At 63.8% G+C, this 115343-nt stretch carries 96 protein-coding genes, 4 tRNA genes and 3 rRNA genes (1 of these 103 cut by a window edge); 67 read left to right on the top strand and 36 right to left on the bottom strand.

The annotated features are described in order from the left end of the window. Nucleotides 1-80: 80 nt before the first annotated feature. The 3 genes from FLM21_RS13185 to FLM21_RS13195 all read left to right on the top strand — a co-directional run bounded on the left by FLM21_RS13185 (nt 81) and on the right by FLM21_RS13195 (nt 2918). A complete protein-coding gene (locus tag FLM21_RS13185; RefSeq protein ID WP_148716012.1) occupies nt 81-1274 on the top strand; it encodes a DesA family fatty acid desaturase in 1194 nt (397 codons plus the stop codon). 175 nt (nt 1275-1449) lie between these two features. Then, entirely contained in the window at nt 1450-1803 is a 354-nt protein-coding gene (locus FLM21_RS13190; protein WP_148716013.1) for a RidA family protein, read from the top strand. 41 nt (nt 1804-1844) lie between these two features. Continuing rightward, complete coding sequence (locus FLM21_RS13195) at nt 1845-2918, top strand: glycoside hydrolase family 18 protein (RefSeq protein ID WP_148716014.1); 1074 nt, start codon at nt 1845-1847, stop codon at nt 2916-2918. A 10-nt stretch (nt 2919-2928) separates the two neighbouring features. Here FLM21_RS13195 and FLM21_RS13200 read toward each other — a convergent pair whose 3' ends face one another. Then, nucleotides 2929-3837: a LysR family transcriptional regulator gene (locus FLM21_RS13200; protein WP_187359897.1), complete on the bottom strand. Its 909-nt coding sequence runs from the start codon at nt 3835-3837 to the stop codon at nt 2929-2931. A 122-nt stretch (nt 3838-3959) separates the two neighbouring features. Here FLM21_RS13200 and FLM21_RS13205 point away from each other — a divergent pair, with 122 nt between their 5' ends. From FLM21_RS13205 to FLM21_RS13215, 3 genes are all read left to right on the top strand, one after another. Further along, nucleotides 3960-5147 (top strand): multidrug effflux MFS transporter, encoded by a 1188-nt coding sequence (locus tag FLM21_RS13205; protein ID WP_148716015.1) that lies wholly within the window; start codon nt 3960-3962, stop codon nt 5145-5147. 101 nt (nt 5148-5248) lie between these two features. Next, nucleotides 5249-7882, top strand: a complete 2634-nt coding sequence (gene alaS, locus FLM21_RS13210; protein ID WP_148716016.1) for an alanine--tRNA ligase — start codon at nt 5249-5251, stop codon at nt 7880-7882. A gap of 54 nt (nt 7883-7936) precedes the next feature. After that, entirely contained in the window at nt 7937-8215 is a 279-nt protein-coding gene (locus FLM21_RS13215; protein WP_148716017.1) for a DUF1653 domain-containing protein, read from the top strand. Here the strand turns inward: FLM21_RS13215 and FLM21_RS13220 are convergent. Then, nucleotides 8169-9302 (bottom strand): serine hydrolase domain-containing protein, encoded by a 1134-nt coding sequence (locus FLM21_RS13220; RefSeq protein ID WP_148716018.1) that lies wholly within the window; start codon nt 9300-9302, stop codon nt 8169-8171. The two genes, FLM21_RS13215 and FLM21_RS13220, sit on opposite strands and share 47 nt — an antisense overlap. Before the next feature lie 119 nt (nt 9303-9421). Between FLM21_RS13220 and FLM21_RS13225 the strand changes: the two genes are divergently transcribed. The 9 genes from FLM21_RS13225 (at nt 9422) to FLM21_RS13265 (ending at nt 17719) form a co-directional block, all read left to right on the top strand. Continuing rightward, nucleotides 9422-10090, top strand: a complete 669-nt coding sequence (locus FLM21_RS13225; protein WP_148716019.1) for a response regulator — start codon at nt 9422-9424, stop codon at nt 10088-10090. Beyond that, the gene (locus tag FLM21_RS13230; protein WP_148716020.1) at nt 10090-11451 is read left to right on the top strand and encodes a sensor histidine kinase; all 1362 of its coding nucleotides are present in this window, start codon (nt 10090-10092) and stop codon (nt 11449-11451) included. The genes FLM21_RS13225 and FLM21_RS13230 overlap by 1 nt, the downstream gene beginning before the upstream one ends. 107 nt (nt 11452-11558) lie before the next feature. Further along, nucleotides 11559-11858, top strand: a complete 300-nt coding sequence (locus FLM21_RS13235) for a hypothetical protein (RefSeq protein WP_148716021.1) — start codon at nt 11559-11561, stop codon at nt 11856-11858. A 65-nt stretch (nt 11859-11923) separates the two neighbouring features. Then, nucleotides 11924-12469: a DUF1415 domain-containing protein gene (locus FLM21_RS13240; RefSeq protein WP_148716022.1), complete on the top strand. Its 546-nt coding sequence runs from the start codon at nt 11924-11926 to the stop codon at nt 12467-12469. Nucleotides 12470-12535: 66 nt separating this feature from the next. Then, complete coding sequence (locus tag FLM21_RS13245) at nt 12536-14890, top strand: heavy metal translocating P-type ATPase (protein WP_148716023.1); 2355 nt, start codon at nt 12536-12538, stop codon at nt 14888-14890. 92 nt (nt 14891-14982) lie between these two features. Next, nucleotides 14983-15195 carry a heavy-metal-associated domain-containing protein gene (locus FLM21_RS13250; RefSeq protein ID WP_148716024.1) on the top strand — a complete coding sequence of 71 codons (213 nt, stop codon included), beginning with the start codon at nt 14983-14985 and terminating at the stop codon, nt 15193-15195. Next, nucleotides 15176-15478, top strand: coding sequence for a metal-sensitive transcriptional regulator (locus FLM21_RS13255; protein WP_148716025.1), 303 nt, complete (start codon nt 15176-15178; stop codon nt 15476-15478). Before FLM21_RS13250 ends, FLM21_RS13255 begins: the two co-directional genes overlap by 20 nt. Before the next feature lie 79 nt (nt 15479-15557). Beyond that, nucleotides 15558-16712, top strand: a complete 1155-nt coding sequence (locus FLM21_RS13260; RefSeq protein WP_148716026.1) for a YjgN family protein — start codon at nt 15558-15560, stop codon at nt 16710-16712. Beyond that, nucleotides 16709-17719 (top strand): M48 family metallopeptidase, encoded by a 1011-nt coding sequence (locus tag FLM21_RS13265; RefSeq protein ID WP_148716027.1) that lies wholly within the window; start codon nt 16709-16711, stop codon nt 17717-17719. Before FLM21_RS13260 ends, FLM21_RS13265 begins: the two co-directional genes overlap by 4 nt. Before the next feature lie 160 nt (nt 17720-17879). Here the strand turns inward: FLM21_RS13265 and FLM21_RS13270 are convergent, their stop codons facing one another. The 5 genes from FLM21_RS13270 to FLM21_RS13290 form a co-directional block, all read right to left on the bottom strand. Beyond that, complete coding sequence (locus FLM21_RS13270; protein ID WP_187359898.1) at nt 17880-20015, bottom strand: putative bifunctional diguanylate cyclase/phosphodiesterase; 2136 nt, start codon at nt 20013-20015, stop codon at nt 17880-17882. A 223-nt stretch (nt 20016-20238) separates the two neighbouring features. Continuing rightward, the gene (locus FLM21_RS13275; protein WP_148716029.1) at nt 20239-22047 is read right to left on the bottom strand and encodes a M61 family metallopeptidase; all 1809 of its coding nucleotides are present in this window, start codon (nt 22045-22047) and stop codon (nt 20239-20241) included. A 31-nt stretch (nt 22048-22078) separates the two neighbouring features. Next, the gene (locus FLM21_RS13280) at nt 22079-23335 is read right to left on the bottom strand and encodes a GGDEF domain-containing response regulator (RefSeq protein WP_148716030.1); all 1257 of its coding nucleotides are present in this window, start codon (nt 23333-23335) and stop codon (nt 22079-22081) included. Nucleotides 23336-23351: 16 nt separating this feature from the next. Further along, complete coding sequence (locus FLM21_RS13285) at nt 23352-23750, bottom strand: RNA-binding S4 domain-containing protein (RefSeq protein WP_148716031.1); 399 nt, start codon at nt 23748-23750, stop codon at nt 23352-23354. Nucleotides 23751-23812: 62 nt separating this feature from the next. Next, nucleotides 23813-24397 (bottom strand): TetR/AcrR family transcriptional regulator, encoded by a 585-nt coding sequence (locus FLM21_RS13290; RefSeq protein WP_187359899.1) that lies wholly within the window; start codon nt 24395-24397, stop codon nt 23813-23815. Between the two features lie 90 nt (nt 24398-24487). Between FLM21_RS13290 and FLM21_RS13295 the strand changes: the two genes are divergently transcribed. Continuing rightward, nucleotides 24488-24949 (top strand): DUF2269 family protein, encoded by a 462-nt coding sequence (locus FLM21_RS13295; RefSeq protein ID WP_148716033.1) that lies wholly within the window; start codon nt 24488-24490, stop codon nt 24947-24949. Nucleotides 24950-25046: 97 nt separating this feature from the next. Further along, complete coding sequence (locus FLM21_RS13300) at nt 25047-25763, top strand: NAD(P)-dependent oxidoreductase (protein WP_148716034.1); 717 nt, start codon at nt 25047-25049, stop codon at nt 25761-25763. A 64-nt stretch (nt 25764-25827) separates the two neighbouring features. On the opposite strand, the gene FLM21_RS13305 is transcribed toward FLM21_RS13300, so the two are convergent. Both FLM21_RS13305 and typA read right to left on the bottom strand, forming a co-directional pair. After that, nucleotides 25828-27546: a polysaccharide lyase gene (locus FLM21_RS13305; protein WP_148716035.1), complete on the bottom strand. Its 1719-nt coding sequence runs from the start codon at nt 27544-27546 to the stop codon at nt 25828-25830. 232 nt (nt 27547-27778) lie between these two features. Continuing rightward, entirely contained in the window at nt 27779-29593 is a 1815-nt protein-coding gene (gene typA, locus FLM21_RS13310) for a translational GTPase TypA (RefSeq protein ID WP_148716036.1), read from the bottom strand. A gap of 47 nt (nt 29594-29640) precedes the next feature. Between typA and FLM21_RS21540 the strand changes: the two genes are divergently transcribed. From FLM21_RS21540 to FLM21_RS13370, 13 genes are all read left to right on the top strand, one after another. Next, nucleotides 29641-29763 carry a hypothetical protein gene (locus tag FLM21_RS21540; protein WP_281284947.1) on the top strand — a complete coding sequence of 41 codons (123 nt, stop codon included), beginning with the start codon at nt 29641-29643 and terminating at the stop codon, nt 29761-29763. Nucleotides 29764-29792: 29 nt separating this feature from the next. Continuing rightward, the gene (gene putA / locus FLM21_RS13315; RefSeq protein ID WP_148716037.1) at nt 29793-33299 is read left to right on the top strand and encodes a bifunctional proline dehydrogenase/L-glutamate gamma-semialdehyde dehydrogenase PutA; all 3507 of its coding nucleotides are present in this window, start codon (nt 29793-29795) and stop codon (nt 33297-33299) included. A gap of 293 nt (nt 33300-33592) precedes the next feature. After that, nucleotides 33593-34522, top strand: a complete 930-nt coding sequence (locus FLM21_RS13320; RefSeq protein ID WP_148717553.1) for a branched-chain amino acid ABC transporter permease — start codon at nt 33593-33595, stop codon at nt 34520-34522. A gap of 45 nt (nt 34523-34567) precedes the next feature. Beyond that, complete coding sequence (locus FLM21_RS13325; protein WP_246120723.1) at nt 34568-35665, top strand: ABC transporter permease subunit; 1098 nt, start codon at nt 34568-34570, stop codon at nt 35663-35665. Then, entirely contained in the window at nt 35662-36429 is a 768-nt protein-coding gene (locus FLM21_RS13330) for an ABC transporter ATP-binding protein (RefSeq protein ID WP_148716039.1), read from the top strand. Before FLM21_RS13325 ends, FLM21_RS13330 begins: the two co-directional genes overlap by 4 nt. After that, nucleotides 36426-37142, top strand: coding sequence for an ABC transporter ATP-binding protein (locus tag FLM21_RS13335; RefSeq protein WP_148716040.1), 717 nt, complete (start codon nt 36426-36428; stop codon nt 37140-37142). The genes FLM21_RS13330 and FLM21_RS13335 overlap by 4 nt, the downstream gene beginning before the upstream one ends. A gap of 187 nt (nt 37143-37329) precedes the next feature. Then, nucleotides 37330-38085 (top strand): YdcF family protein, encoded by a 756-nt coding sequence (locus FLM21_RS13340; protein ID WP_148716041.1) that lies wholly within the window; start codon nt 37330-37332, stop codon nt 38083-38085. Between the two features lie 81 nt (nt 38086-38166). Further along, complete coding sequence (gene queF / locus FLM21_RS13345) at nt 38167-38994, top strand: NADPH-dependent 7-cyano-7-deazaguanine reductase QueF (protein ID WP_148716042.1); 828 nt, start codon at nt 38167-38169, stop codon at nt 38992-38994. Nucleotides 38995-39449: 455 nt separating this feature from the next. After that, nucleotides 39450-39782 (top strand): hypothetical protein, encoded by a 333-nt coding sequence (locus FLM21_RS13350; RefSeq protein WP_148716043.1) that lies wholly within the window; start codon nt 39450-39452, stop codon nt 39780-39782. 36 nt (nt 39783-39818) lie between these two features. After that, nucleotides 39819-40133 carry an H-NS histone family protein gene (locus FLM21_RS13355; RefSeq protein WP_148716044.1) on the top strand — a complete coding sequence of 105 codons (315 nt, stop codon included), beginning with the start codon at nt 39819-39821 and terminating at the stop codon, nt 40131-40133. Nucleotides 40134-40607: 474 nt separating this feature from the next. Further along, nucleotides 40608-40814, top strand: a complete 207-nt coding sequence (locus tag FLM21_RS13360) for a hypothetical protein (protein ID WP_148716045.1) — start codon at nt 40608-40610, stop codon at nt 40812-40814. Nucleotides 40815-41179: 365 nt separating this feature from the next. Further along, nucleotides 41180-41581: a hypothetical protein gene (locus FLM21_RS13365; RefSeq protein WP_148716046.1), complete on the top strand. Its 402-nt coding sequence runs from the start codon at nt 41180-41182 to the stop codon at nt 41579-41581. Nucleotides 41582-41941: 360 nt separating this feature from the next. Next, nucleotides 41942-42328, top strand: a complete 387-nt coding sequence (locus tag FLM21_RS13370; protein ID WP_148716047.1) for a hypothetical protein — start codon at nt 41942-41944, stop codon at nt 42326-42328. A 413-nt stretch (nt 42329-42741) separates the two neighbouring features. Here FLM21_RS13370 and FLM21_RS21585 read toward each other — a convergent pair whose 3' ends face one another. The 5 genes from FLM21_RS21585 to FLM21_RS13395 all read right to left on the bottom strand — a co-directional run bounded on the left by FLM21_RS21585 (nt 42742) and on the right by FLM21_RS13395 (nt 47334). After that, nucleotides 42742-42834, bottom strand: a complete 93-nt coding sequence (locus FLM21_RS21585) for a hypothetical protein (protein WP_308418781.1) — start codon at nt 42832-42834, stop codon at nt 42742-42744. A gap of 155 nt (nt 42835-42989) precedes the next feature. Continuing rightward, a complete protein-coding gene (gene apbC, locus FLM21_RS13380) occupies nt 42990-44078 on the bottom strand; it encodes an iron-sulfur cluster carrier protein ApbC (protein ID WP_148716048.1) in 1089 nt (362 codons plus the stop codon). Nucleotides 44079-44235: 157 nt separating this feature from the next. Beyond that, on the bottom strand, nt 44236-44523 hold the full coding sequence (locus tag FLM21_RS13385) for a PsiF family protein (RefSeq protein WP_148716049.1): 288 nt from the start codon (nt 44521-44523) through the stop codon (nt 44236-44238). 101 nt (nt 44524-44624) lie between these two features. After that, on the bottom strand, nt 44625-44894 hold the full coding sequence (gene infA, locus FLM21_RS13390) for a translation initiation factor IF-1 (protein ID WP_148716050.1): 270 nt from the start codon (nt 44892-44894) through the stop codon (nt 44625-44627). Between the two features lie 208 nt (nt 44895-45102). Further along, nucleotides 45103-47334, bottom strand: a complete 2232-nt coding sequence (locus FLM21_RS13395) for a patatin-like phospholipase family protein (RefSeq protein WP_148716051.1) — start codon at nt 47332-47334, stop codon at nt 45103-45105. A gap of 116 nt (nt 47335-47450) precedes the next feature. On the opposite strand from FLM21_RS13395, the gene FLM21_RS13400 reads away from it, so the two are divergent. Continuing rightward, complete coding sequence (locus tag FLM21_RS13400) at nt 47451-48125, top strand: glycerophosphodiester phosphodiesterase (protein WP_187359900.1); 675 nt, start codon at nt 47451-47453, stop codon at nt 48123-48125. 19 nt (nt 48126-48144) lie between these two features. Further along, nucleotides 48145-49458 carry an anaerobic C4-dicarboxylate transporter family protein gene (locus FLM21_RS13405; RefSeq protein WP_148716053.1) on the top strand — a complete coding sequence of 438 codons (1314 nt, stop codon included), beginning with the start codon at nt 48145-48147 and terminating at the stop codon, nt 49456-49458. On the opposite strand, the gene FLM21_RS13410 is transcribed toward FLM21_RS13405, so the two are convergent. After that, nucleotides 49455-51233 (bottom strand): PAS domain S-box protein, encoded by a 1779-nt coding sequence (locus FLM21_RS13410; RefSeq protein WP_281284948.1) that lies wholly within the window; start codon nt 51231-51233, stop codon nt 49455-49457. The genes FLM21_RS13405 and FLM21_RS13410 overlap by 4 nt on opposite strands. 307 nt (nt 51234-51540) lie before the next feature. On the opposite strand from FLM21_RS13410, the gene FLM21_RS13415 reads away from it, so the two are divergent. From FLM21_RS13415 to FLM21_RS13435, 5 genes are all read left to right on the top strand, one after another. Continuing rightward, entirely contained in the window at nt 51541-53316 is a 1776-nt protein-coding gene (locus FLM21_RS13415) for a monovalent cation:proton antiporter-2 (CPA2) family protein (protein WP_148716054.1), read from the top strand. A gap of 23 nt (nt 53317-53339) precedes the next feature. Beyond that, on the top strand, nt 53340-53723 hold the full coding sequence (locus FLM21_RS13420; protein ID WP_148716055.1) for a DUF6394 family protein: 384 nt from the start codon (nt 53340-53342) through the stop codon (nt 53721-53723). 17 nt (nt 53724-53740) lie between these two features. Beyond that, nucleotides 53741-55453 carry a potassium channel family protein gene (locus tag FLM21_RS13425; RefSeq protein WP_148716056.1) on the top strand — a complete coding sequence of 571 codons (1713 nt, stop codon included), beginning with the start codon at nt 53741-53743 and terminating at the stop codon, nt 55451-55453. Nucleotides 55454-55603: 150 nt separating this feature from the next. Then, nucleotides 55604-55924, top strand: coding sequence for a DUF2917 domain-containing protein (locus FLM21_RS13430; RefSeq protein WP_148716057.1), 321 nt, complete (start codon nt 55604-55606; stop codon nt 55922-55924). Nucleotides 55925-56042: 118 nt separating this feature from the next. Continuing rightward, complete coding sequence (locus FLM21_RS13435; RefSeq protein WP_148716058.1) at nt 56043-56324, top strand: hypothetical protein; 282 nt, start codon at nt 56043-56045, stop codon at nt 56322-56324. Here FLM21_RS13435 and FLM21_RS13440 read toward each other — a convergent pair whose 3' ends face one another. The 4 genes from FLM21_RS13440 to pyrG all read right to left on the bottom strand — a co-directional run bounded on the left by FLM21_RS13440 (nt 56325) and on the right by pyrG (nt 61494). Next, nucleotides 56325-57797, bottom strand: a complete 1473-nt coding sequence (locus tag FLM21_RS13440) for an aminotransferase-like domain-containing protein (protein WP_148716059.1) — start codon at nt 57795-57797, stop codon at nt 56325-56327. 134 nt (nt 57798-57931) lie between these two features. Further along, nucleotides 57932-58264, bottom strand: a complete 333-nt coding sequence (ftsB, locus tag FLM21_RS13445; RefSeq protein WP_148716060.1) for a cell division protein FtsB — start codon at nt 58262-58264, stop codon at nt 57932-57934. 97 nt (nt 58265-58361) lie between these two features. Beyond that, the gene (gene eno, locus FLM21_RS13450; protein WP_148716061.1) at nt 58362-59657 is read right to left on the bottom strand and encodes a phosphopyruvate hydratase; all 1296 of its coding nucleotides are present in this window, start codon (nt 59655-59657) and stop codon (nt 58362-58364) included. A 184-nt stretch (nt 59658-59841) separates the two neighbouring features. Further along, nucleotides 59842-61494 (bottom strand): CTP synthase, encoded by a 1653-nt coding sequence (gene pyrG, locus FLM21_RS13455; protein ID WP_148716062.1) that lies wholly within the window; start codon nt 61492-61494, stop codon nt 59842-59844. A 405-nt stretch (nt 61495-61899) separates the two neighbouring features. Between pyrG and FLM21_RS13460 the strand changes: the two genes are divergently transcribed. The 7 genes from FLM21_RS13460 to FLM21_RS13490 all read left to right on the top strand — a co-directional run bounded on the left by FLM21_RS13460 (nt 61900) and on the right by FLM21_RS13490 (nt 71874). Beyond that, nucleotides 61900-62634, top strand: a complete 735-nt coding sequence (locus tag FLM21_RS13460) for a beta-ketoacyl-ACP reductase (RefSeq protein ID WP_148716063.1) — start codon at nt 61900-61902, stop codon at nt 62632-62634. Nucleotides 62635-62841: 207 nt separating this feature from the next. Next, the gene (locus FLM21_RS13465; protein WP_148716064.1) at nt 62842-63339 is read left to right on the top strand and encodes a DUF3302 domain-containing protein; all 498 of its coding nucleotides are present in this window, start codon (nt 62842-62844) and stop codon (nt 63337-63339) included. Between the two features lies 1 nt (nt 63340). Beyond that, nucleotides 63341-64519 carry an HlyD family secretion protein gene (locus FLM21_RS13470; RefSeq protein ID WP_148716065.1) on the top strand — a complete coding sequence of 393 codons (1179 nt, stop codon included), beginning with the start codon at nt 63341-63343 and terminating at the stop codon, nt 64517-64519. A 13-nt stretch (nt 64520-64532) separates the two neighbouring features. Further along, a complete protein-coding gene (locus FLM21_RS13475) occupies nt 64533-65915 on the top strand; it encodes an efflux transporter outer membrane subunit (RefSeq protein ID WP_148716066.1) in 1383 nt (460 codons plus the stop codon). Nucleotides 65916-66164: 249 nt separating this feature from the next. Then, nucleotides 66165-67325, top strand: coding sequence for an efflux RND transporter periplasmic adaptor subunit (locus FLM21_RS13480; RefSeq protein WP_148716067.1), 1161 nt, complete (start codon nt 66165-66167; stop codon nt 67323-67325). Nucleotides 67326-67337: 12 nt separating this feature from the next. Then, nucleotides 67338-70475, top strand: coding sequence for an efflux RND transporter permease subunit (locus tag FLM21_RS13485; RefSeq protein WP_148716068.1), 3138 nt, complete (start codon nt 67338-67340; stop codon nt 70473-70475). Further along, nucleotides 70468-71874 (top strand): efflux transporter outer membrane subunit, encoded by a 1407-nt coding sequence (locus FLM21_RS13490; RefSeq protein WP_187359901.1) that lies wholly within the window; start codon nt 70468-70470, stop codon nt 71872-71874. Before FLM21_RS13485 ends, FLM21_RS13490 begins: the two co-directional genes overlap by 8 nt. Before the next feature lie 36 nt (nt 71875-71910). Here FLM21_RS13490 and FLM21_RS13495 read toward each other — a convergent pair whose 3' ends face one another. After that, nucleotides 71911-74007, bottom strand: a complete 2097-nt coding sequence (locus tag FLM21_RS13495) for a tetratricopeptide repeat-containing diguanylate cyclase (protein ID WP_148716070.1) — start codon at nt 74005-74007, stop codon at nt 71911-71913. Between the two features lie 422 nt (nt 74008-74429). Here FLM21_RS13495 and FLM21_RS13500 point away from each other — a divergent pair, with 422 nt between their 5' ends. From FLM21_RS13500 to FLM21_RS13525, 6 genes are all read left to right on the top strand, one after another. Further along, entirely contained in the window at nt 74430-76436 is a 2007-nt protein-coding gene (locus FLM21_RS13500) for a TonB-dependent receptor plug domain-containing protein (protein WP_222846697.1), read from the top strand. Nucleotides 76437-76456: 20 nt separating this feature from the next. Further along, nucleotides 76457-77755: an HmuY family protein gene (locus tag FLM21_RS21545; protein ID WP_148716071.1), complete on the top strand. Its 1299-nt coding sequence runs from the start codon at nt 76457-76459 to the stop codon at nt 77753-77755. Between the two features lie 88 nt (nt 77756-77843). Continuing rightward, nucleotides 77844-78908: a hemin-degrading factor gene (locus FLM21_RS13510; protein ID WP_148716072.1), complete on the top strand. Its 1065-nt coding sequence runs from the start codon at nt 77844-77846 to the stop codon at nt 78906-78908. Between the two features lie 10 nt (nt 78909-78918). Beyond that, nucleotides 78919-79764, top strand: a complete 846-nt coding sequence (locus tag FLM21_RS13515) for a heme/hemin ABC transporter substrate-binding protein (RefSeq protein WP_148716073.1) — start codon at nt 78919-78921, stop codon at nt 79762-79764. Between the two features lie 7 nt (nt 79765-79771). Further along, on the top strand, nt 79772-80806 hold the full coding sequence (locus FLM21_RS13520) for a FecCD family ABC transporter permease (RefSeq protein ID WP_148716074.1): 1035 nt from the start codon (nt 79772-79774) through the stop codon (nt 80804-80806). Then, complete coding sequence (locus FLM21_RS13525) at nt 80803-81588, top strand: heme ABC transporter ATP-binding protein (protein ID WP_148716075.1); 786 nt, start codon at nt 80803-80805, stop codon at nt 81586-81588. Before FLM21_RS13520 ends, FLM21_RS13525 begins: the two co-directional genes overlap by 4 nt. 4 nt (nt 81589-81592) lie before the next feature. Here the strand turns inward: FLM21_RS13525 and FLM21_RS13530 are convergent, their stop codons facing one another. From FLM21_RS13530 to FLM21_RS13540, 3 genes are read right to left on the bottom strand one after another with little or no spacing between them, the layout of a single operon-like run. After that, a complete protein-coding gene (locus tag FLM21_RS13530; protein ID WP_308418772.1) occupies nt 81593-82027 on the bottom strand; it encodes a protein YgfX in 435 nt (144 codons plus the stop codon). A 6-nt stretch (nt 82028-82033) separates the two neighbouring features. Beyond that, complete coding sequence (locus FLM21_RS13535) at nt 82034-82750, bottom strand: SIMPL domain-containing protein (protein ID WP_148716077.1); 717 nt, start codon at nt 82748-82750, stop codon at nt 82034-82036. 24 nt (nt 82751-82774) lie between these two features. Continuing rightward, the gene (locus FLM21_RS13540) at nt 82775-83134 is read right to left on the bottom strand and encodes a hypothetical protein (protein ID WP_148716078.1); all 360 of its coding nucleotides are present in this window, start codon (nt 83132-83134) and stop codon (nt 82775-82777) included. A gap of 110 nt (nt 83135-83244) precedes the next feature. Here FLM21_RS13540 and FLM21_RS13545 point away from each other — a divergent pair, with 110 nt between their 5' ends. Then, entirely contained in the window at nt 83245-83592 is a 348-nt protein-coding gene (locus FLM21_RS13545) for a hypothetical protein (RefSeq protein ID WP_148716079.1), read from the top strand. Here the strand turns inward: FLM21_RS13545 and FLM21_RS13550 are convergent, their stop codons facing one another. Then, nucleotides 83593-84228 carry a glutathione S-transferase family protein gene (locus FLM21_RS13550; protein WP_148716080.1) on the bottom strand — a complete coding sequence of 212 codons (636 nt, stop codon included), beginning with the start codon at nt 84226-84228 and terminating at the stop codon, nt 83593-83595. Further along, the gene (gene rnr / locus FLM21_RS13555; RefSeq protein WP_148716081.1) at nt 84225-87344 is read right to left on the bottom strand and encodes a ribonuclease R; all 3120 of its coding nucleotides are present in this window, start codon (nt 87342-87344) and stop codon (nt 84225-84227) included. The genes FLM21_RS13550 and rnr overlap by 4 nt, the downstream gene beginning before the upstream one ends. Nucleotides 87345-87421: 77 nt before the next feature. On the opposite strand from rnr, the gene FLM21_RS13560 reads away from it, so the two are divergent. The 3 genes from FLM21_RS13560 to FLM21_RS13570 all read left to right on the top strand — a co-directional run bounded on the left by FLM21_RS13560 (nt 87422) and on the right by FLM21_RS13570 (nt 89398). Then, nucleotides 87422-87508: transfer RNA gene (locus FLM21_RS13560), tRNA-Leu, on the top strand. A gap of 43 nt (nt 87509-87551) precedes the next feature. Further along, nucleotides 87552-87638, top strand: a tRNA-Leu gene (locus FLM21_RS13565). 134 nt (nt 87639-87772) lie between these two features. Continuing rightward, nucleotides 87773-89398, top strand: coding sequence for a response regulator (locus tag FLM21_RS13570; RefSeq protein ID WP_148716082.1), 1626 nt, complete (start codon nt 87773-87775; stop codon nt 89396-89398). Nucleotides 89399-89460: 62 nt separating this feature from the next. Here FLM21_RS13570 and tcdA read toward each other — a convergent pair whose 3' ends face one another. From tcdA to FLM21_RS13605, 7 genes are all read right to left on the bottom strand, one after another. After that, a complete protein-coding gene (gene tcdA / locus FLM21_RS13575) occupies nt 89461-90246 on the bottom strand; it encodes a tRNA cyclic N6-threonylcarbamoyladenosine(37) synthase TcdA (protein WP_148716083.1) in 786 nt (261 codons plus the stop codon). Nucleotides 90247-90255: 9 nt separating this feature from the next. Continuing rightward, the gene (gene rimO, locus FLM21_RS13580; RefSeq protein WP_148716084.1) at nt 90256-91572 is read right to left on the bottom strand and encodes a 30S ribosomal protein S12 methylthiotransferase RimO; all 1317 of its coding nucleotides are present in this window, start codon (nt 91570-91572) and stop codon (nt 90256-90258) included. A 297-nt stretch (nt 91573-91869) separates the two neighbouring features. Further along, a 5S ribosomal RNA gene (rrf, locus tag FLM21_RS13585) occupies nt 91870-91982 on the bottom strand. A gap of 172 nt (nt 91983-92154) precedes the next feature. Continuing rightward, nucleotides 92155-95044 (bottom strand): 23S ribosomal RNA (locus tag FLM21_RS13590). A 239-nt stretch (nt 95045-95283) separates the two neighbouring features. Then, a tRNA-Ala gene (locus FLM21_RS13595) sits at nt 95284-95359 on the bottom strand. A gap of 38 nt (nt 95360-95397) precedes the next feature. Beyond that, a tRNA-Ile gene (locus FLM21_RS13600) sits at nt 95398-95474 on the bottom strand. Between the two features lie 173 nt (nt 95475-95647). Beyond that, nucleotides 95648-97181 (bottom strand): 16S ribosomal RNA (locus tag FLM21_RS13605). The 16S, 23S and 5S rRNA genes sit together here with 2 tRNA genes alongside, the layout of an rRNA operon. A 760-nt stretch (nt 97182-97941) precedes the next feature. Here FLM21_RS13605 and FLM21_RS13610 point away from each other — a divergent pair. The 12 genes from FLM21_RS13610 (at nt 97942) to tauD (ending at nt 108944) form a co-directional block, all read left to right on the top strand. After that, nucleotides 97942-98673 (top strand): GntR family transcriptional regulator, encoded by a 732-nt coding sequence (locus tag FLM21_RS13610; protein WP_148716085.1) that lies wholly within the window; start codon nt 97942-97944, stop codon nt 98671-98673. A 169-nt stretch (nt 98674-98842) separates the two neighbouring features. Then, a complete protein-coding gene (locus FLM21_RS13615) occupies nt 98843-100573 on the top strand; it encodes a fumarate reductase/succinate dehydrogenase flavoprotein subunit (RefSeq protein ID WP_148716086.1) in 1731 nt (576 codons plus the stop codon). Continuing rightward, entirely contained in the window at nt 100570-100818 is a 249-nt protein-coding gene (locus FLM21_RS13620; RefSeq protein WP_148716087.1) for a 4Fe-4S dicluster domain-containing protein, read from the top strand. Before FLM21_RS13615 ends, FLM21_RS13620 begins: the two co-directional genes overlap by 4 nt. Nucleotides 100819-100962: 144 nt before the next feature. After that, nucleotides 100963-102375, top strand: coding sequence for an ABC transporter substrate-binding protein (locus tag FLM21_RS13625; RefSeq protein WP_148716088.1), 1413 nt, complete (start codon nt 100963-100965; stop codon nt 102373-102375). 10 nt (nt 102376-102385) lie between these two features. Beyond that, on the top strand, nt 102386-103171 hold the full coding sequence (locus FLM21_RS13630; protein ID WP_148716089.1) for an ABC transporter permease: 786 nt from the start codon (nt 102386-102388) through the stop codon (nt 103169-103171). Further along, nucleotides 103168-104025: an ABC transporter ATP-binding protein gene (locus FLM21_RS13635; protein WP_148716090.1), complete on the top strand. Its 858-nt coding sequence runs from the start codon at nt 103168-103170 to the stop codon at nt 104023-104025. Before FLM21_RS13630 ends, FLM21_RS13635 begins: the two co-directional genes overlap by 4 nt. A gap of 11 nt (nt 104026-104036) precedes the next feature. After that, nucleotides 104037-105005: a HEAT repeat domain-containing protein gene (locus FLM21_RS13640; RefSeq protein ID WP_148716091.1), complete on the top strand. Its 969-nt coding sequence runs from the start codon at nt 104037-104039 to the stop codon at nt 105003-105005. Further along, complete coding sequence (locus FLM21_RS13645; RefSeq protein WP_148716092.1) at nt 105002-105292, top strand: DUF971 domain-containing protein; 291 nt, start codon at nt 105002-105004, stop codon at nt 105290-105292. Before FLM21_RS13640 ends, FLM21_RS13645 begins: the two co-directional genes overlap by 4 nt. Nucleotides 105293-105409: 117 nt before the next feature. Then, entirely contained in the window at nt 105410-106396 is a 987-nt protein-coding gene (gene tauA, locus FLM21_RS13650; protein WP_148716093.1) for a taurine ABC transporter substrate-binding protein, read from the top strand. Between the two features lie 65 nt (nt 106397-106461). Continuing rightward, nucleotides 106462-107253, top strand: a complete 792-nt coding sequence (gene tauB / locus FLM21_RS13655) for a taurine ABC transporter ATP-binding subunit (RefSeq protein WP_148716094.1) — start codon at nt 106462-106464, stop codon at nt 107251-107253. After that, nucleotides 107250-108092, top strand: coding sequence for a taurine ABC transporter permease TauC (tauC, locus tag FLM21_RS13660; protein ID WP_148716095.1), 843 nt, complete (start codon nt 107250-107252; stop codon nt 108090-108092). The genes tauB and tauC overlap by 4 nt, the downstream gene beginning before the upstream one ends. Before the next feature lie 15 nt (nt 108093-108107). Further along, on the top strand, nt 108108-108944 hold the full coding sequence (tauD, locus tag FLM21_RS13665) for a taurine dioxygenase (protein WP_148716096.1): 837 nt from the start codon (nt 108108-108110) through the stop codon (nt 108942-108944). 58 nt (nt 108945-109002) lie between these two features. On the opposite strand, the gene FLM21_RS13670 is transcribed toward tauD, so the two are convergent. The 3 genes from FLM21_RS13670 to FLM21_RS13680 all read right to left on the bottom strand — a co-directional run bounded on the left by FLM21_RS13670 (nt 109003) and on the right by FLM21_RS13680 (nt 113394). Beyond that, nucleotides 109003-110121: a BamA/TamA family outer membrane protein gene (locus FLM21_RS13670; RefSeq protein WP_148716097.1), complete on the bottom strand. Its 1119-nt coding sequence runs from the start codon at nt 110119-110121 to the stop codon at nt 109003-109005. Between the two features lie 20 nt (nt 110122-110141). Then, nucleotides 110142-112676 (bottom strand): hypothetical protein, encoded by a 2535-nt coding sequence (locus FLM21_RS13675; protein ID WP_148716098.1) that lies wholly within the window; start codon nt 112674-112676, stop codon nt 110142-110144. A gap of 103 nt (nt 112677-112779) precedes the next feature. Continuing rightward, on the bottom strand, nt 112780-113394 hold the full coding sequence (locus tag FLM21_RS13680) for a DUF4136 domain-containing protein (protein ID WP_222846699.1): 615 nt from the start codon (nt 113392-113394) through the stop codon (nt 112780-112782). Nucleotides 113395-113732: 338 nt separating this feature from the next. Between FLM21_RS13680 and FLM21_RS13685 the strand changes: the two genes are divergently transcribed. Beyond that, on the top strand, nt 113733-114527 hold the full coding sequence (locus tag FLM21_RS13685; RefSeq protein ID WP_148716099.1) for a MipA/OmpV family protein: 795 nt from the start codon (nt 113733-113735) through the stop codon (nt 114525-114527). A gap of 84 nt (nt 114528-114611) precedes the next feature. On the opposite strand, the gene FLM21_RS13690 is transcribed toward FLM21_RS13685, so the two are convergent. Continuing rightward, nucleotides 114612-115343: the final stretch of a chitinase gene (locus FLM21_RS13690; RefSeq protein WP_148716100.1), read on the bottom strand. Its footprint extends 873 nt past the window's final position; 732 of the gene's 1605 nt are visible here — the last part of the coding sequence; its start codon lies beyond the right edge, outside the window; its stop codon occupies nt 114612-114614.

Genomic DNA, 115343 nt, shown 5'->3' on the forward strand with positions numbered 1-115343 from the left:
AATTTGATTAATATCAGCGCCCTGTGCGTTTTTCCCGTGTTAGGGTGCGCGCGCATTGCATATACGGAGATACCCATAGCATGACTTGGCTCAACGGCCTGATCGACCTGCCCTGGTGGGGCTACATCGTGGTGACGCTGGTGCTCACCCATATCACCATTGCCTCGGTCACCATTTACCTGCACCGCCACCAGGCGCACCGCGCCATCGATCTGGGTCCCATTCCCAGCCATTTCTTCCGTTTCTGGCTGTGGCTGACCACCGGCATGGTCACCAAGCAGTGGGCCGCCATCCACCGCAAGCACCACGCGCGTTGCGAAACTGCGGAAGATCCGCACAGCCCGCAAGTGCTCGGCATCAACAAGGTGATGTGGGAAGGCGCCGAGCTCTATCGCGCCGAGTCCAAGAATGCCGAAACCATGGAAAAATTCGGCCACGGCACGCCCGATGACTGGCTGGAGCGCAATATTTACAGCAAGCACAGCGCCAAGGGCCCGACGCTGATGATGATCCTGAACCTCGCGCTCTTCGGCGTGAACGGCATCTGGATCTGGGCGATCCAGATGATCTGGATCCCGTTCTGGGCCGCCGGTGTGATCAACGGCCTCGGCCACTATGTGGGCTATCGCAATTTCGAGTGCGAGGACGCTTCGACCAACCTCGTGCCGTGGGGCATCATCGTTGGCGGCGAAGAGCTGCACAACAATCACCACACCTTCGGCACCTCGGCCAAGTTCTCGTACAAGTGGTTCGAGTTCGATATCGGCTGGGGCTACATCCGTACGCTGGAAATGTTGCGTATGGCCAAGGTGCGCCGTGTGGCACCTAAGTTCAAGCGCGCCGAGGTCCGTCCGGAAATCGACGAGCACGCGCTCGCCGTGGTCATCGCCAACCGCTACGCCATCGCCGCCCAGTACGCCCGCAGCTTCAAGGCCACTGTGGCCGAAGAGCTCGACAAGCTGCGCGCCAATGCCCGCCTGCCGCACCTGGAAGCCAATCCGGCCCGCCAGATGAAGGTGTGGCTGAAGCAGGACGCCAAGGACACCCCGGAAAACGACAAGCAGCGCCTCGACCAGATCCTGGCCGAAAGCAAGACGCTGGCCCAGGTCTATCAGATGCGCCAGGAACTCACCCGGCTGTGGGAGCGCTCGTCGCTGAGCCGTGGCGAGCTGATCAAGCATCTGCAGGACTGGTGCGCCCGCGCCGAGGCCAGCGGCATCGCCGCGCTGCAGGAGTTTTCGCTGCGTCTGCGCTCGGTGGCGATGGTGCATTGATCACCTGCGCCGGATCAAGCCGGCGCGACATCGCAATTGCGCAGACACCGTGTGGCGGCCATGATGGGATTGTCCCCGCTTGGCCTACCCCACCGGATCGCTGGCTGATCGCAATTTGAGCAAGGCGAACCTTACGGGGTTCGCCTTATCATTTTCCCGATCCAAGGAGCTCGTCATGTCTGCAGCCATCCAGCGTTACCACATCGGCCCCCGTCTTTCCGAAATCGTGGTCCACAACAACACCGTGTACCTCGCCGGCCAGATCGCAGAAACCCTGGACAAGGACACGCGCGGCCAGACCGAGGAAGTGCTCGCCGCCATCGACCGTCTGCTCGGGGAAGTAGGTTCGGACAAGCAGAAGGTGCTGTCCGTGACCATCTACCTCGCCGACATGGCCGACTACGACGCGATGAACGAAGTCTGGTCGACCTGGGTGGTGCACTGTCAGACACCCGCCCGCGCCACCGTCGAAGCGCGCCTTGCCGATCCGCGCTACCGCGTCGAGATGTCGGTGATCGCCGCGCTCTGAGCTCCTCCGCTTTTCACCCGCCCCCGCCAGAAGGAACCGTGATGCCCAGCAACCCCATCCTGCTTGCCTACTTTGCCGGCTGGAAAGACTGGAGCGGCCTGCCGCTCGAGCGTGATGCCACGCGCCTGACCCATATCTGCTTTGCCTTTGCCAATATTCGCGGCGACGGCGAACTGGCGCTCTTTGCCGAAGGCGATACCGACAAGCAGGCCAGGGCCCAGACCCACTTCGCCACGCTGCATCGGATGCGCGAGATCAACCCCAAGCTCAGGCTGTTGATCTCGATCGGTGGCTGGGCTGCCGACGGGTTCTCCGACGCCGCGCTCGATGCCGGCACGCGCGAGCGCTTTTCCAAGGCGGCCATCGCGTTCATGCAGGAGCGTGGGCTCGACGGCATCGACCTCGATTGGGAATACCCGAGCAACGACATGGCGAGCATCAAGGCGCGCCCTGAGGACAAGCGCAACTTCACGTTGATGCTGGCCGACCTGCGCGAGCGACTCGATGCGCTGTCCGATGCCGAAGGCCGCAAGGGCGACGAACGCTACCTGCTGACGATCGCCGCCGGGGCCGGGCAGTACTACCTCGATGGCGTAGAGATGGCCGAGGTCGCGCGGCTGTGTGACTTCGTCAACCTGATGACCTACGACTTCTACAACGGCTGGGCCACCCGCGCCGGCCACCACACCAACCTCTACAACACGCCGGTCGATCCGGATGGCGACAGCTGCGCCAAATCGGTGGCGCTGTTCACGGCGAACGGTCTGCCCAAGGAAAAACTGGTGCTCGGCTGCGCCTTCTATGGTCGCAGCCTCAAGGGGGTCGGCACTGCCGGGCTTGGTGCGCCGGGCACACCGCAAAGCAACGGCGGCTACAGCTACAGCGAAATCCCCGCGCTGATCGCCTGCGGACGCGCCGTCCGGCACTGGGATGAAGCCGCCAAATCTCCCTGGCTAATGGTCGATGGCGATGAATTCGTCAGCTACGAGGACGCCGAATCGCTGCGCCACAAGGCCGATTTCGCCAAGGCACAGGGCCTGGCCGGCACCTTCTTCTGGGAATACACCGAAGACGGCACCGACACCCTGCTCGATACGCTATGGACGCATCGCTGAGCGGAACGGCCTAACCCAGCCCCCGATCCCACGGGGGCGCATCGCCCCAGGCTTCGACCAGATAGTCGATCATGCTGCGCACCTTGGCAGTGACGTGGCGCCGGCTTGGGTAGACAGCCCAGGCGTAGAGCTCGGGCTGGCCGTGCTCGGCCAGCAGCGACACAACTTCACCACTGCGCAGCGCATCGCCGATCAGGAAGGTAGGCTGGCGCACGATGCCTTCGCCGGCAATCGCCGCGGCACACAGCATGTCGCCGTTGTTGGCCCTGAAGTTGCCTTTCACCTTCACCTTCTCGCTGCCATCGGTGCCGAAGGTCCAGTCGTCACCGGTGCTGGCGTAGGTGTAGCCCAGGCAATTGTGGCCCGCCAGCGCTTGCGGCGTCGTCGGCGTGCCGTGGCGGGCAAGGTAGTCGGGCGAGGCACAGATCACCAGCCGGATCGGGCACAGCCGGCGTGCGATCAGATTGTTCGGCAGTTGCGGCGAGATGCGCAGCGCCAGATCGAAACCTTCGTCAACGAGGTCTACCGCGCGATCGGCCAACTCCAGATCGAGCGCCACTTCGGGATAGCGCCGGCGGTATTCGGCGAGCAGCGGGGACAGATGGCGGATGCCCAACGACAACGGTGCCGAAATACGCAGCGTGCCGCGCGGCCGCTGCGTGGCGGTGGAGAGCGCCGCCTCAGCCTCCTCGATATCACCGAGGATCTGTTGGCAACGTTCGTAGTAGGCGTAACCCGCTTCGGTGGGGCTGAGCTTGCGGGTGGTGCGGTTCAGGAGCCGCGTACCGAGGTGGTTTTCCAGATCGGCGACAAGGCGTGAGGCCGCCGTAGTCGAGATCTGCAGGCGTTCGGCCGCCCGAACAAAGCTGCCCGCTTCCATCACCTTGGCGAAGACCTGCATCGCCACCAGTCTGTCCATGTTTATCCCGTATTCAGGCAGATATCCTGTCGATCAGCCCAGTTTATTTCATCCATTCACCAGATCAAACTGGCAGGCTTGCCGCCTGATCCGGGCGATGCACCTCTTTTCCGTTTTCCGCCATGCTCCAGACCTCCTCCCGCCTGCCCGGCTGGGTCGTGCTGCTCGGCACGCTGACCGCGCTCGGCCCGCTGTCGATCGACATGTATCTGCCGGCCTTCCCAGCGATCGAACACGACCTGGGCCACGGCGCGCAACTCACGCTGGCGAGCTTCTTCATCGGCCTTGCTGTTGGCCAATTGCTCTACGGCCCGGTCAGCGACCGTTTCGGCCGCAAGCCACCGCTCTATGTCGGCCTTGCGCTCTACGTGCTGGCCAGCCTCGGCTGCGTGTTCGCCGCCAGTCTCGATGCATTGATCGCACTGCGCTTCGTGCAGGCGCTCGGTGGCTGCGCCGGCATGGTGATCACCCGCGCCATCGTGCGCGACCGCTGCGACGCGCGGCAGGCAGCACAGGTGTTCGCCATGCTGATGCTGGTGATGGGGCTTGCGCCCATCCTGGCGCCACTGCTCGGCGGCTGGCTGCTCACGGTGACGAGCTGGCACGCCATCTTTGCGGCGCAGGCGCTGTTTGCTGCTATGTGCCTGATCGCCGTGCACCGCCTGCTCGCCGAGTCGCACGACACCCGCGATGTCGCGCCACTGCGGCTCGGCCAGGTATTACGCGGTTATGGTCGGCTACTGACCCATCGCGGTTTCATCGGCTATGTGCTCACCGGCGGGCTCGCGCAGGCCGGCATGTTCGGCTACATCGCCGGCTCGCCGACCGTGCTGATCGAGCAGTACGGCATTGCACCCCAGCACTACGGCTGGGTGTTTGGCCTCAATGCGCTGGGCCTGATTGCGGCAAGCCAACTTAATGCGCGGCAACTGAAGAGCCAGGATCTGACCGTGTTGCTGCGCCGCGCCCTGTGGGTGCCGCTGCTTGCCACGCTGGCACTGCTGACGCAGGCGCTCAGCGGCCTGGCGCCACTCGCTGGGCTGCTGCTGTGCTTCTTCGCCTATCTGACGAGCCTCGGCTACATCAATCCCAATGCCACCGCCGCGGCACTGGCCAGCCAGGGCCAGCATGCCGGTTCGGCCAGCGCGCTGATCGGCAGCCTGCAGTTCAGCATCGCCACCGTCGCAGCCATTGCAGTGGAAGCACTGCACGACGGCACGCCCCACCCGCTTGCCATCGTGATGGCGGCATGCGGCATCGGGGCGTTCGTGGCACACCGGCTCTTGGCAAGAGCGTCACACGGCAGTTGATCCACGCCGCCGGTCCCAGGGCAGCGCCCCTGCCGCCTGCAGCGCTTTTCCATTAGAATCGAAAGCTTTGTGATTTCACCGCCTTCGGGCGCGAGCGCTCCATGAAAACCGCCGAGATTCGCCAGCAGTTCCTCGCCTTCTTCGCTTCCAAGCAGCATCAGGTTGTCGCCTCCAGCCCGCTGGTACCGGGCAACGACCCGACCATCATGTTCACGGTGGCCGGCATGGTGCAGTTCAAGGACTGTTTCCTCGGCAAGGAAAAGCGCAGCTACACCCGTGCCGCCACCAGCCAGAAATGCCTGCGCGCGGGCGGCAAGCACAACGATCTCGAGAACGTCGGCTACACCGCGCGCCACCATACCTTCTTCGAGATGCTGGGCAACTTCAGCTTCGGCGACTATTTCAAGCGCAATGCCATCGCTTACGCCTGGGAATTCCTGACCAGCCCCGATTGGCTCGCCATCCCGGCCGAGAAGCTGATGGTCACCGTCTACGCCTCGGATGACGAAGCCTACGACATCTGGCACACCGTGGTCGGCCTGCCCGTCGAGCGCATTGTGCGCATTGGCGACAACAAGGGCGCGCCGTACGCATCCGACAACTTCTGGACCATGGGTGACACCGGCCCGTGCGGCCCGTGTACCGAAATCTTCTACGACCATGGCCCATCCGTGGCCGGCGGCCCTCCTGGCTCGCCCGATGAAGACGGCGACCGCTTCATGGAGATCTGGAACAACGTGTTCATGCAGTTCAACCGGGATGAAACCGGCACGCTGCATCCGTTGCCCAAGCCCTCGGTCGACACCGGCATGGGGCTGGAGCGCATTTCCACCGTGCTGCAAGGCGTGAAGTCCAACTACGAGACCGACATCCTCGCCGAGCTGGTGAAGGCCGCCGCGCGCGAGACCGGCGTGGCCTACACGCAGGATGCGCCGTCGCTGAAGGTGATCGCCGACCACATCCGCGCCTGTGCCTTCCTCGTCGCCGACGGCGTGCTGCCGTCCAACGAAGGCCGCGGCTACGTGCTGCGCCGTATCATCCGTCGCGCGGTGCGCCACGGCTACAAGCTCGGTCAGAAGGGCCTGTTCTTCCACAAGCTGGTGGCCGACCTCGCCCGCGTGATGGGCGATGCCTACCCGCAACTGGTCGACGGCCAGCAACGCATCACCGAGGCACTGAAGGCCGAGGAAGAGCAGTTCGCCCGCACACTCGACATCGGCATGGCGCTGCTCGAAAAGTCACTCGAGGGCGGCAAGACCACGCTCGATGGCAAGACCGCGTTCACGCTGCACAGCACCTACGGCTTCCCGATCGACCTGACCGCCGATATCTGCCGCGAGCGCAACCTTGAGCTCGACATGGTCGGCTACGAGCGCGAACTCGCCGCCGAGCAGGAACGCGGCCGCGCGGCAGGCAACTTCAAGATGACCTCCGGCCTCGCCTACGACGGCGACGCTTCCGAATTCCACGGCTACAGCGAAGTGAGCCGCGACGCCACCGTGCTGGCGCTCTACAAGGGCAACGAGCAGGTGCAAACACTCGCCGCCGGCGACGAAGGCGTGGTCGTGCTCGACCACACGCCGTTCTACGCCGAATCGGGCGGCCAGGTCGGCGACGTCGGCACCATCTCAGCTGCAGGTGGCCTCGGTGCGCTCTTTGACGTGACCGACACGCAGAAGGTGAAATCCGACGTATTTGGCCACCAGGGGCGTCTGGCCAGCGGCACGCTCAAGGTGGGTGACGCGGTGGCCGCAACTATCGACCTGCACAAACGCCACGCCACCCAGCGCAACCACAGCGCCACGCACTTGCTGCACTCGGCGCTGCGCGAGGTGCTGGGCCAGCATGTCGAGCAGAAGGGCTCGCTGGTGACGGCCGAGCGTACCCGCTTCGACTTCAGCCATCCCAAGCCGCTGACGGCCGAGGAAATCGCCCGCATCGAATCGGTGGTCAACCACGCCATCCTCGCCAACACCGCGGTCGACGTCGCCCACATGAGCTACGACGACGCGATCAAGGCCGGCGCCATGGCGCTGTTCGGCGAGAAGTACGGCGATGAAGTGCGCGTCTTGAAGATGGGCGAATTCTCCACCGAACTGTGCGGCGGTACCCACGTTGGCCGCACCGGCGATATTGGCCTGTTCAAGGTCATCGGCGAAGGCGGTGTCGCCGCCGGCATCCGCCGTGTCGAGGCCACCACCGGCGAAGGCGCGCTGGCCTTGGTACAGGCGCAGGAATCCGAACTGAAGGCCGCAGCCGAAATCGTGCAGGCGCAGCCAGGCGAATTGCTCAGCAAGCTGGAACGGCTGCAGGCGGAACTCAAGGCCGCGCAGAAGGAAACCCAGGCGCTCAAGAGCCAGATGGCCTTCACCCAGCTTGATAGCCTGCTGGGCGTCGGCCTGCGTACCATCAACGGCGTGAAGTGCGTCGGCAGCGTGGTCGACGGCGTCGATGCCGGCACGCTGCGCGAGATGAGCGACAAGCTGATGGATCGCCTGGAAAGCGGTGTGGCCCTGCTCGCCGCCACCGGCGATGGCAAGATCAGCCTGATTGCCCGCGTCTCCAAGGACCTGACCGGCAAGGTAAAGGCCGGCGAACTCGTCAACGTGGCGGCCCAACTGGTCGGTGGCAAGGGCGGCGGCCGGCCGGATATGGCCCAGGCTGGCGGCACCCAGCCGGAAAACCTGAAGGCTGCGCTGGAAGCCGCGGCCGAATGGCTGGCGACCAAACTCTAAGCAATCGCGCAACACCGAGCCGGCCTTTGGGCCGGCTTTTTCATTGGACAACGCATGACCGACCTCACCAAGCCGGCATTGCCGGCCGGCCGTTACCGCCACTACAAGGGCAAGGACTACGAAGTGCTCGACCTGGTGCGCCACAGCGAGACGGAGGAGTGGCTGGTGCTCTATCGCACGCTGTACGGCGACCTCGGACTGTGGGTACGGCCTTACGCGATGTTCACCGGCGAGGTGAGCGTGGACGGTGTTGCCCAGCCACGCTTTGCCTACGCTGGCCCGCCGCTCAGCGCGGTGCCGTCAGCACCTGATACGCCGGCAATGCCAGCCTGAAGTAGACCTCCAGCAAGTCGGACGCGCTGTGCGCGGCAACGATGACAAGATCGCGCTCGGGAAAGTACAGCGTGGCGCCGGCGTAGCCGGCGGTCGAGCCGCCATGCCCCCAGAATTCGGTGCCATCCGGGAAGCGATAGCGCTCCAGGCCCAGGCCATAGCCATATTCGAACTCGCCACGCGGCTCGGCCGGTACCACGGCCTTCATGCTCGCCAGCGTCGCCGGGTCGCGAAACAGTTCGCCACGCAACAACGCGCGGGTGAAGCGGGCCAGCTCGGTGGTCGTGGTGATCATCGCATGCCCGCCAGCGGCACCCGCCATCGACGGATCGACTCGCGAAATGTCGTGCAGCACCCCGGCCTCGTCCGGTACGTAGCCACGCAGATAGGGCTCGGCGATGCTGATGTCGCCCGGCTCCGGCAGGCGGGTATCGGCAAGCTGCAGCGGGAGCAGGATGCGCTGGCGTATCGCGTGCCGCCAGCTCTCGCCAGTGGCCTGCTCGATGATCAGCCCCAACAACACGTAGTTGGTGTTGGAATAGGCATGTGCGCCGGGCGGCTGTTGCGCGCGGGCCGCCGCCAGATCGATGAAGCCCTGGGATGACCAGATGCGCTGCGGATCGCCGGCAGCAGCCAGTTCCAGCTCCGGACTGTCGAACTCCGGCAGGCCGCTGGTGTGGTTCAGCAGCTGCCTCACCGTGATGTCAGCACGGTATCGCAGGCCGGCGATCACCGCGTCGGGCAGCACCATAGGCAGGGGGGCATCCAGACCGAATTTCCCTTCCTCGACCAGCTGCAGCACCACCGTGGCAACCAGGGTCTTGACCATGCTGCCGGCACGGATGCGGTCGTTCGGCCCGGCCGGTTGCGCAACGGCGATATCGCGCAAGCCGGCAGCCAGCCGGTAGCTGCCATTGGGGCCTGCCGCATAGAGCTGCGCCGCCGGCACGGTCGGGCCAACGGCGTCGACCAGTATCTTCTGCAGCTCGGCGAGTGCGTCGGGCTCCGGCGGCGGGGAAGCATCGTTGCAGGCAGTCAGCAATAGACAACCGATGAACAGGGTGGACTTGAGCAAAGCGCGCAGCATGGGCAGTCTCCAGGGCGGTGGGGAAACGATGCAGGCCGTGGCGCTGCACCGATCCGCTCATTGGAAACGCCCCAAGCTTTGCAAATGCTGAGGGCCGAGCCCTGCATACCGGAGCTGTCATGCATCTGCTGCTGATCGAAGACGATCTGGAACTCGGCGCCGCGCTGCAACACGCCCTCGTCGCGCGCGGTTTCAGCAGCGAATGGCTGCGCCATGCCGCCGATGCAATCCGCTGGCTGGACAACGCCAAGGCAAGCGCCGCCTGCATCTGCGCGGTGCTGGACCTGGGCCTGCCCGATGGCGACGGGCTGGCCGTGCTCGCCACTTGGCGGCGGCGTCGCCTCACCCTGCCAGTGATCGTGCTGACGGCACGGGATGCCGTGGCCGACCGCGTGGCCGGGCTCGATGCCGGCGCCGATGATTACGTGGTCAAGCCGGTAGCGCCGGAGGAGCTGGTCGCACGCATCCTCGCCGTCACCCGCCGGGCCAGCGGCCAGACCTCTGGGCGCTGGACCGTGGGCGCGCTGCAGATCGATCCGGGGCGGCGCGAAGTCTGGCGTGACGGAGAACCGGTGGCGCTGTCGCGCCGTGAATTCGACATCGTGGCCGAGCTCGCACGTCAGCCCGGCCACGTGGTGCCCAAGCATCGGCTGGCCAGCGCACTGGTACCGCTGGGCGATCCGCTGGATTTCAACGCCATCGAATTCCATGTGCACCGGCTGCGGCGCAAGCTCGGCGAGGACTGCATCCAGACCGTGCGCGGCGTCGGCTACCGGATGGCCGACTGATGTGGCGGCCATCGATCGCCCGTCGGCTGTTCCTGATCCTGCTGCTGGCCTACGGCACGGTGTGGCTGGGCATTTACGCGCTGGGGCTCTACTTGATGCAGCACGCCATCTCGGGGCAGTTCGACCAGGACCTGGTCGATCTGGCAACAGCCGTGCAGCAAGTCACAGCCCGGTCGACCGATCCAGCTACCTTGCGCACAGCGCTGGCCGGCAGCGATGCCTTGCTGGCGCAGTACCAGCGCTCTGGCAATGTGCAGCCGGGATTTTTCGGCTACACCGTACGCGACGCCGCAGGACGGCTGATCGCCCACTACGGTCCGCCCCGCCCTGCGATTGGGCGCGATGGCTTCTTCGATGTCGCCGGCGAAGCCGCCTGGCGCGGTTATGGGTTGCCTGCCGCCCAAGGGCGCTATCGCATCGAGGTGAGCCAGAGCGTGGCCAGCCGACGGGCGCAGTACCACGACGTGATGCTCAGCCCGGCTGCGCTGCTGCTGTTCGCCGCCGGATTGCCGATGTTGTTCCTGCCGGCCTGGATCGCGGTACGTAGCGGCCTGCAACCATTGCGCCAACTGGCAAGCGAATTGGTGCAACGGCCGCCCGACAGCACCGCACCACTCGCCGCGCCGCCGGTCTACGCCGAGCTGGTACCGCTTGCGACCAGCCTGGACACGGCGCTATCGCGGCTGGCGGCGCAATTGCAGCGTGAGCGCGCGCTGCTGGCCGATGCCGCGCACGAGCTGCGTACACCGCTTGCCGTCGTCACCACCCAGGCCGATGCGCTGATCCATGCCGCGGATGAAGCGGCGCGAGAGGCGGCCATCCAGCGGCTGCGCCACGGCCTGGCACGCGCCGCACGGCTGGTGCAGCAGTTGCTGGCGCTGGCCCGGCTCGACGCAGGTATTGCCACCGACACCTCTCGCGCCGACCTCGCAGACCTCGTGCGCGATACGCTGGCCGCACATGCGGCAGAAGCGGCGACGCGCGGCATCGCGCTCAGCTATCGCGGGCCGGACCAGCTGCCGCTCGCTGCGCCGCTGCAGGCCCTCGAATCCATCGTCGACAACCTCGTTGGCAACGCGGTACGGCATGGCCGCGACGGCGGCACGGTGGAGGTGACCGTGACCCAGCCCGGGCGGCAAATCCGCTTGACGGTGTGCGACGACGGGCCAGGCATCCCGCTGGCCGAGCGCGAGCGCCTGTTCGAACGCTTCGCTCGCGGCCGCTGCGCCACGGCCAGCGGGTCCGGGCTGGGACTCGCCATCGTCGCCTCGGCCGCACGCACGCTCGATGCCAGCATCATCGTCAATGACGGTGCCGACGGGCGAGGCACTGCGATCACCGTCCACTGGCCATCCGCCTGACCGGCAAAACCAGCCGCTCACCGCGCGGCGCAACGCGTGCCGCCTGCCGGCTGGACCGCCCGGCGAGGTGGTGCGACGATGCATGCAATCCCCACTACGCTTGCACCATGAGCCTGCCCTACCCCATCGTGCTGACCCCCGTCGACGAGATCGGCGGCATTCCCTTCTCCGTCGAGCTGGAAGATGGTCGCGTGGTCGACTGCTTCATCAGCATCGATGCGCTGACCAGCAACTTCACCGCCTGCGACAGCAAGGAAGGCCGCATCCGCACGCTGCAATCGCGCACGCTGTTCACCCGGCTGGTGCGCGAGCGCGTGGCCGCGGGTGACGAAGAGCCGGTCTATCTCAACTACGCCGTGGTGTTCGGCTACCTGTCGCGCAACCCCACGTTGCCCAAGACCGAATAGCCACCGCGATCCAGCGGGCCGGCAAAGCGCTATCATCGCAGGCCTCCCCAGCACGACCCGCGCCCATGGATCAAGACCTCGTCATTGCCCGCACCCGCACCTGGCTGGAAAAGGCCGTGATCGGCCTCAACCTCTGCCCGTTCGCCAAGGCGGTGTATGTAAAGGAGCAGGTGCGCTATGTGGTCAGCAGCGCCCGGCATCTGGACGCCTTCCTCGACGAACTGGAGCACGAGCTGGTGCTGCTGCGCGATAGCGACCCCAAGGCCGTCGACACAACGCTGCTGATCCACCCCACGCTGTTCGCGGGATTCGACGAGTTCGTCGATGTCATCGCCGCCGGCGAGCGCATCGTGGCCGACCTCGCGCTGGAAGGCGTACTGCAGCTGGCGCACTTTCACCCGCGCTACCAGTTCGAAGGCAGCGCAGCCGACGACATCGCCAACTACACCAACCGTGCGCCCTATCCCACGCTGCATCTGCTACGTGAGGACAGCATTGCGCGGGCTACCGCCGCATTTCCCGATCCAGCCGCGATTTTCGAGCGCAACATTGCCGTGTTGCGGGACCTGGGCCTGCCGGGCTGGCAAAAGCTGTTTCCCGACGCCGACTAGACAGCCGCTTGCGGATATACCCCTACGGGGTTTATTATACCCCCATAAGGTATATGGAGCCCTGCCATGCGCCAGAGTCTCACCCTGCCGATCACCGGCATGACCTGCGCCGCGTGCGCCACCCGCATCGAGAAGGTGCTGAACCGCCAGCCCGGTGTGGCCGCCTCGGTGAACTTCGCTACCGAATCGGCGCAGGTCGAGCTGAGCGATGCCGCCACCGTCGACACCGCGGTCGACACCATCCGCAAAGCCGGCTACGACGTGCCGGAATCCACGCTGACGCTGGCACTGGAAGGCATGACCTGCGCCGCCTGCGCCACCCGCATCGAAAAGGTGCTGAACCGGCTACCCGGCATCAGCGCCAATGTGAACTTCGCCAGTGAAACGGCGCAGCTGCGCGCGATCGGAACGATAGCCGAAGCGGCGGCCATCGCCGCTGTGGCCAAGGCGGGCTACACCGCCCGCGTGATCCTGCCGGATCCCCCCTCCGGGCATCATGAGGTGGCGTTGCGCCGCACCCGGCTCGCCTTTGCCGCAGCCGCCGTCCTCACCGCGCCGCTGCTGATCGAGATGGTGGCGATGTTCGCCGGCTGGCACGAACTGATACCACGCCCATTGCAATGGCTGCTCGCCACCCTGGTGCAGTTCACCGTGGGGCTGCGCTTCTATCGCGGGGCCTGGCACGCATTGCGCGGCGGTGCCGCCAATATGGACGTGTTGATCGCGCTCGGCACTACCATGGCCTGGGGCTACAGCAGCGTGGTCACCGCGCTGGGCCTCTCTCACCAACATGTGTATTTCGAGGCCAGCGCTGCGGTGATCACGCTGGTGCTGCTCGGCAAGTGGCTGGAGGCACGTGCCAAGGGCAAGACCGCCGGGGCGATTGCCGAGCTGCTGGCGCTGCAACCTAAGACCGCCCGCGTGCTGCAGGACGGCCACCCGGTGGAGGTGCCTATCAGCGCGCTGAACGTGGGCGACACGGTGATCGTGCGCCACGGCGAGCTGTTGCCGGTGGACGGCACCGTATTGGATGGTCGTGCCGCGGTGAACGAAGCCATGCTGTCCGGCGAATCGCTGCCGCTCGCCAAGGTGGCCGGCGACAAGGTCTATGCCGGCACCCAGGCAGTGGAAGGCATGCTCACGCTGCGCGCCGATGGTGTAGGCAGTGCCACACAGCTCGCGGAGATCGTCCGCTTGGTGAGCGAGGCCCAGGGCTCGAAGGCGCCGATCCAGCAACTGGCCGATCGCATTTCCGCCGTGTTCGTGCCGGTGGTGGTCGCCATTGCCGTGCTCACCTTCGGCGCCACCTGGTGGTGGAGCGGCGAGTTCGCCACCGCGCTGATCCATGCCGTGGCCGTGCTGGTGATCGCCTGCCCCTGCGCGCTGGGCTTGGCCACGCCGACGGCGGTGATGGTCGGCGTCGGCCTTGGGGCAAAGCGCGGCATCCTGTTCCGCAACGCTACGGCGCTGGAGACCGCCAGCGAGATCGACGTGCTGATCGTCGACAAGACCGGCACCTTGACCGAAGGCCAGCCCGGCATTGCCACCATCGCCCCGTCGCCCGGCTGGAATGAAGCACAGGTGCTGCAACTGGCCGCCAGCGCCGAGGCCGGCTCGGAGCATCCATTGGCGCGCGCACTGTTGGCCCGCGCGCAGCAGCAGGGCATCGAATTGCGGCCAGCGGCTGATTTCGCGGCCGAAGCCGGTGCCGGTATCACGGCCAGCATCGATGGCAAGGCCCTACGCGTCGGCGTGCCTAGCTGGACCGCGGCCTTGCGCGATGGCGACCAAGCACAGGTGGCGGCGATGTCGGCACATGGCCATACGGTGATCGCGCTGGCGGTTGATGAACAACTGGCCGGGCTGATCGCCATCGCCGACACCGTCCGTCCCAGCAGCAAGGCCGCGGTGGCCGCACTGCAGGCGCAGGGCGTGCGCGTGGTGATGCTCACCGGCGACAACGCACAAACGGCCGCTGCCGTGGCACGGGACGTCGGTATCTCCGAATACCGGGCGGGGGTAAAACCCGGCGACAAGGCGGCTGCCATTGCCGAGTTCAAGCAGGATGGACGTCGCATCGCGATGGCGGGCGACGGCGTGAACGATGCACCGGCACTGGCCGCCGCCGACGTGGGCTTTGCCATGCGCTCGGGCTCGGACGTGGCGATCGAGGCGGCGGACATCACGCTGATGCACAACGATCTGACGCACGTCGCCGAAGCGATTTCGCTATCGCGAACCACGCTCGGCAAGATCCGGCAGAACCTGTTCTTCGCCTTCTTCTACAACGTGTTGGGCATCCCGCTGGCCGCGCTCGGCCTCTTGAGCCCGGTGATTGCCGGTGCGGCCATGGCGGCGAGTTCCTTGTCGGTGGTCGGCAATGCGCTGCTCTTGCGCCGCTGGAAGGCGCATCGTGACTGACTGATTCAAGCAGCCGGCGCTGGTCTTGCTGCTTGCGGACAGCACGCCAGCCGTCACCGTAGTCGTTTCACATCAACCCGAGGAGCACCATCATGAGCGAACTGACACTCACCATTTCCGGCATGAGCTGCGGCGGCTGCGTCGCCAGCGTGACCCGCGCGCTGCAGGCGCAGGACGGCGTGGAAGCCGTAAACGTGACCTTGGCCCCGCCACAGGCCCATATCCGCTACGACGCTGCGGTGATCGGCCAGCAGCAACTGGAAAACGCCATCGAGGACGCCGGCTATGACATCGTCCGCGGATGAGTGCTGCGACCACAAGCTAGTGGTGCGGGAGAACAAGGCTGCATTGGTCTCCCGGCTGAACCGCATCGAAGGCCAGGTACGCGGCATCAACAAGATGGTGGCGGAAGACCGTTATTGCATCGATATCCTGACGCAGGTGGCTGCCGCGAAATCGGCACTCGACAGCCTGGCGATGCAGCTCTTGGAAGCACACGCACGCGGCTGCGTGAGCGGCGCGATCAAGGAAGGCGATGGCGAGGCGGCCATTGCCGAACTGATGCAGGTGATCCGCAAGCTCGGTTAGCCGCCCCGCCGCTTTGCTTACGGCATGAAAAAGCCATTACACTGGCGCGACAACGATAAGCCGTATCAGGGAGCGAATCATGGACGACCACGCTAGCGCATTACCAGCCGGTGCCGAAACGGCATTGCCACACACTGATGAAGTACCGGCCACGCCACCGGCCCCAACCGAGCCGCCGCTGCTGCGCTGGCCGCTGACCTTCCACGGCCAGGGCAGCGAGTATTTCCGTATCTGGATCGTGAACCTGGCGCTCAGCATCGTCACGCTGGGTATCTATTCGGCCTGGGCCAAGGTACGCCGGCTGAAATATTTCTACGGCAATACGGAGCTTGCCGGCGCGCGCTTCGACTACACCGCCGATCCGCTACGCATCCTCAAGGGCCGGGCAATCGCGTTCGTCTTCTTTGCGGCCTATATGGCGCTTTACGCGCTGCACCCGATCACCGCCATCATCGCTGGCCTGCTGCTGTGGCTGGCGCTGCCCTGGATGATCGTGCGCTCGCTGGCCTTCAACCTGCGCTATACCCGCTACCGCAACGTGGCCTTCGGCTTCACCGGCACCGCAGGCGGTGGCTACAAGCACTTCCTGCTGCTGCCCTTGCTGCTGATCCCGTCGCTCGGTATGGCCTTTCCCTACGTGCATCACCAGCAGCGCCAGTTCCTGCTCAACAACATGCGCTTTGGCAATCAATCGTTCGCCATGAAGCCGGTGATCGGGCCCTATTTCCTGATCTACCTCGCCGCCATGGGCATTGCCGGCGGCGTGATGCTGATGTTGATCATCATGGGTGCCGTCATCGCCGCGATTGGCGGCGGCATTGTCTGGGCAACCGATTGGGAGCTCCCGAGCTGGCTGATCGGCGTGGTCGCGGTCGGCGGCATTTTCCTCGCGTATGCGCTGTTCGGCATGATCTACGCCATCGTGATGCAGACGATGCGGGTGGCGTTGCTCAACGTGACCTGGAGCAACACCCGTGTGGCCGATTGCCAGATCGAGAGCAAGATCGCGCTGCTGGGCTACATCAAGCTGCTGTGCACCCGCATTCCACTGCTGGTGATCACGCTGGGCCTGGCCACGCCGTGGGTGGTGGTCACCCTCACCCGCTATCGGCTGCAGCATACGGCGCTGCTGGCACCGAATGACCTGGGTGGTTTCGAAGCCGCAGTGGCGAGCTACGGCAACGTGGCCGGTAGCGAAGCGGGCGAGCTGTTCGACCTCGATCTCGCGCTGTGAGCCAGTACCCCGTAGCCAGCGCCACGCTGTACGACGGCGCCACCTCCGGCGCATGGCCAGTCACATTGCAACGCAATGGCGACACGCTGTGGCTATCCGGCCTTGCCGAGCCGCGCAGCTATGCGCTTTCGGAGGTCTGCCTGGAGGCACGCTTGGGGAGCCAGCCCCGGCGGCTGACGCTGCCCGATGGTAGCGTATGCGAAAGCCTCGACCACGCTGGCATTGCCGCCGTGTTCGGCCAAGACGATGGCGTGCTGCATCACCTGGAATCGCGCTGGCGCTGGGTCAGCTATGCCTTGCTGCTACTCGCCGGCTTTGCCGTGGCGTTCTACCTGTGGGGCCTGCCGTTGCTGTCCCGCGGCGCCACACTGATGACGCCACCGGTGGTCGAACGGGTGATCGGCGACAAAGCCTTCGAGCATCTCACGACACTGGAGCTGGACCTGAAGCCCACCAAGCTGGCGGCCAAGCGCCAGGCTGCGCTGCGCCAACGCTTCGCCAAGCTGGTCCCTGCGAACAGCCGCTACCAGTACCGATTGCACTTTCACGCGGCCCCGACCATCGGCGCCAACGCCTTTGCCCTGCCCGGCGGGGTAGTGGTGCTCACCGACGAGCTTGCCGCCATCGCGACCGACGACGAAGTGATCGCGGTGCTGGCACACGAGATCGGTCACGTGGAATTGCGGCATGGCCTGCGCATGATCTACCAGAGCGCCGGCATGGGCGTGGCGGTGTCCGCCGTCCTGGGCGATGCACCCAGTGCTGCAGCCCAGGTGGCGAGCTTTGGCGCACTGGTGCTGCAGCTGGGCTATTCGCGGGATCTGGAACGCGAAGCCGACCGCTACGCGCAGGATCGCCTGACTGCGCTGGGGCTGGATCGGCGCAAGCTCGGCAGTGCGCTGGCCAAACTGATGGCTCAGCACAAGGGCGAAGAGCACATCCGCTTGCCCGCGCTGCTGTCGTCACACCCGGATACCGAGGAACGGATCAAGTCGCTGTCGCGATAGCCACATTTCGAGAGGCGCGATCTAGGCGAGATTCGCAGCCTTGACGGGGGAACCGGCACGGTTGGACTGGGCAGGCGTACCGCCTGCACCCTCGATCAGAATTGCGCCCGCCACGTCTCAACAAGTCGTTTGCAAGCAGCGGCCCGAACACGACACGCCTTCAGCCCAATTCGTTGTCCCGGGTAATCCGCACGGCCGGGCCGACGACAGGTGCTGGGCTGGGGTCGATCATCGACATGTCTGGTGGAGTGTAGGGCAGCATGGGGCCGCCCAAATACCACTGGCTGAAGGCTTCGGCAGTCATCGGCTTGGCGATCAGATAACCCTGCGCTTCATCGCAACCCATCACAGCCAGCGCCTGCCAGGCCGATTCGGTCTCCACCCCTTCGGCGACCACCTGCAGGCCGAGGATATGGCCCAGCTCGATGATGGAACGGACGATGGACACGTTCTCGAACTTGGAATCGAGCGCCTGGACAAAGGTGCGGTCGATCTTGAGCTCGTGTACCGGCATCTGCGCAAGGTAGGCGAACGAGGAATAGCCAGTACCGAAGTCATCGATGGAAAGGCGCACGCCCAGCCTGCGCAATCGCGCAAGATTGGCCAGCAGTTCGCGCTGGCGGTTCATCACGCCGGTCTCGGTGATTTCCAGACACAGGCGCGATGGATCGGCACCATGGCGCTGCAGTGCCGCTTCAACGAAATCGACGAAAGTGGCGTCCTCGGCATCGCTGACACCGATGTTCACCGACACCAGCAGATCGATGTCGACGCTGCGCCAGAGCGTGCTGCGCGACAACACGTCATCGATCACCCACTGCGTGATCATGCGCAGGCGGCCGGTCTGCTCGGCAAAGGGGATGAAATCGCCTGGTGGGATCCAGCCGCGTTCCGGGTGCTGCCAGCGCACCAGCGCCTCGGCGCTTTCGATCTCGCCATCCTTCATCCGCACCTTGGGCTGGTAGCAGACCACGAACTGGTTCTCCGCCACCGCGTTGCGCAGGTCCGACAGCAGCGCTAGCTGCGTCTGGCGGTTCTGCTCGAAGCCGGGGTCATACAGCACATGGCTCTGATGCAGGCGCTTGGCGGCGTACATCGCCACTTCGGCGTGGCGCAGCAGCAAATCGCCGTTGTCGCCGTGCTCGGGATACAGCGCTACGCCCATGCTGGCGCCCAGTTCCAGCCGCTGCCCGGCCACCACCACCGGCTGGGCCAGCAAGGCCTCGATCCGCGCCAACTGCGCCGGTAGGCGGGCCTGCGTGGTATCGGGAAACAGGATGGCGTATTCATCGCCGGACAAGCGCGCGCAGAGCTCGCCTTCGCTGCCCAGCGTGCTGGCCAGCCGCTTGCCCAACGCGGCGATGGCGGCATCGCCGACCTGATAGCCGAGAAAGTCGTTGATGTACTTGAACTGGTCGAGGTCGAACAGCACCACGGCGAAGTGCTCCGGCTGCTGCGCCAAGTGGGCCTCGATCGCCTCGATCAGCCGGGTGCGGTTGGCGAGGCCGGTGAGCGGATCGACGAAGGCAAGTCGCAGCATCTCGCGCTCGCGCTCGGCCACCGCGCCAGTCATGGTGTTGAAGCTGCGTGCCAACTGGCCCAGCTCGTCGCCACTCTTCCAGGCCACGCGCGCGCTGTAGTCGCCCGCTTCGATACGCCGCACGCCGGACACCAGAGCTTCCACCGGGCGTGACAACTGCCAGGTCAGCAGTAGCGACAGCACGAAACCGATTGCAAAGATGGATAAACCGATGCCGAGCGACTGCTGCAGCGCCTGCTCCTGCTGCAGCTGGATATCGCCCATCGCGACATCGGCCCCGATCAGATAGGGTCGGCCATCGTCGGTGACGGCGGGAATGAACAGCGAGCGGAAGTGGCCATAGCGGTCGACGTATTCGACATAGCGCGGTTTGCCGTCGGCCAGGATCTGCCGCAATTCGGCGATGGGGCCGCGGTATTCGGAAAAGAAGCGGCCGTAGTAGCCGCGGCGCACCTCGTCGGGGCTGGCACTATCCATCAGGTAGACGACGCGATCGCCCACCGGCATGAACAGGTAGAGGTAGCGCAATCCCACCGAGCGGCTGTAGCGGTCGAAATCCGCCACCCAGCGCCGGTATTCCAGCGGATTGATATCGCCCGGCTTGCGGGCGCGCTCGAGATAATCCCGCGGCAACATTAACGGCGCGGCCACGACAGCGGCGGCCAGACGCTTGTCCACTTCTTGACGAACTGCGTCAGATTTCAGGGTGTAGACGTAATAGCTGTAGGCACACGTCGCAGCGAGATTGATTAACACGAATACGGCAAGAATCTTGCCTCGTATTGTGTTTGCAAAGCCCCAGCCCCACTGCACGGCCATCCGCTCCCCCTGTCAGCTCCGGTCGACGCCGGATTGCTTGCTCCATGTAATCTAGACAATCACGTATGCACGGTCCAGCACGGATTGCACATATCAAGCCTTACCGGTCATCGGGCAGCGATCCACGGCAAGGCGACACAACGCATTAATTCGTGCCCGTTCAGCGTGCAAGCCAATGCTGTTGCAGGTTTTTTGCCTGCGGCGACGGTGTGGCAGCCAAGCGCAGCCCCCATGTGTCGGCGACAGCCGGCTGTATCGTCAAGTTGCGGGAAAACAACTCGTCACGGCGAAAGGCATGGACTGGCACGGTGCTGCCTACCGGCCAACCCGCCAGAGCGGCATCGAGATTGCCGCTCGAGAGCCGCAGGCCGTCGAGCGCGATCAACACATCGCCGGCAGCGAATCCGGCGGCCTGCGCCGCCCCGCCATCGAGCACCTGGGTCAGCTTCACCCCACCCGCCTCGGCCGCCACCCGAGCGCCCAGTGCGTTGCCCGGTGCGGCGATCTCCTTCCAGCCGCCCTTGTCGCCGCCATTGGCAATCGGGCGCAGCTGGCTTTCCACGCCAAATGCGGATAGCAGCTCGGCCAGTGGCAGATCGTCGGTCGAGCGCAGCGCGTGATCGAAGAAAGCGGCGAGATCGAAGCCCGCCACCTCGCTGGCAACACGCTCCCACTCCGCTTCGGGCACACCCGCGCCACGCGGGTAGAAATCGTGGCCGTAGCGCTGCCATAACGTGCGCATCACGTCATCCAGACTCTTCGCACCGTCGCTACGCTGCCGTATCGTCAGATCAAGGCACAGCGCGGCCAGCGCGCCCTTGGTGTAGTAGCTGACGATGGCGTTGGGGCTGTTTTCGTCCTGCCGGTAGTACTTCACCCAGGCATCGAGACTGGCTTCCTCCAGATTCTGCTTTAGCCGCCCTGCCCCGCGCTGCACCTGGCTCATGGTCTGCGCCAAGAGATCGAGGTATTCCTGCGGCGAGATCAGTCCGGCACGCACCAATGTAAGGTCGTCGTAGTAGGAAGTGATGCCCTCGAAGGCCCACAGCAATCGGGTGTAGTTTTCCTGGGTAAGGTCATACGGCGCATAGGCGGCGGGCTTGATGCGCTTCACGTTCCAGCTGTGGAAGTACTCGTGGCTGCACAGGCCCAGATACTGCCGGTAGCCCGGCTTGAGGCCGGTTTCATGTTCCAGCGGCAGATCGTCGCGGCTGGCGATCAGCGCGGTCGAGGCGCGGTGTTCCAGCCCGCCGTAGCCGTCGCCGACCACCGCGGTGAGGAACAGATAGCGCTCGAACGGCGCCAGCTCGCCAAAAAGGCGGATCTGGTATTCGCAGATCTGCTTCAGATCCCGCTTCAACCGCTTTAGATCTGCGCGCTGTCGGCCCGCCAGCACGACGTCGTGCGGCACGCCGCAGGCCTTGAAGCTGGTGCGGGTAAACGCCCCGAGCTCCACCGGGTGGTCGATCAGTTCGTCGTAGTTGGCAGCACGATAACCGCCGAAGCTCCAGGCCTTGGCCTCGGCACGTGGCAACGTCGTTGCCACCTCCCAGTCACGGTAGGCCTTGCCCACCGGTGCGACGAGCTCGACACCGACCGGCTGGTCTTCCTGCCCGGCCACCGCCAGGAACACGCTGGTGCCGTTGAAGAAGCCACGCTGCTGGTCAAGGTAAGCGCCGCGTACCGACAGATCGAACGCATAGACGCGGTAGCGCACGGTCACCGCCTTCCTGGTTGCTGCTAGCTGCCAGCGATGCTTGTCGAGCTTGGTCACTGCCAGCACCTTGCCGCCCGCTTCGGCCGAGATCGCCACGATGTTGCGGGCGAACTCGCGTATTAGATAACTGCCCGGTATCCATACCGGCAGCCACAGCACCTGCCCCGCCGGATCGGGCTTGGCGATGGTGAGTTCGATATCGAAATAGTGAGCGGCAAGATCGGTGGGGGTAAGGCGATAGTGCAGTTTCATGAGGTGTCCGCAGTGGGGTGCGCCAGATCGCCTAGCGCGCAAGTCCGATGGTGTTGCGTCCGGCCGCCTTGGCCTGGTAGAGCGCGCCGTCAGCTGCTTCGATCAGCTGGCCGGCACGCATGTTGTCCTTGAGCTGCGCCACGCCGGCCGACAGCGTGCAGGCAAATGCCGCGCCGCTGGCATCCTGGAACGGCAGGCCGGCAAAGCGCTGGCGCATCTCGTCCACGGCCTGCGCGGCACGCATCAGCGTGGTATCGGGAAAGATCAGCGCAAACTCCTCGCCACCGTAGCGGCCGACGAGCTCGGTGCCCGGCGCGAATTGCTTGATCAGCCCGGACAGTGCGCGGATCACCACGTCGCCCACGGCATGACCGTGCTGGTCGTTCACCTGCTTGAAGTGATCGATGTCGACCATGGCGAACGACAGCGACGACACCTTGCGGCTGGCGCGCTCCACCTCGCGCTCCAGGCTTTCGGTAAGCCGGGTATGGTTCAGCAGGCCGGTCAGGCCGTCGCGCACCATCCAGTGGCGCAGCATGCGGTAGCGGTCCGCAATGATGCCGACCGCGGCCACCAGCTCCTCGGCCGGCATGTTCTTCACCAGGAAATCATCGCCGCCCATGCTGCGTGCCATCAGCTGCTTGCTGCGGCTGGTCTCGGTGGAGAGGAACACGATGGGCAGGCTGTCGAAGCGATGGTCCTGGCGAATCAGCCGGGCAATCTCGTCGCCGCTGTAGCCCGGCATGTAGACGTCCAGCAGCACCACGTCCGGCAGGAAGCGCTCCAGCTGGATGAAGATTTCCAGCGGATCATGCAGCGTGCGCACGTCCATGCCGGCATTGCGCAGTGTTTTCTCCACCCAGTGCAGCACCGCCTCGGAATCGTCGAGCACCAGTACGCGATACGGCGACGGGTGCTCGTGGTGCTGCATCGAATCGAAGCGCTCGTACAGCTGGCGCAGCGAGCACGGCGCCATCAGAAAGCCCGATACGCCGTGACGCATCAACTCGATCTGCCGCGCCATGGTCAGGTCGTGGCCCTCGCACCACACGGAGCCGGGCTTGAGCTTGGCCAACAGCGGCAGCCAGCGTGCCAGCGGGTCATCCGGCAGGCCGGATTCGCCGAGCACTACCGCAAACGGCGGCTCGCCATGTACGGCGGCGAGCAACGCATTGGCCCGCTCGAAGGGCTTGGCCCCGTAGCCATAAAGCTGTAGCTGGCTTGCCAGCAAGCGCGCGCGCTCGGCATCGGGCAATGCGAGGTAGACCTTGGGGGGCTCTCGTTCCATGATTTTCCCTGCCGGATCAGTCGCCGGATTGCCGGTCGACCCGGCTCAGCTGGCGACGCCATTTCTTGGTAGGCCGGCCCTTGACCTGCGGATGGTCGAACTGGGGCGCCAGCTCGCGCTCCAGGGCGACCACCTCGCGGCGAGCAGCACTCTCCTCGGTTTCACGATAGAGCGTACGCGCGACTTCGGCAGGGCCGCGCCGATCCGACACCGCCAACACCTCAATCTCGAACAGGCCGTGCGTGACCTGGATGCGCAGCATGTCACCCTCCTTGATGGTGCGCGCCGGCTTGGCACGATCGCCGTTCAGGTGCACATGGCCACCCTCGATGGCATCGGTGGCGAGCGAGCGGGTCTTGTAGAAGCGGGCGGCCCATAGCCACTTGTCGAGGCGGACCTTGTTATCGTCGCTCATGGTTTTCTCGCGGCAGGATGGCCCGATGGTACACCGTAGCGCCCAGGCTCAGGCAGCGCCGGTCAACGCTGCCAGCACCTGGCCAAGTGCGCCAGCATGCGCTCGGTGTGCGCTTCCCAGCCGGCGTCGGGTGGCAATTGCAGCTGCTGGTTGATCAGCAGATCGGCAATGCCATGCACCGCGGCCCACGCCAGCGCCGCATCGGCATCGCCCGCCGGCAACGGCGTCGGGCGGCCGGTCACTGCCGCCACTGCATCGGCAAGGCAGGACCAGGCGCGCAGTCCTTCGCGCAGCAACGCCGGATCGTCCCGCCGCAAGGGGCCGGGGCTGAACATCAGCTGGTAACGTGCCGGAAGCGCCAGTGCATACCCGACATAGGCCACGCCCTGGCGCTGCAGCGCGCGCGCAGCATCGCCGTCCGGCGCCACCGCCGACAACGCATCCGCCAACCCCGCAAACGATCGCGCGGCATAGGCGGTGAGCAGGCCGGCGACATCGCCGTAATGGTGAGCAGGTGCCGTATGCGACACCCCGGCACGCCGCGCGCATTCACGCAGGCTGAAGCCGGCCAGGCCCTTCTCCGCCAGCAACTTGCCGGCGGCATCGAGCAGCGCGCCAGCCAGGGCGCCGTGGTGATAGCTGGACATGCACGCATCCGGTTCTGCAATCGACACAATCTTGACACTGCAAAGTTTTATCGTAAACTTGACATCGTCAAGATCAACCTGGAATCCAGCATGCATTTCTTGAAAACCCTGCATCTCTTCGGCGTATGCCTGTTCCTCGGCAATGTGATCGTCAGCGCCCTGTGGAAAGTGATGGCCGATCGCAGTGGCAATGTGGCGGTGATCCGCTACGCCACCCGGCTCGTCAACGTCACCGACCTCGCCTTTACCGCCGTCGGCGCCACCCTGCTTGCCGTGACCGGCCACTTGCTGGCCACCGACTACGGTGGTGTGCACGCCTGGCCGTGGATCTGGCAGGCCTATGCCTTGTTTGCCGTATCGGGCCTGATCTGGCTTGCGGTGCTACTGCCCATCCAGATCGCCCAGGCACGCCTGCTGCGCGGCCGTGCCGATGATGCGCCGTTGCCGCAGCGCTACTGGCCGCTGGCTCGCTGGTGGTCGATCGCAGGCACGCTGGCCACCGTGGCACTGCTGCCAGCGCTGTGGCTGATGGTGGACAAAACAGGGTTTTGATCGCCGAGAGGCATGTCTTCATCAAGTGGCGCATGCGCCCGCCAGCCGGATCGGTTAGCGTGGCGCCTTCCATACTTTGGTAACCGGGAATCGCCTCGTGACCATCCTCGTGCTTGGCGCCAGTGGCGCCACCGGCCGGCTGCTGGTGCAGCAGTTGCTCGAACGCGGCCTGCCGGTCCGCGCCCTCATCCGGCCTCAGTCCCAGCTGCCAGACGAGCTGCTGGGCCATCCGTTGTTGACGATCACCCGCGCCGAGCTGCTTGCGCTGGATGCTACTGAGCTGGCGCGGCAAACGGCCGGCTGCAGCGCAATCGCCTGCTGCCTGGGGCACGCGCTGAGCTGGAAAGGCATCTATGGCCAGCCATGGCGGCTGGTAAGCGACGCGATCCGCCGCGCCTGCGAAGCGGCAGGCACAGGGGGTGCACCGGTGCGGGTGGTACTGATGAACTCGGCCGGTTGCCGCAATCGCGGCCTCGCCGAGCCGGTTTCGCTGGCGCAGCGTATGGTCGTCGGCCTGATTCGGCTGTTGCTGCCGCCACACGCCGACAACGAAGCGGCTGCCGAGTATCTGCAGCGGCAGATCGGCCTGGCACATCCGGCCATCGCCTGGAGCGTGGTCCGGCCCGATACGCTGGACCATGCCGCTGCAGTGAGCCCCTACAGCGTGCATGCCTCGCCCATGCGCAGCGCGATCTTCGATGCCGGCCGCACCAGCCGCATCAACGTGGCGCACTTCATGGCCGAGCTGATTACCGACCCCGCACTGTGGGCACGCTGGCAAGGCCAGATGCCGGTGATCTACAACCGCGAGTAGCCACCGGGCGAAAAAACAGCCCCGGCGAACCGGGGCTGTGTGCACTGCAGGGTGCATGAACCGCTCATTGCCAGGGGGCGGTCAGCTCCATCCATTTCTCGCCGTTGTCGAGCTTGGGCGAATACACGCCAACGTGCACTTCCGGGATGCTCGAGTTCAGTGGATCGATATTGGCCGCCACGTAGTACCGCGCCTTGAAGTAACGGTAAACGCCGCCGTCGATGCGATAAACGTAGCTGCCTTCGGCGTAGGTCTTGCCGGCTTCCCATTGCGCGTAGCCCGAGAGCGGATTGCTGTAGGCGGGCTTGGGCTTTTGCGTATCGACCAGCGCCAGCGGCGAACCGGTCGAAACACGGACGTTATCGAAATACGCGTACTGGTCGCTGGCTGGCGCCCAATCCGCGGTCGAGCCACCGAAGAAGGTATGGAACACCAGCGCATCGATGCCAACCGCGGCACCTTCGCGCCACTTCATGCCGGTAAGCGCCAGCGTGGGCTCACCGTCGAGCCAAGCCTTGATCCAGCCGTTGGCCTGACCCGCGTCATTCAGCTGCACCTCTTGGGTGATGGTGTACCAACGTCCGACCTCGAACCGCTTGGCGTAGCTGAAGTAATCGCCGCAGCGCTCGGCCTTGCCGGGGAAATACAGGTACTGGAACGCCAAGCCGTTTTCGCGCCACATATTGCGCGTGGTGAAGCCATCGAAGGTGCCGTTGTCGATGCAGCCGGTGGGCGTGTCAGCGCCACCCAGGCCCGGCAGCTTGCCGCCCTTGACCCAGGTGAAGGCGTTGTCGAAACGCAGCTTGTACTGCAGGAACAGGTGGTTCTGCCCGGCTGGCAGCGGCACATCGAACACCGATGCGGAATTGCCGCCGATCTCTCCCCCCTTGTAGGTGACGCGCAGCACCTTGTTGGCCGCGTTGTTCGGGTCCGCCACCACGCTGAGCCGACCGGCCGAAACGCCGGACGAGCCCGACGGGCTGCTGTTCCAATCCGACTGGAACTGATTGGCGGTGTAGACGCCGGTGACGTGATTGTCGAAGCGCACATCGAGCAACGCCGAGCCTGGCTGCGGCGTTGGCCCTGGCGTAGGGGTGGCGATGGGCGTCGGCGTGAGAATCGGGGTCGGGCTCACCGTTGGTACCGGCGTCGCCGTCGGGGTCGCAGTAGGACGCGGTGTCGCGCTGGGAGTTGGCACAGCCGTGGGATTTGTGGTCGGTGTAATGGTACCGCCACACGCCCCCAGATCCTTCCAGACGCCCCACTCGCCGCTCTGCGCCGGGTTGTCGCCCTGAGTCCACCACTTGGCCTCGTAGCTGCGGCCACCGTAGGTCACGCGCTGGCCGCCGGTATAGGCGCTGGCTGCGGCCCAGCCGGGATAGCACGCGCTGCCAGCCGGTGTCGGCGTCGCGCTTGGAGCGGGCGTGGTCGTCGGCTGCGGCGTTGGCGTGGAGACGGGAACAGGCGTCGACGTCGGCAGCGGTGTCGCAGTTGGTCGAGGGGTCGGCGTTGCCGGCACGCTGGTCGGGGTCGGCACCGGCGTGGCGCCGCAGCTGCCGCCGCTTTGCCACAACGTGGGCGTCGATACCGGATTCCAGTTGGCGCCGACATACGCGGTGTGGGTGGATCGGGCGGTGTAGTTGATGCCGGCATAGCTGACGACATCACCGACGGCATAGATATTGCCTTCGGCCCAGCTGCCGCGGCAGGCGGCGTGGGCGTGAAAAGCAAGCAACAGCAGCGCGCCGCCAGACAGCGCGCGCGACAGGGTAACGCGACTCATACTCCATCCTCCGGTGGCCGGCTTGAGCCGGCTCGATACGAGACAGGCCTGAAGTGGTATGAAAGTAGCCACCGACTTCAGTCCAGCTTTGTACCGCGGAGACTGCGGCAAGCCATCCACAGCGTCAAGCAACCGGCCACCGCGCGCGGCGCAGGCGCAACAAAAAGCCCCTTTCGAAACAGGGGCTTGGCACAGCGCGGATGAACCGACCCGGCCTTTTGGCCTTGGGCGATCAGCCTTCGGCCTTGGCAGCGCGACGGCGCTCGTGTTCCTGCAGGTAGCGCTTGCGGATACGGATCGACACCGGGGTGATTTCCACCAGCTCGTCGTCGTCGATGAATTCGACGGCCGACTCCAGCGTGAGCTTGATCGGGGTGGTCAGGCGCACGGCTTCGTCAGTGCCCGAGGCACGGACGTTGGTCAGCTTCTTGCCCTTGATCGGGTTCACCACCAGATCGTTGTCGCGGCTGTGGATGCCGATGATCATACCTTCGTACAGCTTGTCGCCCGGGCTCACGAACATGCGGCCACGGTCTTCCAGGTTCCACAGCGCGTAGGCCACGGCCTCGCCACCTTCCTGCGAGATCAGCACGCCGTTGTGACGGCCCGGCAGATCAGGCTTCACCGGTGCGTAGTCGTCGAACACGTGGCTCATCAGGCCGGTGCCACGGGTCATGGTCATGAAGTCGGACTGAAAGCCGATCAGGCCACGCGCCGGAATGTGGTATTCCAGACGGGTACGACCCTGGCCATCCGATTCCATATTGGTCAGCTCGCCACGGCGGCGGCCGATTTCTTCCATGATGCCGCCCTGGTGTTCATCTTCCAGGTCGATGGTCAGGTTTTCGTACGGCTCGCACTTCTGGCCGTCGATGTCCTTGTACACCACGCGCGGCTTGGCCACGGCGAGCTCGAAACCTTCACGGCGCATGTTTTCCAGCAGGATGGTCAGGTGCAACTCGCCGCGGCCCGACACGCGGAACACGTCGGCATCGCCGGTATCCTCGACGCGCAGCGCGACGTTGGTCAGCAGCTCCTTGGTCAGGCGGTCGCGGATCTGGCGGCTGGTGACGAACTTGCCTTCGGTGCCGGCGAGCGGCGAGCTGTTCACCATGAAGTCCATGGTCAGCGTCGGCTCATCGACGGTCAGCATCGGCAGGCCAACCGGGGTTTCCTTGTCGCAAATGGTCACGCCGATGCCGATGTCATCGAGGCCCGAGATGATGATGATGTCGCCCGCTTCGGCGCTGTCCACCGGTACACGATCGAGACCCTGGTAGCCCAGCACCTGGTTGATGCGGCCCACCGCAACTTGATCATCGTGGTTCATCACCACCACGTTCTGGCCCGGCTTGATGCGGCCGTTCAGCACGCGGCCAACGCCCAGGCGACCGGTGTAGGTCGAGTAGTCGAGCGCGGCAATCTGCAGCTGCAGCGGCGCATCGGCATCGCCCGGCGGGGTCGGCACGTGCTTGAGCACAGTCTCGAACAGCGGGCGCATGTTGTCCGATTCCTCGGCCAGTTCGAGCTTGGCAAAGCCGTTCAGGCCGGAGGCATAGATGATCGGGAAGTCGAGCTGCTCGTCGGTGGCGCCAAGCTTGTCGAACAGGTCGAAGGTCTGGTCGACCACCCAGTCCGGACGTGCACCGGGGCGATCCACCTTGTTGATCACGACGATAGGGCGCAGGCCCAGCGCCAGCGCCTTCTTGGTGACGAAGCGCGTCTGCGGCATCGGGCCTTCCACGGCGTCGACCAGCAGCAGCACGCCATCCACCATGCCCAGCACTCGTTCCACTTCGCCGCCGAAGTCGGCGTGGCCCGGGGTGTCGACGATATTGATGTGGGTGCCTTCGTAATCGATGGCGGTGTTCTTGGCCAGAATCGTGATGCCGCGCTCTTTTTCGAGGTCGTTGCTGTCCATCACGCGCTCATCAACCTGCTGGTTGTCGCGGAAGGTGCCGGATTGACGCAGCAGCTGGTCAACAAGGGTGGTCTTGCCATGATCGACGTGGGCGATGATGGCGATATTGCGTAGGGCGCGGGACATGGAAGCGGGCCAGGAAGAGACGAAACCCGCGATTGTAGCACGGGCTGGTGACGCGCCGCATCGCGGCGATCGGGAAGCCTTCGCCGACATCGGCCAAGCTGTTGGGCGGTGGCTGCAGCGATGCAACACTCGGCATCAACGAGTTCGCGACGGCGCGCGCCGGGTTCTAAGTTGAAACCATCACCGCCAGCTCGCAGCCATGGACCCCTTCGCCTTCGACCTGCCCGATCCGGAATCGCTCTCCGCCGTGTACGCCGCGCGCTATGGCGACGAGAGCCGTGCCGTGCGCGCGCTGCTGCCACTTGCCCGGCTCAGCGCCGAGGAACAGGCCTACGTCGAGGGCCAGGGCGAGTTTCTGCTCGATGCGCTGCGCGCCAGCCGGCGCGAGCGTGGTGGTGCCGATGCGCTGTTCGCCGCGTTTCCGTTGGCGAGCCCGGCCGGGCGTGCGCTGCTGACACTGGCCGAGGCCCTGCTGCGCATTCCCGATGCCGCCACCGCAGACCGGCTGATCCGCGATCAATTGCACGAGGCCGACTGGCAGGCCGGTGACACCAGCCCGTCGTGGCTGGTGAATCTCGCACGCTGGGGCCTCGATGCCGCCGAACACTGGAGCGAAACCCGCAGCGGCAAGCCCATCGTGCGCTACGCGATGCAGCGCGCCATGCACGGGCTGGGGGCTCGTTTCGTGCTCGGCGAGACCATCGCCGCCGCGATCCAGGCACGTGCCGACGGATTCCATCACTCGTTCGACATGCTCGGCGAAGCCGCGTTGACTGCCGAGGATGCCGAGCGCTATGCCGAGGCCTATGCCCAGGCCATCGGCCAGCTGGCCACACTGCCGGGCCGGTGCGGCGCCCGCAGCGCATGCGGCATCTCGATCAAGCTCTCCGCGCTGCATCCGCGCGTCGAGCCGAGACAATGGCCACGAATCAGGCGCGAGCTCTATCCGCGGCTGCTGGTGCTGGCGCGGATGGCCCGCGACGCCAACCTGCCGCTGACCATCGACGCTGAGGAATCGGAGCGGCTGCCGCTCACGCTGGCCTTGTTCGGCCGCTTGCTGCACGAGCCTTCGCTCGCCGGCTGGGATGGGCTCGGCATCGCGGTGCAGGCCTACCAGAAGAGCGCGCTGGCGCAGCTCGACTGGCTGATTGCGCAAGCCGCGACCGCCAAGCGACGCATCGTGGTGCGGCTAGTCAAGGGCGCCTATTGGGATGGCGAGATCAAGCGCGCGCAGCTCGAAGCCTGGCCGGATTACCCGGTATTCACGCGCAAGGCGCACAGCGACGCCAGCTTTCTCGCCTGCGCCCGGCAGATGCTACGGGCGAGCGAGGTACTCTACCCCGCCTTCGCCACCCACAACGCGTTCACCGCGCTGGCCGTGCACGCGCTGGCCGGCGCACGCGATTTCGAGTTCCAGTGCCTGTTCGGCATGGGCGAGCCACTCTATCGATTGCTCGCCGGGCATGGCATCGAGCGGCCGTGCCGCGTGTATGCACCGGTCGGGCGCTATGCCAGCCTGCTGCCCTATCTGGTGCGGCGGCTGCTGGAAAACGGCGCCAACCAGTCCTTCGTGCATCAATTGCTGTCGGATGCCGAGTCGACGCCTGCCTTGCGCGACCCAGTGACCGCCAGCGCTCGCCAGCCGGCCACTGATCTGCCTGCGCCGATGGCGCGGGCGGGCCACGATGCGGTGGCCGCCGGCATTAGCTGGAGCGATGTACCGGCCGTCACCCGGCTAGCCATGGCGCTGCAACAGGAACTGGCCGCTACGGCGGCAGGGCCGCTGCTCGCCCACGGAACACCCAGCGGCGGTGCGCCACGCTCGGTACTCAACCCTGCACGACTCGACGATGTAGTCGGCACCATCGCCGATGCCACGCCATGCGACGTCGAACACGCACTGCAACAGGCCCAGGCGTATGCACCGACCTGGGCTGCGACCCCGGTCGCTGCGCGCGCGTCCTTATTGCAACGCGCTGCGGATGAATTCGATCGCTATCGGCCGGCGCTGATTGCGTTGCTGGTGCGAGAGGCCGGCAAGTCACTGATCGCAGCAAACAACGAGGTGCGCGAAGCGATTGATTTCTGCCGCTATTACGCCAACCAGGCCGCCGCCAACTGGCCTGACCGCGCCCCAGCCCCCTGGGGAGCGGTAGCCGCCATCAGCCCATGGAATTTTCCGCTCGCCATTTTCGTCGGCCAGATCGCGGCGGCCCTCGTTGCCGGCAATACAGTGCTCGCCAAGCCCGCCGAAGAGACACCGCTGACAGCCTACCTCGCCACCCGACTGTTGCACGAGGCCGGCATTCCCCACGGCGCACTGCAACTACTGCCCGGCGGGCCGGAGGTGGGCGCGGTATTGACGCAAGATACGCGGATCAGCGGCGTGCTGTTCACCGGTTCGCTCCCGACCGCGCAAGCCATCCACCGTGCGCTGGCCAAGCTGGCGGGCGAGCGGGTGCTGGTGGCCGAAACCGGCGGCGTGAACGCCATGCTGATCGACAGCTCTGCCCTGCCCGAACAAGTGGTGCAGGACGTGCTCGCCTCGGCCTTCGACAGTGCCGGCCAGCGCTGCTCGGCGCTGCGGGTGCTGTGCTTGCCGGAAGCGATGGCACCGTCGCTGCTGCCGATGCTGCAGGCCGCGATGCGCGAACTAGCCGTCGGTGATCCATCCCGCTTCGACACCGATCTCGGCCCAGTGATCAGCGACGCGGCACGCGACCGTATCGAAGCGGCGGTCGCCGAATTCAGCCAACAAGGCTTGGCCGTTTTCCGTACCGGCAAACTGCCCGCCTCGGGCCACTACGTGGCACCCACGCTGGTGGAAATCGCCACGCTGGCGCAGATGCCGGGCGAGATCTTCGGCCCGGTGCTGGCCATACTGCGCTACCAACCTGACGAGCTCGACACGCTGCTGCCCGAGCTCGATGCCCTCGGCTACGGCCTGACGCTGGCCGTGGCGAGCCGCTGCCCCAGCTTCATCGGCGCCGTGATCGAGGGCATCCGCGTCGGCAACGTCTATGTGAACCGCAACCAGATCGGTGCCGTGGTCGGCCACCAGCCCTTCGGCGGGGAGCGGCGCTCCGGCACCGGGCCAAAGGCCGGCGGTCCGTGGCTGCTATGGCGGCTGGTGCGCAATGCCGACCCTTGCCGCGCAGCACCCGGCAGCGGCCACCGGCCGGAGGCCGCACTGCTCGCCTTCACCGAGTCAATGTCGCTGCCGTTACAGGCCAGACTGCGCGCCATCATCGAAACACTGTTCGATCACAGCCCGCTGGCGCAGCGCATATCACTGCCCGCACCGGTCGGCGAGACCAACACCCTCGCCTATCGCCCGCGCGGCCGCGTGGCCTGCCTGGCGGCGGCCCCCACCATGCTGCTGCCGCAGCTTGCTGCCTGCCTCGCCACCGGCAATCGGGCCATACTGCCGGCGCGAGTGGCACCTGCCAGTTGGCTCGCTCCCTTCACCGGGCTGGTGGCGGTCGAGGAAGAGCCGCTTGCCGGTGCATGCGACGCAGTGTTGTGGGATGGCAACGGCAGCGATCCCGGCCCGCGGCTGGCCGAACAGCCAGGGCCGATCCTGCAGCCGATCCACCCCCTTTCCGACGGCAGCTATCCGCTCTACCGGCTGGTCACCGAGGTGACGGTGACCATCAATACCGCTGCGGCCGGCGGCGATGCCGAGCTCCTGGGCAGGCCCGCATGAAGCCCGCAATGCGCCAAGCCGCCGCGCCCAGGAATCCGGGCTACCCTGTAAGGGAAAGCAGCAGTATCGACGCAAAACGAGCACGCTGTAAGGTTCGGCCGGCAACTGTTACGGTAGTATTCACGCCCAACTGCATACCATCCCGGCCGCGACCGCTCTCGCGCCGGGCAGGCAACCACGCCGGCCCCGCCACAAGCGGCATGGCGCAGCACGACACTCGACCGTGGCGTGCAGGTCCAGGAATCGATATCAAGCCAATGCAACTGCGGCGGCACCTCACCCGGGGATAGATGGTGGACATCTTTATTCAACAACTGCTGAACGGGCTGATTGTGGGCAGCATCTATGCGCTGATCGCACTCGGCTACACCATGGTGTACGGCATCATGCAGCTGATCAATTTCGCCCACGGCGAAATCGTGATGATCGGCGCGATGGTGACCATCACCTGCATCAATGTATTGCTCGGCGCCGGCGTACAACTGCCCGGCCCGCTGCTGCTGCTGGCCGGCCTCGCCATGGCGATTCCGGTATCCATGCTGCTCGGCTTCACCATCGAGCGCGTCGCCTACCGGCCCTTGCGTCGCGCACCGCGGCTGGCGCCGCTGATCACCGCGATCGGCGTTTCCATCGTGCTGCAACAAGCAGCCATGCTGATTTGGGGCCGCAACTATCGCCCTTTCCCGAGCATCCTGCCGACCGAGGTCCATGATTTCTTCGGCGCGGCGATCACCGATCTGCAGATCGCGATCATCATCCTGGCCTTCGTGCTGATGGGTGGCCTGTTCTTCCTGATCGAGAAGACCCGCCTCGGCCGCGCCATGCGCGCCACCTCGCAGAACCCGGATGTCGCGGGGCTGATGGGCGTGAACATCAATACCGTGATCTCCATGACCTTCGTCATCGGCTCGGCGCTGGGCGCCGTCGCCGGCGTGATGGTTGCCGCCAACTACGACCAGGCCCACGCCTACATGGGCTTCATGATCGGCCTCAAGGCCTTTACTGCCGCGGTGCTCGGCGGGATCGGCAACCTATGGGGCGCGGTGGTCGGTGGCATCCTGCTCGGCATCATCGAAAGCCTGGGCGCGGGCTACCTGGGCGACCTCACCGGCGGCTTCCTCGGCAGCCACTACAAGGACATCTTTGCCTTCGTCGTGCTGATCGCCGTGCTGATCTTCCGCCCCAGCGGGTTGATGGGCGAACGCGTCGCCGAACGCGCCTAAGCCGCTGCGCAATACTGGAGCTCTAGAACTATGAACTTTGCATTCATGCAAACCCGCCACGGCAAGGTCGTGACCTATGCCGTGCTGGCGGTGGTGCTGGCCCTGCTGCCCTGGGTGCTGACCGGTGGCTTCGAGAATGGCAAGTCGTGGGTGCGCGCGGTCGATTTCGCGTTGCTCTACATCATGCTGGCCTTGGGCCTCAATATCGTGGTCGGCTATGCCGGTCTGCTCGATCTCGGCTACATCGCGTTCTACGCGGTCGGCGCCTACGCGTTCGCGCTGCTCAATTCACCGCACCTGCAGGCGATCCTGCCAGCTTGGCTGATGTACCCCAACTTCCTGGTGATGCTGGTCATCGCAGCCATCGTCGCCGGGCTGTTCGGCGTGATGCTGGGTACGCCGGTGCTCAAGCTGCGTGGCGACTACCTCGCCATCGTGACGCTGGGCTTTGGCGAGATCATCCGCATCTTCATGAACAACCTCGATCGCCCGGTGAACATCACCAACGGACCGCAAGGCATCAACAACATCGACAAGGTACATTTCCTCGGCATCGACTTCGGCCGGCCGATGGAGTGGCTGGGGCTCACCTTCGACATGGTGCACCTCTACTACTACCTGATCCTGGCGTTCTGCATGCTGATCATCTTCGTCACCCTGCGCCTGCAGCATTCGCGCATCGGCCGTGCCTGGGTGGCATTGCGTGAGGATGAGATTGCCGCCAACGCCATGGGTATCAATATCCGCAACGTGAAACTGCTGGCCTTCGCCATGGGCGCTTCGTTCGGCGGCGTATCCGGTGCGCTGTTCGCCAGTTTCCAGGGCTTTGTCTCGCCCGAGTCGTTCGTGTTGATGGAATCCATCCTGGTGCTGTGCATGGTGGTGCTGGGCGGCATGGGCCATATCCCGGGCGTGATCCTGGGCGCCATCATCGTTGCCATCACTCCGGAAATCCTGCGTGACGTGATCAACCCGCTGCAGGAAGGCATCTTCGGCAAGCGCGTGGTCGATCCCGAGAACCTGCGCATGCTGATCTTCGGCCTCGCCATGATCATCATCATGCTGCTGCGCCCAGAAGGCCTGTGGCCGTCCAAGCGCCGCGCCCGCGAGTTCCACGAGCACGATGAGGAGGCCAAGGCATGAGCGCGCTTCTCGAAATCCGTGGCATCCACAAGCGCTTCGGCGGTCTGCACGCGCTGAACGATGTCAGCCTGGCTATCAACGCTGGCGAGATCTACGGCCTGATCGGCCCGAATGGCGCCGGCAAGACCACGCTGTTCAACGTGCTGACCGGGCTCTACCAGCCGGACGAAGGCGCATTCACCTTCAACGGCAAGGATTTGTTCCGCAAGAAGCCCTATGTGGTGGTCGAATCGGGCATCGCCCGCACCTTCCAGAACATCCGGCTGTTCGCCAACATGACAGCGCTGGAAAACGTGATGGTCGGCCAGCACGTGCGTACCCGCACCGGCGTCATCGGCGCCGTGCTGCGCCACCCGCGTGCCAAGGCGGAAGAGGCCAGCATCAAAGCCCGGGCGCAGGAGCTGCTCGACTATGTCGGCATCGGTCGCCGTCATGACGAGCTGGCGCGCAATCTCTCCTACGGCGACCAGCGCCGGCTGGAAATTGCCCGCGCCCTCGCCACCCGCCCGACGCTCTTGGCGCTGGACGAGCCCGCTGCAGGCATGAACCCCTCCGAGACCGAGGGTCTGAAGAAACTGATGGAAAAGGTGCGCGCCGACGGCGTGACCATCCTGCTGATCGAACACGACGTGAAGCTGATGATGGGCCTGTGCGACCGCATTGCCGTGCTCGATTACGGCAAGAAGATCGCCGAGGGCGTGCCCGAAGCCGTGAAGAACGATCCGCGCGTGATCGAAGCGTACCTGGGAGTGGCGCCGGAATGAGCGACGCATTGCTGAAAGTCGAAGACCTCAAGGTCGCCTACGGCGGCATCCACGCCGTCAAGGGCATCAACCTGGAAGTGAAGCAGGGCGAACTGGTCGCGCTGATCGGCGCCAACGGCGCGGGCAAGAGCACTACGCTCAAGACCCTGGTCGGCATGGTCAAGCCTGCCAGCGGCAGCATCACCTTCAATGGCGAGAACACTGCCAAGCTCGCACCCTACCATTATGTGCACAGGGGTCTGGTGCTGGTGCCGGAAGGCCGTGGCGTGTTCCCGCGGCTGACGGTGGAAGAGAACCTGCAGATGGGCGCCCACACCCGCAACGACAAGGCGGACATCGCCAGCGACATGGCGCGCGTCTACGATCTGTTCCCGCGCCTGAAGGAGCGCCGGCTGCAACTGGCTGGCACGCTGTCCGGCGGCGAGCAGCAGATGGTGGCCATCGGCCGCGCCATCATGAGCCGCCCCAAGCTGCTACTGCTGGACGAGCCGTCGATGGGCCTCGCCCCCATCATCGTGCAGAAGATCTTCGAGATCATCCGCATGATCGCCGCCGAGGGCGTGACCATGCTGCTAGTCGAGCAGAATGCCAAGCTGGCGCTGGAAACCGCAGACCGTGGCTATGTAATGGAAAGCGGCAAGATTACCCTGGCCGACGATGCCAAGACTCTGCTCGCGAACGAGGCCATCCAGAAAGCCTATCTCGGCGAATAAGCGCGGCTGACAAACCCTTCTGGCTACGCCGCACTCACTTGGCGTACGCCCTTGTGCTGTCTGCGTTTCGCGCGCCAGCCAGAAGCGCCATGCTGGGCTTTGTTAGCCGCCCCACGCTTGGCTTACCTTGACGCTACCCGCAACGGGCCGCAAGCTGCGGCCCGTTTGCTTTTGCCGGATTAGCTCTGTGGTCGATCCCATCGTCGTCATCAAGAACGCCATTGCCGCCCTGATGCTGCCACCGGGCAGCCTGCTGTTGCTGCTGACCATCGGCCTGCTCTTCTGGCGCAGGAAACCGCGGCTGGCGCTCGGCCTCATCGCCGCGGCGACCCTGTTGTTATACCTGCTGGCAACGCCCGGCCTCGCCTATGCGCTGTTGCGGCAGCTGGAGCCGGCACCGATCACCCCGGCGGCACTCGATTCGGTCGCTGCCATCGTTGTGCTGGGTGGTGGCAAGCGCGTGCCGGCGCCCGACTCCGGTCTCAACGAAGCGATGAACAACGCCACGCTGACTCGTGTTCACTACGGTGCGCGGCTGGCGCGCAGCAGTGGCAAACCGCTGTTGGTGACCGGCGGCAAGCCCAAGGGCGGCGTGGCCGAAGCGCAGTTGATGGCCGACGCGCTGCGCAGTGACTATGGCATCGCGCCACGTTGGGTGGAAAGCGCATCGCGCAATACCGAGGAAAACGCCGAGTTCAGCGCCCGGTTGCTGCCGGCCGGACAGCGCCGCATCGCTCTCGTCACCCAGGCCTGGCATATGCCGCGCGCCGAACGGATCTTCACCCAGGCCGGCTTCACCGTGATCCCCGCTGCCACCGATTACGCCTCAGAGGAGCAATCGGTAGTGCTGCGCTGGCTACCGGATGCAGAAGCACTGGCCCGCAGCGATCGTGCACTGCACGAGCTGCTGGGCCTGCTCTGGTATCGGCTGCGCGGGCGCTAGCCTCGGTTCGATCGCCTCGCTGCGGTATCATGGCGTTTTGCGCGCAGTGGCCCGGCGCCGCTGCGAGGAACAGGAATTCCCATGAGCACCGCGCAGCAATCCCCGCTCGGCAAGGCCGTGCAATACCAGGCCGAGTACGACGCCAGCCTGCTGTTTCCCATCCCGCGCCAGGGCAAGCGCGACGAGATCGGCGTCACTGGCGCCCTGCCCTTTATGGGTGTCGATATCTGGAACGGCTACGAGCTCTCGTGGCTCAATCCGCGCGGCAAGCCACAGGTCGCGATCGCCCTGTTCGAATTTCCGGCAGACAGCACCAATATCGTCGAATCCAAGTCGTTCAAGCTTTACCTCAACAGCTTTAACCAGACCCGGCTCGCCAATGCCGACGCGGCCGCCACGCTGCTGCGCGACGACCTGTCACAGGCAGCCGGTGCGCCGGTGCGGGTGCAGCTGATTGAGCCGGATGGCTTTGCCGGCCAGCGCCTGATGGAGCTCGATGGCTATTGCATCGACAATCTCGACATCGAGGTCGACCAGTACCAGCCTGCGCCGCAACTGCTGCATTGCGATCAGGCCGACGCCCCGGTCAACGAGGCACTGACCTCGAATCTGCTCAAATCCAATTGCCTCGTCACCGGCCAGCCGGACTGGGCCAGTGTGCAGATCCGCTACGTGGGCCAGCCGATCAATCGCGAATCGCTGTTGCGCTATCTGATCTCGTTCCGTCAGCACAACGAGTTCCACGAACAGTGCGTCGAGCGCATCTTCATGGACCTGATGCGCGCTTGCAAACCGATGAAGCTCGCCGTCTACGCGCGCTATACCCGACGCGGCGGTCTCGATATCAACCCCTACCGCAGCAATTTCAGCGGCCCGCCGCCGGCCAACCTGCGCGGTGCGCGGCAGTAAATGAGCCCAACAGAAAGCCCGGAGCAGATCCGGGCTTTTTCATGGCTACCGCCACGATATCGCTGATGCAAAATTGCAAGAAGCCAAGCTTTGCAAGCTGTAGACCCACGAATGGCGTTGCAAGATTGCAGCGAAAACAGAAAGTGAAGCATCACCTTCGATCAAATTGCGGATCAAGTGGATGGTCGATTTAGACCACAATCGGCTCAACTCGCTATCCCACTGCATGCGGCTTTATGCATTGCGGCACTGCCCGTTATAGCCGGCACCTTACCGGCAAGAATCTCAAGTACTTGGCGAACTCACGCCACGCGCCCAAAACAGCCGTTTGACGCTCCTGGACTTTCCCCTCAACGGGGACACTCGCAACGACAAAAATTCATGACTAGGAAATTTTCACATTGCCCCCGCTATAGCGACTGCCAAAGTGTGTTCGCGGGCTTCAGGGGGAAAGGATGGCATTGTACGTTGACCATGCAGGTGAATTGCTGACTAAAACACTGGTGTTTACTGCGGCCATCACGGTCGGGATTGGGGTATTGCAGCGGAGATTGCGATTGAACGGAATCTGGGCGGTATTGGGTTTTGTCTGCCTGCTTCTCCTCTGGTTCAGTCCTGACGTGCTGGGGTTAGTCACTCATGGGCTTGATCTGAACCCTGCCAAGCTAAACGCAGAACTGCGCCTGCCCATTGCACTCTGGAGCAGAATTTTTGTGCAACTCGGTGGGGCAATTGCAGGGTTTTTGCTGGGTGCGCTGTTCTGGAACAACTACGGCTCAGCGCATTGAACCAGGACTGAAAACGACGTTAAAAGGAGAATTTCGATGGACCTGTCCAAGCTGTCATTGCCTGAGATGTATCAACTGCAAAAGGATCTCGCCGCTGAGATCGACAAGCGCAAGGTCAGCGATAAAAAGGACCTGCTCGCCGAACTACAAAACCTCGCCGCGGCCAAGGGCTTCTCGCTGCAGGACGTGCTGGGCAAGGCCGTGAGTAGCAAGGCGGCCAAAAACACCGGAGCGGCGCAGTTTCGCAATCCAGCAGATGCCAGCCAGACCTGGACTGGTCGTGGCCGCAAACCGCAATGGGTTCAAGATTGGTTGGACAACGGCAAGAGCCTTGACGGTCTGCGCGTTTGAGCGCTGCTACCGCGGCAAGAAGGCCCTGCTACCGCAGGGCTTTTTTTATGAAGACTTGAAGCCTCTTTTCATCTTCTGCAGCGTACGTGGACCACGATGGTTCTTCTGCATCAGCAGCGCACAGCAGCGCACAGCAGCGTTGCTGCGCTTGGAATGACCTGATTGCAATTTTCAGATCATTCACAGTTTTCCCACATTTCTGTTTGAGAGTGACATGATCGTCACCCCAATCTTCGCACCAATCTACGCCTAAATCACCAAAAATAAAGGAGTTTTTCTTAGTCGATCATACCGCACTCCCGCAGATGATAAGAGAAGTTCTCGGTTGCATTTACACGACACCGCGATCAATGCCACGAACCTGTAAATACTTCGGTGTTAGCATCCTCATCGGTTAACTGTTGTTAACCTTACTTGAAAGTCAACAAGGATGTTGGCTAGGGCTACTCTACCTACTTTATTTCTGGAGGAATCATGAAGAAGTTCTTCGCTCTGGTTGTATTGTCGATGGGCATGATGGCAGGTGCTCAAGCGGCTGAAGTTCGCGCATATCAGATCAGCAACAGCTCCCCGAGCTTTGATGGTCAGGCCTATTGCAGCAGTGTTTGGGCGGGCTCGCAGTTCTTCGGCTTCCGTCAAGGCAATGCCTCCTATCACTTCATCCTCTGCCGCAAGGATTAAATCGGCGTCGCGCTGCCTGATCGTTTTCGGCATAGGACAGCACTCTTAGCTTCGCAAATGATCGAGGGGCTGCGCAGCGGCGATCAAAATCGAGCCAGGTATTTGGTCAGAGCAACGACCACGACCTCGCGCACGCCTCGCCCAAATGGGCTTGATATGAATGCCCTGGCCATTTCGGCCAGGGCATTTCTGCATTCACCATCACCCTGGGCGAGCGCCGCTTTAAGGCACCCTGAGCACTCACCTGACAAGCATCGGTCGTCGTCTGGCTGCCACTTGATATTCATTCCTCTCACGCCCCTCTCCCTTGAACTCTGGGTTGAAAGGCTGTCCAACTTCAGAAGCCATCAATGTGAGGTTGCAGAGTGAAGGTCACCCCTTTTTGTTCCGCGCTGATCGTTCTACTGACCGTCGTTGTCACCGGCTGCTCGGAAAAGCATGCCAGCCCCGCTGAAGAGAAGGGGCCAGACTCAACGCCCGTCGTGAATCAACCGGCATCGGATGCATGGCTAGGAAAGTGGGATGGCCCTGAGGGTACTTTCCTGCAACTTGAAGGTGGGAATGGTGCATATGAAGTGACCATTCAGAACCTTGACGGTCCGCGCCTGTTTCACGGCAGGGCTGTTGCCGCCGGTATCGAATTCGAACGTGATGAGGTGAAGGAAGCGATAAGGGCAACCAACGGCGCCGCCACCGGCATGAAATGGCTCGCGGACAAATCGAACTGCCTGACCGTCCGCACGGGAGAAGGTTATTGCAGGGATTGAGCACCTGATCGGCAGGAATGGATGCCATCCCGATGAGGCCCAGCGTGTGAATTGCAAAGCCGGCGATCTGCGGGAGAGCTGATTTTTTGCATGCACCTATTTGCATCCGTTTGTCGATACTTTCGACAGAACCCCTATACGGCGTAATCCCAGTGTGGGAAAGTTTGAACGCCTCATCTGCATCTTTTGCCGCGTCGCTACCTGTGGGACTGGGGTAGCACAGTTCTTCCCACCTCGCGGCAGCAGCTCCAAGACCGACGCCGATCACCCCCGGCTACCAAACCCTAGCTTCTGGTCTTGAGCTTCCTATCTACGCGCTTGAATCTGAGAGTGCGCCGCGTTCGCGCGGAGGAGCACGCCATGGACAATTCCATGTATCTGCTCGGCCAATTGGTCGGGCTTGTCTACGCCAATCGTAAAATCCCCCGCGAACTTGAAATCAAGTTGCTTTCGCGGCCACAGGAGGGTTTTCACGCGCTGCTATTGCGGCCCGAAACCATCGAGATGATCTACGACCCACGGGTGGTCAATCTGGTGGAGTGCATACCGGTCAGACCAGCTGGGGCATCCTCGGCAGTCGTCGATGTGAAGGCTTTTCGGAACGGCGTTGCCGATATGAGGTGCAGCCTGCATGCCGGTTCACCCCAGATCATGACCCAGCATCACACAGGAGCCTGGCCGCATGAGGAGCCGCCGAACAAGCTTGCAGCCAATGATTCCTCGGCCGATGTGGATCCGAGGATGTAACGGAATACGGCCCACGGTTTGGCTGACTTCCGATCCGTGAGACACAAAAAAGCCCGGAGCAATCCGGGCTTTTTTGTGGAGCAGCGCCATATCTACAGCTTGTGCGCGAACGGCGCGCCAATCGCTGCCACGGCACGAAAGACTGGCAGCCGCGCTGGCGCCTTGCCCTCGACCAAGCTCCTCGCGCACCCGCAGCCTGATCGCCCAGCCCATGCACAGGGCGGATGCTACGCCAGCAAACGGCAGCAGTTGGAAGCGATGTAGTCCATCAGATCGAACGGAGTACGACCAAATCGCTTCAGGTGCTGCCATAGCCCGAACGACAGTGTGACCGGTTCGCTGGCGATGGCGGCCGATCACCATTTCGGCGAGTAGCAGCACCAGCACCAAGCGAGAAGCTGAGCCGAGATAGATCAGCAGAAGGCGCCGCCGCCGCTCTGGCCGGCGACGAAAGGGAATTTCCAGATGCCGCCTGGGCCAACGGCCGAGCCGATGGCCGCGAGGATGAAGCCGAAGCGCTAACCCAGGTGCCGCCGGGCATGACACACCTTGCCATGCTGGCCAAGGTGCAGGGGCCCTGCCTCGCGGCGTACGCGCCATCCGGAATTGCCCCAGCGTTACGCTGGGTCAAGCGCAAATCCTGACCACTGGCAGCTGCAGCTCAGGTATTGCTGATGACAATCTTGGGAAACTTGCTCGAATAGTCGTTTGCCTTGGCGGCGATGCGTGCGCCCACCTTCTGCGCGATGCCGCGATACAACTGCGCCACCGCGCCTTGCGGATCGGCGACCACCGAAGGGTGGCCGGCGTCGGCATTCAGGCGGATCGACAGATCGAGTGGCAATTGGCCCAGAAGCTCGGTGTTGTAGTCGGCGCACATGCGCGCCGCGCCGCCCTCGCCAAAGATGGGCTCGGCATGACCACAGTTGCTGCAGATGTGCACGCTCATGTTCTCGACGATGCCGAGAATCGGCACGCCCACCTTCTCGAACATCTTGAGGCCCTTGCGCGCATCCAGCAGCGCAATATCCTGCGGGGTGGTCACGATGACCGCGCCGGTCACCGGCACCTTCTGGCTCAAGGTGAGCTGGATGTCACCGGTGCCTGGCGGCAGGTCGATCAGCAGATAGTCGAGCTCACCCCAGATCGTGTCGTTCAGGAGTTGCATCAGCGCCTGGGTCACCATGGGGCCACGCCACACCATGGGCTGCTCGGGGTCGATCAGAAAGCCGATCGACATGGTCTTGATGCCGTGGTTCTCGATCGGCTCGATATGCTTGTTGTCGGGCGAAACCGGCTGACGCCCTTCCACGCCCAGCATGGTCGGCTGCGACGGGCCGTAGATATCGGCATCCAGCAGGCCGACGCTGGCGCCTTCCGCCGCCAGCGCCAGTGCAAGGTTGGCCGCAGTGGTCGATTTGCCCACACCGCCCTTGCCCGACGCCACGGCAATGATGTTCTTCACCCCGGCCAGCAACGGCAGGCCACGCTGTGCGGCATGCGCCACCACCTGGCTACCGACGCGCACGTCCACGGCAGTCACGCCCGGCACCGCCTTGAGCACTGCTTCCACCTCGGCAGCGATGGCCGCATGCCGGCTCGCCGCTGGGTAGCCGAGCACGATCTCGGCGCGCGCCACGCCGTTTTCCAGCGCGAGCTGGCGCACGCAGCGGCTCGATACGTAGTCGCGACCGGTCAACGGATCGATCAGGCTGGACAGCGCGGATTGCAGGGGGGAGAGATCGGACATCGGAATTTCCAGGAAAGAAGTGCCAAGCCGCCGCGCCATGGGCACTCCGTGTTTACACATACAGCGGCGCTGGCAACATGGGGGCATCGCGCGGCAAAACAAGCCGGGGCAAAAGAAAAGCGCGGCATTGCCGCGCTTGTCGGAGCGATGACCTGGCTTACTTCTTCTTCAGGCAGTCGCTCATGAACGCCTTGCGTTCGTCGCCCTTCAGGTTCTTGGCACCGGCTTCCTTGTTGCAGTAGCCCATCTTGTCTTGCTGGCTGGTGGGCTTTGCATCCTTTTTCAGGCAGGTGCTCATGAAGGTCTTGCGCTCGTCGCCCTTCAGGCTCTTGGCGCTGGCTTCCTTGTTGCAGGTCGCCATTTTGTCCTGCTGCGCGGTGGCAGCATGGCCGGTCTGGGACAACAGCAGGCCAGTGGCTAGCAACAATGCAGACATCAGCTTCATCGACGGCTCTCCGATCTATGGTGGGGGTGACTCACATCATAGCGGCAGCCATCACTGTGCGCGATGGACACCCTGTGGCGCTGTGGCAAAGGCCACGCGCCTTAGCGACGGTGATAGCCCGGCGTGCCGCTCGGCGGCGTGGACGGCCGCTCATCCTTGTGACGGAAGCTGACCCGACCCTTGGTCAGATCATACGGCGACATCTCGACGGTGACGCGATCGCCAGCCAGCACGCGGATACGATGCTTGCGCATCTTGCCCGAGGCATAGGCATTGATCTCGACACCGTTGTTCAGTACCACGCGAAACCGCGAATCAGGCAGCAGTTCCAGCACCACGCCTTCCATCTCGACCACGTCTTCTTTTGCCATGACACATCTCCGGTATTGCGCAGTCCGGCTGCAATGCCACGGCCTGAGAGGCCTGTGACAGGTCGACTCGGGAGAGAAACGGTGGCCACGCCACCTCGGCATGCGCCGGCGCCATCGAGGCGTCGGCCAGGGGGACTGCTGGTAGGGGAAGGGACGCACTATACAGGTCCCCATCCGATTTCACAGCGAAATATGCACCTTTCTTAGTTTAGAACGGGTTACCGAGCGTGACGTAGTACCGCGCCTTGTCATTGTCGCCATAGGCGGCGGCAAGATAGAGCGGGCCCAGATACGTCTCGACGCCGAGGTAACCCACCAGCGAGTAGTGCCAGCCATCGTCGAGCAATTCATCGAACACTCGGCCGCTTTCCAATGCTGCGCCTAGATAGGTGCCCTTGCCCGATTCGGAAAACAGCGGCACTGGCCGGTACAACGCTACCCGGCCGTACAGCAACCGGTCGCCCTGCAGCTCCTGATAGCCGTAGCTCGATAGATTCAGGAAGCCGCCCATCCAGCGGATGTCGGACAGCGGCGGATCGCCACCGCGCGAGCCCTGCCCTCGCAACGTGACATGGCCGCTATTGGACCCCAGCTTGAAGCCGTGGGTCAGGTCTGCGCCATAGCGGCCGTAGGGCTCGAACTCGTCGCCGAAGGTGTCGCCATCGACCCGGCCATCAACGGCCTCGTAGGCCGATAGATGCACCATCGTGCCGGAGCTGGGGAAATTGAGGTTGTCGAGCTGGTCGTAGTAAAGGTTGAAGCGCGGGCCCCAGTCCCATTGGTTGATACCGCGTGGCAAGGGCACGGAATCGCCTTCGTTGTCCGCCACACCGGTGCCCACTTCCAGCGAGCCGCGGTAATGATTGATCGAAGCGCCGATACGGATTTCGCCGTAGCGTGCCCACGCCGAGCCAAGGTCGATGCCCAGCCGCTGCTTTTCCAGCTTGTACTCGGCCAGTTGGTGACCGTCGTTCCACAGCTTGAGCGGCCCGGTCTCGGCGGAAGCATAAGGGGCGACGAAGGCATAGCCGTCGATCTGCAGCGGCTGATAGAACTCCGCTGCGATCACCGAGCGATCACCGATGCTGATCAGGCCATCGAATTCACCGCCCAGGCTGTTCATCCAGGTGCGGCGATAGCGCGCGGTCAGGCTGTAGGGATTGGAACGATCGAAGTCGGTACCCAGCGCTAGGCCGAAGTTCAGGTAGTTCGGCCCCCAGTCCTTTTCCACCGGCGAGATGGTCATGCGTTGGCCGGAACCGTGATCACGCAGCTCGTAATCGAGCTGAGTGAAATCACCGCGCGCGTACACCTCCTGCAAGCGGCGGTTGAAGTCTTCCTGATCGAGCGGCTCACCGGTCTGCACCGCCAGCGCGCCGCGCATCACCTCCGGATTCACGTGCTTGAGCTCGGCCACCTGTATGTCGAGGATGGGTTTGGCCTTCAGCCGTTTTTCCACCCTCGCCTCACGCCAGCTGGCGTAGCGGTCGGCAGGCAGCGCATAGCGCTGCAACTGGTTCAGCGTTTTGCGTGCGGCCTTCTCGCCCATGGCGATGAAATCCTGGTTCTTGTCGAACGACGAGCTCGACAAGTCGCCCAGGTCCGGCGTGATCAGCACATCCAGCGGTGTCAGGCTGCCGATCTGCGGGCGCTGGTTCTGCAGGATCATCAATCGGGTGTACTGGTCGGCCACACCGAAGATATTGCCCAGCGCGTCGCGCTTGAGCGGTGGCGAAGCCACATCGACCGCGATCACCACGTCGGCGCACAGCTCACGCGCCACATCGATGCCAAGATTGCGCGACAGCCCGCCATCGGCCAGCAGCTTGCCGTCGCGCGTCACTGGGGGAAACACGCCGGGCACCGCCATGCTCGCCAACATGGCCGAGACGATATCGCCATCCTTCATCACCACCATCTCGCCGGCCTCGAGATCGGTGGCAATGGCACGGTATGGGATCGGCATGGCATCGAAATCCGGCACCGTGCCGCCATAGGTCATGTCACGCAGGAACAGCTCGACCTTCTGCGTGGCAATCGCCGATTTGGGGAAGGATATCTTGCCGTCGTCCGACACGCCGATGTCGAGTGGCAGCAGCGCCAGCTGGTCTACCTGTTTTTGCCGGAAGGTGTTGAGCTGGCGCGGCAGGCGCGAACTCAGCAGGTCATCCCAGTTGGCCTTCTGCACCTTCTCGGCCAGCTCCTCGGCACTGCGGCCTGAGGCATAGCTGCCGGCCACCAGCGCGCCCATGCTGGTGCCGACAATGCAGTCGACCGGTATCTTTGCCTCTTCCAGCACCCGCAGCACGCCCACGTGCGCAAGGCCGCGTGCGCCGCCCCCGCCCAGGACCAGCCCGATCCGCGGCCGTGGCGCGTCTGCCGCCTGCGCGGCCATGGCGCAGGCCAGCAGACCGGCCAGCAAGATCACGCGTTGTTTCAATGCCCTCTCCCTGTGCGCATTCGGTGCGTCTAGAATGGAATGGTCGGCTGTGGCTGTATCGCTTCAGTTGGCCGTCAGCAACCGTTCATCAATCAGGATGGAGTGTAGCCGATTCCATGCAGCTGATCGCTCATCGCGGCCTGGTCCGCAGCGCCCCCGAGAACACGCTCGCGGCTTTTGCCGATGCCCTCTCCTGCGGCTTTCACGGTCTGGAGACCGACGTGCGGCTCAGCGCCGACGGCGAGGCCGTACTGTTCCATGATCGAACCGTCGCCACGGGGGTACCGGTTGCGGCAGTGACGCGGGCCGAGCTCTCGCACCTGGCCGGCTATATCGTGCCAACGCTGGCCGAAGCACTGGACGCCTTTCCCGAAGCCTTCTGGAACATCGAGGTCAAGGCACCGGCCGCGGTGGCTGCAGTGCAGACCGAATTGAAGCCACGGATCGAGCGGCAGCGACTGCTGCTCACTTCCTTGCGCCACGACATCATGCTGTCCATGGCCGAGGCGCTGGAAGCCGACACCGGCTTCATCGTCTGGCACCGGCCCGCTGCCCTGAACAGCCTGCTCTACGCCGCAATGCCGCACGCTCACTTGCGCACGCTGGTGTGGTACTACGAATCGATCGATCTCACGCTGTTGCAACAAGCCAACGCACTGGGCTTTCGCAACTACGTGTTCGGCGCGCAGACCGATCACGAGCATCGACTGTGCGAGGAATTCGCGCTGCACGGGCTGATCACCGACCATCCGGAGTTCGTCGGCCTGACCGTCACACCGCCGCTGCAATGAACCTGAGCGGCTGCCCGACATGATCGCACTGGAGTTCCTGGTCGTCCTCGCCGCCATCCTGATCGGCGCCCGCATTGGCGGTATCGGGCTCGGCGTGATGGGCGGACTGGGCCTTGCCGTGCTTACCTTCGGCTTTGGCCTGCGGCCGACCAATGCCCCCATCGACGTGATGCTGATGATCGTCGCCGTCATTACCGCAGCGGCCTGCCTGCAGGTGGCGGGCGGCATGGATTGGCTGGTGCGGCAGGCGGAGCGTCTGCTGCGGCGCAATCCACGCCAGATCACTTGGTATGCACCGCTGGTCACCTACGGTTTCACGCTGTGCGCCGGCACCGGCCATGTCGCCTATGCCGTGTTGCCGGTGATCGCCGAGGTTGCGCGTGAGGCTGGCGTACGGCCGGAACGGCCGCTCTCGATCGCAGTGATCGCCTCGCAGGTGGCCATCACCGCCAGCCCCATCTCGGCGGCCACCGTAGCGCTGCTGTCGCTGCTCGCCGGGCGGGGCGTCGAGCTTGCGCACATTCTGATGATCGCCATCCCGGCCACCCTGTGCGGCGTGGCGGCGGGTGCCCTGGTGGCCAGCCGCCTGGGGCCGGAGCTGGAACACGATCCGGTCTATCAGGCGCGACTCGCTGCCGGCCAAGTGGCTCCACCGCATCGTGGCGAATTGCAGCCACTGCCGGCACGCGCCAGGCATGCGGTCGCGATCTTCCTGCTGGCCGCCATCACGGTGGTATTGCTGGGTTCGCTTCCGGCGCTGCGACCCGCCTGGCAGGTGGATGGGCAATTGCAGACACTGAACATGGCCAGCGTGATCGAGATCGTGATGCTGTCGGCGGCGGCGCTGATCCTGCTGACGGCACGCGTACCCGCTGAACAGGTGGTCAAGGGTAGCGTGTTCCGCGCCGGGGCTGCTGCGGTGATCGGCATCTTCGGCGTGGCCTGGATGGGCGACACCTTCATCCAGGCCAATATGGCGTTCTTCTCCGGCGAGATCCGCGCCACCGTGGCGGCCGCGCCCTGGCTATTCGCGGTGGCGCTGTTCGCGATGTCCATTCTGCTCTACTCGCAGGCCGCCACCATCCGCGCGCTGATGCCGCTCGGCATCGCGCTGGGCCTGCCGACGCCGGCGCTGATCGCGATGTTCCCGGCAGTGAATGGCTACTTTTTCATTCCGAACTACCCGACCGTGATCGCCGCGATCAACTTCGATGCCACCGGCACCACCCGCATCGGCCGCTGGCTGCTCAATCACAGCTTCATGCTGCCGGGGCTCGCCTGCAGCGTCGTCGCGGTGGGCTCGGGCTTCGCCCTCGCCCACCTGCTGGCCTAGTCTCCGCTGCCCAGGCGGCGCAGCGATTCGGCCAGCTCCGCAACGCGGCGCCGCGTTTCCTCGACCAGCTGGTTGATCTCGCCAGCAGATTGCGCCGAGCGGGTGGCCAGCTTGCGCACCTCGTCTGCCACTACCGCAAATCCCCAGCCGGCCTCGCCGGCACGCGCCGCCTCGATGGCGGCATTGAGCGACAGCAGGTTGGTCTGCGCGGCGATGCTGTCGATCACCGAGACGATATTGCTGATCTTGTCACTGGACGCGAGCACCTGCTTCATCGCGGTATCGGTTTCGACCACGGCGCGCATCTTCGAGGTGATGTCGTTGCCATAACTGACGATGGTGCGCAGATTGCCCTCGAAGTCGTGGATCGGACAGGCCGTGGCATCGAACCAGATGTCCTTACCCTGCGAATCACGGATCGACACCTCGCCACGGAACTGTTCGCCTCGCAGCAAGGCGTCGAAAGCCGGGCGGCCAATGATCTCCGGCAAGGAGCGGGAGCGGGAGACCAGCGCCGCTTCGCTGGCATCGCCCAGGTGCTGCACCATGTAGGCATTGGCGTGCTTGAGCCGGCCATCGATCTCCCACTCGCCCACCGCATTGGTCTGGCCAATGGCCTCGAAGCGGGTGGTGAACTCCAGCGCCTTGACCTTGGTGTCGGTGACGTTGGCCTGGATGGAAATGAAGTGGATCAGCTTGCCGGTGGGATCGAACACCGGATTGATCGCCAGCGAGATCCAGTAGGGCTTGCCGCTCTTGTGGTAGTTGAGGATTTCGCCGAAGAACGGCTGGCGCGAGCGGATGTTGTCGCGGATCTGTGCCACCGTGCCCTGCTCGGTATGCTCGCCCTGCAGGAAGCTGCCCGGCTTGCGGCCGAGTACCTCGTCCTGGTTGTAGCCGGTCATGCGGGTGAAGCCGGGGTTGACGAACTGGATGCGGCCATCCGGATCGGTGATGATCACCGCGTTGTCGGTCTCGTTGGCCACCAGCGACAGCAGGCGGAACTGCTCGCGCCGGGCGAATTCCTCGGTCACATCCTTGACGAAGGCGGTGTAGAGGATCTTGCCCTCGAGCTCGACCTTGGAGAGCGCAAGGCTCCCCCAACGCCGCCCGCCGTCCTTGCGCTCGATCGGCACCTCGCGCGTGGTGCCGACGATCTTGTCCTGGCCGGTGCGGCGATTGGCGTTCACGTATTCGTCGTGATTGGGCTGGATCGCGTGCGGCACCAGCATCTTCACGTTCTGGCCAATCACCTCTTTGCGCTCGTAGCCCCACAGCTGTTCGGCCGCGCGGTTGAAGAAGGTGACGAGGTTGTTCTCGTCGATCATCACTACCGCGTCCAGCGCCTGCTCCAGAGTCTGGTTGATGGTCTCGCGGGCATTGCGCTCGCGGGTGATGTCCTTCACAAACGCGGTGTAGCTGATCTTGTTGCCCAGCTTCACCCTGGACAGCGACAGATTGGCCCATACCTTGCCACCGTCCTTGCGCTCGATCAGCACGTCGCGACTGGTGCCGACGATCTTGTCGACACCGGTTTCGCGATTGGCGTTCACATAGCCATCGTGGTTGGACTGGATGGCCTGCGGCACCAGCATCTTCACATTGCGCCCCAACACCTCGTCGCGGCGGTAACCCCATAGTCGCTCGGCGGCAGCGTTGAAGAAGGTAACGTTGTTGTTCTCGTCGATCGTCACCACTGCGTCGATGGCCTGCTCCAGCGCTTGCCGCAGCGCGTCGTGTCCACCCAGGTGCAGCTTCCCCAGCATCTTGCGCATGCCCGTCATCGCATCCCCCTGTTGATCCAGTCACCGGCCGGCGCATTTGCTTTCACCAGCCTTCCATGTCCATAGCATGGACATGCGTACTTGTATGCTGGATTTCGTGGATTGCGCTGACGGAGTGCGCGCGTCCCGCACCTCGAAGCAACAGGAGGTCGCGGCTATACTGCCGCCAGGGAGGGCGTGGTACGGAATAGCACATTAGGCCAGCCGCTCGATACACTGCTGCCCGAGGCCGACCAGGCCCTTTACAAGCCAAACACAGCGGCCGCGACCGCGTTGTCCTCTTCATGCCCATCGACCCATGACCCTGACCAGCCAGATTGCCGTCTTCCTTTGCGCCACCGTCGTGATGGTGCCGCTGTTCCGCCGCGCCGGGCTTGGCGCCATCCTCGGCTATCTCGCCGCCGGCGTGCTGATCGGCCCATGGGGGCTGGGGCTCGTCACCCAGGTCGACAGCATCCTGCATTTCGCCGAGCTCGGCGTGGTGCTGCTGCTGTTCGTGATCGGTTTGGAGCTGCAGCCGTCGCGGCTGTGGGTGCTACGGCGCGCGGTGTTCGGCCTTGGCGGCGCACAGATGCTGCTGACGGGCGCCGCCATCGCCCTGGCGCTACGGCTCGTCGGCATCTCGTGGGTGGCGGCCATCATCGCCGGCCTGGGACTGGCGCTGTCGTCCACCGCCTTCGTGCTGCAGATGCTGGCGGAGAAGAAACAGTTGACCGCCCGCCACGGCCGCGATGCCTTTGCCATCCTGCTGTTCCAGGATCTGGCGGTGATCCCGCTGCTGGTACTGCTGCCGCTGCTCTCCAACGGCGAGCTGCCGGGTTGGCACGACCTCGGGCTGGCGCTCGGTGCGGTGGCGCTGGTGGTGATCGGCGGCCACTGGCTGCTGCGCCCCGCGCTGCGCCTGATCGCCAAGGCCGGCAGCCAGGAGGTATTTGCCGCCGCTGCGCTGCTGATCGTGCTGGGCACCGCGTTGCTGATGGAGCACGTGGGCCTGTCGATGTCGCTGGGCGCCTTTCTCGCCGGCGTGCTGCTGGCCGATTCCGAATACCGCCACGAGCTTGAAGCCACGCTGGAGCCATTCAAGGGCTTGCTGCTCGGTCTCTTTTTCATTGCCGTGGGCATGTCCGCCAACCTCGGACTGTTCCGCGAGATCCCTCAGCTGCTGGTGGCCGGCGTGGTCGGCCTGATGGCGATCAAGTTCCTGGTGCTGTATGGCCTCGGCCGGGTAACCCAGGCCGGCGACTACACGGCGCGCCACCTTGGCGTGGCGCTGGCCCAGGGCGGCGAATTCGCCTTCGTGCTGTTCGGCCTCGCCACCGCCAGCGGTGCGATGGCGCGTGGCCTCGCCGATACCCTGGTGCTGGTGGTGACACTATCGATGGCCGCCACACCGTTGCTCGCCAGCGTGCACGAGCGCTGGATTTCACCGTGGCTGGCCCGTGCCCCCAAGCGCGAGTTCGACACCATCGCCCCCGAGCAGCCCAGCCGGGTGATCATTGCCGGCTTCGGTCGCTTCGGCCAGATCGTGGCGCGTCTGTTGCGGGTGAAGAAGATCCCCTTCACCGCGCTGGAAGCGAGCCCCGACCAGGTGGACTTCGTGCGGCGCTTCGGCAACCAGGTGTACTACGGCGATGCCTCGCGCATCGATCTGCTGCGTGCGGCTCGGGCCGACGAAGCAGAGCTCTTCATCCTGGCGATCGACGATATCGAGGCCTCGGTGCGCACCGCCGAGACGGTACGCCATCACTATCCCAAGCTGTCGGTGTTCGCCCGCGCCCGCAACCGTGCCCACGCCTACCGGCTGATGGACCTGGGGGTGACGGTGATCGAGCGCGAGACCTTCCATTCCAGCCTGGCGTTGGCCCGCCGCGCACTGGTAGCGCTCGGCATCCCGGCCGAGCGTGCCGACAAGGCGGTCGACACCTTCCGCGACTACGACGAGAAGCTGGTGCTGCGCCAGCATGCCGCGTACCACGACGAATCCCAGCTGATCCAGACCACGCGTGAGGCCATGGTGGAACTGGAAAACCTGTTCGAAGCCGATACCCGCGAAGTCGAGCGCGAATCGGCCTAGCCGCAACCACAAGGTAACCTGCCATGAATCTGGAAAAAGTGATCTTCGGCTTCTTCATCGTGCTGGCGTTCACGCTGAACTTCGGCTTCTTCATCGGCGAGATCGACGTGCCGCACCAGCATGACGTGTTCGAACTGTTCGCCGCCATCGTGGTGAACCTGATCGCCACCGTGCTCAAATTCGGCGATCGCACTCAGGTGGGCGCCGTGCACCTGGCGACCAGCCTCGTCGCCGACCTGCAGCTGATCGCCGCAGCCTTCGTCTGGGGCTATAGCGTCTACGTCGCCGGCATCGGCACCACGCCGGGCGTGATGTCGAGCGTGGTCTCGCTGTCCGGCGGCGCGCTGGCGGCCAACCTGGTTTCCGTGGTGCTGCTGATCGGCGAAACGCTGTCGTTGCGCCGTTGATCGCCGGAACGGCTGCGATGCCTAACGTCATCTTCCTGGTGCTGCGGCGCATGCGTGCGCCGCTGATCACGCTGATCCTGATCTACGCAATCTCGGTGTTCGGCCTCGTCGTGATTCCCGGCGTGGACAACCACGGCCAGCCGTACCGCATGGATTTCTTCCATGCCTTTTACTTCGTCAGCTACACCGCGACCACCATCGGCTTCGGCGAGGTGCCGTATGCGTTTACCTATACCCAGCGCATGTGGGTGGTGGTGTGCATCTATCTGTCGGTGATCGGCTGGGCCTACGCCATCGGGACCACGTTTTCCATCCTGCAGGACAAGAGCTTCCAGCAGGCCGTGCAACTCGCGCGCTTCGCCAACCGGGTACGACGCATCAGCGAGCCGTTCTTCCTGATCTGCGGCTACGGCCAGACCGCAAGGCTGTTGTGCCGCGTACTGGACGACCAGCAGATCCGCTTCGTGGTGCTGGAATTGCGCGAGGAACGGGTGCACGACGTCACCTTCGCCGACTACCGCTTCGACGTGCCCGCCTACGCCGGCGATGCGTCCAATCCCAAGCTGCTGGAGCTCGCCGGCATCACTCACTCGCTCTGCCGCGGCGTGCTCGCCATCACCGGCAACGAGGAAGCCAATCTGTCGGTGACCATCGCCGCCCACGTGCTGCGCCCGGCGCTGCTGTCGGTCGGCCGCTCCAAGACCCGCGCGGTGGCGGAGAACATGGCCTCGTTCGGCACCAATCGCGTGATCAACATGTTCGATGCGGTCGGCGCGCAGTTCCGCCGTTCGCTGCATGCACCGCATACCAGCCGGCTGTGGGACACGCTGTCCGACTTTCCCGGCGAGCCGCTGCCACCGTTGGTGAAACCGCCGCGCGGCCATTGGGTGATCGTCGGCTTTGGCCGTTTCGGCCACGCAGTGAAGGAGGCGCTCGATTGCGAGGGCGCGACGGTGACGGTGATCGATCTGGAAGACCAGACCGAACTACCACCCGAGCAATACGTGCAAGCGCTGGGCGTGGACGCCGCCTCGCTGAAGGCGGCTGGCATCGAACGCGCGGTCGGCATCGTCGCCTGTCACGATCACGACAGCCACAACCTTTCCGCCATCGCCACCGCCCGCGCCATCCATCCGGGCCTCTTCGTGATCGCGCGGCAGAACCTGGCCAACAACGGCATGCTGTTCGAGGCTTTCAAACCGGATGTGACCGTGGTGCGGAGCGAGGTGATGTCGCACGAGTGCCTGAGGGCATTGACCACACCGACGCTGGCGCGCTTCTTAGGCCAGATCCAGACGCGCAGCGAGAGCTGGTCGCAGGCACTGATGCGCGAGATCGAGGGCCTGTGCGAGCTCTACGTGCCCGCCACCTGGGTGGTCCACCTCACCGCCGAGAACGCTGGCGCGATCTACGCACTGCTCGCCCAGCCACAGCCGGCGCTGGAACTGCGCCACCTGATGGCCAACCCGCAGGAATATACCCGCCGGTTGCGCGCCCTGCCCTTGATGCTGACCCGGGCCGGCCGCGATATCCTGCTGCCGCCGCCGGAAACACCGCTCGCCTTCGGTGATGCCATCCTGTTTGCCGGCACCACTGGGGCACGCAGCGCGCAGGACGTCATCCTCGACCAATATCCGGTGATCGACTACGTGCGCACCGGCCTCGACCAGCCGCAGAGCTGGCTCTTCCGCCGTCTTGCGGCCTGGCGCGCAGCCCGGCTGCAGCAATAAGCCGGGCGACCATGACAGTGGCCTGCCCGCACTGCCAATACAGTTACCCTGCAGCACGGGCTGTCGAGCCAACTGTTATGCTGTTCTGCCCCTGCCGGACCACAGCGCAACGCCGGTAAGCTGCTGTCATCATCACAGCGGAGGTGGGCCATGAAACACATCAGCATGCAATGCGCCGGACTGGTTGCCGCCTTCGAATGCCGTGCCGGCACCGAGCTCTCCTGCCAGCACGGCCTGCTGTGGGTGACCGAAGGTGGTGGTGACCTGCTACTGCGCAGCGGTGAGCGCCTCCGCCTCACTGGGGCGCAGCGCGTGGTGATCCAGGCACTGCAACCGAGCCGGTTCCGCCTGACCTCGCCAGCCAGCGCCTGGTTGGCCGCCACGATCACCGTGCTGCAAGCACTGTATCGTCGGCTGCGGCGCGTCGGCGGCCGGAAATATGATGTACGGCTGACTGGCCAGCAAACTTGATCGAGCTAGCCTAGTCCCACCCGGCAGGAGCCCCGTTGCAGCACGGACAACGGTACGCGGTCGGGGCTGAGCCTGTACGGTCCGGCGCGCGTACCTGCCGGCCGCACGGAGGGCTGCCATGCGCCGCTCCCTGAGTTCGATCGCCCTGCTGGCCCTCATCTGGCCGATGCAGCTGCATGCCGATCTGATCAATGACCTCGTCGACCTGCAGGGCCTGATCGAAGGGCGCTGCGGGCCGCGCTTCATGGTCGTCTGGGTCGACGACAGCGGCGCGATACCGCCGTGCATGCTCAGCTATTCGTTCGGTTGCGAGGAAATCCAGGCCAGCGGCGAAGCGAGTTGCCCGCTGGCCCGTCCTCCCGAGCCCGATCCGGTTCAGACCTCGGCGGTCGCGCGCTGATCAGGCTTCTGGCCGCACCAGCCGTTGCTGCGCCAGCTCGCCGAGCCGGCGGATCGCCGCTTCGTGCCGGGTGGTCCAGGTTTCCACGCAGCAGATGCGCATGCAGTTGCGATAACTGCGGCTGGGGCTGAACAGCTCGCCCGGCGTGAAATTGATCCCCTCGGCCATCGAATCGCGTAGCAACTCGCGAGTATCGATCTCCGGCGGCAGCTCCACCCACAGCACATAGCCGCCCTGCGGCACGTTAAGGCGGGTATCGGCCGGAAAATAACGCTGGATCGCCTCGACCGCGGCCGTCACCTGTTCAGCGACGATGCGGCGCAAGCGACGCAAGTGATGATCGTAGCCACCGTTGTCGAGGAAACGGGCGATGGTCTGCTGCAATGCCAGCGGCGTCGAATAGGTATTGATGAATTTCAGCCGCTCTATCTCGCGCTGCCAGCGCCCCGCCACGATCCAGCCGATACGCATGCCTGGCGCCAGCGCCTTGGTGAACGACGAGCACAGCATCACGTTGCCGCCGCCCTGCTCCACCGGCGGATCGAACGCCTTGGCCGGACGTGGGCGCTCGCCGCGATGGAAGAATTCGCCGTAGAGATCGTCCTCGATCAGCGGGATGTTGCGCTCGGCCAAGAGCTCGACCATGCGCTGCTTGTTCTCATCCGGCATCAGGCAACCGAGCGGGTTGGAGAAGTTGGGCAGCAGCAGGCAGGCCTGCACCTGGCCATCGCGCGTGGCGAGCTCCAGCGCCTCGATCGAGATGCCGGTCTGTGGATGGGTAGGAATCTCCAGCGCCTTGAGCTGGAAGCTCTCCAGCATCTGCAGCAGGCCGAAATAAGCCGGCGATTCGATGGCCACCACGTCGCCGGGCTTGGTCACCGCGCGCAAACACAGATTGATTGCCTCGAGACACCCATGGGTGATCAGCACCTCATCCGATTCGAACTGCCCGCCCCAAGCCAGCGCACGGCGCGCGATATGGCGGCGCAACTCGGGGTCGCCCACTGGCTTGCCATAGTCGGACAGCATGCGTGGGCTATGCCGCGTCACCTGCGACAACAAGCGCTGCAGCTGCTGGTTGGGATAGAACTCGGGGCTAAGGATGGCGAGGCCGAAATCGACCCGGATGGGCTTGAGTTCGCTCGCCTGGTATGGCCACAGCACCGGCGGCGTGACCACTTCCAGCGGATGCTGCGGCGGCTGGGTCAGGCCCGGCATGCGCAACACCGGCAGACGCGCCACGTAGAAGCCACTTTGCGGACGGGCCTCGATCAGGCCGCGATCTTCGAGCGAGCGATAGGCCTCCATCACCGTCGACAGGCTGACGTGACGCTGGGCAGAGAGCTTGCGAATCGACGGCAGCTTCTCGCCGGGCTTGAGCACGCCGCTGGCAATCGCCTGAGCGAGTTCATCGGCAAGCTGGGCATACAGCGTTTCGCTCTTGCGCTGCAGGGGCAAACTCACATCATTCATGGCGAGGCCTCGTCGTGGTGCAGGTCCGCACCACTATATCGCATCGTCACGACAACACAACAGTTACAGCAAGCAAGGAAAAACGGCGTACGTTTGCAGTACAGTTCGCGCCGATGAGCGGCGCATTTGGATTGCTAGCGGGAGGATGCTGCGGTAGCGGCGGGCACCGGCGCGGGCTTGGTGGCTACCGGCTTGGCCCGATCGAGAATCTGGAAGAACACTTCGTCCTTGCGGATCATGCCGAGCTCGTTGCGTGCCCTCTCCTCGATCGCATCAGTGCCGGTCTTCAGATCCTGCACTTCGGCAGCCAGCGCGGCATTGCGCTCGCGTAGCTTGTCGTTCTCGGCGTGGCGCTCGGCCAATTGCTGGTCGAGCTGCCAGACACGCAGCCAGCTGCCCTTGCCGATCCAGAGCGGCCATTGCAGCAGGGCGATCAGTAGCGCGAGGGTGATGGCAAGTAGGCGCATGGGAAGCCGGAAAAACAGAAACCGGGGCAGCAGCCCCGGTTGCCGATGTTACTACAGCCTTGCCGATCCACCTAGGCGGCTGGCAAGGCAAGCCAGATTACTTCTTGATCTGGTAGAAGGCGTTGATGCCCGGGTAGACAGCGGCATCGCCCAGTTCTTCCTCGATCCGCAGGATCTGGTTGTACTTGGCGATACGGTCCGAACGCGACAGCGAGCCGGTCTTGATCTGCATGCAGTTGGTGGCAACGGCCAGATCGGCAATGGTGGCATCTTCGGTTTCGCCCGAACGATGCGACATCACCGAGGTGTAGCGATTGCGCTTGGCCAGATCGACGGCAGCCAGGGTTTCGGTCAGCGAACCGATCTGGTTGACCTTGATCAGGATCGAGTTGCAGATGCCCTTGTCGATGCCTTCGGCCAGGATCTTGGCGTTGGTCACGAACAGATCATCACCCACCAGCTGCACGCGGCCGCCGATGCGATCGGTCAGCACCTTCCAGCCGGCCCAGTCGCGCTCGCCCATGCCGTCCTCGATCGAGATGATCGGGTACTTGTTCACCAGGCCTTCCAAGTAGTCGACCATTTCGCTCGACGTGAAGTTGCGACCGCCACCCTTCTTGAAGGTGTAGGTGCCGTTGTCCTTGTTGAAGTACTCGGACGCAGCGCAGTCGAGGGCGATGAAGAAATCGGAACCGGCCTTGTAGCCAGCCTTCTCGATCGCGGCCAGGATCAGCTCGATGGCTTCTTCCGGACCGGCCACATCGGGCGCGAAACCGCCTTCGTCACCCACCTGGGTCGGCAGGTGCTTGTCGTGCAGGATCTTCTTCAGGTTGTGGAACACTTCGGCGCCGTAGCGCAGTGCTTCACGGAAGGTCGGCGCGCCAGCCGGCACGATCATGATTTCCTGGAAATCCAGGCTGTTGGATGCATGCTCGCCGCCGTTGATCACGTTCATCATCGGCACCGGCAAGCTCATCGGGCCCGAACCACCGATATAGCGATACAGCGGCAGGCCGGCCTCCTCGGCAGCGGCCTTGGCCACGGCCATCGAGACGGCGAGGATGGCGTTGGCGCCGAGCTTACTCTTGTCGTCGGTACCGTCGAGGTCGAGCATGGTCTTGTCGATGAAGGCTTGCTCGGCCGCATCGAGGCCGATGATGGCTTCGACGATCTCGGTATTGATGTTCTCGACCGCTTTCAGCACACCCTTACCGAGGTAACGGCTCTTGTCGCCGTCACGCAGTTCCAGCGCTTCGCGCTCGCCGGTGGATGCGCCGGACGGCACGGCCGCACGGCCCATCACGCCGGATTCCAGCAGCACGTCGGCTTCGACGGTCGGGTTGCCGCGCGAATCCAGGATTTCGCGGGCGACTACATCAACGATTGCGCTCATTGCCTTACCTCTATGGTTGATTATCGAACGGCAAACCACCAGACCTTGGCGAGAACATCCGCGCCGGGCTCACCCGGATCGCGCGCCGACGGGGCGGCGGCCTTCAGCCTAGCGGCCGAACATTACAGCGGTAGTGAAACAGTCTAAACGGCGCAGGGCGAGCCCGCCTTGCGCCGTCGCAAACTCAGCAGCTCAGCCCTTCGCGGCCGTGTTCCCGGGCGTAGGTGATGGCCGCTTCGATGTACGACTTGAACAGCGGGTGGCCATCGCGCGGCGTCGAAGTGAACTCAGGATGGAACTGGCAGGCGAAGAACCAGCGATGCTGCGGCAGCTCGATGGTCTCGACCAACTGCTCGGTACCGGCGGACTTGCCGCTGATGGTGAGCCCTGCCTCGACCAAGCGCGGCAGGTAGTGGTTGTTCACTTCGTAGCGATGACGATGGCGCTCGGTGATCGATTGGTTGCCATAGATCTTCGCCGCAAGACTGCCCACCTCCAGATTGCACTGCTGGGCACCCAGGCGCATGGTGCCGCCAAGGTTGGAGTTCTCGTCGCGCTTCTCGATCTTGCCGTCATGATTCACCCACTCGTCGATCAGCGCCACCACCGGATAATCGGTTTCGAGGTCGAACTCGGTCGAATTGGCGCCCTTCAGGCCCGCCACATCACGCGCATATTCGATCAGCGCGATCTGCATGCCGAGGCAAATGCCGAGGTAAGGAATATTGTTCTCGCGGGCGAATTTCACCGCGCGGATCTTGCCTTCCACGCCACGCTTGCCAAAACCGCCCGGCACCAGGATCGCATCCATGCCCTCGATGCTGGCCGTACCTTCGGTTTCCAGTGCCTCGGAATCGATGTAATGGATCTTCACTTCGCTGCCGGTATGGATGCCGGCATGCTTGAGCGCCTCGATCAACGACTTGTACGACTCGGTCAGGTCGACATACTTGCCGACCATGGCGATGTTCACGGTCTGGGTCGGGTTCTCGATCGCATCGACGATCTTGTCCCACATCGCCAGATTGGCCGGCGGCAGATCGAGCTGCAGCTGCTTGGCGATGATCTGGTCGATGCCCTGCTCGGAGAGCACGCGCGGAATCTTGTAGATGCTGTCCATATCCGGGCAGGAGATCACCGCCTTTTCCGAGACATTGGTGAACAGCGCGATCTTCTTGCGTTCGTCGTCCGGCACCATGCGGTCAGCGCGGCAGATCAGCACGTCGGGCTGGATACCGATCTCGCGCAGCTCCTTCACGCTATGCTGGGTCGGCTTGGTCTTGATCTCGCCAGCGGCCGCGATATAGGGAACGTAGGAGAGATGGACGAAACAGGTATTGTCGCGACCGAGCGTCACGCCCATCTGGCGAATGGCCTCAAGGAACGGCAGCGATTCGATGTCGCCGACGGTGCCACCCACTTCGATCACTGCGAGGTCTGCATCACTGGAACCCAGGCCGATGAAATGCCGGATCTCGTCGGTGATGTGCGGGATCACCTGCACGGTCTTGCCGAGGTAATCACCACGGCGCTCTTTCTTGATCACCGATTCGTAGATCTGGCCAGTGGTGAAGTTGTTGGCTTTCTTCATCTTCGAATGGATGAAGCGCTCGTAGTGACCCAGATCCAGATCGGTTTCGGCACCATCCTCGGTGACGAACACCTCACCATGCTGCATGGGACTCATGGTGCCCGGATCCACGTTGATGTACGGGTCCAGTTTCATCATGGTGACTTTGAGGCCGCGGGATTCCAGAATTGCGGCGAGAGACGCGGCAGCGATGCCTTTGCCAAGCGAAGACACCACACCACCGGTAACGAAGATGAACTTGGTCATGACTGCGTAGGGGAGTGTGAATTGCGCATTTTACCCGATGCCCCCTTCCCTCTCAATTCTGGACAAGCCCGGCAGAATCTGCGTCCGGGGCGCGAGTGACCTGCTCGCAAGGTTAGTCAGCCGCCATGCACCGTGCCCATCATCCTGCCGGACGGTGGGATGCCCCATTCCAGTGCTTCTGTGCCATTCCGTCGCCGCATTTCACCCGGCAAAGCAGTTTTCACTTTTGCGACAAACCGCCAGCGGCTACACAGTGAGTAGGTGAAAACCCCGATTGATTTTAGGTGTGACATTTTTGTTGCGGCGCAGCATTGCGTATTTACCTACACGAACACACCCATGTAAGATTCGCGCCGACTAATACAGCGCCTATTTCAGCGCCCCACTACGGAGAGGAAAGCAAACATGTCCAAGATTGCACTGGTCACTGGCGGCATGGGTGGCATTGGCACCGCGATCTGCAAGCAATTGGCCGATGCGGGCTACAAGGTTGCAACCACCTACTCGCGACCGGGCAAGGAAACGCAGTGGCTGGCTGATGCCAAGGAAGCCGGCTATGCCTTCCACGCCTATGAATGCGACGTCACCGATTTCGAGGCATGCGTTGCGCTCAAGCAAAAACTCGAAGCCGAGCTGGGGCCGGTCGACGTGCTGGTGAACAACGCCGGCATTACCCGCGATGCCACCTTCAAGAAGCTCGACAAGACCAACTGGGATGCAGTGATCAGCACCAATCTCGATTCACTGTTCAACATCAGCAAGCAGTTCGTCGATGGCATGGCCGAGCGCGGCTGGGGCCGGGTGATCAATATCTCGTCGATCAACGGCCAGAAAGGCCAGTTTGGCCAGACCAACTATTCCGCAGCCAAGGCCGGCATGCACGGCTTCACCATGGCGCTGGCGCAGGAAGTGGCCAAGAAGGGCGTTACGGTGAACACCATCAGCCCGGGCTACATCGCCACCGAGATGGTGATGGCAGTGCCGGAAGACGTGCGCGCCAAGATCGTATCGGGCATCCCGGTCGGTCGACTCGGCAAGCCCGAGGAAATTGCCGGCCTCGTCAGCTATCTTGCCTCGGATCTGGCGGGCTTCCTCACCGGTGCCAACCTCGCGATCAACGGCGGTCAGCATATGTGCTGAGCTTGCGCTGATTTATTTCGCGAGGAAAATCAAAGCGGCATGCAAAAGCATGCCGCTTTTTGTTTGTGCCGATCTGTTTGTCATATAGGATTTCAACCGGCTCAATTATCATCAGAAGCGACGTTTTTTAACTGCTTTCGTAGCCAGAAATTGCAGCCAATGAACAGGTTTGAGGTTTCGGTAGCATCGATCCGGGAGGTAGTCCGAATGGCACGTTTGAGGTTGGCTGGCGGTTTCGTACCGCTGACCTTGTCCGTCGCAGCGCATGCATCGCTGTTCAAGGGCGAAGCACTCGATACTGCAGCCAACGTGCTGTCGTGGATCGTGCTGGTCGTGCTGCCCATCGCCGGGATCGCGATCTTCTGGATGCTGCACATCCTGCCGGAGAAGATCGCGCACAAGCGCCATCACCCGCAGAAGGACGCGATCCAGACGCTATGCATGCTGTCGCTGTTCTTCGGCGGCCTGCTGTGGCCGCTGGCCTGGCTGTGGGCCTACACCAAGCCGGTGCTCTACAAGATGGCCTACGGCATCGACAAGGTGATCGAGGAGCACGACAAGAAGATCGGCCAGGACGAAGCGCACCTGGCCCAGCTCGACCAACAGGTGAGCCACGACGAGGCCCTGCTGCACACCATGCGCGCCGAAATCGAGGCATTGAAGGCGGAGCTCAATACCGTGCGCAATCAGAAGGATCAAGCCTGACATGGACGCTTTACTGCTCGGCATCTACGCCTTTTTCGTCTGGCTGATCTTCTTCAAATTCAAATGGCTGCCTTGGAACAAGGTGTCCATGGTCATCGTGTTCACCATCCCAGTGGTGGCCCTGACGCTGCTCATCCTCACGCTGAACGTGGTCGCGCCCTCTTCCAGCGACGTGCGGGTGATGAACAAGGTGCTGCAAGTGGTACCGCAGGTACGTGGCCGGGTGATCGAGGTCGCCGCAGAAGGCAACCGCGACTACAAGAAGGGCGATGTGTTGCTGCGCATCGATCCGACACCATACGAATCTGCGGTGAAGCAGCTGAAAGCCCGCCTCAAGGCCGATGACGCCGCACTGGCCGACGCCGAATCCTCGGCACGGCAGTTGAACGAATCGCTCCGCGGCGCCGCTGGCAAGGTGTCGGTCGTCCAGGCCAAGCTCGATCTGGCGCGCCGTCGGCTTGCCGAACACGAGGAGCTGGTCGGTGCTGGAGCCGGTGACAAGTTTGCCCTCGAAGACGCCCGCGCCCGGGTGCGCGAACTCGAAGGCGAGTTCGTTACTGCACAAGCTTCCGAAAGCGAGGCCAAGCAGAAGCTCTCGGCCAAGAGCCAGGGCGAGTTTGCCGCCATCGCCTCCGCCCGTGCCCGCCGTGGCGAAACCGAGACCCAGCTGGAAAACGCCCAATGGGAACTTGACCAGACCATCTACCGCGCGCCAGCGGATGGCCGCGTGGTCAACTTGCAGATTCGTGTCGGCACCATGCTGGTTCCGATGCCGTTCGCGCCGGCATTCAGCTTCGTCGAGGACGAGCAGGAACTGATTGCGTTCTATCAGCAGAACGAACTTTACAACGTCACCAACGGCAATGAAGCCGAAGTGGCGCTGCTGACCCACCCCGGCGAGATCATCAAGGCGCGCGTCGATTCCATCATCTGGGCGCAGTCGCAAGGCCAGGTACAACAAGGCGGCATGCTGCCCAATACCGGTCCGGCAGGCACGCCGCCTAACCGCTTCGCCGTGAAGCTCAAGCTCGATGGCAAGTACAAGAACCTGGTACTGCCGGCCGGCGCCCTGGGCGCCGGGGCGATCTACACCGAACATGGCCAGATGGTGCATATCCTGCGCAAGGTGTTCCTGCGCGTGAGCACCAAGCTCAACTACCTGGTCCTGAAGCTCCACTGAGGGGAAACGACACATGACCCCTCTTGGTAAAGCCACACCGATCATCGCCCTGCTGTTCACCGCCCTTGCCGGCTGCGCGCTGCAGCCTGCGCCGAACACCGATGCGCTGCGCGGCGAGCAATTGTCGACGCTGACGCGTGAACAAGCCTGGCGCGCGGCATCGCCACAAGGCGAAGTGGCTGACGACTGGCTGAAGCAGTTCCACGACGCCACGCTGGAAGCGCTGGTGGCCGAAGCGGTAGCGCACAACCGCGACCTGCAGCTTGCCGCCGCGCGCGTCGACGAAGCCCGCGCGCAGATGATCGTCAACGGCGGCGAGCTCTACCCCGCCGTCGGCCTCCGCGGTCTTGGTGGCAACAGCGAAACGCAGGTACTGTCGCTTGCCGCCAACTGGGAGCTCGACGTCTGGGGCCGGGTGCGCGCGCAATCCCGCGCCGCCGAATCGCAATATGCCGCCAGCGAAGCCGATCTGCTGTGGGCACGCGAAGTCGTCGTCGCCACCACGGCCCGTGCCTGGTTTGCGCTGCAGCAGTACCGGCAACTGCTCGAACAGCAGCAAACGCTGGTCGACACCCAGCAGCGCCTGCTTGGCATCACCCGCCAGCGCATCCGTACCGGCATCGCCCCCGCCACCGAGGAGCAGGAAAACCAGATCGCCCTGCGCCAACGCCAGGATGAGCTGCGCCAGCTGCAGCTTGCCGAGCGCCAGGCCGCACAGACGCTTGAAATCCTGCTGGGGCGCTACCCCGCCGGCGAGCTTGCCGCAGCCGGTGCCTTGCCCGCTCTGCCGCCACCACCGCCCGCCGGCCTGCCGGCCGAGCTACTCGAACGCCGCCCCGACCTGATCGCCGCCGAGCGCCGGGTCGCCGCTGCCTTCGACCTGAAGCAATCGGCACAGGCTGCGCGATTGCCCCGCATTTCGATCGGCGCGGCCATCACCTGGGTCGACAGTGATCTGTTCCTGCTCAACAGTGCGGAAAGCCCGGTGAAGGGGCTGACTGGCAGCTTCCTCGCGCCGCTGTTCACCGGGGGTCAGTTGCAGGGCCAGGTCGACTTCTACGATGCCAAGCAGAAGCAGGCCGCGATTGCCTACGGCACGCAGGCACTGGCTGCACTCAAGGATGTGGAAGGCAGCCTGCTTGCCGAAGCGGCCTATCGTGATCGTGCCAAGCTGCTCGATGCCCGCTTCACCGAACAGCAGACGCTGCTGCGCCGCGAGGAAGTACGGGTGAAAGTCGGATCGCGCGATCCGCGCAGTGTGCTCAACCGCCAGCAATCACTTACGGCCACGCGCATGGAGCAATTGCAGCTGCAGACCGCGCAGCTCAACCAGCGCGTCACCCTGTTGCTGGCATTGGGAGGCAGCTGGACAGCGACGGGCGCCACAAGCCAATAGCGCAATGTCCAAGCCACGCAAAACGGCCCACTCCAAGTGGGCCGTTTCGTTTTCAACAACCGTGTATTGATTCATCAATGCGCAAACACATCTGCGCATTTACATCCCGACAAGCTTGACGCCAAATCGGCGCATTCCCCGAGGGAAAGGCTGACATTTATCATCTATAACGATGGGCGAAACTTAACAGTGATGAGCCAGACTGGCGCCAGCCAAGTCCAGCCTTCGTATTCAGGGAGCCTTCAAGCAATGCCGCAATTCCTCCCACGCCAATCGGCCTTTCTCGCCTGCCTGATTCCCGTGCTGTTCGCCGCCTGCGGCAAAACGGAGGAAGCCAAGCATATCCCGCCGCCGCCGGTTTCAGTCGTCACCATCCAGCCCGCCAATGTGCCGATGATCTACGAAGCGGTCGGCCAGACCGCCGGCTACCGCGAGATCGAAGTGCGCGCCCGGGTGGAGGGCATCCTGCTCAAGCGCACCTACACCGAAGGCAAGCCGGTCAAGGAAGGCCAGCTGCTGTTCCAGATCGATCCGGCGCCATATCGCGCAGCGCTCGATCAGGCGCGCGGCGTGCAGGCCCAGGCCAAGGCACAATTGGAAAAGGCGCGGCTCGACAAGGAGCGCATCATTCCGCTCTACCAGGAGAATGCTGTCTCCAAGAAGGATTACGACGACGCCTTCGCCGCATTCGACACTGCCACCGCCAATCTAGACTCGGCCAGCGCCAAGCTGCAGGAAGCACAAATCAATCTTGACTACACCAACGTGGTCGCGCCCATTGGCGGCATGGCAAGCAAGATCAACGTTTCCGAAGGCAGCTTGGTATCGCCGACCGCCAACGGCGGTCTGTTGACCACCATCGCACAGCTCGATCCGCTTTACGCCAATTTCTCGTTCTCCGAAGCAGACCAACTGAACCTGCAACGCGCGGAGAAGGCAGGTCAGCTGATCATGCCCAAAAGTCGCGATTTCGAGGTCGAATTGCAATTGGCTGATGGTTCAAGCTACAGCACGCGCGGGCATGTCGACTTCGCCGACAGCAAGGTTGATCCGGCCACCGGCACCATCCGCGCCCGCGCCATCGTGCCGAACCCGGAAGGCCAACTGCTGCCTGGTCAGTTCGTGCGCGTGCGCATCCACGGCGTGACCATGAAGGATGCCATCCTGGTGCCGCAGCGCTCGGTGCTGCAGCAGCAGGCCGACAAGATCGTGCTGGTGGTCAACGACAAGAACCTGGTGGAAGTCAGGCCTGTGGAACTCGGCGCCACTCATGGCAATAACTACGTGGTAACCAAGGGTCTGAAGGCGGGCGAGCGCGTGATCACCGACGGGGTGCTCAAGGCCAAGCCCGGTTCACCGGTGACCATTGCACCGCCTGCAGCCCACGCCAGCGCCCCGGCCGCCCGCTAAGGAGAACGCACCATGTTCTCCAAGTTCTTCATCGAACGGCCGATCTTCGCCAGCGTCATCTCCATCATCATCACCCTGGCGGGCCTCGCGGCAATGACTGCGCTGCCCATCGAGCAATACCCGCAGATCGTGCCACCGGTGGTCTCGGTAACCGCGAACTACCCCGGCGCCTCGCCACAGGTGATCGCCGAGACGGTGGCCGCGCCGATCGAGCAGCAGGTCAACGGCGTAGAGGACATGCTCTACATGCAGTCCTCGGCCGCATCCAACGGCTCGATGACGCTCAACGTCTACTTCGCCATCGGCACTGACCCCGATCTTGCCACCATCAACACCAACAACCGCGTTCAAGCGGCGATGGCGCAGCTGCCGGACGAAGTGAAACGCCAGGGCGTGACGGTGAAGAAGAAATCCACCGCCATCCTGGGATTCGTCACGCTGGATTCGCAGGATGGCCGCTACGATGCGCTCTACCTGTCCAACTATGCCCAACTCAACGTCGTCGACGAATTGAAGCGCATCACCGGCATTGGCGATGTCTCAATCATCGGCGCCGGCGACTACGCGATGCGCGTCTGGCTACGGCCGGACAAGCTTGCCGAACTGTCGATGACGCCATCCGACATCACCTCCGCCATCCAGGAGCAGAACAAGCAGTTCGCCGCCGGCAAGGTCGGCGCCGAGCCGACGTCGCATCCGCTGGAATTCACCTACACCGCCACCGCGCGCGGCCGGCTGGAGGATGTGAAGGACTTCGAGAACATCATCATCCGCTCCAACTCGGATGGCTCGCAGACCAAGCTCAAGGATGTGGCGCGCATCGAGCTGGGCTCGGCCAGCTACGACGTGGTGTCCAAGCGCAACGGCAAGCCCACCGTCGGCATCGGCCTGTACCTGCAACCGGGCGCCAACGCCATCGGCGTGCTCGATGCGGTGAACGCCAAGATGAAGGAGCTGGAGCCGCGCTTTCCACCGAGCATGCAGTACAACATCCCCTACGACACCACCAAGTTCGTGAAAATCTCGATCGAGGAAGTGGTCCACACGCTGGTCGAGGCCATCATCCTGGTGTTCCTGGTGGTGTTCATCTTCCTGCAGAACTTCCGCGCCACGCTGATTCCCTGCATTGCGGTACCGGTCTCGTTGATCGGCACCTTCGCCGGGATGGTGGTGCTGGGCTTCTCGATCAACCTGCTCACGCTGTTCGGCATGGTGCTCGCCATCGGTATCGTGGTGGACGATGCCATCGTGGTGCTGGAAAACGTCGAGCGCATCATGAGCACCGAGAAATGCAGCCCCAAACAGGCGGCAATCAAGGCGATGGAAGAAGTATCCGGCCCCGTGGTCGCCATTGTGCTGGTGCTGTGCTCGGTGTTCCTGCCGGTGGCCTTCATGGGCGGGATGACCGGGGTGATGTACAAGCAATTCGCCGTCACCATCGCTGTATCGGTCACCATCTCGGGCCTCGTCGCGCTGACACTCACCCCCGCACTGTGCGCACTGATCCTGAAGCCCGGCCACCATCAGCCGAACAAGTTCTTCGTCTGGTTCAACAACGGCTTCGATCGGCTCACCGGCGGCTATGTGCGCGGCGTTTCCTTCCTCAACCGCCGGGTGCTGGTGGCCTTCGGCGTGTTCGGCGCGCTGATGGTCTGCCTGCTACTGCTGTTCAAGACGGTGCCGGGCGGCTTGGTGCCGGACGAGGACCAGGGTTACCTGATGGTGGTGCCGGTGATGCCGGATGCCGCATCGCTCACCCGCACGCAGGCGGTCACCGGCCAGCTCGATGCCTTCCTGACCAAGGAGCCGGACGTGGCGCAGGTGCTGAGCTTTGCCGGGTTCGACCTGCTGTCGAGCACCTACCGCTCCAACGCCGCAGCGGTGTTCGTCACGCTGAAGGATTGGGACGAGCGCCAAGGCGAAGGACAGGATTCGTTCTCGCTGGCGAAGAAGATCATGGCGGCGGGCTTTGCCATCAAGGAATCGATGGTACTGGCCTTCAATCCGCCAGCGATCACGGGCATGTCCACCACCGGTGGGCTGGAAGCCTACCTGCAAAGCCGCGCCAGCACCGATCCCAAGCAGATCGAGGCGGCAACCCAGGCCTACCTTGCCGCGGCGCAGAAGCGCCCGGAATTCGCCAGCGTCACCACCACCTACCGCGCCTCGGTACCGCAGATGTTCTTCGACCTGGATCGGGAAAAGGCCAAGACGCTGGGCGTGCCGGTCGACCAGGTGTTCAACGCGCTGTCGGCCACCTTTGGTTCACTCTACGTGAACGACTTCAACAAGTTCGGCCGCACCTACAAGGTGCAGCTGCAATCGGAAGCCGATTTCCGTTCGCGCCCCGAGGATATCCGCAACGTGTTCGTGCGCTCGGCCAGCGGCAACATGATCCCGCTCGATTCGCTGGTGCGGGTGGAGCGGGTGACGGGGCCCGAGCTCGTCGAGCGCTTCAACGTGTTCTCCGCCGCGAAGGTGATGCTGCAGCCGGCCCCCGGCTATTCCAGCGGCCAGGCCATCGCCGCCGCCGAGGCCATCGCCGCCGAAACGCTGAGCACCGACTACTCGCTGGCCTGGACCGGCAGCGCCTACCAGGAAAAGGCCGCCGGCGGTTCCTCGGCTCAGGCTTTCATCTTCGGCATCATCATGGTGTTCCTGATCCTGGCCGCGCAGTACGAGCGCTGGACGCTGCCGCTTGCCGTCATCACCGCGGTGCCGTTCGCGCTGTTCGGCGCCATGCTGGCGGTGTGGGTCACCGGGCTCAACAACGACGTGTATTTCCAGATCGGCCTCGTCACGCTGATCGGCCTCGCCGCCAAGAACGCCATCCTGATCGTCGAATTCGCCGTGGAGAAATACCGCGAAGGCATGAGCCTGATGGATGCGGCACTGGAGGCATCGCGATTGCGCTTCCGACCCATCGTGATGACGTCGCTCGCCTTCATCCTCGGTTGCGTGCCGCTGGTGACCTCGAGCGGCGCCGGTGCCGCCAGCCGCCATTCGATCGGCACCGGCGTGATCGGCGGCATGCTGGCCGCCACGCTGATCGCCACCTTCTTCGTGCCGCTGTTCTTCCGGCTGATCATGAAGCCCGCGGAGAAACAGCGGGATCAGGAAGCACGCAATGCGGAGGCCGGCCATGAATAAGCCCTTGCCCTTCGCCCTGTCGCTGCTCGCGGCGGCAGTTCTCACCGGCTGCGGCTTCACGCCAGATCGCACACCACCCAGCCAGGAACTGCCGGTGACCGTGGCAGTGATGCCGGAATTCGATCCGCAATGGTGGAAGCAATACGGCAGCAGCGAACTCGATACCCTGGTCGAGACGGCCCGCGGTCACAACGCCGATGTCGCGACTGCCATCGCACGCATCGAGGAGGCCCGGGCCGCGCTTGGCATTGCCTCGGCCGAACAATTGCCACGCCTCGATCTTGGCGCCAGCGGCAGCCGCCAGCGGGTGTCACGCAATGGCCCGCAAGCCGGGCTCGGCACCTACGAGGACTACCAGTTCGCCGCCAGTGCCAGCTGGGAGCTCGACCTGTGGGGCCGCGTGCGCAACCAGCGTGAAGCCGCGCTGGAACAACTGCGCGCCAGCGAGTTCGAGCGCGATGGCGTGCTGTTGGCAGTCAGCACCGCCACCGTCGAGGCCTATTTCAACCTGCGTGCCCTTGATGCACAGGTCGATGTGGCCCAGCAGACGCTCAACACCCGCGAAGAGTCCTACGCGCTGCGTGTAAAGCGGTTCAAGGGGGGGATGACTTCCGAGCTCGACGTGCGCCAGGCCGAAGCCGAGTTGATGGATGCGCGTGCCGCCCTGCCGGCACTGCAGGCCTCGCAGACCGCGGCACAAAACACGCTGTTGATCCTCACCGGCGCCAGCGCCCGCAGCGTGTTCGAGGACCAGGCTCCGCGTGGCGTGGCCATCGACCTGATCGTGCCGAGCGCGGTCAACATTCCATCCGGCCTGCCGTCGGACCTGCTGCTGCGGCGACCCGACGTACAGTCGGCCGAGGCGCAGTTGCGTGCGGCCCGCGCCCAGATCCAGGTGGCCCGCGCCGCCTGGTTTCCCCGGATCACGCTGACCGGCCTGTTCGGCGTGCAGAGCCTTGAGTTCTCCAACCTGTTCGACGGGCCGTCCAAGGTCTGGTCCTATGCCGGCAATCTCGCCATGCCGCTGTTCGACAACGGCCTCACCGCCGCCCAGGTCGACCAGGCACGCGCACGCGACAAGCAGGCAGCGATCGGGTACGAGCAGGCAGTGCGCAGTGCGTTCGGCGATGTCCGCGTTGCACTCGACGGTGTGCAGCGCGCCCGTGAACGTGCCGCCGCGCTGCAACAGCAGACGGCTGCACTCACCCGGCAGGTTCGCCTTGCACGCTTGCGTTACGACAACGGCTATTCGGACTATCTGGAAGTGCTGGACGCGGAGCGCACCGAGTTCCAGGTGCGGCTGAACCTGATCGACGCACAACGCGACGAACTGGTGTCGCAACTGGCGTTGATCAAGGCACTGGGGGGCGGCTGGCGCGCCGAACCGGCCGCGAGCTGAGATGGAGAGCGCGTGCCGGACCACCGTCCGGCACGCTCAGCTGACTACGCGGTTGCGGCCTTCTGCCTTGGCGCGGTACAGCGATTCGTCGGCGCGGTTGATGGTCTGCTCGATGTGTTCGCCGAGCACATGGCAGGCCACGCCCAGCGAGATGGTGACGCGAAAATCGTTGCCGATCCTTGGGAAGCGCAACGCCGCAGTGGCAACGCGCAGGCGCTCGGCGATGTACCGTCCGCCGTCCAGATCGGCGCCGGTCAGCAGCATCAGGAATTCCTCGCCGCCATAACGCCCGACGCAATCGGTTTCGCGGATCGTGGCGCGTGCGGTCTGCGCCACCACGCGCAGCACCTCGTCGCCAGCGCCATGCCCGTAGCGGTCATTCACGTCCTTGAAGTAATCGATGTCGATCAGGCAGACGCAGAACGGATGCTCGCCGCGTTCGCTGCGTGCCTCCTCCTGCCGCAACCGCTCGACGATATGGCGGCGGTTGTAGATGCCGGTGAGTTCATCGACCGTGGCCATCACCCGGATGGTCTCGTTCAGCGCCAGCAACTCGGTATTGCGCTTTTCCAGCGCAGCGGTGCGATCACGCACACGTGCTTCCAGCGCTTCGTTGGTACGCACCAGTTCGTCGTTGAGCGTGCTGATCTGCTGCTGGAACAGCCGGCGCTCCTGGCTGGCCAGCGCACGGGTGGCCACGTCCGCCAATTGCTGGCCTTTCATCACGTCGTCGGGTGTCCAGTTGCGCTGTGGTCCGGTGACGCCCAGCAACAGCGCCCCACGCGGCTTGCCGGCCACGCGGATGGCAAACGCCAGCATCGAACGGATGCCGATTTCCTGCAGGTAACCCTGCGCCAGCTCCCAGGAATACGGATGGTGCTCGGCATCATGGGCGATCATCGGGTTGGGATCGCGCGCCAGCCAGTCGAAGAAGGCCGGGCAGGCCTCGCGGGCCAGTGTCGCCTTGCGGACGCGGCCACCACCGAGCACGCACAGGCTGACACAGCGCAGCTGCTGCATATCGTGGTCGAGCAGCCAGACCGACGCACGCTCGACATCCATGATGCGGCAGCTCTCGCCGGTGATCAGCGCCAGCGCCTCATCTTGCGCGCCCTCCTCGATCAGCACATGGTTGGACAGCTCCACCAGCATGCGGTTGGCGCTGGGCCGCAAGCCGGCCTTGTCCTCCAGTTCCTTGTTGCGCTCGGGCACCGACCCCGCCAACAGATTGCGTTCACCATGGTGGGCGAGCTTGAGTTCGGTCAGCGCAGTGACCACGTCGCCCATCGCCTCGGCATAGCGCGCGGCAGCGAAATGCTGCTGGTGCAGCATGTGCGAGAAGCGGTCGGCGTTGGCGATCACCTGGGCGCGCCGCACCGTCTGCAGCGCGGTCGCATGGTCGCCCTGCCGCGCGAATACCTCGGCTTGGCAGGCCAGGATATTGGCCTCGCCCCAGCGGTAGTCGACGTCGCGCGCATGGCCGAGTGCCGCGTCGAGAAAGGCGAACGCATGCTTGAGCTCCCCCTGCTCAAGCTGGATCTGCCCGAGGCGGAAGCTGGTTTCGGCGGCGTAATCGGAAAACTGGTGCAGCAGGCAGAGATCGAGCGCGGCCATGAACACCTCGGTCGCCTCGCTGCTGCGCTGCAACGGGATCAGGTCGACGCCCAGATTGATCTTGACCTTGGCATCGAGGTAGGGATCGCCCGCCTCGTGCACCCGGGCCAGCGCCTCGCGGTGCAAGGCCGCCGCCGATTCGAAATCACCGAGCGCGTAGTAGATCTGGCCCAGGCCGACCTTGGCGGAAATCCAGGTCTTCACCTCGCGGCCGCTCTGCTCGGACACTTCAGCACAATGGGCCCAGTACTGGATCGCCTGACGATACTGGCCCTCGGTGTAGTAGCCACGGGCGATCTGCTCGAGGAGCCGTGCCTCGCCGGCGAACAGGTGCGCCGATTGTGCAGCCTGCAACGCGTCGAACAGCGCGTTGCGCGCTTCGATACCACGCCCCAGGTGATCCATGATCAGGCCATAGCGCTCGGCCGCCAGCACGTGCGCCAGCGGCTCGCGCATCTGCCAGGCTTCGGCGAACACCTGCTCGCACAGGCGTAGCGCTTCCTGCGGCTGTGCATGCATGGTCGCTTCTATCCTGCTCAGCGCTTGCTGCAGCTGCGGGGCGATCGCGGCATCCAATCTGCTTACCTCCTATGCCGCACCAATAGCATGCACAGGCACGCACCGCAAATGCCCACCAGATTGCGTCGCCGTCAAGCAACAGCCAGTACAGCTTGCACAAAAATGACGAACAAGTAGCAACGCGCGATTTCCTCCCAGTTTCCGGCCACTTTCCACGCCTGCCCGCAGCGTCGCCATGCCGCGCCACGCCTGGCGCCGATCGCTGATCCGCCGATCTGCGGTTGAGTATCGATGCCTCACGCCGACGAGTGCATACAAAAACACGGATAAACGGCAGTTATTGCTATTTATTGAATGAGATTGCAAACACAAATAACAATGATTACCATCTGCAAAAATTCAATCACAAAGATCAGCCTGCCGTGTTCTTTCGCCCTCGCCTCCTGCCTCGTCCGCCTTTCCCTCGTCGCGCTCTTGCCGGGCTGAGCCTGTTCATCGCCGCCCAGGTACACGCCGACGCCACGCTCGACACCATCGTGGTCACCGCCACCCGTAGCGAGAAGACCATCGAGGAAGCGCCAGTACGCACCGAGGTGATCAGCCGGGGCGAGATCGAGCGCACCCATGCCAAGACCTTGACCGAAGCGCTGGAGAACATCCCGGGCTTGCAACTGCGCCAGGTGCTGGGCAAGTCCGGCTACGAGCTCTCGCTGCAGGGCATGACCAGCGACCAGGTGCTGGTGCTAATCGACGGCATGCCGCTCGCGGCCAGCACCGGCTCGACAGTGGACCTCAGCCAGTACCTGCTGGCCGAGGTGGAGCGCATCGAGGTGGTGAAGGGCGCCGCGTCGGCACAGTACGGCAGCTCGGCCATGGGTGGTGTCGTCAACGTGATCACGCGGCGCACCCAGCCGGGCCTGCGCGCCAGCGTCGAGGGCAGCCTCGGCAGCTATGGCAGCCAGAACGACAGCGGCAACAGCGCCCGCCCCGGCGTGAAGAACGGCCAGTTCCAGATCGAGGGCGGCAATGCCCAATGGCGGTTACGCGTCGACGGTCAGGTGGTCGATGATGATGGCTTTGGCGTCGATCCGGATGCCTGGACCCGTCAAGGCGATGCCAGCCGGCGCGAGCAGTACGGCGCCCGCCTGGCCTGGCTGCCGAGCACAGCCGGCGAGCTGTGGATCGAGGGCAGCACCTACCGCGAGGACGACGTGCAGCGCACCGCGCCCGAGTTCGTCCCGCCCAACCTGATCCTGCCGCAGAAGACCGAGAAGATCACCCGGGATCGCCTGCTGGCAGGTGGAAACTGGCGCGTCGACAGCGGCCTGCGCGTCGAGCTCAAGGGCCTGTCCGAGACCTACGACAGCCACTCGCAAAAGACCAACAACATCGGCACCGCGGCCTATGACGACCGCTACGCCAGCCAGGAAACGCGCCATCTCTCCGGCCAGGTCGACATGCCGGCCTGGTACAGCCAGCTCTGGCAGTTTGGCTTCGACCTGCACGACGAGACGCTGACCCAGCGCAAGGATGGCACCTCCGAATTCGCCGGCGATGCCGAGCGCTCCAATGTCGAGCTGTTTGCCCAGAACGACATCATCTTCAACGACGTCTGGGAAATGGTGCTGGGCCTGCGCTGGCAGGACGACTCCGACTTCGGCGGCCATGTCGCCCCCAAGGTGGCGCTACGCGGCAATGTGCTCAACGCCGGGGGCTGGCGTGGCGTGCTGCGCGCCAGCTGGGGCGAAGGCTACCGTGTGCCCAACCTCAAGGAACGGCACTACCTGTTCGATCACAGCTCGCTCGGCTATGTCGTGATCGGCAATCCGGATCTCAAGCCCGAATCATCGAACAGCTGGCAGCTTGGCGGCTCGCTGTCGTGGGGCGACGCAGTCACGCTCGACGCCAATGCCTTCTACAACCGTGTGCGCGATCTGATCCAGGTCGACGAGGACAACCCGGGCAGCAACGGCAGCGGCGTCGCCATCTACAGCTACGAGAACATCAACCGCGCCGAAACCCGCGGCATCGAGTTGGCACTCGACTGGCGTGCCAGCACCGCACTGCGCTTCAACGCGGCCTACACCTTCACCGATACCGAGGACCTCGCCACCGGCCAGGCGCTCACCCGCCGCCCCCGCAACATGGCGCGCCTCGGTGCCGACTGGAATGCCTGGCAGAACGGCACGCTGAGCCTGCGCGCCCGCTACCAGGGCAAGGAGCTGGTGGATAGCGCGCGCAACGCCTACTCGGGCGCCTGGACCACCGTCGACCTCAAGTACAACCACCGCCTCACCGACGCGCTGACCGCCTACGCCGGCATCGACAACCTGTTCGATGCGCAACGCGACTTTACCGACCCCGACGACTTCGGCCCCGTCGTCGGTCGCTATTTCTACCTAGGCGCACGCTACGCCTGGGGCCATTAAAACCACGAGGGAGTCCCGAGATGCAACCCACACAACAGCGCGCGCTGACCGCCGCCCTGCTCGCCACCACGCTGGCCCTGGCCGCCTGCGGTGGCGGCGGTGGTGATGGCGGCAGCCAGCCCACCCCCACGCCAACCCCGGCCCCCGCCGGCTTCAGCAAGACGGCGAACTGGACCATCGCGATTCCGGCCACGCCGAATGCCACCGTCTGCTACGACTTCGATACCCAAGCCGAAGTCGCCGGTTGCACCGGCAACAACTGGGATCTGAAACTGCAGGCCCCGGCAGCCGGACGCAGCACGCCCTCGTTCTGGAGCAATGGCGGCGTTTCCGGTACCGGCAATGGCGGCGTGTTCGGCAGCCCGCTTGACCACACCTGGACCGAGCTCGCCACCTGGAAGAACGGCACCACTGATCCGGCCACCGGTCAGGCCATCCTGCCGACGCTGTACGCCAAGGACAGCCCGAGCAGCGTATTCAGCGGCAGCAACGGCATCGCTTCCGCGGTGTTCGAGTACGGCGTGGGCGGCGACAACGACCACCTGCTCTACCCGAACTTCAAGGTGCTGGTGATCACCACCGATTCGAGCAAACCCGCCAGCGACCTGACGGTGCAGACCTTCGCGCTGCAGCTGACCGGCTACTACGGCGGCGCAGCCGGGACCACCTCGGGCTACCCATCGTTCCGCTGGATCAATCGGGCAGCGGCTGCCACCGTGCGCACCGCGCAGGTCAATGCAAGCGCCGGCTGGGTCTACTACGACCTGACCGCCAACGGTGGCGCAGGCGCCGTCAGCAGCGAAACCGGCACCTGGCAGATCGCCTTCAATCGCTACAACGTCAAGCTCAACGGCGGCAGCTCGGGCAGCGGCACCGTCGCCGGCTTCGTCGGCGCACAGCCGGCCGGCTTCTACACCGGTACCACCCCGGTCGTGGCCAAGTTCCAGTCCACCACCAACCTCAACGATACGCTGGCCGACCTGCAAGGCACGCTGTCATTGCCGGCCACCGCCGCGGCATGGGTCAAGGATGGCCTTAAGTCCACGCTCAACCCGGCAGGCGTGATGAACGGCAGCTACCCGAACATGACCGTGAACTACGGCTGGTACACCTACTACGCCAGCGCTGCGGTCGCGAGCCCGGTCGGCCTCGTCGCCCACCAGCTGAAGGCCAATACCGACCAGGGCTCGCTGCTGCGCTCCGGTGAGGGCGACAGCTACGCCCGCGTCCGCCTGACCCAGATCCAGTACGCCGATCCGACCAGCGCCACCAGCGCGCAGACCTGGACCTTCCAGTTCGACGTGCAACCGCGCCCGTAAGCGCCCCCACCAGAGCAACGCCCTCCATACCGCCTGGCACAAGGGTGTCAGGCGGTTTTTTTCTCCAACATCGCTTCATGGAGCTGACATGAACACTTCCGTCCTCGATCGCGACGCCGCCGCCGATCTGCGCCACCGCCACGCCGAACTCGTTGCAGCCGAACCGCGCCTGCGTATCCGCGAACGCGCTGCCCGCCTCGGTGCCAGCGAGGCCCAGCTGGTGGCAGCCGAATGCGGTCTGACCTCGACAGAACTCGCCGCCGAAGGCGACGCGCCGATGCAGGCGATCTTCCGCGAGCTCGGCACGCTCGGCCAGGTGATGGCGCTGTCACGCAACGAATGGTGCGTACACGAACGGTACGGCCGCTACGAAGACATCCAGGCCGGCGGCCCGGTCGGCTTGGTGCTCGGCCCCGATATCGACCTGCGCATGTTCTTCACCTGCTGGAAATACTGCTATGCGGTGAACGAGAACGACCGCCGCAGCATCCAGTTTTTCGACAAGGAAGGCGTGGCAGTGCACAAGGTGTTCGTCACCGACGACACCGATGCCGCCGCCTACGACGTGCTGGTCGCCCGCTTCGCGGTGCGGGGCGCGCGCAACCTGCCAGCGGTCGAGCCCATCGCTACGGGTGCCGAGGCCGATCAGGCCGACGATGCCGCGGCCTTGCGCACGGCCTGGTTGGCGATGCAGGACACCCACGAGTTCTTCCCCATGCTGCGCAAGTTCAAGGTCTCGCGCCTGGGCGCCCTCGCGGCAGCCGGCAGCGATCTGGCGCAGCAGGTCCCCAACGACACGGTGGAAACGGTGCTCACCCGCGCCGCCGAGACAGCACTCTCGATCATGTGCTTCGTCGGCAACCGCGGCATCGTGCAGATCCACAGCGGCCCCGTACACAAGCTGGTTCGCACCGGCCCCTGGTACAACGTGCTCGACCCCAAGTTCAACCTGCACCTCAATACCAGCGAGATTGCCTCGACCTGGATCGTCAACAAGCCCACCAGCGATGGCTGGGTGACTTCGGTCGAGATCTATTCCGCCTCCGGCGAGCTTATCGTGCAGTTCTTCGGCGAGCGCAAACCCGGCAAGCCGGAATTGACCGCCTGGCGCGAACTGCTGGTCGGCCTCGCTCCGCAACCGCTGGCCGCCTGAGGAGATGCCCATGAAACGCTTGTTCTCCGGGCTGCTGCTTGCCGTTGCCGCCATGTTGCCGCTGGCGGTACAGGCGGCCACCTCGCCGCAGCGCATCGTCGTGCTTGGCGGGCCGATCACCGAGCTGGTGTTTGCACTCGATGCCGGCAGCCAGGTCGTTGGTGTCGACGACTCCAGCATCTACCCCGCCGCCGCTCACAAGCTACCCAAGGTCGGCTACTACCGTAGCTTCTCGGTCGAAGGCGTGATGTCGCTCAAGCCCGACCTGATCCTCGCCTCCGACCAGGCCGGCCCACCCGAGCAGCTGGAGCGACTGCGCAGCTTCGGCCGCCGCGTGATCGTGCTCAACTCGCAGCCCACGCTGCGAGGGCTGGAGCAGCGCATCCACGGCGTGGCCGCCGCGCTTGGCAAGGTCGATGCCGGCCGGGCTCTAGTCAAGCAGGTGAATGATGGCGTCAAGCTCGCCGCCGGCATCAAAGGCCCGCGCACGCTGATCGTCACCAGCCGCGCCAGCCATCCGCTCGACGGCGCCGGTGGCGGCACTGCCGCCGATGCCACGCTGCGGCTCGCCGGCGGCGTCAACGTGCTGGCTGGTCAACAGGGCTACAAGCCGCTGGCCAATGAAGCGGCCGCTGCACTGGCACCGGACGTCATCGTTACCACGCGCATGAGCATCGGCCAGTTCGGCAGCGTGGAAAAGCTGCTCGCCATGCCCGGCATCGCCGCCACGCCCGCAGCGCGCAACAAGCGCGTGGTGGTGATGGATGACCTGCTGCTGCTCGGCTTCGGCCCGCGGTTGCCTGAAGCGCTGGCCGAGCTGCAGGCCGGCTTCGACGGCAAGGTCGCCAGGAGATAGTGTTAGCATGGCCGCCGTGACTGTCCCGACCGTTTCCCTCCCTCCCGGCCCACGCTGGACCGCACCGCGGTTGTGCGCTCTGCTTGCGCTACTGCTGCTGCTGACGATGCTCGCCGCCGCCGCCAGCGGCGCAGTCGACATTCCGTTCTCCGCCCTGCCCGGCCTGCTGTTTGCCGCGCCGGGCACCCCGGATGGGGCGATGTGGCACAGCGTGCTGTGGCAGGTGCGCCTGCCGCGGGTGCTGTTCGCCGTGCTGGTCGGCGGCGGCCTCGCGCTGGCCGGGGCAGCCATGCAGGCGCTGTTCCGCAACCCGCTCGCCGAACCGGGCCTCGTCGGCATCTCGGCCGGCGGCGCGCTCGGCGCCGTGGCGGCCATCGTGCTTGGTGGCGCCAGTTTCACGCTGATGGCACCGGCCGCCTTCGTCGGCAGCCTGCTCGCCACGCTCGCGGCCTACCGGCTGGGCCGCATCGGCCACGGCATGGCCAGCATCCTGCTGGCCGGGGTGGCAATCAATGCGATCTGCTGGGCCATCATTGGCCTGTTCACCTACCTCGCCAACGATGCACAGCTGCGCACGCTGACGTTCTGGAACCTCGGCAGCCTCGCCGGGGCCACCTGGCCGCTGCTGGCCTTCCTCGGGCCGTGGACCGTGGTCATCTGTGCACTGCTGCTGCGCGACTGGCGCGCGATGAATGCGCTATTGCTGGGCGAGCGCGAGGCGCACCACCTCGGTTTCGCCCTGAAGCCGCTGCGCCGTCGCCTGATCGTGCTGACCGCCTTGCTGGTCGGCCCGCTGGTCGCGGCCACCGGCACCATCGGCTTTGTCGGCCTGGTGGTGCCGCACTTGGTCCGGTTGTCGCTCGGCGCCGACCATCGCGGCCTGCTGCCAACGGCCATTCTCGCCGGCGCCCTGTCGCTGGTACTGGCGGACTGGCTGGCACGCATCGTCGTCATCCCATCCGAATTGCCCATCGGCGTGGTCACCAGCCTGATCGGCGGTCCCTTCTTCCTGTGGTTGCTTACTCGTGGCGGTGCACGATGATCACCGCCCGCCATATCGGTTGCCGCCGCGGTCAGCGCACGGTGCTGACCGATGTCTCGCTCGAGCTCGCCGCCGGCGAAGTGCTCGGCGTGCTGGGCGCCAACGGCGCTGGCAAATCGTCCCTGCTCGGCGTGCTGGCCGGTGAGCTCGCTGCCAGCCACGGCGAGGTGCAGATTGCCGGCCGGCCGCTGGCCGAACTCGATAGCGCGGCACTCGCCCGTCACCGCGCCGTATTACCGCAATCGCCGACACTGAGCTTCGACCTCTCGGTCACCGAAGTGGTCAGCATGGGCGCCTACCCGTACCCCGAGCTTGCGCCTGTGGAAGTCGACGCATTGGTCGAGCGCGGCTTGCAGCTCGCCGATGGCCTGCACTTCGTCGGCCGCCGCTATCTGCAGCTGTCGGGCGGCGAACAACAACGGGTGCAGTTCGCTCGCGTGGTGGTCCAGGTACTGGCCGGCAAGCCCGCCAGCAGTGGGGGCTGCCTGTTGCTGGATGAGCCGACGGCCAGCCTCGATCCGCGCCACCAACAGTCGCTACTGGCTGCGGCGCACGATCTGGCGCGCGAGGAAAAACTGGCGGTGCTGTGCGTGCTGCACGATGTAAATCTGGCCGCCCGCTGGTGCGATCAGCTGCTGCTGCTCGCCGGCGGCGAGACCGTTGCCTACGGTGCGCCAGCCGAGGTGTTGACGCCCGATACGCTGCAGCAGGTCTATCAGATCCCGGCCACCGTCGTGCCCCACCCACATGATGCGGGCCGGCCGTTGGTGTTGTTCGACTGAACCTCTAGCTAGGCAGCCCGGAAGATTGCTGCCCGGGTGGCCGGGCCCAGCACAAGCCGATACGCAGCTGCCGCAGCGCCTCAGCATCGGCCGAATCCGGCCATAGTGTCAGCGTGCCGTGTCGCCCATGTTCGTCGCGATAGCGCAGTACGATCAGGCTGGAGGTTACCAGCGATCCTGCCGCGATCTCGATCAGCACTGCGCCGCTGCCGCTATCCAGCCAGCGGGTGTCATCGCCGGGCAGTACCAGCACGCCGTGTGGCTGCGGCTGGCGTAGCGACCACCAGGCAATAGCCCCCACCCAGGCCAGCGCCGCAAGGCGCCACCATCCAGGCACGACCAGTGCGGCCATGGCAGCCGCAGCATGCACACCCCAGCGCCAGAAAAGCGCACGCCGCGAGGGGCCGAATCGGCATTCCACTGGCGGCGCGCTGTGCATCGACGCTTACTCGACCTGGATCGAGCCGGACACGGTCACACTGAGCTTGCTGTCGCCCCCTTCCAGCGGCGCCGGTGCGGCGCCTGCATCAGCCTCCATCCGCATCATGGCGGCCTTGGGCATCGGTGGCGGCACGAACGACTGGGTATTCACGTTCACGTTCACCGTGCGCCAGGTCTTGGCGGCCATGCTGCGGCTGATCAGGTCTGCGCGCTGGCGGAAGGCCTTGAGGCTTTCCTCGATCAGCTCGTTTTCCAGCTTGTCGCGCGTTTCATCGGAGACTCCGTAGTGCACACTGGCAAGCTGCAGCGCGAGGCCCCCTTCCAGCGGCTGCTGCAGCTGGCCCAAGAGCTTGGACAGCGTTTCGAAATCTCGGCTGGACAAACGCAGCTCGCCGCGGCCACGCCAGCCATCCTGCTTGTTGCTCTTGCTGCTGTACACCGGATAGGTGCTGTAGCCCGTTCCTTCGGACTTGACGACCGCCTGCTGCTTTACGAGCTTGAGTGCCGCAGCGAGCGTACGGTTTACCTTGCCGGCCAGGCGCGACGGATCATTGTCGTTCACCTCGACGAACAGCGTGGCAAAGGCCAGATCGTTGTTCACCGCGCGCTGGGCGCCGGCTTCGAGGTTCACCACGTTGTAATTCAGCGGTTCGGCCTGGGCGGAAACGGCGGCAAGGCCGGCGATCAACACTGACAACGCATGGGCACGGAAGCGGGGCATGGCAACTCCTTGTAGATGCCGCGGTCAGTGATAGCCGCGGTCGGATGGCGTGTTATGGATGTCCTCGGAAACACTGTCCATCACGCCCAGGTGGATCTCGACGTCGAACCATTCCCAGAACAACTTGAGGTTGCGTTTCTTCGGCCACAGCGCTTCGTCCTCCACCCAGGAGGCAAGTTCCATCTCGAACAGCTTGTCGGCGATGTCATCGATGTAAGAAATACCATCCTCGGGCTCGCTGGCCTCGGGCACCAGGATCACCGTGCAATCGCTGCGGATATCGTCGAGCGAGAGCTGGATGTCGTTCCCTGGCAAGGCATTGAGCCAGTCCAGAAAAGCCTGCTTGGGCCGGATCAGTGCTGCCGACCGATCAACGATAAACATATGTTTGAATCTCCCCTGTTAAAATGCGGCCTTCGCATCGCGCCCCGCGCGGCCACTTCATATTGCACTGCAATAATCGACGCGAGCTTAGCACGCCCGCTACGGCCCTCATGAACGATTTCACCCATCCACCAGCCACTGCCGATACTCGCAAGATCGCCGCCTGGCGCGCTGCCATCCTGCAGGACAACGCCGCCCAGCCACTGTACGGCCGCACGCTGGAAGTCAGTACCGGCTCGCTGATCCTCAGTTGCGAGCAGCCATTGCGTGAAGGCGCCCGCGCTCGCGTCTACCTGGAGCTTCCCGGCGACGGTGGCGGCGGCCGCCTCTATGCCGATTTCCAGGGCCAGCTGCTGGCGTGCACGCTGATGCAGGGCAGCCGCTATCGCATGCAATGGCGCGTGCTCGAGATCGGCGCCAGCCAGCGCCAGGCCATCGAGCGCGCGCTGCAGCGCTGATCACATCGCGGCCAGTGCGGCCTTTGCCTCTTCCACGACCGCCGACACGCTGGCCCGGCCCAGCGCCCGCTGATACCAGGCGCTGATGCGCGGGTATCGCGCTTCGGCATCGAAAGGCACGGCCAGCGTGCCGGCCAGCGCATTGGCATGCATCCACGACAACACCCAGGCGCAATCGGCCAGCGTGAAGTGCTCGCCGGCAAGCCATGGGCCCGCCACACGCTGCTCCAGAAGTGCCAGCGACTGCTCCACCTGCTGCCATTCCTTCGCGAATCCGGCCTTGTCCTGGCTGTTCACCAGCCCGAAGAAGATGCGGAAGATCTGCGGTGCGGTATAGAGATCGTGCAGGTTGCATAGCCAGCGCACCTCGGCACGCTGCGCTGCTGTCTCCGGCATCAGCGCGGGCTGCGGATAGCGCTCTTCCAGGTATTCGTTGATGACTTGTGATTCGCCGATACGGATGTCGCCATCGATCATGAACGGAATCCGGCCCAGCGGATTCACTGCCTGGAATTCGGGCTTGTCCATCCAGCCGCCAGGTACCGGCTGGCTGAGATAAGGCAGGCCCTTCTCGCGGAGCGCGATCTTCACCTTGGCGCAGTAGTGCGAGAACGGCACCTGGATCAGCTCGATCATGTCGACTCCTTGCGGCGACGGCTGGTACGTGGTGCCGGAGCCAGCGTCTCGGCCTGTTCCGGCGGCGCAGCCACTTTGGGAGCCAGCAAGGCAGCCACCTGCGGCGTGCGACGCCGTCCAGCCGTAGCCGGTGCAGTTGGCGACTTGGACGATGAGGACGCCACAGTCGATTGCTTCGGCTTGGTCGACGCAGGCTTCGGCACTGCATCGGCTGCCGGCGATGCGGATTGCGCCACCTGAGCTGGCTTGGCTTTCGCACGCGGCGTCGGAGCTGCAACGACTGGCGCTTGATTGCCCTTGGCCGTTTGTTGCCCCGCTGGCGTGGCCGCTGCCGGTTTGGGCATTCCACCAGCTGCCGGCGGCACCGCTTGAGCGGGCTGCCCTTGCTTGGCCTTGGCTTGCGCGGTGGAGGCCGGGGCTGCAGTCGCTGTCTTGCGCTTCGCGGCCTGCGGCGCCGCGGGTTTGGTCACTTCCGCCTTAGGGGCGGGAAGAGCGGGTTTCACCGGCTTGGCTGGCGGCTTGCCTGCAGTACCGGGTTTTGCAACCGGCACAGCAGTTTGCGGCGCGGCTTCACGTGGCGCTGGGGTTGGCGCGCTGGCGGCAGCACCCTTGCCCCTGCGGCGGCTACGCGGTGCCTTGCCAGACTGCGCTGGCGGTTGCGCAACCGGTGTGGCATTGGATGCCGCCGGCTGCGCCTTGGCCTTGGGCGGCACAGCCGCCTGGCTCGGGGTAGCGGCCTGCGGTTGCGCGTGCTTTTCCTTGGCACCGGATAGCGGCTTGGCCGCCTGGGCCTGCAGCGCAACGCGGCGCTCCGCCTTCTTGTTTCCACGCGCAGCCGGCCGACCGTCGCGCCGGCCTGCATCGCCGCCCTTCGGTTGCGGCACGGCGGGCGGGGCTAGAGGAGCAAGCACGAAGTCGATCTTGCTGGTTTCCAGATCAACCCGCGCCACTTTGACCCGGATGCGGTCGGTCAGGCGATAGACCTGGCCGGTCCGCTCCCCCTTGAGCTCGCGGCGACGCTCATCGTAGTGGAAATAATCGCTGCCGAGCTCGGAGACATGCACCAGGCCTTCGACGTACAGGTCGTCGAGCAGCACGAACATGCCAAAGCTTGTCACTGCGGCGATGCTGCCCTCGAACACCTCGCCCACCTTGTCCTGCATGTAGTAGCACTTCAGGAAATTGAGCACGTCACGGCTGGCATCATCGGCGCGGCGCTCGGTCATCGAGCACTGTGCGCCCAGGGCATCCCATTTCTGCGAGGGCTTGTATTTCTTGCCGGCAAGCACTGCCTTGATCGAGCGATGCACCAGCAGATCCGGATAGCGGCGGATCGGCGAGGTGAAGTGCGCGTAGGCCTCGTAGCCAAGGCCGAAATGGCCCTGGTTGTCCGGGGTGTAAACCGCCTGCGATAGGCTGCGCAGCAGCATGGTCTGCAACAACTCGGCATCGGGCCGGGCCTTGATTTGTTGCAATAGCTGCGCGTAATCCTCGGCACTCGGGTCTTCGCCGCCGCCGAGGCTCAAGCCGCAGGTGCGCAGGTATTCGCGCAGTACTTCCAGCTTCTCGGGATTCGGCCCTTCGTGCACGCGATAGAGCGCCGGGTGCTTGTGCTTGAGCAGGAACTCGGCAGCGCAGACATTGGCCGCGAGCATGCACTCCTCGATCAACTTGTGCGCATCGTTGCGATGCACCGGCACGATCTCGCGGATCTTGCCCTGCTCGTTGAAGCGGATCTCGGTTTCCACCGTTTCGAAGTCGATGGCACCGCGCTTGGCACGCGCAGCGGCAAAGGCCTGGAACAATGCATAGAGCTCGTGCACCTGCGGCAGCACCTTCTTGAACTGCTTGGCGGTCGGCCCCTTGGGGTGCTGGATCATGTCCCAGGCTTGGGTATAGGTCAGCCGTGCCTTGGAATGCATCACTGCTGGGTAAAAGCGGTAGCTTTTGATCGCGCCCTTGGGGCCGACCTCCATGTCGCAGACCATGCACAGCCGCGCCACATCCGGATTGAGCGAGCAGATGCCGTTGGACAATTGTTCGGGCAGCATCGGAATCACCCGGCGCGGGAAGTAGACCGAGTTGCCGCGCTCACGCGACGTGACGTCGAGCGCATCGTCCGGCTGCACATAGTGACTGACGTCGGCAATCGCGACGACCAGACGCCAGCCCTTGCCCTTTTTCTCAGCGTAGACAGCGTCGTCGAAATCGCGCGCGGTCTCACCATCGATGGTCACCAATGGCAGTTCGCGCAAGTCCTCGCGCTTCACGCCCAATACCGGCTTGAAATCGGCTTTCTTGACCTTGTCCGGGGTCTTCGCTGCCTGTGCCTCAGCTTCGGGCGAGAATACGTGCGGCAGGTTGTGCTTGCGCAGCGCGATCTCGATCTCCATGCCCGGATCGTCGTAATGCCCCAGGATCTCGACCACACGCCCCACCGGCTGGCTATGGCGCTCGGGCTGCTGGATCAGTTCGACGACGACGATCTGGCCCGGTTTGGCATGACCGGTTTCCTTGGGCGGCACCAGGATTTCCTGGCTGATGCGCTTGTCTTCCGCGGTGACGATATGCACGCCATGCTCCTGGCGGAAGCGTCCGACCAGCGAGGTATTGGCACGCGACAACACTTCGGCGATGGTGCCTTCGCGGCGACCGCGGCGATCGACGCCGGTCTGGCGCACCAGCGCGCGATCGCCATGCAGCACCTTGGACATTTCCTTGGAGCCCAGATAGAGATCGTCGCTGCCATCGTCGGGAATCAGGAAACCGAAACCATCGGGGTGGCCGGAGACCCGGCCGGCAATCAGATCAACCTTGTCTGGCAGGCACAACGCGCCCTTGCGATTGATCATCAATTGCCCTTCGCGAGCCATGGCAGCAAGCCGGCGTTCGAAGAACGGGCGCTCATCGGCAGTGATGTCGAGCCGCGCGGCGAAATCGTCGATCGGCAATGGCGCGCCTTCGGCCTCGATCAATTCCAGCAGGTATTCGCGCGATGGCAGTGGGGATTCGTAACGCTCGGCTTCGCGAGCAAGGTGGGGGTCCAGCGAGCGCAGCGACGGCGCCTTGGGGTTTTTTGCAGATGTTGTACTTTCTTTGGTTTTCTTTCTTGACATTGTTTTCCTGTTTCCAGATAATCCGGCTTCTTCGTTGCGCAGCGCCGGAAACAGCAGATTCTAGCGCATGCACGTGAGCCCAGGTGGCGGAATTGGTAGACGCACTAGGTTCAGGTCCTAGCGCCTTCACGGGCGTGGAAGTTCGAGTCTTCTCCTGGGCACCAAACCACGCGCACCGCATCGAAGATCCATGCTGGATACAGCATAGCCCAGGTGGCGGAATTGGTAGACGCACTAGGTTCAGGTCCTAGCGCCTTCACGGGCGTGGAAGTTCGAGTCTTCTCCTGGGCACCAATTCACAGACAGCCCTGATCGCAAGATCAGGGCTGTTTCCATTTTGGCGACATCGCCTACGAAATCCATGCAGAATGCGGCCAGCCAGTCGATATTGTCAGGTGTAAGCCCCACTCTTGCATACGGATTAATATATGGCCGATTCCCTCGCCCAAGCCAGCGTGCTGATCGCCGATGACGCGCAGACCGTGCGGCAGTCGGTACGCCTGACGCTGGGGCAGATCGGCATCACCCGGGTTGATCTCGCCAGCACCGTCGGCGAAACGCGGCGACGCCTGAAGAACGCCCAATACGACGTGGTGCTGTGCGACTACCATTTCGGCGAAGGCATGAACGGCCAGGAGTTGCTAGAGGAGCTGCGCCGCACCGGCGAGCTGCCACTGACCACCGTGTGGTTCATGATCACCGCAGAAGCCAGCTATGAGAAGGTCGTCGCCGTCGCCGAGGTCGGGCCGGACGACTACCTGATCAAGCCCTTCACCGGTGCCCGCCTGTCCGACCGGCTGATCCTGGCCTGGGACAAGAAACAGCTGCTGCGCCCGCTCTACGAGACCATCGGTTACGGCGATACCACTGGCGCCATCGCGATGGCGCGCGAGCTGCTCGATACCACGTCGGCCCAGCCCTATCGCGCCGATCTGCAGCGCATCCTGTCCACCCTACTGCTCGAGGATGGCCAGCTCGATGCAGCCCGGCAGATGTTCGAGGAAATCCTGCAAAAACGCGTGGTCCCGTGGGCCCGGCTGGGCCTCGCCCGTGTCTATAACCGCCAGAGCCGCAAGGACGAGGCGGAAGCACTGCTGAAAAGCGCGATCGGCGAACACGGGCAGTATGTTGATGCCTATGAGGAGCTGGCCGCACTGTATATGGCCGATGGCCGGCTCGAAGAAGCGATGGCGGTCTACGAGCAATGCCTGTCGATCGCCCCCAACAACGTGACCCGGCTGCAGAAGGCCGGCAACCTCGCCAGCATGCTGGGCCAGCCGGCCAAGGCACGCGCGCTGTTGGAGCGCGCAGTGAACCAGGGCGGCAACTCGTCGGCGTTGGCGCCAGAAACGGTGCTGCAGCTCGCCTTGGCGGCCAAGCGCGACGGCGCGCATAGCGATGCCGATCGCTACCTGCGCATGCTCAACGAAGTGGCCAAGCGCAAGGAGAGCTTCGCCGCCGAGGTGGTCGGCACGCTGGCTGCCTCGCTGTACTCCGGCAAGGCATCCGATCTGGACGCGCTGGAGCGCTTGGCCCAGGACGCCGAATTCACGCTGGAACTGGCCGTCAGCGCCATCATGACCGCCGATTTCATTTGCCCGCCCAGCCTTGCCGGGGAACAAGCCAATCCACTGGCTGCACCCTACCGCTGGCTGAAACCGCTGGGTGAGCGCTTCATCACCAGCAAGTACATTTCCGGTTTGCTGGAAGGCGCCGCAGGTCAACGCCAGGCTTGGGCGGAGTATCTACAGAAGCTCGGCAGCGATATTGCCGACATCAACAAGCTGGGCGTGCAGCTGATGCTGGCCGAGCGCCATGCCGAAGCCGTCGAGCGCCTGGTCGAAGTGGCAAGACGTACGCACAACCACCGCCTCATGCTGTCGGCCACCCACGCCATCGTGCGTCACCTGAAAGCCGACACAGTGCCTAGTCGCGATCGCAATCTGCTGCTCAACACCGCCAACGATTTTCTGGCCCGTCTCTACGGCACCATCGAGGCCGGCGTGCTCTACAGCCTGCAGCAGGACCTGGATCACTTCGCCTCGTTCCGCTGATCAGCCGCGCCTCCCCGGATCGGGTGTTGCACCTGCTTCACCGCTGAGGCAAACCAACGGATTTACTGTTGCTCGCTCGTCGCCAGCTTGCGCAATACCCGGGCGACCGCGGCAAAGCCGAAGCTGCCGGTGACCGTGACGCTGGCACCAAAGCCCCCCTCGCAATCCATCCGCGTGGCCGCCTCACCGCCCGGCTTATGGCCGCATACCGAACCATCGGGCTGCGGATAGACCAGCGGCTCGGTCGAGTAGACACATTCGATGCCGAATTTCTTGTCACCTTTCGGGAAACCGAATTCACGCCGCAGCAGTGAACGTACCTTGGAAGCCAGTGGATCCTGCGTAGTGCGCGCCAGATCGTCGATCCGGATCTGGGTAGGGTCGATCTGGCCACCAGCGCCGCCAGTGATCAGCAGCTTCACCTTGTTGCGCCGACACCAGGCAATGATCTGCGCCTTGATGCGCACGGAATCGATGGCATCGATCACATAGTCGTAATGGCGCCCAAGATAGCCAGCCAAGCTGTCCTCGACGACGAAGTCCTCAACAGCATGCACCTTGCACTCGGGGTTGATCGCGTGCATGCGTTCGGCCAGTACATTGACCTTGGCACGACCATAATGGCCGTCGAGCGCCGGCAATTGCCGGTTGGTGTTCGACACGCAGATATCGTCAAGATCGATCAGCGTGATTTCGCCCACCCCGGACCGCGCCAAGGCCTCCGCCGCCCAAGAGCCAACGCCACCGACGCCGATCACGCAGACATGCGCATTGCGAAAACGCGTCAGCGCATCACGCCCATACAAACGGGCGATGCCGCCAAAGCGGCGCTCATATGACGTATCCATGGCGACGCTTCAGCGCTGCTCAGCCCACAGATCATGCTCGTCCGCATCGGTGATGCGCACGGTCACGAAATCACCGGGCTGCACGCCGGGCGCCGGGTCGAAATACACGAGACCATCGATTTCCGGCGCATCGGCCTGGGTACGTGCAACAGCGCCCTGCTCGTCGATCTCGTCGACCAGCACCACCAGCTCGCGGCCGATCTTGCTCTGCAGTCGCGCAGCAGAAATGGCAGCCTGCTTTTCCATGAAGCGGCGCTTGCGCTCCTCCGCCACATCCGCCGGCACCGGATCCGGCAGATCGTTGGCCGTGGCACCGTCGACCGGCGAATAGGTAAAACAGCCGACGCGATCGAGCTGGGCTTCGTCAAGAAATGCCAACAGCTCCTCGAAATCCGCTTCAGTTTCGCCGGGGAAGCCGACGATGAAGGTCGAGCGGATGGTCAGATCCGGGCATATGGCCCGCCACGCCTTGATACGCTCGAGCACATTGGCGCTGTTGGCTGGCCGCTTCATCAGCTTCAGCACACGCTGACTGGCGTGCTGGAACGGAATATCGAGGTAAGGCACGATCTTGCCCGCCGCCATCAATGGGATCACTTCGTTGACGTGCGGGTACGGATAGACGTAGTGCAACCGCGCCCAGATGCCGAGCTTGCCCAGTTCCTCGCACAGCTCGGTCATCCGCGTCTTTACCGGCCGGCCGTTGTGGAAACCGGTCTTGTATTTGACGTCGACGCCGTAGGCACTGGTGTCCTGCGAGATGACCAACAGCTCCTTCACACCCGATTTAGCCAGGTTTTCGGCCTCTTTCAGCACATCGTGAATCGGCCGGCTGACGAGATCTCCACGCATCGACGGGATGATGCAGAAGGTGCAGCGATGATTACAGCCCTCGGAAATCTTCAGATACGCATAGTGCTTGGGCGTGAGCTTGACCCCCGCCGGCGGCACCAAATCGATAAAGGGGTCATGCGGCTTGGGCAGGTGCTGATGCACATGATTCATCACTTCATCACGCGCATGTGCCCCAGTCACGGCCAGCACCTTGGGATGCACCTCGCGAATCAGGTTGCCATCTTCCTTGCTGCCCAGACAGCCGGTGACAATCACCTTGCCATTCTCGGCCAGCGCTTCGCCGATCGCATCGAGCGACTCCTGCACCGCAGAGTCGATGAAGCCACAGGTGTTGACGACAACGAGGTCGGCATCGTCGTACGACGGCGAAATCTCGTAACCCTCAGCGCGCAACTGAGTGATGATCTGCTCGCTATCGACCAGCGCCTTTGGACAGCCAAGGGAGACAAACCCAACCCGGGGAGTAGACATCAAATGCTCCAACACAAAACCGTTCCGATCCTATGGCCGGCGGCAAACAAAAACAGTGCGGGCATGCCGCCTTGGCATGCCCGCTGGACTGGATGCGATTTTAATTCAAAGAGTTAGCGCTTGTGTAGTGGCATGCATCAGAACCAAGCCCAATTGACGATTCGTTACCAAGTGCACGTGCTTGCTCCAGATAAATACCTAGCCAGTCGACACCACCGTCCCTGCCGCCCCCCCAGGGCTCAGCCCCACTCCAAACAAAAACCCCCTGATGCGCGGCATCAGGGGGTTCGATGGGGAGTCTGGCGATGACCTACTTTCACACGGGAATCCGCACTATCATCGGCGCTAAGTCGTTTCACGGTCCTGTTCGGGATGGGAAGGCGTGGGGCCAACTCGCTATGGTCGCCAGACGTAACTGGTTGCGTTACGACTGTTATCGTTTCGCTGAATTCGATAGAAGAAGCACTACTTCATGGCCTGGCTTGTGTCCGCATTCGCGTCCCTCACCACACCACACTCAAATTTGTTCAGGGTTTGTATCGAGTCTCGTCACAACACCCGAACCATCGCGGCTCAGGTTATAGGATCAAGCCTCACGGGCAATTAGTATCAGTTAGCTTAACGCATTACTGCGCTTCCACACCTGACCTATCAACGTCCTGGTCTCGAACGACCCTTCAGGGGAATCAAGTTCCCAGGGAAGTCTCATCTTGGGGCAAGTTTCGCGCTTAGATGCTTTCAGCGCTTATCTCTTCCGCACTTAGCTACCCGGCGATACCACTGGCGTGATAACCGGTACACCAGAGGTGCGTCCACTCCGGTCCTCTCGTACTAGGAGCAGCCCCCCTCAAACTTCCAACGCCCACTGCAGATAGGGACCAAACTGTCTCACGACGTTTTGAACCCAGCTCACGTACCACTTTAAATGGCGAACAGCCATACCCTTGGGACCGGCTACAGCCCCAGGATGTGATGAGCCGACATCGAGGTGCCAAACTCCGCCGTCGATGTGAACTCTTGGGCGGAATCAGCCTGTTATCCCCGGAGTACCTTTTATCCGTTGAGCGATGGCCCTTCCATACAGAACCACCGGATCACTATGTCCTGCTTTCGCACCTGCTCGACTTGTCGGTCTCGCAGTCAAGCCACCTTGTGCCATTACACTATCAGTACGATGTCCGACCGTACCTAGGTGACCTTCGAGCTCCTCCGTTACACTTTGGGAGGAGACCGCCCCAGTCAAACTGCCTACCATGCACGGTCCCCGATCCAGATGATGGACCTAGGTTAGAACCTCAAACGCACCAGGGTGGTATTTCAAGGACGGCTCCATGGCAACTAGCGTCACCACTTCAAAGCCTCCCACCTATCCTACACAAGTCCGTTCAAAGTCCAATGCAAAGCTACAGTAAAGGTTCACGGGGTCTTTCCGTCTAGCAGCGGGGAGATTGCATCTTCACAAACATTTCAACTTCGCTGAGTCTCAGGAGGAGACAGTGTGGCCATCGTTACGCCATTCGTGCGGGTCGGAACTTACCCGACAAGGAATTTCGCTACCTTAGGACCGTTATAGTTACGGCCGCCGTTTACCGGGGCTTCGATCAAGAGCTTGCACCCCATCACTTAACCTTCCGGCACCGGGCAGGCGTCACACCCTATACGTCCACTTTCGTGTTAGCAGAGTGCTGTGTTTTTGATAAACAGTCGCAGCCACCTTTTCACTGCAACCACTTCGAGCTCCACGAGCAAGTCGCTTCACCCTACAGTGGCACACCTTCTCCCGAAGTTACGGTGTCAATTTGCCGAGTTCCTTCTCCTGAGTTCTCTCAAGCGCCTTAGAATTCTCATCCTGCCCACCAGTGTCGGTTTGCGGTACGGTCAATTCTGAGCTGAAGCTTAGTGGCTTTTCCTGGAAGCATAGGATCAATCACTTCGGTCTCAATGAGACCTCGTCATCACGCCTCAGTGTTAACAGGGATCCGGATTTGCCTAAATCCCCCACCTACACGCTTAAACCGGGACATCCAACACCCGGCTGACCTACCTTTCTCCGTCCCCACATCGCACTCAGAATCGGTACAGGAATATTAACCTGTTTCCCATCGACTACGCTTTTCAGCCTCGCCTTAGGGGCCGACTCACCCTACGCCGATTAACGTTGCGTAGGAAACCTTGGGCTTTCGGCGAACGGGCTTTTCACCCGTTTTAACGCTACTCATGTCAGCATTCGCACTTCCGATACCTCCAGCAGCCTTTACAAGCCACCTTCACAGGCCTACGGAACGCTCCCCTACCATGTATCAAAGATACATCCGCGTCTTCGGTTCTAGATTTGAGCCCCGTTACATCTTCCGCGCAGGACGACTCGACCAGTGAGCTATTACGCTTTCTTTAAATGATGGCTGCTTCTAAGCCAACATCCTGGCTGTCTATGCCTTCCCACCTCGTTTTCCACTTAATCTAGCATTTGGGACCTTAGACGGCGGTCTGGGTTGTTTCCCTCTTGACACCGGACGTTAGCACCCGATGTCTGTCTCCCAAGCTCGCACTTAACGGTATTCAGAGTTTGCCATGGTTTGGTAAGTCGCGATGACCCCCTAGCCATAACAGTGCTTTACCCCCGTTAGTGATACTTGAGGCACTACCTAAATAGTTTTCGGGGAGAACCAGCTATTTCCAGGTTTGTTTAGCCTTTCACCCCTATCCACAGCTCATCCCCTAGTTTTGCAACACTAGTGGGTTCGGACCTCCAGTGCGTGTTACCGCACCTTCATCCTGGCCATGGATAGATCACCTGGTTTCGGGTCTACGCCCAGCAACTAAACGCCCTATTCGGACTCGGTTTCCCTACGCCTCCCCTATTCGGTTAAGCTCGCTACTGAACGTAAGTCGCTGACCCATTATACAAAAGGTACGCAGTCACCCCACGAGGGGGCTCCCACTGTTTGTATGCATCCGGTTTCAGGTTCTATTTCACTCCCCTCCCGGGGTTCTTTTCGCCTTTCCCTCACGGTACTGGTTCACTATCGGTCGATCACGAGTATTTAGCCTTGGAGGATGGTCCCCCCATCTTCGGACAGGATTTCGCGTGTCCCGCCTTACTTGTCGTATGCTCAGTACCACCATTGTCTTTTCGTGTACGGGGCTATCACCCACTATCGCTGGCCTTTCCATACCATTCCACTAAAACAATGACTATCACATACAGGCTCTTCCCATTTCGCTCGCCACTACTTTGGGAATCTCGGTTGATTTCTTTTCCTCAGGGTACTTAGATGTTTCAGTTCCCCTGGTTCGCTTCACATGACCTATGTATTCAGTCATGGATACCTCAAAAGAGGTGGGTTTCCCCATTCGGACATCTGCGGATCAAAGCTCGTTTGCCAGCTCCCCGCAGCTTTTCGCAGGCTGCCGCGTCCTTCATCGCCTGTGATCGCCAAGGCATCCACCAGATGCACTTATTCGCTTGATCCTATAACCTCAAACACGATGTGTTCTTGATTACAGTGTTTGCGACGTCTGAATCCTTCGACTTGTCGAATTCAGAACTCGATACAATCAAACCCAATTAAAACAAATTTGAGTCTTGCTTCTTCTATCTTGTTAAAGATCAGATACAGAGTTTAATACTCGTCCAACTGAAGCAGTCAGAAGCAAACCCACTGCATCTTGCAATGACTTTGCTTCTGAATCCTTCCAGACATTCGGTGTTGGTGGAGGCAGACGGGATCGAACCGACGACCCCCTGCTTGCAAAGCAGGTGCTCTCCCAACTGAGCTATGCCCCCATCGGATCAAACTGTCTTCCCATCCACCAAGCGGTAAATGGTGGGTCAGATAGGAATCGAACCTATGACCCCCGCCTTATCAAGACGGTGCTCTAACCGACTGAGCTACTGACCCAGTTTTCTTCCACCAGACCATTCACGCCACCCGCGCCATCATCATTTAGATAATCTACGCCGGCTGAGCGACTGACCCAGTTTCTTCCCCGGGTCATCTACATGACCCAGTTCTCCGTATCTTCAACTTACAGCCGATGAGTGTGAGTACTTGGCAAGAGAACCTTGCTCTTGAAAGGAGGTGATCCAGCCGCAGGTTCCCCTACGGCTACCTTGTTACGACTTCACCCCAGTCATGAATCCTACCGTGGTAACCGGCCTCCTTGCGGTTAGCCTAGCTACTTCTGGTAGAACCCACTCCCATGGTGTGACGGGCGGTGTGTACAAGGCCCGGGAACGTATTCACCGCGACATGCTGATCCGCGATTACTAGCGATTCCGACTTCATGCACTCGAGTTGCAGAGTGCAATCCGGACTACGATCGGTTTTATGAGATTGGCTCCCCCTCGCGGGTTGGCGACCCTCTGTACCGACCATTGTATGACGTGTGAAGCCCTGGTCATAAGGGCCATGAGGACTTGACGTCATCCCCACCTTCCTCCGGTTTGTCACCGGCAGTCTCCTTAAAGTGCTCAACTGAATGGTAGCAACTAAGGACAAGGGTTGCGCTCGTTGCGGGACTTAACCCAACATCTCACGACACGAGCTGACGACAGCCATGCAGCACCTGTGTTACGGCTCCCGAAGGCACCCCTCTATCTCTAAAGGGTTCCGTACATGTCAAGACCAGGTAAGGTTTTTCGCGTTGCATCGAATTAATCCACATCATCCACCGCTTGTGCGGGCCCCCGTCAATTCCTTTGAGTTTTAATCTTGCGACCGTACTCCCCAGGCGGTCTACTTCACGCGTTAGCTGCGTTACTAAGGATCGAAATCCCCAACAACTAGTAGACATCGTTTAGGGCGTGGACTACCAGGGTATCTAATCCTGTTTGCTCCCCACGCTTTCGTGCATGAGTGTCAGTGTCAGCCCAGGGGGTTGCCTTCGCCATCGGTGTTCCTCCACATCTCTACGCATTTCACTGCTACACGTGGAATTCCACCCCCCTCTGCCGCACTCTAGCGAGCCAGTCAGCAATGCAGTTCCCAGGTTGAGCCCGGGGATTTCACATCGCTCTTAACAAGCCACCTGCGCACGCTTTACGCCCAGTAATTCCGATTAACGCTTGGACCCTACGTATTACCGCGGCTGCTGGCACGTAGTTAGCCGGTCCTTATTCTTCAGGTACTCTCATCCCCGGGAGATATTAGCTCCAAGGATTTGCTCCCTGACAAAAGGGCTTTACAACCCGAAGGCCTTCTTCACCCACGCGGCATTGCTGGATCAGGCTTGCGCCCATTGTCCAAGATTCCCCACTGCTGCCTCCCGTAGGAGTCTGGGCCGTGTCTCAGTCCCAGTGTGGCGGGTCGTCCTCTCAGACCCGCTACTGATCGTCGCCTTGGTAGGCCTTTACCCTACCAACTAGCTAATCAGCCATCGGCCGCTCTAATAGCGTGAGGTCTTGCGATCCCCCACTTTCCCCCTCAGGGCGTATGCGGTATTAATCCGGCTTTCGCCGGGCTATCCCCCACTAATAGGCACGTTCCGATGTATTACTCACCCGTTCGCCACTCGTCAGCGGACCGAAGTCCCTGTTACCGTTCGACTTGCATGTGTAAAGCATGCCGCCAGCGTTCAATCTGAGCCAGGATCAAACTCTTTTGTTTAATCACTTAGCTTTAGTACTTTGGCTCGTACTTAACTCAAGGAATCATCCGAAGATGATTTTCTTTCGTCTCGTGCGAGCACTTGTTGGTTTCCCACCAAGCACTCACACGCATCGGCTGTATTTTGTTAAAGATCAGAACCGCTGCACCGCCGAAACCTGCTAAACTCTTCGTTTCGCTTGTTTCGTTGCTGTGTCAGCAGCGAAGAAGCCGAACTATACGGCCCTCCCACACACCCGTCAACACCTCCCCGCAAAATTCTTCCGCCCAATCCGCTAAACCCCTGAACCGCAACGGAACATGGCAATAGCATCGGCGTGGAAGCAGTGGGGGGCTCGATCAGACGACCTAAAAGAGATGGGCTTGAGCTCGCCACATCGCGCTTTAAGCCAGCATCCCCCCTCAAAGACAACAATGACAAAGCCGCCCCGAAGGGCGGCTTTGTTCATCACTAGGCCGCGCAACGCGGCCTGGTCCTGCGTCAGTGACTCGATCAGACCCCGAGCACGCCGCCGTCTTCCTTCCAGATCACCACGGTAGCCCAGCTTGCGAACCCGTACTCAGTGCTGACATATCAACACTTTGCTGGGCTTGTTGCTGGTTAATCACCAACAAAAAAACCAGATTGATCACGAAAGGCTCCGAAGGGTTATCGTAAATTCCCCTTTTAAAACAAAATAATACATTCAATAAAAATCAATACGCACCGCTTGGCACGCCCCTTGCAATTCATGACCTGTCATAACGAGTTGCTTGTGCCATGCCCCATACCCTGCTCCAAGCCTCCCAGCCTATCTATGGCCGCATCCGCGATGAGCTGCGCCAGCGCATCCATGGGGGGGCCTATGCGGCACATGAGCGGTTGCCGTCCGAAAGCGATCTGATGACGCAGTACAGCGTCAGCCGTATCACGGTGCGTCAGGCGCTGGGGGAGCTGGAGAAGGAAGGCGTGCTGTTCAAGGTGCCGGGCAAGGGGGCGTTCGTTTCCAAACCCAAGCCGTTCCAGCAGTTGGCCCGGTTGCAGGGCTTTGCCGAGGCCATGCGCGAGCATGGCCATGAAATCTACAACCGACTGCTGAGCATCCACACGCTGGCGGTTGACGACACCATTGCGGAACGGCTGCGCTTGCCGGTCGGTTCGCCGGTCACAGAACTACGTCGGGTGCGGCTGCTGAATCGCGAACCGGTGTCGCTCGACGTGACTTATCTGGCGCCCCATATCGGCGAGCGCTTGGCGCGTGAGGATCTCGCTACACGCGACGTGTTCGTGATCCTGGAAAACGACTACGGCATCGCGCTGGGCCATGCCGATCTTGCCATCGATGCGCACTTGCCCGCCCCGGAAATCGCCGCGCTGCTGGAACTGCCTGCCGGCCAGCCGCTGTTGCGTATCGAACGCCTGACGCACGACCGTACCGGCACGCCGATCGATTTCGAATACCTGTACTGCCGCTCCGACAACTTCCAGTTCCGGCTGAGGATTGCGCGATGACGCGTGCAATCGCCATCGCCCGCCCCGCTGCGGGCATCCCACTCTACCCGGCATGCCGAAACAGGTGCCATTCGCACGTCACCTTCTTATCTAGCTTCGTTACATCCGCGTTGCACCTGCACCTCGGACCACACGAGGCCGGCATGACCCGCTCCCAAGGATCCATTCAATGAACACAATCGAACGCGAGGTTGATGTCCTCGTCATCGGCGGCGGCACGGCCGGGCCGATGGCTGCGGTCAAGGCCAAGCAGGCCGACCCCGACCTCAAGGTGCTATTGCTGGAAAAGGCGCACGTGAAGCGCAGCGGCGCCATCTCCATGGGCATGGATGGCCTCAACAACGCCGTGGTCCCCGGCTTTGCCACGCCCGAGCAGTACGTGCGCGAGATCACCGCGGCCAACGACGGCATCGTCAACCAGAAAACCATCCTCGCCTACGCAGAAAACAGCTACGCGATGATCGAGGAGCTCGATCGCTGGGGTGTGAAGTTCGAGAAGGACGAAACCGGCGACTACGCGATGCGCAAGGTGCACCACATGGGCACCTATGTGCTGCCCATGCCCGAAGGGCACGACATCAAGAAAGTGCTGTACCGACAGCTGAAGAAGAACCGCGTCGAGATCACCAATCGCCTCGTCGCCACGCGACTGATCGTCGGCGAGGACGGTCGCATCGCCGGCACCTTCGCTTTTGACTGCCGCACTGGCGACTTCCATGTGGTGCGCGCCAAATCGGTGGTGCTCGCTTGCGGCGCGGCCGGGCGGCTGGGGTTGCCGGCATCGGGCTACCTCTTTGGCACCTACGAGAACCCGACCAATGCCGGCGACGGCTACAGCATGGCCTACCACGCCGGGGCCGAACTCTCGGGCATCGAGTGCTTCCAGATCAATCCGCTGATCAAGGATTACAACGGCCCGGCTTGCGCCTACGTCACCGGCCCGTTCGGCGGCTACACCACCAACAGCCGCGGCGAGCGCTTCATCGAGTGCGACTACTGGTCCGGCCAGATGATGCAGGAGTTCCACAACGAACTCTCCGGCGGCAACGGCCCGGTGTTCCTCAAGCTGGATCACCTGGCCGAGGAAACCATCAGCACCATCGAGACCATCCTGCACACCAACGAGCGCCCCAGCCGTGGGCGCTTTCATGCCGGGCGCGGCACGGACTACCGCGAGCGCATGGTGGAGATGCACATCTCCGAGATCGGCCTGTGCAGCGGCCATTCGGCCTCCGGCGTGTGGGTGGATGAACACGCCGCCACCACCGTACCGGGCCTCTATTCCGCCGGCGACATGGCGTGTGTGCCGCACAACTACATGCTGGGCGCCTTCGTCTATGGCCGCTTCGCCGGTGAATCGGCGGCACGGCATGCACAGGCACACAGCCATGCCGCTGTGGCCGCCAGCCAGATCGAGGCCGAGCGCCAGCGCGTGTGGGCGCCGCTGCTACGCGAATCCGGCCTGCCGCCGGCGCAGGTGGAATACAAGTTGCGCCGCATGGTGAACGACTACCTGCAGCCACCCAAGGTCACCCGCAAGATGCAGCTCGGCCTGGAGCGCTTCCAGGCGATCCGCGATGACCTCGACCTGCTGCACGCGCGCAATCCGCACGAGCTGATGCGGGCGATGGAAGTGCACGCGATCCGCGATTGCGCCGAAATGGCCGCGCGCGCCTCGCTCTATCGCACCGAAAGCCGCTGGGGCCTGTATCACGCCCGCGTCGATTACCCAGAGCGCAACGACGCCGATTGGCGCGTGCACGTGCAGCTCTCCAAGAACGCGGCCGGCGAGATGGCGTGCTTCAAGCGGCCGCTTGAGCCCTACGTGATCGCGATGGATCGGGACGAACACGCCGCTTACCAACAACTTCGCATCAAGAAGGAGGCTGTACCGGCATGAGCTTTCCCACCTTTTCCCTCGCCCAGCAGCGCACCAGCGTGCCGGTGCGCATCGATGATGAAAAGTGCATTGCCGACAAGGGCTGCACCGTGTGCGTCGACGTCTGCCCGCTCGATGTGCTGGCCATCGACCTCACCCGTGGCAAGGCCTACATGGCCTTCGACGAATGCTGGTACTGCATGCCGTGCGAGAAGGATTGCCCGACTGGGGCGGTGCAGGTCGACATCCCCTACCTGCTGCGCTAACGGCACCACGTGATCGCCCGATGACTTTGTCAGCACCGCTTGCCGTACCAGTTTGTACTGCCTGCGCGGCGCTTTCGCGGCCTCGGGCAACCACGCGGCGCCTTGGCTTCACCCAATAAACCTAAAACCACCTGGAGATACACCATGAAACTCACCTATCAACTCGGCGCACTGGCGCTTGCCCTGTTCACCGCCGGCCTCGTGCACGCCGAAACCATCCGCGTCGCCATCGGCACGCAGGACACCACCATCAATTGCGCCACCGGCGGCGTGCTGATCCGCGAGCTGAAGCTCCTGGAGAAATACCTGCCGCGCGACGGCAAGTACAAGGATGCTCAGTACGACATCCAGTGGAAGAACTTCACCTCGGGCGCGCCGCTCACCAACGAGATGGTCGCCGACAAGCTCGACATCGGCTCGATGGCCGATTTCCCCGGCTCGCTCAACGGCGCCGCTTTTGACAAGGCCGGCAAGAAGAGCCTGTTCATCACCGTGCTGTCGGGCAGCACCCAAGGCAGCGGCAACGGCATCGTCGTGCCCAAGGAATCGCCCATCCAGTCCATCACCGAGCTGCGCGGCAAGACCATCTCGGTGCCATTCGCCTCCACCTCGCACGGCATGCTGCTGCGCGCGCTCAAAGCCAACGGCATCGATCCGGAAAAGGACGTCACCATCATCACCCAAGCGCCGGAAGTGGCCGGGCCCGCGCTGCAGGCGAACAAGATCGACGCCCACGCCGATTTCGTGCCGTTCGCCGAGCTGTTCCCGTACCGCGGCTTTGCTCGCAAGATCTTCGACGGCTCGCAAGCCAAGACACCGACCTTCCACGGCTCGCTGGTCAATGCCGAGTTCGCCAGGAAATACCCGGAAGTCGTCACCGCCTTCCTGCGCGCCGCGATCGAGGCCGACCGGCTGTTCGCCGCCGAGCCGGAGAAATACAGCGACCTGATCGAGAAGACCACCGGCATCGAGGCCGAAGTGGCCTACCTGTTCCACGGCCCGCTCGGCCTGCAGACGCGCGATTTCAGCTGGAAGCCCGAATACCGCCAGGCACTGAAAACCTCGATCGAGACGCTGCGTTACCTCAAGCGCACCGATGCCGATCTGGATGTCGCGAGCTTTGTCGACGACCGCTATCTGCGCGCCGCCTTCAAGCAGGCCGGGCTCGACTACGAGGCGCAGCTCAAGGACTACGACAAGCTGCCGCTCAATGCCAAGGACGCACTCACCGGCAAGCCGATCACCGATTTCCGCCGCCTGGGCCAGGTGTGGATCGAGGGTGAGCCCAAGGTGCGCCACTACGCCACGCTGGAATCGGCCGTGGCCGACGCCAAGCGTATCGAGGCCGGCGGCAAGCGCATTCGCGTGATCTATGCGCAGGACTACGGCAGCGGCATCAAGCTCTTGGCACGCCAAGCCTGGTTCGCCCAGGACGGCAAGGGCCAGCTCGCCGCCTTCCTGCTGAAAGATGCGGCGGCAACGTGGGCCAAGGCCAACAACGCCAAGGTGGTCGACTACGCCAGCATCCAGCCGGCCGCCAAGCTGGCCACCAACTGAGGCCGGGGCGATGCATGCATTCCGCGTGAACCCTGCCTCTTGGGTGCTGCCCGCCGCATCGCTGCTCGCCAGCGTGCTGCTGTGGCACCTGTTGGCCACCTACAAGCCGCACCTGGGCCTCGTCACCTTTGCAAACGCGCCGTCGCCGCGCGAAGTCTGGGAGGCCGGGCAGGAGCTGGTGCAATCGCCCAAGCTGCTGTTCCACCTGGGGCACAGCCTCTACCGGGTGTTCGCGGGTTTCGCCGCAGCAGCGATTGCCGGCATCGCGCTCGGCCTTGCCATCGGCCGCTTCGGCTGGGCACGCGGCACGCTGCTGCCACCGCTGGAAGTATTGCGACCGATCCCGGCGGTGGCGTGGATTCCGCTGTCGGTGCTGCTGTTTCCGTCGTCCGAGGCCTCGATGATGTTCATCACCTTTGTCGGCGCGCTGTTTCCCATCCTGCTTGCCACCATCCACGGCGTGGAGGGGGTCGACGCGCGCCTCATCGCCTCGGCGCGCAGCCTGGGCGCACGGCGCTGGCGCGTGTTCACCGAAGTGGTCGTGCCGGGCGCCGCACCCGCCATCGTCACCGGCCTTGCCATCGGCATGGGTACCTGCTGGTTTTGCCTTGTCACCGCCGAGATGATCTCGGGGCAGTTCGGCATCGGCTACTACACCTGGGAGAGCTACACCTTGCAGAACTACGCCAACATCGTGGTCGGCATGCTGCTGATCGGCGTGCTGGGCATGGGCAGCAGCGCGCTGATCCGCGCGCTTGGCCGGCTGGCCATGCCCTGGCAGGGAGCAACGCGATGAACGCCCCGCTGCCACGCGCCACCACCGCAGGCCGTATCGCGCTCGACCAGGTGGTCATCCGCGTCGGCCACGGCAACGATGCCTTCACCACCGTCGAGGACATCACGCTCGACATCGCGCCGGGTGAGTTCGTCTGCCTGCTCGGGCCATCGGGCTGCGGCAAGTCGACGCTACTCGGCGCACTGGCCGGCCACCTGGCGCCCGCCTCCGGCGTGCTGCATGTCGATGGCGCCAGCATCATCGGGCCCTCGCCCGAACGGGGCTTGGTATTCCAGCACCACACGCTGTTCCCGTGGCGCCGCGTGATCGACAACGTGGCCTTTGGCCTCAAGATGCGCGGACTCAAGCGCGCCGAACGCCACGCCGCCGCACAGGAGCTGCTGGCGCTGGTGGGGCTCGCCGGTTTCGAGCAGCGTTATCCGTCGCAGCTTTCCGGCGGCATGCAGCAGCGGGTGGAAATCGCCCGGGTGCTGATTGGCCAACCGCGCGTACTGCTGATGGATGAACCGTTCGGCGCGCTCGATGCGCTCACCCGGCTGAAGATGCAGCAACTGCTGCTCGACGTCTGGGCGCGCTTTCGCACCACCGTGGTGTTCGTCACCCACGATATCGACGAGGCGCTGTTCCTCGCCGATCGCATCCTGGTAATGAGCCCGCGCCCGGGCCGCATCGTCGAGGATCTGCGGCTGCCGTTCGCCCGCCCGCGCGATGCGACGCTGTCGACCAGCGCCGACTTCATTGCGCTCAAGCGCCATTGCCTGGCGCTGCTGCACCACGAGGCACCCGTGCCGCCGCTGCCCCGGCTGACGCCGCTGGGCGGCCCGGACGTGCGCACGCTGCAATTTGCCATCTGACCGGACCCGCCATGACCGACACCTACACCGCCCTCTTGGGCGATTCCGACCTCGCCACGCTGGCACCGCGTCTCGCCGCGATCGACGCGGCCACCCGGCGCATCGCGCTGATCGAGCTCGCCGACGAGGGCGATCCAGCACACCTGCCGCTCTTGATCGCCGGCCTCAATGATGCCGATGCCCGCGTGCGCGCCGAAGCGGCGCAACTGCTGGCCGGCTGGGACGAGGTCTACGTAGCGCACGCGCTGGCCGAACGGCTGCTCGACGAAGACGCCGGCGTACGCGACGCCGCCGCGCAGAGCCTGTCCGAGCTCAAGTCGCCGGCAGCCGGCACACCACTGCTGGCCTGGGCGGAACACACCGATGCCTATGCCCGTGCCGCCGCGCTGCGAGCACTGCGCGAGCTGCGGCTGCCAGCCGCGCAAACGCCGGCGCAGGCGTCGCTGTTCCACGCCCATCCCGGCGTGCGCCGCGAGGCGGTCGGCGTGCTCGGCTGGTTGAAGGTGGCCGAGGCGCTGCCCGCGCTCGCCGAACTGGCGCAGAGCGATGCCGATGCCGAAGTACGCCGTGCCGCCACTGGTGCGCTCGGCTTCGCTGCTGATGCTCAGGTGGCGCCCGCGCTGCTCGCCGCGCTGGGCGATGCGGAGTGGCAGGTGCGCGAGGAAGCGGCCACCACGCTGGGCAAGCTGCGGCTGGCCGGTGCGGTAATACAGCTGATCGGCACGCTGGAACACGATATCTGGCAGGTACGGATCAAGGCGGCGCGCGCGCTCGGCCTGCTTGGCGACGCAGCCGCGCTGCCCGCACTGATCGCTAGCCTCGCCCACCCGGCCGGCAACCTGCGCAAGGAAGCAGCCATCGCGCTCGGCGAGATCGGCGATCCTACGGCCCAGGCCGCGCTCGACGTGGCCGCCGACGATCCCGATCCGGAAGTGCGCAAGGCGGCGCGCCTGGCCATCAGCCGGCTGGCCGCCGCATGACGCCAATCGAGGTTGGCCTCACGCCGCAGGCGCTGACTCTGGTCTGGCCCGGCGGCAGCACCACGCTCTCCGCCCAGGCGCTGCGCGCCGCCTGCCGCTGCGCCGATTGCCGTGCCGCCGCGCTGCGCGGCCAGGCCGTGCCGATTCCCGCCGCAACCATGCTGGCCGGGCTGGCGCCGCTGGGGCATTACGCGCTGCAATTGCGCTTTGCCGATGGCCACGAGCGTGGCATCTATCCCTGGGCCTATCTACAGCAGCTTGCAGCCGCCCAGCATCCCTCGTCTTAAATTCAAATTTGTTATTTTGAAATCATTTAATATTCCTTTTTAACAAATCATCGACCGGTTAGATTTGCTCATCGCCTTGCCACATATCGCGGCAAGTCCACATGGGAGAACAATACGATGAGCACCTTGCATACCTTCACGCGTTGGCTACCGGCGCTGGCACTGACCGGCGCCCTGACCGCGCAGGCCGATGACGTCACCGTCGCCTACCAGACCACGGTCGAGCCAGCCAAGGTGGCGCAGGCCGACGGCGCCTACGAGAAGGCCACCGCCAGCAAGATCAACTGGCGCAAGTTCGAAAGCGGCGCCGAGGTGATCACCGCCGTCGCATCGGGGGATGTGCAGATCGGCTACGTGGGCTCCAGCCCCTTGGCGGCGGCGGCCAGCCGCTCGCTGCCGGTACAGACCTTCTTGATCGCCGCGCAGATCGGTTCAGCCGAGGCGCTGGTGGTGCGCAACGGTACCGGCATCAACAAACCGGCCGATCTCGCCGGCAAGAAGATCGCCGTGCCCTTCGTCTCGACCACGCACTACAGCCTGCTGGCCGCGCTCAAACACTGGAAGATCGCACCGTCCAAGGTACAGATCATCAACCTGCGTCCGTCCGAGATCGCCGCAGCCTGGCAGCGTGGCGACATCGACGCCGCCTATGTGTGGGATCCGGCCCTCGGTCGCGCCAAGGAAAACGGCAAGGTGCTGACCAGCTCGACCGACGTCGCCAAGTGGGGCGCGCCGACCTTCGATGCCTGGATCGTGCGCAAGGATTTCGCCGAGAAGAACCCCGCGTTCGTCGAGCAGTTCGCCCGCGTCACCCTCAAGGCCTATGCCGACTACGCCGCCAATCCCAAGGCCTTTGCCAGCAACGCCGGCAACGTGGAGAAGATTGCCCGCATCACCGGCTCCAAGCCCGAGGAAGTGGCGAGCCTGCTGGAAGGCAACCGCTACCCGGTGGCCAGCGAACAGGCCCAGCTGCTCGCCAAGTCCACCGAGCAGGCGCTGGCCAATACCTCGGCCTTCCTCAAGGAGCAGGGCAAGGTCGACGCAGTACACCCGAGCTACGCCGAATACGTGAGCAATCGCTACGCCAAGGCGGCGCTGAAGTAAGGCATCACATTCACCGCTGCACCGCCTGCCGGTGCAGCGGGTTTTGTCGTTTGCAGGAGCAGACCATGTCCTCGCTGATCGTCGATCGCGTATCGGTGCACTACCCCGGCGCAGCCACTGCGGCGCTGTCCGATGTGTCGCTGACCGTCGGAGCGGAAAACCTGGTGGTCGCGCTGGGTCCATCCGGCTGCGGCAAGACCACACTGCTCAACCTGATCGCCGGCTTCGTCGCGCCCAGTCGCGGCCAGATCACGCTCGACGGCAAGCCCGTGACAGGCCCCGGCGCCGAGCGCGGTGTGGTATTCCAGGACGACGCGCTGCTGCCCTGGCTCAACGTGATCGACAACGTGGCCTTTGGCCTGCGCCTGCAAGGCGTGCCGCAACGCGAACGCGAAGCGCGTGCGCGCCAGGTGCTGCAGCAGGTCGACCTTGCCCAGCACACCGAGCGCCGCATCTGGCAACTTTCTGGCGGCATGCGCCAGCGGGTGGGTCTTGCCCGCGCGCTGGCAGCCGATCCGCAGCTCTTGTTGATGGACGAGCCATTCGGCGCGCTCGACGCCTTCATCCGCGAGCAGATGCAGGCGCTGCTGCTGCGTATCTGGCGCGAAACCGGCAAGCGCGTGTTCCTGATCACGCACGACATCGAGGAAGCGGTGTTCCTTGCCACCGAGCTGGTGCTGATGTCGCCCGGCCCGGGACGCATCGTCGAGCGGCTGTCACTCGATTTCGGCCGCCGCCACGCCGCGGGCGAGCCGGTGCGCAGCGTGAAATCCGATCCTGAATTCATCGCCGTTCGCGAACACGTGCTCGCCCGGGTCTTCGCCCATCGTCACAGCCTGGAGGGCGCCCCCGCATGAACGCCGCCGAACTCGCCTTGGGCGAACATGAATTCCCGGTCGCGGAACACCCGCAACCGGTCACGCCGCAGCGCAGCGGCACGTTGCGTATCAGCCTTGCCACGCTCGCCACGGTGCTGGCGCTGTGGTGGGCCACTGCCGCATCGGGCCTGGTCGCGCCGCTGTTTCTGCCACCGCCGCAGGCGGTACTGGCCAAGCTGTGGCAGACCGCCACGCAAGGCTATATGGACGCCACCTTGTGGCAGCACCTGGGCGCCAGCGCCTTTCGCATCGTCAGCGCGCTGATTGCGGCCGTGCTGTTTGCCGTGCCGATCGGCATCGCCATCGGGCTGTCGCGCACCGCGCGCGGCGTACTCGATCCGCTGATCGAGTTCTACCGCCCCATTCCGCCGCTCGCCTACCTGCCGCTGATCGTGATCTGGTTCGGCATCGGCGAGCTCTCCAAGGTGCTGCTGATCTATCTCGCCATCTTCGCGCCGATCGCCATCGCCACCGCCAGCGGCGTACGCGGCGTGGACAAGGCCCGCCTGCGCGCTGCGCAGTCGCTGGGCGCCAGCCGCTGGCAGCTGATCCGCCACGTGATCCTGCCATCCGCCCTGCCGGACATCCTGACCGGCGTGCGCATCGGCCTGGGTACCGGCTGGTCCACGCTGGTGGCCGCCGAGCTCGTCGCCGCCACCCGCGGCCTGGGCTTCATGGTGCAGTCGGCCGCGCAGTTCCTCGTCACCGACGTGGTGGTGCTCGGCATCATCGTGATCGCGGTGATCGCCTTTGCGCTGGAGCTCGGGCTGCGCGCGCTGCAGCGCAGGCTTACCCCCTGGCACGGCCAGGCCCACTGATTTTCAGGAACATCCATGTCCGTACTCGATATCACCCCGCTCAGCCCCGCCATCGGTGCCGTCGTCGACGGCGTGCAACTCTCCGAGCCACTATCCGATGCCAACCGCGACGCGCTGAACGATGCACTGTTGCGTCACCAGGTGCTGTTCTTTCGCAACCAGCCGGTAACGCCGACGCAGCAGCGCGATTTCGCCCGCCAGTTCGGCGACCTGCATATCCACCCGATCTACCCGAACGTGCCGGACACGCCGCAGATCCTGGTGCTGGATACCCATGCCGATAACCTGCCGGACAACGACAACTGGCATACCGACGTCACCTTCATCACCACGCCACCGCTGGGCGCAGTGCTCGCCGCCAAAACACTGCCCCCCACCGGCGGCGACACGCTCTGGTCCAGCGGCACCGCCGCCTTCGATGCGCTCTCGCCGCGCTTGCAGGCACTGCTCGACGGCCTGACGGCGACGCACGACTTCGCCAAGTCCTTTCCCGCCAGCCGCCATGCGATCTCGGAAGCGGGCCGCGCGCAGTGGGAAGCGACACGTGCCAGGCATCCGCCGCTGTCGCACCCGGTGATCCGCACCCACCCGGTGACCGGGCGCAAGGCACTGTTCGTCAACGAAGGCTTCACGCTGCGCATCAACGAGCTGCCGCCGCGCGAATCGGAAGCGCTACTCGCCTTCCTCTATGCCCACGTCGCCCGCCCCGAATTCACTGTCCGCTGGCGCTGGCAGGTGAACGACGTGGCATTCTGGGACAACCGCGTGACCCAGCACTACGCAGTCGCCGACTACCTGCCCGCCCGCCGCGTGATGCACCGCGCCACCATCCTGGGCGACGCGCCGTTCTGAACACGCCGGAAAACGACAAGGCCCGCATCAGCGGGCCTTGTGCCATGGATGCAAACGCTCAGCGCCAGGCGCTGCCTACCTGGAAGTAGAACGCGTTGTCGTCCTCGCTCTTGGCGACATCAATGCCGGCCGCGATGCCGAGCTTGCGCGCAATGAGGTAACGGAAGCCCAGCCCGGCACCCCAGGCGTCGTCGGCCTCGCCAAGATCCTTCCAGCGCCCCCAGGCCTTGCCCATACCGCCAAAGGCCAGCACCGACCAGCGCGGCGTAAAGGTCCAGCGCCCCTCCACCTCGCCCGTGAGCGCGTACTGATCCTGGTAACGCCCCTTGGACAGCCCGCGTAGCGAGACGAAGGGTTGGGCATAGAACGGCACGTCCCCCTCGGTGGCACGGCCGTCGATGCGTAGCCCCAGGTTCCATTCCTTGGCCAGCGGAATCCAGGTGTAGGCCCGCGCGGCATAGGTCTCGAACTCCTGCGAGCTGCCGAGCCAGTCGCGCGCAATCTGTGCCTCGAGCTCGGCATAGGCACCGCGACTGGGAAAGAACATGTTGTCGCGGCTGTCGTAATCGACCACGAGGCCAGCTTTACCGATCTGGCGGTCGGTATCGAGGAAGCCGAGCTCGGTGGCAAGCTCGCCGGTGAACTTGGTCTCGGCGTCGAGATAGGTATAACGCGGGCCGGCAAACCAGTGGCTGTCGCCGATCCGCACCAGGAGCTGCTGCACCAGCGCCACACCGTTGAGCTGGTAGGAGCGCGGCCGGCTGGACAGGCCGTAGTAGTCGGTCTCCAGGTTCACCTTGCCGAGCGCGCCGAGGTAGCGGTAGCGATCGCCGCCCCAGGTATGGAAGTGGAAGATGCCACCGCCCCAGGTGCCGTTGTCGGTGGCCGCGCCGCCCACGCCGGTGATGTTGGGTGGTTGCATCACGCCGGTTTCCTTGGCCTTTTCGCCAGCCTCGGCCATCGATTCGGAGAAGAACAGCAGCATGGCGCCACCGCCGTAACCGATGGCGGGCTCCGTGATCACCACCGGCACCGGCAGGAAGCCCTTGTGGTTGAGCAGGTAGTCGCTCATGTCAAAGCCGCCATCCTCGCTATCGCGGAACGAGATTTCCGCGTTCGCCAGCGGGCTGGCGAACAACAGCGCGGACAACAGCAACGTGGGGAAACGGATGCGCATTCGGGCCTCGGTGCGTGAACTCAACGGCGGAAGCGGCCGCCACCCATGCGCCCGCTGAAACGCGGCGAGAAGTTGCCGCGGTTGAATTGGTGGTTCTCGAAGTTGGGCCGGGTGATGGTCGGGTTGGGCTGGACACTGCGGTTGTTGATGCGATCCGCACCGCGCTCGCGCGCCAGCCGGTCGGTATCGAGCCCGCTGGACGCTGGTGCCACGTCACGGGTGGCGCCGCCCAGCGTCTTCTGCTCCCAACCCTGGCCGGGCGTGTACTGGTAGACGTTGCCATCCTTGCCGGCATACACGTGATCGTCGGTGCGGATCACACCGCCGTGGCTGATCTGGCCGGTGTCGGCATCGCGGTGGACATAGCCCGCGCCGGTGGCATCGCCCGCCTTGCCACTGGTGGAGAAGCGCCCGCCTGCGGTAGTGCCTTCATCGGTATGGACCATGCCACCGGATTCATGGCTGACGCGGCCAGTCTCGGTATTCACCTGGGCGCGTGAACCCGCGGCTGCCGCATTGCCGGTATCGGCATTGCCGGCCGCAGCACCATGGCCGCCAACCACGCGGCCCGTTTCCGGGTTGTAGCGCACGCCACCCGCAGCCGCCGTGGTGGTGCCGGTGTAGGCATTGCTGTTCCAGCCAGCGTAGCCCCAGCCACGACCGCCAGTGGCATCGTTGTGGAAGGAACCACGCACGCCGGTACCATAGTTGCCGCTCCACGGATCGGCCCAGGCCGCGCGCACGCCGCTGGCGGCCACATTGCCCCAGCGACCGTAGACATTGGTCACCGCCACGCCGCCGCCCCAGTAGCCCGGCCAGTAGCCGGGGCCGTACCACGGACCCCACCACGGACCATACCAGGCCGCACCCCACGCCATGCCCCAGGCAAAGCCGAAACTCCAGCCGGCCCAGGCATCCCAGCCGAAGGCCACACCGTAGCCATAGGTGGCCGGGCAGCTGTACCATACGTCGCCGATCCAGGCATTGCAGACATAGCCGGTGCCGTACACCACCACGCCGTTGCTGACCACGGTGCCGTAATAGCCGGGGGTGTAGCCGACGTAGACCTCGTCACCATTGCTGCCGTACACGTAGACATAAGTCACGTAATGCACCGGCGAGGTGGCGGGGATGGTGTAGATCACGGCCGGCACGTTGATCGCCACCGACCAAGGCCCCGTTGCCGTGCGCGCGGTGAACCATACGCCGTTCTGCACCGCGTAGTAGGCGGTATTGCTGAGCCGGATCACCGGCACGGCGGTATTGACCGCATAGGCGAGCGTGGTGCCGGAGATCGGCGAGAACTGCGGCGATCCATCGTAACTCACACTCAGGTGTGCCTGCGATTTGCGTACGGTGGCCGTCTGCGGGATTGCATTGGCAATCAGCGATTCACGTGCTTCCGGCGTGCCCGGAATCGAGGCAAGCACAGCGGCCTTGGGGCTGTCGCTGGCGATCTTGAGGAAATCGGCCGGCAGCTTGCCGCCCTCGACATGGCGCCACGGCCCCTTGGTCGACGCGGCGCTGAACCAGCGCCCGGACAGCAGCACGAACCAGTTGTCGTTGTCGGCATGGTCGACGAACACATCAGCCCCCGTGTTGGCCACATAGCTCAGCTGTGTGCCGGCGAGCGGCTCGAACTGCGGCTCACCGTTGATCTCGATCAGTTCGGCCGGGCCGTCGCTGACGAAGATGGCCGGCGCCTTGCCTGCTGCCAGCGCCTGTTTCAACGGCTCGGCTGGCTTGTCGAGCACGTCCACGAGATGCGCCGCCACCGCCTGCTGCATCGCCTCGTTGAGTGCGGCGGGCACATCGGCAGCCAGCGCCCACGGGCCGGACAGCGCGCCCGCCTCGGCCCAGCGGCCGGCAAAGCGCAGGTAATGTTTGCCGCCACTGCGCAGCAACAGCGAGCGGGTGTTGATTACCCGCTCGACACCGGCCACGCCGGCAGGCTTGTACACCGGCTTGCCATCCACCAGCACCAAGAGGCCCGGGCCGAACGAGAACAACACCTGCGGCGGCGTGTTGTTCACCGCTTGCGCCGCCTGCTGCTGCGTGTTCTGCGTGATGGCCAGCGCCGATTCCAGCTGGTCGAGGTCCACCGTCAGCGTGCTCACCGGCAGCATCTTGCGGATCAGGCCGAGGTAGCGCGCCTCGCTACCCTTGGCGGTGGGAAAGCTTACCCGGTCCGCCGTCACGCCCTTGAGATCCACCTCGCGGGCCGCCTTGTCGGTTTCGCTGCGGGCCGAAAACCACAGCACGCCGTAGACCAGCTGGTCATGCGCCTTGCCGGCGTCGTCCTTCACCGTGCCGGTCTTTACGGCCACGGCCAGCCGGCCCTTGAGCACATTGCCCTGCCAGCTCTCCAGCTGCGGCTGGTGCAGCGTGAGCTGCTGACCTTCGATGGTGAAAGTGCGCGGCCAGGGATGGGCGGACGCCGATGCTTCGGCAGCCTGCTCGGCTGCCAATACCAGCGACGACACCACCGCTGCCGGCAGGCCGCAGCACAGCGCGGCGCAAAGCAGGGTGACGCGAAGGTGGCTGGGGGTATTCATGCTGTGGTCCTTGCAAGGGCGTGGCACGCATCAGGTGGATTCGGCATCAGATCGCAGCCTGGGCAACAGGCAGCGCGCGCTTGACTGCTACGAAAACGGCATATCACTGGCTGGCCAGCACGCCATCCTGCTGCATCTGTTTGATCAGCTGCTGGGCAAGGCCGGTCGAGAACTTGGCGATGTCGGTCGGCGCAAAGCCTTCGCTTTGTCCGGACCAGATCGCCTTCTCGGCCTTTACATCCCAGAGCGTCGTTTCCAGCGTGACGACGTCGTACTGGGTAATCGTCGGCGGCATGGTCGCCCAGGCCGAGCCGTACCAGCCGTAGAAGCCGCCCATCACCGGCATCGGCGCCCCGGGGATGACGTCGACCTGGCGCTCGGTCTTCAGCAGTCGCGTCACCAGCACGGCCTGCGATTGGCTGGCCCGGATCGCTTCCACCAGTTGTGCCTTGGGAATCGCCCCTGTTTGCGGCAGCTGCGGATAGCTGGCCCGCGCCGGGGTGCCCGCCGCCAGCAGGGTATTGACGAAGCTGTCCTCGAACACGCGACGGCCACTTTCGCTCTCGCTGATGCCGACCACCAGCACGCGCTGCGGCGGTGGTCCGGCAAACTGCGGATCACGCCAATGGTTGGTCACCCGGGTACTGGCGCAGCCGGCAAGAAGCAGCATCGCGGCCAGCATTGAGAGCATGCGAAAGCGCATTGGGAGGCGGAACATGGAATGGACTCCTGAGAAGCCGGCCGGCGCATCCGGGACGCTGCCACGCGAAGCCCGTTGCACGCTTGCGATGCGCAGCGATGGTGCGAGCCAGGCTGAGCGGGATATTGGATGTGCGCTGGAAACGGGATCGTGCGGCATGCTGAAGATCGGTGTCGTCTTCGCGTAGCGCTACCGGCGCGGTTGCGCAGGCAAAGCGGCTGGTCGATACCGGCCAATATAGGCAGCTGCTTATTAAAAAACCAAGTATCGTCCCATCCTGGATGCATAGATTGCGCAAGCCGGAATGAGTTGATATTTGCAAAGATCTGACGCCAAACCCTGACAAGGAAGCTGCCATGCTGCGTGCCCTGCCCCGGTTGTCATTGCTGCTCTCCGCGCCTTTGCTTGCGCAGCCGCTTGATCTGCCCGGCAGCCTGCCCAACCTCGCGGGCATCGGCGTCGGCATGACTTCGGACTACTCGGGCAGCAACGACACGATGGTCGGTGTGGTACCTGGCCTGCGCTACGTGACGGCCGACGGCCACCTGCTGGAATTGTACGGCCCCTATGCCCAGTACAACCTGGGCCAGCTCCAAGGCTGGCAATGGGGGCCCGCGCTCTCGCTGCGCTTGGGGCGTGAGAACGTGGATGACGAGGTGGTGGCGCGCATCCACGAGATCGATACCACGCTGGAGGCCGGCGGCTTTGTCGGCTACGAATATCTCAACCGTGACGGCTATCCCTGGCGTGCGCGAGCCGGCGTGGCGGTACTCACCAACGCCGGCGTGGTCTACGGCGGTGCCCGCGCCACCGCCACCGGCACGCTGTGGCTGCCAGTCAGCCCACGGGTGATGGTCGGCGGCGGGCTCGGCGCAAGCTGGGTCAGCGCCGACTTCAACCGCACCTACTACGGCGTGACCGACGCCGATGCCGCCGCCAGCGGCCTGCCCGGCTACACACCCGGCGGCGGCTTGCAGCAATGGTATGGCTGGCTTGGGATGATCGTGCAGCTCACGCCGTCCTGGTACGGCGGCGCCATGGCCTTCCTGCAGCGGTTGTCCGGCGATGCCGGCGCCAGCCCCATCGTCACCGAGCGGGGTGATCGTGACCAGTGGACCTATGGCGTGGGCTTGGGTTACGCCTGGCGCTGAGCGCGCCCCGAGAACCAGGCTTGCGCAGCGATCAAAAGAAAAACCGGCGTGGTCTCCCACGCCGGTTTTCTGCCTGCTGGTGGATCAAGGCAAGGCGTTCAGCGCCGAACGGGCCGGTACCGAGAAGTTGTAGCCATCGTGCTTGTCCCAGTTGATCGACCAGGTCATCACGCCGCGATAGCTCGGATAGGCCTGCTTCGGCTTCACCGTGTCGCAACCCGCGAGTTGAGTCAGGCAGGTGAGCGCGTTCTTCACCGCGGCCGCGGTGACGAAGCCACGACCGGCCGACTGGCTGCCGCTCGGCACGCCGAACGCCACCTGGTCCGGGCGCAGGCCCTTGAACTCCCAGCCATTGCCATAGTTGACCTTGAAGCCCTCGATCAGCATCAGCGAGCCACCGACCAGCGCGTCCACCGTGCCCTCGTTCAGCACGCGGCCATCGGTATAGGTGAAGCCGCCGTTGTTGTAGTACTGGACATGGATCACCGACAGATCGTCGCGCAGGCCGTCGATGATAGGCAGATAGGCTCCCCAGATGCTGCCGTAGGAGACGTAGCCACCCTGCACATACGGGTGCTCCGGTGCCATCGATAGATAGAAGTTGCTGCCGACCTTGGCCTTGAGCTGCTTCACCGCCTTCACGAGGTTGGCCTGGATCGGCGCGCCCTGGCTCACGCCACTGCCGCTTTCCAGATCGAGATCGATGCCGTCGAGACCGTACTTGGTCATGATGCCGTAGAGGCTGTTGACGAAGTTGGTCACGTCCGAATCGTTGTTGAGCGTGACCGAGCCATCCTGGCCACCCAGCGACAGGAT

It is taken from the genome of Chitinolyticbacter meiyuanensis (genome assembly GCF_008033135.1).
GTDB classification, from domain to species: domain Bacteria; phylum Pseudomonadota; class Gammaproteobacteria; order Burkholderiales; family Chitinibacteraceae; genus Chitinolyticbacter; species Chitinolyticbacter meiyuanensis.

Bases quoted from the DNA above. Each gene is read 5' to 3' on its own strand.
- FLM21_RS13185 (WP_148716012.1), top strand. From the start codon at position 81: ATGACTTGGCTCAACGGCCTGATCGACCTGCCCTGGTGGGGCTACATC.
- FLM21_RS13190 (WP_148716013.1), top strand. From the start codon at position 1,450: ATGTCTGCAGCCATCCAGCGTTACCACATCGGCCCCCGTCTTTCCGAA.
- FLM21_RS13195 (WP_148716014.1), top strand. From the start codon at position 1,845: ATGCCCAGCAACCCCATCCTGCTTGCCTACTTTGCCGGCTGGAAAGAC.
- FLM21_RS13200 (WP_187359897.1), bottom strand. From the start codon at position 3,837: ATGGACAGACTGGTGGCGATGCAGGTCTTCGCCAAGGTGATGGAAGCG.
- FLM21_RS13205 (WP_148716015.1), top strand. From the start codon at position 3,960: ATGCTCCAGACCTCCTCCCGCCTGCCCGGCTGGGTCGTGCTGCTCGGC.
- alaS (WP_148716016.1), top strand. From the start codon at position 5,249: ATGAAAACCGCCGAGATTCGCCAGCAGTTCCTCGCCTTCTTCGCTTCC.
- FLM21_RS13215 (WP_148716017.1), top strand. From the start codon at position 7,937: ATGACCGACCTCACCAAGCCGGCATTGCCGGCCGGCCGTTACCGCCAC.
- FLM21_RS13220 (WP_148716018.1), bottom strand. From the start codon at position 9,302: ATGCTGCGCGCTTTGCTCAAGTCCACCCTGTTCATCGGTTGTCTATTG.
- FLM21_RS13225 (WP_148716019.1), top strand. From the start codon at position 9,422: ATGCATCTGCTGCTGATCGAAGACGATCTGGAACTCGGCGCCGCGCTG.
- FLM21_RS13230 (WP_148716020.1), top strand. From the start codon at position 10,090: ATGTGGCGGCCATCGATCGCCCGTCGGCTGTTCCTGATCCTGCTGCTG.
- FLM21_RS13235 (WP_148716021.1), top strand. From the start codon at position 11,559: ATGAGCCTGCCCTACCCCATCGTGCTGACCCCCGTCGACGAGATCGGC.
- FLM21_RS13240 (WP_148716022.1), top strand. From the start codon at position 11,924: ATGGATCAAGACCTCGTCATTGCCCGCACCCGCACCTGGCTGGAAAAG.
- FLM21_RS13245 (WP_148716023.1), top strand. From the start codon at position 12,536: ATGCGCCAGAGTCTCACCCTGCCGATCACCGGCATGACCTGCGCCGCG.
- FLM21_RS13250 (WP_148716024.1), top strand. From the start codon at position 14,983: ATGAGCGAACTGACACTCACCATTTCCGGCATGAGCTGCGGCGGCTGC.
- FLM21_RS13255 (WP_148716025.1), top strand. From the start codon at position 15,176: ATGACATCGTCCGCGGATGAGTGCTGCGACCACAAGCTAGTGGTGCGG.
- FLM21_RS13260 (WP_148716026.1), top strand. From the start codon at position 15,558: ATGGACGACCACGCTAGCGCATTACCAGCCGGTGCCGAAACGGCATTG.
- FLM21_RS13275 (WP_148716029.1), bottom strand. From the start codon at position 22,047: ATGAAACTGCACTATCGCCTTACCCCCACCGATCTTGCCGCTCACTAT.
- FLM21_RS13280 (WP_148716030.1), bottom strand. From the start codon at position 23,335: ATGGAACGAGAGCCCCCCAAGGTCTACCTCGCATTGCCCGATGCCGAG.
- FLM21_RS13285 (WP_148716031.1), bottom strand. From the start codon at position 23,750: ATGAGCGACGATAACAAGGTCCGCCTCGACAAGTGGCTATGGGCCGCC.
- FLM21_RS13290 (WP_187359899.1), bottom strand. From the start codon at position 24,397: ATGTCCAGCTATCACCACGGCGCCCTGGCTGGCGCGCTGCTCGATGCC.
- FLM21_RS13295 (WP_148716033.1), top strand. From the start codon at position 24,488: ATGCATTTCTTGAAAACCCTGCATCTCTTCGGCGTATGCCTGTTCCTC.
- FLM21_RS13305 (WP_148716035.1), bottom strand. From the start codon at position 27,546: ATGAGTCGCGTTACCCTGTCGCGCGCGCTGTCTGGCGGCGCGCTGCTG.
- typA (WP_148716036.1), bottom strand. From the start codon at position 29,593: ATGTCCCGCGCCCTACGCAATATCGCCATCATCGCCCACGTCGATCAT.
- putA (WP_148716037.1), top strand. From the start codon at position 29,793: ATGGACCCCTTCGCCTTCGACCTGCCCGATCCGGAATCGCTCTCCGCC.
- FLM21_RS13325 (WP_246120723.1), top strand. From the start codon at position 34,568: ATGCAAACCCGCCACGGCAAGGTCGTGACCTATGCCGTGCTGGCGGTG.
- FLM21_RS13330 (WP_148716039.1), top strand. From the start codon at position 35,662: ATGAGCGCGCTTCTCGAAATCCGTGGCATCCACAAGCGCTTCGGCGGT.
- FLM21_RS13335 (WP_148716040.1), top strand. From the start codon at position 36,426: ATGAGCGACGCATTGCTGAAAGTCGAAGACCTCAAGGTCGCCTACGGC.
- queF (WP_148716042.1), top strand. From the start codon at position 38,167: ATGAGCACCGCGCAGCAATCCCCGCTCGGCAAGGCCGTGCAATACCAG.
- FLM21_RS13350 (WP_148716043.1), top strand. From the start codon at position 39,450: ATGGCATTGTACGTTGACCATGCAGGTGAATTGCTGACTAAAACACTG.
- FLM21_RS13355 (WP_148716044.1), top strand. From the start codon at position 39,819: ATGGACCTGTCCAAGCTGTCATTGCCTGAGATGTATCAACTGCAAAAG.
- FLM21_RS13360 (WP_148716045.1), top strand. From the start codon at position 40,608: ATGAAGAAGTTCTTCGCTCTGGTTGTATTGTCGATGGGCATGATGGCA.
- FLM21_RS13370 (WP_148716047.1), top strand. From the start codon at position 41,942: ATGGACAATTCCATGTATCTGCTCGGCCAATTGGTCGGGCTTGTCTAC.
- apbC (WP_148716048.1), bottom strand. From the start codon at position 44,078: ATGTCCGATCTCTCCCCCCTGCAATCCGCGCTGTCCAGCCTGATCGAT.
- FLM21_RS13385 (WP_148716049.1), bottom strand. From the start codon at position 44,523: ATGAAGCTGATGTCTGCATTGTTGCTAGCCACTGGCCTGCTGTTGTCC.
- infA (WP_148716050.1), bottom strand. From the start codon at position 44,894: ATGGCAAAAGAAGACGTGGTCGAGATGGAAGGCGTGGTGCTGGAACTG.
- FLM21_RS13400 (WP_187359900.1), top strand. From the start codon at position 47,451: ATGCAGCTGATCGCTCATCGCGGCCTGGTCCGCAGCGCCCCCGAGAAC.
- FLM21_RS13405 (WP_148716053.1), top strand. From the start codon at position 48,145: ATGATCGCACTGGAGTTCCTGGTCGTCCTCGCCGCCATCCTGATCGGC.
- FLM21_RS13410 (WP_281284948.1), bottom strand. From the start codon at position 51,233: ATGCGCAAGATGCTGGGGAAGCTGCACCTGGGTGGACACGACGCGCTG.
- FLM21_RS13415 (WP_148716054.1), top strand. From the start codon at position 51,541: ATGACCCTGACCAGCCAGATTGCCGTCTTCCTTTGCGCCACCGTCGTG.
- FLM21_RS13420 (WP_148716055.1), top strand. From the start codon at position 53,340: ATGAATCTGGAAAAAGTGATCTTCGGCTTCTTCATCGTGCTGGCGTTC.
- FLM21_RS13425 (WP_148716056.1), top strand. From the start codon at position 53,741: ATGCCTAACGTCATCTTCCTGGTGCTGCGGCGCATGCGTGCGCCGCTG.
- FLM21_RS13430 (WP_148716057.1), top strand. From the start codon at position 55,604: ATGAAACACATCAGCATGCAATGCGCCGGACTGGTTGCCGCCTTCGAA.
- FLM21_RS13435 (WP_148716058.1), top strand. From the start codon at position 56,043: ATGCGCCGCTCCCTGAGTTCGATCGCCCTGCTGGCCCTCATCTGGCCG.
- FLM21_RS13440 (WP_148716059.1), bottom strand. From the start codon at position 57,797: ATGAATGATGTGAGTTTGCCCCTGCAGCGCAAGAGCGAAACGCTGTAT.
- ftsB (WP_148716060.1), bottom strand. From the start codon at position 58,264: ATGCGCCTACTTGCCATCACCCTCGCGCTACTGATCGCCCTGCTGCAA.
- eno (WP_148716061.1), bottom strand. From the start codon at position 59,657: ATGAGCGCAATCGTTGATGTAGTCGCCCGCGAAATCCTGGATTCGCGC.
- pyrG (WP_148716062.1), bottom strand. From the start codon at position 61,494: ATGACCAAGTTCATCTTCGTTACCGGTGGTGTGGTGTCTTCGCTTGGC.
- FLM21_RS13460 (WP_148716063.1), top strand. From the start codon at position 61,900: ATGTCCAAGATTGCACTGGTCACTGGCGGCATGGGTGGCATTGGCACC.
- FLM21_RS13465 (WP_148716064.1), top strand. From the start codon at position 62,842: ATGGCACGTTTGAGGTTGGCTGGCGGTTTCGTACCGCTGACCTTGTCC.
- FLM21_RS13470 (WP_148716065.1), top strand. From the start codon at position 63,341: ATGGACGCTTTACTGCTCGGCATCTACGCCTTTTTCGTCTGGCTGATC.
- FLM21_RS13475 (WP_148716066.1), top strand. From the start codon at position 64,533: ATGACCCCTCTTGGTAAAGCCACACCGATCATCGCCCTGCTGTTCACC.
- FLM21_RS13480 (WP_148716067.1), top strand. From the start codon at position 66,165: ATGCCGCAATTCCTCCCACGCCAATCGGCCTTTCTCGCCTGCCTGATT.
- FLM21_RS13485 (WP_148716068.1), top strand. From the start codon at position 67,338: ATGTTCTCCAAGTTCTTCATCGAACGGCCGATCTTCGCCAGCGTCATC.
- FLM21_RS13490 (WP_187359901.1), top strand. From the start codon at position 70,468: ATGAATAAGCCCTTGCCCTTCGCCCTGTCGCTGCTCGCGGCGGCAGTT.
- FLM21_RS13495 (WP_148716070.1), bottom strand. From the start codon at position 74,007: ATGCATGCACAGCCGCAGGAAGCGCTACGCCTGTGCGAGCAGGTGTTC.
- FLM21_RS21545 (WP_148716071.1), top strand. From the start codon at position 76,457: ATGCAACCCACACAACAGCGCGCGCTGACCGCCGCCCTGCTCGCCACC.
- FLM21_RS13510 (WP_148716072.1), top strand. From the start codon at position 77,844: ATGAACACTTCCGTCCTCGATCGCGACGCCGCCGCCGATCTGCGCCAC.
- FLM21_RS13515 (WP_148716073.1), top strand. From the start codon at position 78,919: ATGAAACGCTTGTTCTCCGGGCTGCTGCTTGCCGTTGCCGCCATGTTG.
- FLM21_RS13520 (WP_148716074.1), top strand. From the start codon at position 79,772: ATGGCCGCCGTGACTGTCCCGACCGTTTCCCTCCCTCCCGGCCCACGC.
- FLM21_RS13525 (WP_148716075.1), top strand. From the start codon at position 80,803: ATGATCACCGCCCGCCATATCGGTTGCCGCCGCGGTCAGCGCACGGTG.
- FLM21_RS13530 (WP_308418772.1), bottom strand. From the start codon at position 82,027: ATGCACAGCGCGCCGCCAGTGGAATGCCGATTCGGCCCCTCGCGGCGT.
- FLM21_RS13535 (WP_148716077.1), bottom strand. From the start codon at position 82,750: ATGCCCCGCTTCCGTGCCCATGCGTTGTCAGTGTTGATCGCCGGCCTT.
- FLM21_RS13540 (WP_148716078.1), bottom strand. From the start codon at position 83,134: ATGTTTATCGTTGATCGGTCGGCAGCACTGATCCGGCCCAAGCAGGCT.
- FLM21_RS13545 (WP_148716079.1), top strand. From the start codon at position 83,245: ATGAACGATTTCACCCATCCACCAGCCACTGCCGATACTCGCAAGATC.
- FLM21_RS13550 (WP_148716080.1), bottom strand. From the start codon at position 84,228: ATGATCGAGCTGATCCAGGTGCCGTTCTCGCACTACTGCGCCAAGGTG.
- rnr (WP_148716081.1), bottom strand. From the start codon at position 87,344: ATGTCAAGAAAGAAAACCAAAGAAAGTACAACATCTGCAAAAAACCCC.
- FLM21_RS13570 (WP_148716082.1), top strand. From the start codon at position 87,773: ATGGCCGATTCCCTCGCCCAAGCCAGCGTGCTGATCGCCGATGACGCG.
- tcdA (WP_148716083.1), bottom strand. From the start codon at position 90,246: ATGGATACGTCATATGAGCGCCGCTTTGGCGGCATCGCCCGTTTGTAT.
- rimO (WP_148716084.1), bottom strand. From the start codon at position 91,572: ATGTCTACTCCCCGGGTTGGGTTTGTCTCCCTTGGCTGTCCAAAGGCG.
- FLM21_RS13610 (WP_148716085.1), top strand. From the start codon at position 97,942: ATGCCCCATACCCTGCTCCAAGCCTCCCAGCCTATCTATGGCCGCATC.
- FLM21_RS13615 (WP_148716086.1), top strand. From the start codon at position 98,843: ATGAACACAATCGAACGCGAGGTTGATGTCCTCGTCATCGGCGGCGGC.
- FLM21_RS13620 (WP_148716087.1), top strand. From the start codon at position 100,570: ATGAGCTTTCCCACCTTTTCCCTCGCCCAGCAGCGCACCAGCGTGCCG.
- FLM21_RS13625 (WP_148716088.1), top strand. From the start codon at position 100,963: ATGAAACTCACCTATCAACTCGGCGCACTGGCGCTTGCCCTGTTCACC.
- FLM21_RS13630 (WP_148716089.1), top strand. From the start codon at position 102,386: ATGCATGCATTCCGCGTGAACCCTGCCTCTTGGGTGCTGCCCGCCGCA.
- FLM21_RS13635 (WP_148716090.1), top strand. From the start codon at position 103,168: ATGAACGCCCCGCTGCCACGCGCCACCACCGCAGGCCGTATCGCGCTC.
- FLM21_RS13640 (WP_148716091.1), top strand. From the start codon at position 104,037: ATGACCGACACCTACACCGCCCTCTTGGGCGATTCCGACCTCGCCACG.
- FLM21_RS13645 (WP_148716092.1), top strand. From the start codon at position 105,002: ATGACGCCAATCGAGGTTGGCCTCACGCCGCAGGCGCTGACTCTGGTC.
- tauA (WP_148716093.1), top strand. From the start codon at position 105,410: ATGAGCACCTTGCATACCTTCACGCGTTGGCTACCGGCGCTGGCACTG.
- tauB (WP_148716094.1), top strand. From the start codon at position 106,462: ATGTCCTCGCTGATCGTCGATCGCGTATCGGTGCACTACCCCGGCGCA.
- tauC (WP_148716095.1), top strand. From the start codon at position 107,250: ATGAACGCCGCCGAACTCGCCTTGGGCGAACATGAATTCCCGGTCGCG.
- tauD (WP_148716096.1), top strand. From the start codon at position 108,108: ATGTCCGTACTCGATATCACCCCGCTCAGCCCCGCCATCGGTGCCGTC.
- FLM21_RS13670 (WP_148716097.1), bottom strand. From the start codon at position 110,121: ATGCGCATCCGTTTCCCCACGTTGCTGTTGTCCGCGCTGTTGTTCGCC.
- FLM21_RS13675 (WP_148716098.1), bottom strand. From the start codon at position 112,676: ATGAATACCCCCAGCCACCTTCGCGTCACCCTGCTTTGCGCCGCGCTG.
- FLM21_RS13680 (WP_222846699.1), bottom strand. From the start codon at position 113,394: ATGTTCCGCCTCCCAATGCGCTTTCGCATGCTCTCAATGCTGGCCGCG.
- FLM21_RS13685 (WP_148716099.1), top strand. From the start codon at position 113,733: ATGCTGCGTGCCCTGCCCCGGTTGTCATTGCTGCTCTCCGCGCCTTTG.